Genomic DNA, 80,928 nt, shown 5'->3' with positions numbered 1-80,928 from the left:
TGAAGATGCGGTGTACCCGCGGCTAGACGGAAAGACCCCGTGAACCTTTACTACAGCTTGGCACTGAACATTGAACCTACATGTGTAGGATAGGTGGGAGGCTTTGAAGCGATAACGCTAGTTGTCGTGGAGCCGTCCTTGAAATACCACCCTTGTATGTTTGATGTTCTAACGCAGGGCCCTGAATCGGGCTCGCGGACAGTGCCTGGTGGGTAGTTTGACTGGGGCGGTCTCCTCCCAAAGAGTAACGGAGGAGCACGAAGGTTGGCTAATCCTGGTCGGACATCAGGAGGTTAGTGCAATGGCATAAGCCAGCTTAACTGCGAGACGGACAGGTCGAGCAGGTACGAAAGTAGGTCATAGTGATCCGGTGGTTCTGAATGGAAGGGCCATCGCTCAACGGATAAAAGGTACTCCGGGGATAACAGGCTGATACCGCCCAAGAGTTCATATCGACGGCGGTGTTTGGCACCTCGATGTCGGCTCATCACATCCTGGGGCTGAAGTCGGTCCCAAGGGTATGGCTGTTCGCCATTTAAAGTGGTACGCGAGCTGGGTTCAGAACGTCGTGAGACAGTTCGGTCCCTATCTGCCGTGGGCGTTGGATGATTGAAGGGAGTTGCTCCTAGTACGAGAGGACCGGAGTGAACGAACCTCTGGTGTTCGGGTTGTCACGCCAGTGGCACTGCCCGGTAGCTAAGTTCGGAATCGATAACCGCTGAAAGCATCTAAGCGGGAAGCGAGCCCTGAGATGAGTCATCCCTGACCCCTTGAGGGTCCTAAAGGGCCGTTGGAGACCACAACGTTGATAGGTGGGGTGTGTAAGCGCGGCGACGTGTTGAGCTAACCCATACTAATTACCCGTGAGGCTTAACCATACAACACCCAAGAAGTGTTCTGAGACTTGTAGCAAATACCAAGTGAACTACTAACTAATTCAGTGATAGTGATGAAGCCATGAGCGACATCATTACTCACGTCAGCTTTCTCAGATTGAATTAATTTGCCTGGCGGCCATAGCGCCGTGGAACCACCTGATCCCATGCCGAACTCAGAAGTGAAACGCGGTAGCGCCGATGGTAGTGTGGCATTCGCCATGCGAGAGTAGGACACTGCCAGGCACCCAATTAAACAGTGATGTGAAGAATCACATCATTGGCCGAGAGGATGACACCTCTGATAAGCGGAAAAAGATTTAGCGAAAAGCTAACCAAATAGCGGAGCGGTAGTTCAGTTGGTTAGAATACCGGCCTGTCACGCCGGGGGTCGCGGGTTCGAGTCCCGTCCGCTCCGCCACTAATTTTAAAGGCCTTCCCGAATGGGAAGGCCTTTTTGCTATGGGCATATTTTGTCCATTGAAGCCCATGTTTGCATACAAGAGCGAACATAAAGGCCCGGTTCTCGACCTGGCTTTGGTGTTTCTAGCCGCTACTGTGATTGATTTTTGTACCATCGATTTTGCTGTTTTCATTGTAATGTTTGCAGCTCGTTCTTTTTTATAGCTATACCAGCGGATTGTTGGTTGCTTAATGAACGATTCTGGTGGTGTACTTTTGGCCAAACGCCGCGGAGGGGGCGTGATTAGGGTTGTATCTCGCTTATAACTCGGTAGAGTAAGGGCATCTTGAGTTTGCCTTCCCTGCTTGGTGTTCGTTGGGATAAAGGTGTAACTTGGCCCGTTTTTATCAACCTTAAGCCAGTGGTATCGATATGGAACAAGTAAACAAATCTACTTTCAGTGATGTACTGGAATATGTGCGAATGTCCCGTCGTCAGAACAAACTCAAGCGTGAAATTACGGACAATGAGAAGAAGATCCGTGACAACCAGAAGCGTGTGCTGCTGCTCGACAACCTGAGCGATTACATCAAGCCAGGCATGAGCATTGATGATGTTCAGGCTATCATCGCCAACATGCGTACCGACTATGAAGAGCGGGTTGATGATCACATCATCAAGAATGCCGAGCTCTCCAAAGAGCGCAAAGAGCTGAGCACCAAGCTGAAGGGCATGAGCTCTCACAAATAAGCGTTCAGCTTTCGCTTAAGAAACACCGGCCACTGGCCGGTGTTTTGTTATCAGCTCGGATCTCTGCCACTGCTGCAACAATCGGCTCCCCTTTTTAGAGTCGCCCTGTTACCATCACTACAAAGCGGTCAATAGTTTCAAGCCATTGACTTGAAAAGACTAAGCTTTAAACACAATAAATTGCGCAACCATGGTGGGGCTGATATGGGCGCATCAGAACAGACGGATTTGACACAAGTGGCATCTCAAGATTCATCTGTCCAGACCAAGGACGGGAACCCTAAACGTAAGCGTCGTTCTTGGTGGCGTTGGTTGTTTTGTTTTCTCTTTTTAGCGTGCCTGGGGGGGGTGATCTTCCTGGTGGGCTATGAGATGAAAACCTCAACGCTACAGTCTCAAGAGATATCCCGCTATGCCGCCAAGCTGACCTATCAGGTCGAGCCAGGTCAGAGCAAGCAGATCGCTTTTCCCGGTGATGGCCCGTTCGACAAGCGGCTCGGCTATGTGCAACTGCCAATGATGCAGGAACGTTTGCTGCAACGGGGTTATGAGGTTAGCAGGCAGGTGCATTTCTCCGATGCCCTCTATGACTACGCAACTCGCGGTTTCTTTGTGCCTTATACCGAAAAGGTTCAGGCTGGACTGACGCTCCACGATTGCCGCGCGGAACCTTTCTACCTGTTCAAATACCCGACCCATCATTATCCTGACTTTGCTTCTATTCCACCGCTGGTGATCCAGTCGTTGCTGTTTATCGAGAACCGGGAATTGCTGAGCAACGAGGAGCCGCTGGCCAACCCGGCTGTCGACTGGCCCCGGTTCGCCAAAGCAGCGCTCTCTCAGGTCGGCAAGGCGTTGGATATGCAGGATCAATCTGCCGGTGGCAGTACTCTGGCAACCCAGGTGGAGAAGTATCGCCACTCGCCGGATGGCCTGACTCTGTCGCCAACCGAGAAGATCCGTCAGATGGCTTCTGCCAGTGTGCGGGCCTATCGTCTCGGGCCTGAAACGCTGGAGGCGCGCAAGCTGGTTGCCTGGGCCTACCTCAACTCAGTGCCGCTCTCGGCTGCGCCGGGATATGGTGAGGTGCATGGTCTGGGTGATGGTCTCTGGGTATGGTTTGGCGCCAATGTCGATGACGTGAACCGTCTGCTTGATCCCGCCCGTAACCAGAACGCGCCACTGGCCGAGCAGGGGCTTGCCCTGCGTCAGGTGGTTTCCCTGATGATTGCCCATCGTCGTCCCTCCTACTATCTGGCTCAGGGTCGCGCGTCCCTCGCAGATCTGACTGACAGCTACCTGCGCCTGTTTGTGCAGGAGGGGATGATCACGCCGCCGTTGATGGAGGCCGCCCTCAAAGCCAAGATTAGCTTCCGTGATTTCTTGAAGTCCCCGGCCATCACCCGGGTGAACAATAACAAGGGATTGCAGGTTGCCCGTACCCGCTTGAGCCGCCAGCTCGGAGTGCAGCTCTATGATCTCGATCGGATGGATCTGACAGCAGATACCAGCCTCAACATGCCGTTGCAGAACGAAGTCTCTCGTTATCTGCAACAACTGGCCGACCCTGCGGTTGCAGCGCAAGTCGGGTTGTTTGGTGAGCGCTTGCTCTCCCCCGAGAAGACCGGTGATGTGCGCTACAGCTTCACGCTGTTCGAGAAGTCACCGGAAGGGTTCAAGGTGCGGGTGCAAACCGACAACACTGATCAGCCGTTCGATATCAACGAAGGATCGAAGCTGGAACTGGGCTCCACCGCCAAGTTACGGGTGTTGACCACCTATCTGGAGATTGTGGCTGAACTGCACGATCACTATGCCAATATGCCAGCAGAGAGCTTGCGCAAACTGGCGTCGGTCTCTCAGGATAATCTCAGTCGCTGGGCTATCTCCTATCTGATGAGTGCCAAAGACAAGAGCTTGCCGGTGATGCTTGAGGCGGCGCTGGATCGCACATACTCCGCCAGCCCTAATGAAGGCTTCTTTACCGGCGGTGGTATGCACACCTTCAATAACTTCCGCCGCGAGGATAACGGGCGTATTCCCGCCATCCGCGATGCGCTGCGCGAGTCCATCAACCTGCCATTTGTCCGGTTGATGCGCGATATCGTGCGCTACAGCCTCTATAAAGAGGGCAATCGCGCCCAGTTGCTCAAGGATGACAAGGATCCACGTCGTCAGGAGTATCTGGCCAAATTTGCCGATAAAGAGGGGCAAACCTATCTGCTGCGCTTCTGGCGTAAATATCAAGGCAAGACCCCTGAGGAGCAGCTGGATACCTTCCTCGATGGTCTCAAGCCGAGCGCGGTGCGTCTGGCGGCGGTTCACCGCTACCTGATGCCGGAAGCTGACGAAGCGGCTTTTACTGCCTTCCTGGCTGAACGGTTGCCGCGGGATAAGCTGAGCGCGAAACGGATCAATCAGCTCTATGTCAGCTATGGCCCGGGCAAGTATTCACTGCCGGATCAGGGCTACATTGCTCGGGTGCACCCGCTGGAGCTGTGGCTGCTGGCCTATCTCAAGGCGTTCGACAAGGCGACCTTTGCCGACGCGGTTGCGGCCAGCCGTGACGAGCGGCAAGAGGTCTACAGCTGGCTGTTCAAGACCCGTCATCGCAGCGCCCGCGACAGCCGGATCCGCACCATGCTGGAGGTTGAGGCCTTCCTCGACATTCACCAGCGTTGGGCCAAGCTGGGTTATCCGTTTGACCATCTGGTGCCATCACTGGCGACCGCCTTGGGCAGCTCAGGTGATCGCCCGGCTGCATTGGCCGAGTTGATGGGGATTATCCAGAATGGCGGGATCCGCACGCCGACCCTGCGTATCGAGCACCTCTCGTTCGCCAAAGGAACGCCGTTCGAGACTGCGTTTGAACCCTTGCATGCCGAGGGAACCCGGGTGATGCCTGCAGAGGTTGCTGCCGCGCTACGCAGTGCCCTCTCCAAAGTGGTGGAAGGGGGAACGGCCAGACGTATCGCTGGTGCTTTTGCATTGCCTGATGGCACTGTGCTGCAGATGGGTGGCAAGACAGGGACCGGTGATAACCGGATCGAGACGGTAGGTCGTTATGGCAATGTGACCAGTTCACTGGCGCGCAACCGCACCGCGACCTTTGTCTTTTTCATCGGTGAAGATCACTTCGGCACCCTGACCGCCTATGTGCCGGGCAGCCAGTCTGACAAGTTCCGCTTCACCTCGGCGCTGCCGGTGCAGGTGCTCAAGGGGATGGCCCCCTTGCTGATGCCATATCTGCAACCAGGCTCCCATACCCAGTGTCTGGCAAATCAGTGATACGAACGTATTGCAGATAACATAACCAGGCAGATAACAAACGGGGAGGCTGACAGCCTCCCCGTTTTCTTTTCTTCATCGGGCGCCCGATGGGATCAGACGTTCAGTACGAACTGCTCGATCAGCTGAGCCACACCATCTTCATCATTGCGGGCGGTGATGTGCTGGGCCAGTCCTTTGATCTCGTCAGTGGCATTGCCCATCGCAACCCCGAGACCCGCGTACTCGATCATGTGGCGGTCGTTGCCAGCATCCCCAACGGTGATCACCTGCTCAGGGGTCAGGCCAAGGTGCTCGGCCAGCGCCGCAACGCCGGTTCCCTTGTTGCTCTGCTTGTTCATGAACTCGAGGAAGAAGGGGGCGCTCTGTACCACGGTATAGCGCTCATAGAGCTCTGCTGGCAGTCGCTCGATAGCGCGGGAGAGCTGGGGCGGTTCGTCGATCATCATCACCTTCATGATCTGCTCGTCGGTAGCCAGAGTGGCGAAGTCGATCAGATTGATCGGCATGCCGATAAGGCGCGATTCATGCTCGGTGTAGGTGCTGACACGGGGACTGATCAGGCCACGGGTAACCGAGAAGCCGTGAATGTTCACTTCCAGCTCGGCGGCCAGTTTGGCGATGGCGCTGGCGTCACTGCCAGTCAGCAGCTGGCTGCGGATGATGCGCTGATCGGCCACCTGTTGCACCAGGGCGCCGTTGTAGCAGATGACGTAGTCATGCTCGGTGGTGAGGCCGAGCTCTTCGAGATAGCGGCTCATCCCTTCCAGCGGGCGGCCAGAGGCCAGCACCACGGTTAGCCCTTTGGCGCGCGCGGCGCTGATGGCGGCGTGGGTGCGGGGAGTAATCTGGCCCTGCGGGTTGAGCAGGGTGCCATCCATATCCAATGCGATCAGCTTGTACATCTCTCACTACCTGAGTCTGGGTGGCCCGCCCGGTGGGGCCAAGGAAGTGGCGAGTGTAGCGAAAATCGGCGGCGGGATCACGGCTGGTTCAGCGATTGATCCGTGCCGGTTGACCTATTTGTGCCCCTCATAAGGGTTCATCAGCAGCTGATCTTCGCGGATGCAGAAATGGATCGGGCCGTGTTCGATATCGACCCGGTTGTGGTGGTGAGCCATCTCCACCTCGATCCCGGGGAAGAGGTGCTGGGTCGCGATGATATCCATCTCGGCCATCAGTTTCTGAAGCTCTTCATGGTTGGCGGCCAGTTGTTCCTCCAGCTGGCGCAGCTCGAGTTGATGGCGTTCCCGAATAGGCTTCAGTTTGCGCAGGGTATCGGGGTTGCGCTTGTCGCTGGGCAGTTGCACCAGCCGCATCACCAGTTCTTTGATCTTCTCCAGCTGCTCCTGACACGCCTGTTGCTGCTGTTTGAGCTGATGCTCCTGCTCCTTGTGGGTGAAGTAACCGCCGAGGATCTGCAGCTTGGTCTGATTACCGGCAGAGGCCCCCAGCACCGGCGAGATGATGAGACGATTGGCAATGCTGGTGCCCCCCAGCAGGTTGCCTTTACGCATCCCGCCGTCACCCACCTTGATATCCTGTCCACTGTGGCTGTAACAGTGGCTGAGCTGGCTCTGGATCTGGATATCGCCTCCTGCCTCCAGCTGGGCATACTGGGCGTAGCTGGCGTGGATCTCTCCTTGGGCATTGAGTTGGCAGAGGTACTCCCCCTGCTCGTTGCGCCTGCCTATGATGCCGTGGCGTACCGTGATAGTGCCCCCCGCCTCGATCCAGCCCCCTTCGATAAAGCCGCCGATGACGATGTCGCCGCTGACCGAGATCTTCATGCCCGGATTGACATCGTCATTGACGATCAAGCCCCCTTCAAAGGTGATATGGCCATGGCGTGCATCAACCCGTTTGACGCTGAGCACCTCGTCTACCTTCATGCCCGATTTTTCCTGACAGGGCAGCCCGGCGCGGCTGGCAATCAGCAGATCGGGATCGTCAGGGGAGAAGCAAGTGCCGTCCCCTGCACTCATCGGACTGTCCTTGCCGTTCTTGGCAGGCAGATCCTGACCAGTCACGGTAAAGCCGGGCACCCCGACCGTGGCTGGGTGACGGCGCATCAGCTGGGCGCCCGCCTTGACGGTGACGATGGAGCCGAGATCCCGCAGATCGACCCGGTCATGATCCAGCTCCCTGGGTTTGAGGATCCGCTCGGCAGGGGTCTCCACCAGCCGTTCATAGCGGGTGTCCTGACCATTGACGGCAGGCTGGCCGCGGGCGATGACCAGTTTGAGCTGACTGCCGGGGGTGGCCTCCTTGGCCGACTGGATGGCGGTGGTGAGCAGAGGCTCGCTCACTCCCTGCTTGATTTCACTGAGGGAGATAGCCTCCTTCAACTGTTCGATAGATAGATACTTGCCACCCCAGTCAGCGGTGATCTGGGCGCTGGCGCTCATTCGATCTTTTTCCACCACTATGGTGACTCTGGCATCTTGCCGTTTGGCGATGGGAACCGGGTTGGCGGGTACGGGGGCGGCGGGGTTGCTGAGCAGGGTATTGAGCAGGCTGATGGCCTGCTTGATCCCCTCTGGCAGTGGCTGATAGCGGCGACAGTTGGAGGCGAGCAGCAGAGCCTGAATATCCTGTTCCGTGACCGGCTTGGAGAGACCAGCTGCAATCCGCAGGCAAACCAGGTCCATATCGCTTGATAGCAGCAGCCACTCTTTGCTTAACACCGTATCTCCTTGCCGGGTGAAGGGAGGGGCGATGGTTTCGTCCCTCTACTGTCATTTAATCTCTCAATGATGGATAAAGCGAATCGCAGACTTTGAGAGTGGGCAGTATTCAGATATTTCTGCTGAATGGTCAATGGATTGAGGTCAAATCGGTGATGACGGCCGGATAAATGTGGGAGCTGTTCGGAAATGGTGGAAAATAGTGCGCCGGATCGCGGCAGGGGATCTCTGCCAGCGACACGGGTATCGCTGGCAGAGCCTGTGGTGATCAGTCGCGCTGGGCCGTTCTGGTCAGGGTCAGGTAATCGCCGAGTACCGGCTCCCCCAGCAGATGGCGGCGCAGCATGTCGAGCGCAGCAAAGGCGAGGATCTTACGGCGGCTCTCCGGGTCGGGATGGCTGACCTTGACCGTCTGGCCTATCTGTTTGCCATCGGCGCAGAGCAGCAGTGGCACACCCTCTGCTCCCTCCCGTCCTATGGTCAGCTGCAGGCCTGTATCGGCAGTCGGCAGCTGCGCCAGCTCATCGGCCTGGTGCGCGCTGAAGCGGGCCTCCAGCCGGGGATAGCCGTGACAAAGCGCCAGCAGCGCGCCGCCACTCTCCCCCTCCAGCAGAGCCAGTGGCCTGCCTTGCAGCAGCGCGAGGATCTGCTGCGCCGGTTCTGTATCCCCGCTGCCGACCAGCCAGGGGCGGATCGTGTTCAGCAGCCGGCTTTCGACGCTCTCCATGTCAGCAGCGCTGGCGCCGTGACCGATCAGCTTCAGCTCGATAAGGGGCATGGAGGAGCGGTAACCCAGCTCGATGCCGGTGGGCCAGGGGGCGGCATCCAGCATGTCGGAGAGCGCTGATTCCGAGACACCGAAGGTGTAAAAGCGGCGCAACTCGGTGTCGATCTGTGCCCCGGCTAACTGTTTAAGGCGCGGCAAGATCTGCTCGCGCACCATCTGCTTGAACTCGAACGGCACGCCCGGGGTGAAGAAGAGCTGGCTCTGGCCACTTTGCACCACAAAGCCGCAGGCGGTGCCGACCGGGTTGTCGAGGATCTCGCACCCCTGTGGCAACCAGGCCTGCTTGGCGTTGCTTTGTGCCATCGGGCGGCCCCGACTGGCGTAGCGGGCGGTGATGGTGGCGAGCCACTCGGGGAACAGGGTGAGCGGTTGCTCGAAGGCCTCGGCCGCCGCCTGAGCGGTGAGGTCGTCGGCGGTGGGGCCGAGCCCGCCGCACACCAGCACCACCTCGGCGCGGCTGGCGCTCTCTTGCAGCACGGCTTTCAGGTCGGCGAGGTTGTCCCCCACAGTCAGGCGGCGGCGCACCTGCCACCCCTGTTCCAGCAGCAGGGCGCTGAGCCAGGCCGCGTTGGTATCCACCACCAGCCCCGTCACTATTTCGTCTCCGGTACTGATGATCTCGATACGCATGGCGAACTCCTTGCTCTGAAAAGGGTAATGACGCTGACCTGAGGCTAGGGCAATCAGGATTTGGCTTGCTCGAAGTAGTAGCTGATCCGGGTGCGTGGATTGAGGTACTCGAACACGGCAGGTGGCAGCCGTTTGGGGTGGATCACCTTGGCAATCGACAGTTCAACCTGTTGCAGGTCAATGATGGCCGCCTCCTGACGGGGGATCCGCGGATCGTAGACCAGCACCGAAGGGTAGAGCAGGCGGGAGGCGTTGACCGACATCACCAGCCCCACCTGGCCGTTGGATAACTGCACCACGCTGCCGGGGGGTAGATCCCCATCAGCCGGATCAGCATGCTGAGGTACTCCGGATTGAACTGGGCCTTGCGCTGCTTGTAGAGACCGCTCAGGGCCGAGTAGGGCACCTTGGCCTGCATGTGGCAGAGGTTATCGTACTCGTTGATCAGCGACACCATCTGGGTCAGCGGATCGAGTTGCCCCCCCTTGAGCCCTTCCGGGCCGCTGCCATCCAGGTATTCGTGGTGATGCAGCACAATCCCCTTCGCCTCGGCCGGGAAATCCTTGGCCAGATTGAGCAGATCCAGACCGTAGCGCGGGTGCTGGGCCATCAGGTTCTGTTCCGGCTTGGTGAGGGGCTCGGTTTTGCGCAGGATCTGGCTCGGGATCTTCAGCTTGCCGATATCGTGGAACAGCGCCCCCATGCCAATCTGGCGGATCTGGTCGGCCGACATGCCGCACTCCTTGGCCAGTAGCATGCAGAGCACGCTGACATTGAGGGAGTGGAAGTAGAGGTTGTTGTTATCATCGCTGTCGGAGACCAGATGAAGCACCATCTCATCCACGGCGAGCAGTTGCTCGGTCATGGCGTTGATCAGCTCCTGCGCCTCGCCAATGGCGTTGAGGGGGCGGGACTGGAGCTTGCTCATCACGCTGCGCACCTGCGCCAGCGACTGCTGGAACTGCTTCTCGCATTGCTGCAAGTCGCGACGATATTGCTGCAGTTGCTCGATGCGGCGATCTTTCTCCTGCTGCATCTGCGCCTGGCGCTGCGCAGTATCTGACGTTTCGGCCGGCTGCGGTTGCACCTGGCTGAGAGGCTTGGGGGGCGCATCGCTCTTGTCGGGAATGATGGTGACCAGTTTCAGGCCGAGACGGCGGATCAGTTCGATCTCTTCTTCACTTTTGATCTTGAAGCTGGAAAACAGGAACGGGTGTTCGCGCCACCCCAGTGGCAGGGATACAAAGTTGCCGACTTGCAGTCGATCTACGGAAATCTTGATACCAGTCATTATCTTGGAAGCAGGAGGCACACTGAGCCGTATGCTAGTCAAAGGCGAGGATGAATACAAAAGGTATCTGATGACAGGCTGGGGGCTTTATTATAGGCTTCTGGATGTCCAGACACTTTTACCGATGCAGTACAGGGAGTAAGCATGCCGATCAAAATCCCGGATCAGTTACCCGCCGCCGAAGTGCTGGGGCAGGAGAACATCTTCGTGATGACGGAATCCCGGGCCGTCACCCAGAACATCCGCCCGCTGCGGGTGTTGATCCTCAACCTGATGCCAAAGAAGATTGAGACCGAGATCCAGCTGATGCGGATGCTCTCCAACTCGCCGTTGCAGGTGGATGTGGATCTGCTGCGCATCGACGACAGGGAGTCAAAGAATACGCCGCAGGCGCACCTCGAGAACTTCTATCACGACTTCGAGCAGGTGCGTGGCAATAACTACGACGGCATGATCATCACAGGGGCGCCGCTCGGGCTGGTGGAGTTCGAGGAGGTGGTCTACTGGCCGCGCATCGTCGAGATCATCGAGTGGTCCCATCAGCATGTCACCTCCACCCTGTTCCTCTGCTGGGCGGTGCAGGCTGCGCTCAAGGCGCTCTATGGCATGGAGAAACAGACCCACGGCGAGAAGCTCTCCGGGGTTTACCGCCATCATCGTCTCGACGAGCACGAGCCGCTGCTGCGCGGTTTTGATGACGAGTTTGTTGCCCCGCACTCCCGCTATGCGGCGTTCGATGGCGATCTGATCCGCGCCCATACCGACCTGCAGATTTTTGCCGAGTCAGCAGAGGCGGGAGTCTATCTGGCGGCGACCAAGGATTGTCGCCAGGTGTTTGTCACCGGTCATCCTGAATACGACACCCTGACCCTGGATGGGGAGTATCAGCGGGATCTGGCGGCAGGGCTCGACCCGGCCATTCCGGTCAACTACTACCCTGATAACGATCCGGGCAACACCCCGCGCGCCAGCTGGCGCAGCCATGGTCACCTGCTGTTTGCCAACTGGCTCAACTACTACGTCTATCAGCTCACCAGTTATCGGGTGGAGGATATCGGCAAGGTCTTCACCTACGGTCAGGACGGCAAGTAGTCAGCCGCCCTGCTCCAGCCGCTTGGCCAGCTGGTCGAGCCACTGGCGGTGCGCGGCCAGGGTGAATGCTTTGGGTCTGTGGGCCTTGATGGCGGCCATGGCTTCTGCTTGTGGCTGGCCCAGGGTCATCAGCAGCGCGGCGGCGACCAGACCGGTGCGGCCACTGCCCCCTTTGCAGTGGATGACCAGATGCTTGCCATCCCCAAGCAGCTCGCGCATTGCAGGCAGTGCTTGCTGCCAGATCAGATCAAAGGTGGCATCGGGGGCCTGGTCATCCTCGATGGGCAGATGGAACCAGCGCATCCCTTCGCGCTCGACCTGCTGACCGAGTTGCTCCAGTTCGAGTCGGGCCAGCTCGGCAGCCGTCATCAAGGTCACCACGCCGTGGGCACCGGCAAACCGCAGTTGATCGAGCGCCAGGGTCAACGGCACCTGCTGGGTGCCGGGGCAGGGGGTCAGCAGCAGTTGGCCATCGACACGGGGGACTTCCTGGCTCCAGAAGGGATGAGACGAGTACATAAAAGTCCTTATGAGGCAGGTAGGGGCAAGACGAAACGGGCCAGGCCCGGATGCTGAGTGTGACAAAGAATAGGGCGCGTGGTCGCGATGTCAATCTGCGTTGTGTTCGGTCCGGTTTACGGGCAGAGTTTAAAAAAATTGTGTGGTTCAAGGAGTTAAGATGAGAAATCTGGATCAACTGGACCTGGATATCCTGGCCCATCTGTTTCGCGATGCGGGCATGACCAACAAGGATCTGGCCGCGCTGGTGGGGGTTGCCCCCTCCACCTGTCTGGAGCGGGTACGCAAACTGCAGCAGGACGGGGTGCTCAAGGGGGCGCACTGCGAAGTGGACTATCAGGCCCTCGGCGGCCACATTCAGGCCATGGTCTCCCTGCAGCTTGCCCGCCATAGTCGCCAGATCATCGATGCCTTCCGCGATGCCATTCTGGCGCTGCCCGAAGTGATCAGCCTGTTCCACATGGGCGGCAAGGATGATTTTCTGGTGCACCTGTGTGTCTCCGACACCGAGCACCTGCGTAACTTTGTGTTCGACCACTTCACCTCCCGCGAGGAGGTGGTACACCTCGAAACCTCACTGGTATTCGAACACAGATTCAGCCGTTCGCTACCCTGTTTTACCCAGCCATAACGGCGGGCGAGTCGCTCAGTTGAGCAGATAGAAAAAACCGCCAGCTGGCGGTTTTTTCTATTCAACATGTTACCTTTCCGGCCTCATTGCTATCCGAAAGGGGACGCTTATTGGGCGGCGACCCGTTGATCCTTCGCGGTCTGATAGAGCCCCTGCTGATAGGCCATGCTGCCCCAGAGCACCAGACCAAGCGCATCCTCTTTCATCGCGTCAGGTTGTGCGGCAGAGGTCAATTTTTCACTGGTCTGGTTATAGACAAATCCTTCCGCTGGTCGCTCCGGTTGCAGGATCACCACATCCTTGCCGCGCATCAGGGCGAAGTTTTTGTCGTACTGCATGAGGGCGCGTCCCGGCCAGTCGGCGGGCATGCGGGTCAGATCCTTGCCCAGCATGGGGTGGTCGGCACTGATCCCCATCAGGGAGAGCAGGGTCGGTGCCATGTCGATCTGGCTGACGATGCGCGGATCCTTCTTCGGCGCTATGCCGTCACCGACGATGACCCCCGGAATATGGAAGCGGGGGATGGGCACCAGACTGGAGCCGCCGACCCGGCTGTCGTGATCGGCGATCACCAGGAACAGGGTGTCCTTCCAGTATTCGGACTGTTTCGCCTTCTTGAAGAACTCGCCGATGGCGTAATCCGCATACTTGGCCGCGTTGTTACGGGTCTGCTTGGGCTGCTCGAAGAGCTCGATGCGATTGTCCGGGAATTCGAACGGATCGTGGTTGCTGGAGCTGAACACCAGACTGAAGAAGGGTTTGCCCTCCTTGTGCAGCGCCTTGAAGGTCTCGTCGGCTTTGGCCATCAGATCTTCATCGGAAGCGCCCCAGGATCCCTTGAACACCGGATTGTCGAAATCCTTCTGCTCGACGATGGTGGTGAAGCCGTTGCCGAGGAAGAAGCTGCGCATGTTGTCGAAGTGGCTCTCGCCGCCGTAGATAAAGCTGGTGTCATAACCTCGCTGTTTGAGCAGATCGGCGATGGTGAAGAAGTTGGTCTGGCTCTTGCCGAGTTTGACCACCGCCTGCGCCGGGGTTGGCGTGAAGCCGGTCAGCACCGCCTCGATACCGCGCACCGAGCGGGTGCCGGTGGCGTAGAGCTGCTCGAAGGCCCAACCCTGCTGGGACAGGGCATCGATGTTGGGGGTGAGCGGCAGGCCGCCGAGGGAACCGACAAATTGGGCACCCAGGCTCTCTTGCAGCAAGATCACCAGATTCTTTGGTTTGCCCTGAAAGCTCGCCTGGTTGAAGGTCTGGCTGGGCAACAGATTCGAGTTGAAATCACTGGCCGGACGGCCACTCTCCTGGCGCATGATCTCGAGCACTTTCTCCTCGGACATCTTGCCGTAAAACTGGCTGGCATCCTCTTCGGCACCCATCTGTTTGATGGCAAAGAAGAGGGAGTAGGCGGAGTTGACAGTGAGTGAGTTGATCAGCGGATCATCGGCAAAGGCGACCATGGCCGGGTTCAGGGCGCGATGGCCGAGACTGGATCGAGCGCCGAGAAAACCGATGGCCAGAATAAGCAGGGCAAACGCTGGACGCAGATACCAGCGGGGGAAGCTAAGGCCGCGCACCAGACGGCCACTCAGCCACCAGCCACCGGCCAGTACGGCGCCACTGAAGAGCGCCGCCAGCAACAGCTCGCCCTTGCGGCCCGCCCACAACATAGAGAGCACCTCCTTCGGATAGATGAGGTACTCCACATAGAGGCGATTGGGACGCACGCCATATTCGGTGACAAACGAGGGGGTGGAGATCTCGAGGAACAGCATCAGCCAGAGTCCGACGGTCAGCCACACTCGCATCAGTTGCAGCCAGCCCCGGCCGATGGCGTGGGGGCCTGCCAGCAGCAGGGTGAACATGGCGGGGACACCCCAGACCCAGCAGAGGGTGGCAAAATCGACCCGGATCCCTTGCAGCAGCATCTCCTGCCAACCGGCGACGGCATCCACCCGTTCCAGTTGCCAGAGGCCGAGGGCAATTCGACTGAAGGTGAGAGAGAGCAGGGCGAGCGCACAGAAGATAGCGAAAGGCCAAAATGGGCCCAGTCGCCGTTTTAGGTTTGTCATGAATGTTCCTGATAGAGCCTGTAAACGTCTGTCCACAGACGTTTTTTTTATTTGTTGTGACCTTATGACAGGCAGATGGGGAGAAGGTTGCACTCTAGCTTGCCAAAAGGGGTAATTAACATATCGCTTATCAAATGGTGTGACGGTGCGCACTTAATGATTACAGAATAATCTGCTGGGTGAAATGTGAGCTGTGGCGCGTATGGATAGGGTGGCGGGTGTTTATAATTACCGCGAATTATCCCAATCGGAGCCGAAAGGATGCCGGTCTTTATCGATGTGGAGTATGTGCAGGGATGGCGTCTGTTTGTGGTGTTATCGGACGGTATCACAGGGGTGCTGGATCTGAACCCCTGGCGTGGTCAGGCGCTGTTTGCAAAACTGGAGAATGAGCGCCAGTGCGCCCGGGTCTTCATCAACCGTCACCACCAATTGGAGTGGCCCGTCGGCTGTTCCTTGTCAGCCCATGAGGTCTATCACCTCATCTCCCCCATCGATGAACGGGAAGCCTTCAGTTAATCCCCACTTTTTGTGAGCAAGGGGGATCGACCCCCTCTTCAAGTTGCTGCACGCCAGTCAGGCGGGGCTTAGCTATGAGCAGAGTGGCCGCATTCCCGAGCCGGGTCGCTCGTACTGGCTCTCGGTCAACTACCGCTTCGCTTCCGACGGCGTGCTCTGAGCAAGATGAGCGGGTAACGTTTTCAGTCACAGACCCCTCTGCGAGCGCTCGCTATCATGGCGAAAAGCAGGTGCATTCAGACACTTGTGCTCACAGCGGGAACATAACAATGAAACAGGGAACGTTGCGCTATGGCGGCCTGCTCGGGGCCGCCCTGTTACTGGCTGCCTGCGGTGGCAGCAGCAGTTCTTCCGGTGGTGAAGTCATCCCACCGGCTCCCAACCGTACCGATCTGGTCAGCAACCGTGCCTGCTATGGCGATGATCAGCCCGCCTGCAACCTGCGCATCTATCAGGTGATGGTGGAGTCGTTTGCCGATGGTGATGGTAGTGCCAACTACGGCGTCGGCTACGGCCCCTCCCGTCACAATGGCGATCTGCAGGGGATCATAGACAGTCTCGACCACATCAAGAGTCTCAACGTCAACGCCATCTGGCTCACCCCGGTGTTCGACTCCTGCGCTGGTCAGGGCGGTGACGACAAGCTGGATGCCACCGGCTACTTCGCCTGCGACTACTTCAATGTCGATCCCAACTTCGGCAGCAATGCCCAGCTGAAAAAGCTGGTGGATGGGGCGCACCAGCGCGGTCTCTATGTATTCCTCGACGGGGTGTTTGGCCACGTCAACAAGGTGGGGGTGAGCAAGCCGTCGCCAGAGGGGCGTCAGCCTGCCCTCACCAGCGGCGGTGCCGGTTATCCCGGTCAGCTGGTGGATTACAGCAAGCCGGAGAGTCTCGCCTACTTCAAGGAGGTGGCCCGTTACTGGGTCGAGCAGTACGGCATCGATGGCTGGCGCCTCGATCAGGCCTATCAGCTCAATCTGGACGAGTGGCGTGGTATTCGCAGCGAAGTGGAACGAGCCAGTGCAACGCGCCAGGTCGCCGGTCAGCAGTGGGGCACCCTCGGCTATATGGTGGGGGAAGTGTGGAAGGGGGCTGACGAGATCCGTGCCGAGGCTTACGGCAGCAGCGACAATCCGGCGCTCGCCTCGGCGTTCGACTTCCCATTGCGCTACGGCATCGTGCAGGCGCTGGCGGTAGAAGAGTCCGGCAAGGGCGGGCAGGGGGCCAGTGTGCTCGACGCCAGCTGGAACAAGGTGGAGAACTACCCGAATCACGCCATGCCCAACCTAATGCTGGGCAACCACGATCTGGTGCGGTTTGGCGATCTGCTGGAGCGCGGCCACTTCAATCCGGCCGAGTACTGGCAGCGCCACAAGGCGGCCTTCAGCTTCCTTGCGGCCCGCTCCGGCCCCATCACCCTCTATTACGGCGAGGAGTTTGGCGACGAGGTACCGGGCTTTGCCGCCAAGGTCAGCGGTGACTGCGTGGCGCAGGGCTTGTGCGATGACCACGCGGCTCGCAGTGACGGCAAGGTGCCCGCTGTCACCGGCTTTGTGCCGGGCAGCGAACAGGCCGAGCTGAAAGAGTGGCTCGCCCAGCTGCTGGCAATGCGCGCCGCTCACCCTGCTCTCTATCAGGGGGAACGAGTCAAGCTGGTGGCCGACGGCAGCCTCTATGGCGACATCAAACAGACGGCGGGGGAGCAAGTCGTCTACCTGCTTAACCTCTCCACCACGGCGCTCAGCTACAACCTGCCAGCGGGCAAGTTGCGCAGCGGCAGCGCACTGGTGGATCTGCAAAGCGGCGAGAGTCTGGCCATCGGCGGCAGCAGTGTGACGGTGGCGATCCCTCCCTTGAGCGGGCGTTTCCTGCGTCTGCAATAGGTCAGCGGCAACAAGCAGTGATACGAGAGAGGGCCCCATCGCGGGGCCCTCTCTGTCATTGTGGGCGACAAGGTCGTGGCGGGTTATGCGGTGGTCTGGCCCCGATTTTCCAGCCGCTGGCGGAAGGCGCGGGCCAGCCGTTCGTAGAGATCCTGCGCCTCCTTGTCTTCGATATCACCGCGGATCCAGGGGTTGTCGACGATCTCCAGCAGCACGCAGTCACGGCCCTGCTGGCGCAAGTCCAGCCCGTAGAGGCCATTGCCGAGTTGATGGACGGCGCGGCGGGCGGTTTGCAGCACTCGTTCCGGCACCTCGTTCAGCGGCAACGCCTCGATGCGGCTCATGTCGAGCGGGTGCTTGCGGCGGCGAATGCGGTTGCCGGGTTCGGGTCGGTAGCGGCGACAGGCAAACAGCGGCGAGCCGTCGAGAAAGCCGATGCGCCAGTCAAACTCGGCGGGGATCCGGCTCTGCACCAGCAGCAGGGCGGAGCGGCTGAGCCCCTCGTCCAGCAGCCGGGCCAGCTGCTGCTCGTCACTAGCCAGGGCGAGATCCCGCCCCTGCGCGCCATCGGGCACTTTCACCATCAGTGGCAGACCGAGTCGCTGCACCAACTCGTCCACATGGTGGCGGCCGCGACGGGTCACCACCATGGTGGGCGGCATGGGCACGCCGCTGCGCACCATCAGCTCGTAGAGATAGAGCTTGTTGCTGCAGGCGAGGATGGCGCGGGAGCTGTCGATCACTGGCATCTTCAGCTGTTCGGCGCGGCGGGCAAACTCGAAGGTGTAGTGGCCGACCGCGGTTTCGGCACGTAGCCAGAGGGTGTCGAACTCCGGCAGCCGCTCGATGGCCGACGGTGGCAGGATCTCGGCCCGGATCCCCTGGGCGGCGGCGGCCCGGATAAACCGCTCCAGCGCCAAGCTATCGCTGCTGGCGCGACCATCATCGGGGTCTACCAGAATGGCAAGCTGGTAAAGCGGCGCCGCCTGCTCCTCGTCACCTGTGCCCACCAGTGCCTGAGCGTGGTGCAGCATCAGGGCCTGTTCGCTTTGGCTCAGCTCCAGCGGCGACAGGCTCTGCTGCTGGCGTACCGACCAGCCGTGGCGGCCGCGCTTGAGGGTCAGCTCCTGCAGCGGCAGCTGGCTCAGGCCATAGTAGTAGCGGGCCAGCCCCGCCAGCTCGCTCTGTTCACACTGGCCGAAGATGGCGCGCACCCTGATCCGATCCTCGCTCTGCTGGGCCAGCCACCCTTGCGCCTTGCGCCATAGCTTGGCCGGTGGCTGCTGGGGTTGCAGTCGGCTGATGGCTTGCAGACCCGGCAGGCAGTGGTGGCCCCGGGCCTGGGCCAATAGCGAGCAGTAGTAGCCCGCGCTCAGGTGTTCCAGATTGCGGCAGAGGTTGATAATGCGGGGGCGGCCGCCGGTGGTCGGTACCCCATGTTGCAGGTAAGTGCGGGCGGTCAGCAGATAATCGGCATGGCAAGGCCAGTCGCCCAGCTCTTCGACGATGACATAGGTACTCATATTTTCGGCTCCACAGATCAGACTGCCTGAACAGGCAGGATCCCCAGTGGGCTTCGATGCACCGACAAGCACGACAATGGCGCGAGGGGAAACAAGAGGTTACAGTGCCTCATATTCTGCTTTGGTCACTTGTGATACAAGTCGCATTTGTGGTGCTGAAGATAAATAACCGAACAAGGACTCCCTGTGTTGACCGTACGAGCGGCCCGAACCGATGATCTGGGCGCCATCGTTAATCTGGAACGCTACTGCTTTCCCCCTGAAGTCGCCTTTGGCCGCAGCCGCTGGCACTATCTGCTGACCCACGCCAAGGGACGCACCCTGCTGCTGCTGGATGAAAAAAATCTGTTGATGGGTTACCTCTGCCTGCTGGAACACAGAGGCTGGGATCGACTGGTCATTCAGGCGCTGGCGATCCGCTGGACGGTGCGCCGTCTGGGTTGGGCCCGCCGCCTGCTGGAGCAGGTGATCCGTGAGGGCAAGGCTGCCGGTTGGGGGGCGGTTCGCCTCGAAGTGGGGGATGCCAATGAAGAGGCGCTGGCACTCTATCAGGGGTTGGGATTTCGTCCCCAGCAGCGGCTGGCGAATTACTATGGCCGCGACCAGCACGCCCACCGGTTGGTGTTGCCGCTGGTGAGTGATGAGGAGATCCTGCTGCGGCGGCAGGCGCGCAAGCGGCTTTCGCAGGCCCGCTAGTTATGTTGAACGAGCAGAATCGAGGTGCAGGATGAGCTGCGACAACTGCCTTGCCACCGCCATCAAGGCCAAGCTGGGGCGCTGCCCGGTCTGCGCTGGCCAGACGTTCGTCATCGGCCTGATTGGCTGGCTGGTCTGGTGGTGGTGTGGCGCCGACACTTCGGTCAACGCCCTCACCGGCCTGCTGTTCGCGCTGGGTGGCTCGGGCCTGTTGCTGCTCCATCTGGTGGTATTTGTCTGGCGCAAGGCGACCGGACGTGAATTGAGAGATGAATGAATCTGAATAGATTCAAACAGATAAATAACAATATCGGTGTAGATATGGAGGTTCAGATGATTGCAATGGTAACGGGCGCCTCGTCCGGTTTTGGTGAAGCCATCAGCCGCCAGCTGGTGCAGGCGGGCTACAAGGTGATCGGCACCGGTCGCCGCGCCGAGCGGCTGGCCGCGCTGGCTGACGAGCTGGGCGAGCAGTTCCTGCCGCTGGTGTTCGACGTGCAGGACAAGGCGGCTACCCGCGCTGCCATCGCCGATCTGCCAGCCGCCTGGAGCGAGGTGGATCTGCTGGTCAACAACGCCGGTCTGGCGCTGGGGCTGGAGCCTGCCCACAAGGCGGATCTCGAGGATTGGGAGCAGATGATCGCCACCAACATCAGCGGTCTGACCCTGCTCACCCGATTGCTGCTGCCGGGCATGGTGGCGCGCAATCGCGGTCACGTCATCAATATTGGCTCCATCGCCGGCACCTACCCCTATCCGGGCGGTAACGTCTATGGCGCCACCAAGGCGTTTGTGAAGCAGTTCAGCCTCAACCTGCGCGCCGATCTGGCGGGTACCGCCATCCGCGTCACCAACGTGGAGCCGGGCCTGTGCGGCGGCACCGAGTTCTCCAACGTGCGCTTCCACGGCGACGATGCCAAGGCGGCCTCCGTCTATCAGGGGGTGGAGGCGATCCAGCCGGACGATATCGCCAATACCGTGCTCTGGATCAGCCAGCAGCCCGCCCACGTCAACATCAACAGCATCGAGATCATGCCGGTGGCCCAGACCTTCGGCCCGCTCACTATCAGCCGCCGCTGATTGCAGATCTTGATGAAGCCAGCTTGATAAAATGAACAGAGGCACCCCGGGGTGCCTCTGTTCATGCTGTTTTATCAACCGAGCTGGTTACAGGCTCATGATCTTCTTGAACTCCTCTTCCGAATACTTCTGCTCGCTGCTTTTGGCCAGATCCGTCATCAGCTTGTAGCGAAGTTCTTTGGCCATCTGATAGGTCTGCTCCAGCTGGCCATAGGAGTAGTCGGCGGCCAGCCTGATGGCGGTAGCCTTGTCGCTGGCGCCAGCAGGCGGCGAAATGTGCCAAAACAGCGTGAACGGGCAGCAGATGAGTCATGATTCTGACGCCTGTTTGCGTGGGATGCGTGGTGAGATCCGCCATATCTCTTGATCCCACACCATCTGACAAGTTGGCCTGTAACTTGCTGGTTTGATTGATAATGGTGGGGCCTGACGCCCCATGTGACCGGATCAGCCAGTGCGTATTGCCACAGATGCGCAGCGAATTGGAGCCCCCATGGATATCAAACCCTACAGCCAGCAGCTTGCCCAGAGCGCATCCAACAACCGTGCCCTCGCCACCCTCAACAGTGCCGGTGGCGGTCAGGGCGGTGGCTGGGAGGAGATGGTCAGCCTCTCCACCCAACGTATGACCGGTCAGGCCCAGCAGGTGCTGACCTACGAACATCTGGCCAAGAACAACAAGTTGCCGCCGGCGCTGGATATGAGCTCCGACAAGGGTGGCGTGGTACAGCAGCTGGTGGACAAGGCGCTGGGCTTCGATCGCAAGAAGTTCAACGAGATAGAAGAGAAGCTCAAGTCGATCGCCGACAACAAGAAGCTGACGCCGGAAGAGCGTACCGAGCAGAGCAAGCCGCTCAACGAGCAGCGAGAGGCGATGCTCAAAGAGGCGATGGATCGTCTGACCGGCAAGAAGTAGGGGCGGCGATGTGCCGGATTGACCGGCAAGTCGGGGCGAAGAGGCAAGATCTTGCCCTGAATGGTGGCTCGGGGAGTGAACGGTCTGGGTAAGGAAGGCGGGAGGCAATATTGCCTCCCGCTTGATATGGTGGCCGCGCATGTGGCCGCTAGTCGGGCGTCATTACGCTTGCATGGCGGCCAGAGCCGCCCGGTCGGGACTATTCGCTAGCGACGATGCCGATCCCTATGGCTTTGGTCTGAACCGCCTTGAGCTGGTCGCCCTCTGCAATCAGGTTAAACTGCTCCGGGTTGTTGATCTTGATGGTCAGGGTCTCATCCACCCCTCTGACGGTGACCGTCTGCTGTTGTTTGTCCAGCCCGATGACATCGGCATAGATGGTCACTTTCATGCCGACACCACCACCCGGTTTCTCATCTGTCCCGGCCCGTTCGCTATCCACTTCCACGATCCGTTTTCTGATGCCTGCGGTGCCTTTCAGCAGCTCTACATCGAGTATCTGCAGATACTTGAGCGTGACCTTGTCCCCGACCTTGACGTTTGGCAGGTTGGCAACCTGCTCGCCAGCGACGATATCGAAGGTTTCACCCTCTGCGTTTTTCAGACTGACCTTGCGGGTCTCCAGGTCGATGGCGGTCACGGTGGCACTCGCCGTGAGCTCTTGCGCCAGGCTGGCTTGCCCAGGAGCGACGTCGACCCCTGCGTTGACCTCAGCGGCTTGTACCAAAGTGGTCGAGAGGGTAAACAGACCAGCAATCCATGCATGCTTCAGTTTCATATTTCAGACCTTCCTGTATGAAGAGGGATTGGATGAAAACTGACGGGGGTAGCAGGATGGGAAAGTGATGGGGAGCCTGATCGCCATGGTGCTACCCGCCCTCCTGACAGACCATAGCAGAGCCATACCTGAAAATGCCGCTGCAATGCCCGGCAATCTCCATTCTGATAACCAGCTCCCGTTTTTGACCTGACGGGATCGCAGGCGCACAATGTCCCCGCTCTGTTCAAGTCGAGGATCCCGCCGTGTACAACTTCCAATATGCCAACCCGACCCGCATCTGTTTTGGTGAGGGGCAGATCGCCAGCCTGCCTGAGCTCATCCCGCCCGGCAGTCGCCTGCTGGTGCTCTATGGCGGTGGCAGCATCAAGCAGAACGGCGTTTATGAGCAGCTGACCCGGGCGCTGGCAGGGGTGACGTGGCAGGAGTTCTCCGGCATCGGCGCCAACCCCAGATACGAGCTGTTGATGGAGGCGGTTGCGCTGGTGAAGCGCGAGCGCATCGACTTCCTGCTGGCGGTCGGTGGCGGCTCGGTGGTGGATGGCACCAAGTTTGTCGCGGCGGCGGCCTGCTATGAGGGGAGCGATCCTTGGGATATCTGCGGCAAACAGGCGAGCGTGCACCAGGCATTGCCGATGGGCTGCGTGCTGACCCTGCCCGCCACCGGATCCGAGAACAATCCCACCTCGGTGGTGAGCCGCGGGGATGTGAAGATCTCCTTCAGAAGCCCGCTGGTGCAGCCGCAATTTGCGGTGCTCGATCCGGCGACCACCTACAGTCTGCCTGCCCGTCAGACCGGCAACGGGGTGGTGGATGCCTTCATCCATATCACCGAGCAGTACCTCACCTTCCCGGTGGGGGGCGACGTGCAGGACCGGCTGGCGGAAGGCTTGCTGCAGGTGCTGGTGGAGAATGGCCCCAAGGCGCTGGCGGAGCCTGCCAACTATCAGGTGCGGGCCAATCTGATGTGGGCCGCCAGTCTGGCGCTCAACGGCCTTATCGGTTGCGGGGTGCCGCAGGATTGGGCCTCTCACGCCATCGGCCATCAGCTGACGGCGCTCTACGGGCTGGATCACGGCCAGAGTCTGGCGGTGGTGCTCCCCTCACTGCTCCGTGAACGGGCGAGCCAGAAGCAGGACAAGCTGGCCCAGTTTGCCGAGCGAGTGTGGCATTCGACTCGCGAGGACAAGGCCCTGCGCATCGAGGAGGCGATCATCCGCACCGAGCAGTTCTTCCAGAAGATGGGGCTGGGCACCCGGCTCTCTGACTATGGTCTCAGCGAAAGCTGCATTCCGGCGGTCTGCTCCAACCTCAAGCGGGTGGGGCGCACCGCGCTCGGGGAACATCAGGATATCGACCCGGATCGGGTGGCGCGCATTCTCGCCCGGGCGCTATAAGCCGGTGTCGATAGGTTTCCACGAGTGATTCATTTCACCAATTAAAGAGGGCCGCTTGTTGCGGCCCTTTTGCATGAGGGGTCAGCGGATTACTCGGTGCGTGCCTTGAGGTAACCGGCGTAATCCGGGATCTGCACGCTGAACGCCTGCTGCATGTGGGGGCTGTCCATGATGAAGTCGGCGGTTGCTTCGTTGGTGGCGACCGGGATGTTCCACACCGCCGCCAGCCGCAGCAGCGCCTTCACATCCGGGTCGTGGGGCACCGCATTGAGGGGATCCCAGAAGAAGATCAGCACGTCGATCTTCCCTTCGGCAATCAGGGCGCCGAGCTGCTGATCGCCGCCCATGGGGCCGGAGAAGAGGCAGGTGATGGGCAGCTGCGCCTTCTTGCCGAGCATGGTGCCGGTGGTGCCGGTCGCATAGAGATGGTGGAGCTTGAGCTCCTCCTTGCGGCGCATCACCCAGTTCAGCAGAGGGGTCTTCATGTTGTCGTGAGCCACCAGTGCCAGCCGTTTGTGGGGCGCCATCTCGCGTGCAATCTGTTCCATGGAAATCGTCCGTAGCATTGTTATTGGCAGAGAGCCGTATCCTAATCGAAAGCCATGACAGATGCTGTGTCGGGCGCATTAACTGTGATCCTGTCGAAAAGTTTCGGGCTATGGCGACCCAAATATGGCGGCCCAAATGAAGAGACCCGCACTGGCGGGTCTCTTTGTTTGTTAGCCTGTTGGCTCAGGAGCCGTGGTGCAGTTGCGCCTGCTGGTAGTTTTCCAACCCGATGCGATCGATAAGGTCGAGCTGGGTTTCCAGCCAGTCCACATGCTCCTCCTCATCCTCCAGGATCTTCTGAAACAGGTCGCGGCTGATGTAGTCCTGCACCGATTCGGCGTAGGCGATAGCGACTTTCAGGTCAGGGATGGCGTCCATCTCCAGCAACAGATCGCAGCGCAGCATCTCCTCCACGGATTCACCGATGCGCAGCTTGCCGAGATCTTGCAAGTTGGGCAGCCCTTCGAGAAACAGCACCCGTTTGACCAGTTCATCGGCGTGTTTCATCTCATCGATGGACTCGTGGTACTCCTTGTGCCCGAGCGCCTTGAGGCCCCAGTCATCGTAGATGCGGGCGTGCAGGAAGTATTGGTTGATGGCAATCAGCTCATTGGCCAGCACCTTGTTGAGGTGGGCAATGATCTTGGGATCTCCTTTCATCGGCTCTGCTCCTTGGTTCGTGCCTGAGGCTTCGATCGTTAGAGCTTAGTCGAGAAAAGTGACAACAATAGGTCTGGCGAGCCCACTCGCCCGAGAGGAAGGGTGACCCTGTTGGTGGGTAGAGTCAGAACAGGAGCGGTCCGGATCAGGCCACTTCGTAGTAGAGCACGGGTTGCTCCGGTTCCATCTTGTCGAGCTCGGCGGCAATGATCTCCATGGTCATGCGCACACACTTGCCACACTGGGCGCCCACCTCGAGCGACTGCTTGAGCTGGCGGAATTCGCTTTTACCTGACTGCACCGCCTTGCGGATTTGGGTATCTGTGATGCCGCGGCACAAACAGACGTACATGATGATCACCTCTTGTTGAATGAGATGAAATCTAAATGAGAATGGTTCGTAGTGCAAATAACCATTGGTAATAAGATCCCCTGCTTGCCACTGTGCAACCCCTTGGTGACAATGCTGGCAACCAGAGGAGATCACCATGCTCAAGAAACTGTTCAGCGCCCTGTTCGGGGGCGAGCCGACCAAGGCGCCGGAAGTTACACCGATCGAATATGCCGGCTATCTCATCTATCCCGAACCGATGGCAGAAGGGGGCCAATACCGGCTGGCTGGCCGCATCACCAAAGAGCTGGATGGGGTGCTGCAAACTCATCGCTTCATCCGTTCCGATCTGTTTGCCAACCCGGCCGATGCCGAGCGTTTCATGGTGCAGAAGGCCCACACCTTTATCGATCAGATGGGGGATCGCATGTTCGAACCCCGCAAACCGGCTGACAGCGCGGCTTCATGACTCAAGCAGAGGTCAACCGGCTGCGCGAGGCGTTGGCCCGCGCCGGTGAGCGGCGCCTGATCTGGCTGGAAGGGGAGGAAGCCGACTGCATTGCCCGCGCCCAATCCCTGCTCGGTGGGACCGTCTTCTGGCTGGGCGCAGGGCCCGAGTGTTATGTCCCGCAACCCGCCGCCAAGGCGCTGCAGCGGCTCGGTCAGGAGTGCGACACGCTGGTATTCAATGCATTCAGCGGTTTTCACTCCGACGCCTTCGGGGCGCTGGCGGGCACCCTGCGCGCCGGTGGCTTGCTGCTATTGCTGACTCCGCCCAGAGCGCAGTGGCCAGCATGGCCGGATCCCGACCGGATCAGACTGGTGGCGCAGCCGGAGGAGGCGAGCAGGGCGGGTCACGGTTTTATCGCCCGGTTGGCGTGGCTGCTGGCGGGGGATCCCGCCCTTTCCCTGGCTCCGCCGGTTTGTCCGCAGCCGTGGCAACCCATCGGGCCCGAGCGAGCGCTGAGCTGCGATCAGGCCCGGGCGCTGCCCGCCATCCACAAGGTGTTGCACGGCCATCGCCGCCGTCCGCTGGTGCTGAGCGCCGACCGCGGCCGCGGCAAGAGTGCGCTGCTGGGGCTGGCTGCCGCCGAGCTGCTGCGCCAGCAGCCCGAGCTGAACATAGTGGTGACGGCCCCCTCACAGGCGACGGTAGCCACCCTGTTTGCCCACGCCGCTCGCGGGCTCAATACCACGTCGGAACAGACGCCGGAACAGCTGACGGGGCTGAGCTACTGCTCGCCAGATCGGCTGGTGCACGAGGCATTGCAACCCGACCTGCTGCTGGTGGATGAAGCGGCCGCCATTCCGACCCCGCTGCTTGAAGCCATGCTGGCCCGTCACAGCCGCATCGTGTTTGCCACCACCGAGCACGGTTACGAGGGGACGGGGCGCGGTTTTCACCTGCGCTTCAAGCGGGTGCTGGATAGTCAGACGCCAGATTGGCAGGAGATCCACCTGGGTGAACCGATCCGCTGGAGTGAAAGCGATCCGCTGGAGCCGCTGATCTTCCGCCTGCTGGGGCTCGATGCGGAAGTGGCTGCGCCCTTGCCACCGACCAGCCCGAGCTGGCGTCTAATCAGTCAGGAGGCGCTGGCGAGCGACGAGTCGCTGCTCAACCAGCTGTTTGGCTTGCTGGTGCTGGCCCACTACCAGACCACGCCGAGCGATCTCAGATCCCTGCTGGAGAGCCCGGATCTCGACATCCATCTGCTGGAGCAGGATGCGAGCCTGCTGGGGGTGGCGTTGGTGGCGCGGGAAGGGGAGATAGCTCCCGAGCTGGCCGAGGCGATCTGGGCCGGGCGCCGCCGTCCGCGCGGCCATCTGCTGCCCCAGTCGCTGCTGGCCCACGCCGGTTTCAAAACGGCGGGGGCGCGCAGTTATGCCCGGGTGATGCGCATCGCCATCCATCCCGAGCTGCACCGGCACGGGTTGGGTTCGCAGCTGCTTGGCAAACTTGAGGAGCATTATCGTCAGGCGGGCATCGACTACCTCGGCTCTGCTTTTTCAGCCAGCGCCGATCTGCTCCCCTTCTGGCGCAAGGCCGGGCTGACGGTGCTGCGCATCGGTTTGCAGCGGGATGCCGCCAGCGGCTGCCACGCTGCCTTGCTGCTAAAGGCGCTGAAACCCGAGCATGCGCCCGAGCTGGCCCAGTGGCAGCAGCGCTTTGTGCGCCAGCTGCCGACCCTGCTGGCGGGCGAGTTGAAAGCGTTGGAGCCCGAGCTGGTATGGCAATGCCTGCAAGGTTGTACCGTTACCGCACCGGAGCTTGGCGAGTTTGAGCGTGGTGAGATTGAATGCTTCGCCCTGCATCACAAGCCGTTTGAGCTGTGTCAATCCAGCTTGCAGCTGTGGCTGGCGCGTCATCTGGCTGTGCTGGCTTCGCTGACCCCTGCTGAGCGCCAACTGCTGATCGCCACCATCTGGCAATACGCAGACTGGGGAGTCTTGGCCGCGAGGTTGCAGCTGGCGGGCAAGCCCGCCGTGATCAAGGGGTTACGGGCGCTGCTGGCGCGTCTGTTGGGTTCCCCTACCACTCGATAGGTTTGCCCTGCCAGTCGAGAAAGCTGAGCTCGCCATCTGGTTGCAGCCGGTTCATCAGGTTAATCAGATGGTCGGCTACCAGCTCGGGACTCTGCACATTTCCCGCGGGTACATTGGCGTGAAACGGGCGGGAGAGTTGGGTATCCGTGGTGCCGGGATGGAAGGCCAGCAATTTGACGCCGGGGGCCCGCCGGGCCAGCTCGATGGCGGCACACTTGAGCAGCATGTTGAGGGCTGCCTTGGATGCGCGATAGCCATACCAGCCGCCTGCTCGGTTGTCGCCAATGCTGCCGACCCGGGCGCTGAGAACGGCCAGAGTGCAAAGCTCGCGGCCAAACAGCGGTAACAACTGGCTGATCCAGCGCAGCGGCAGCAAGGCGTTGGTCTGGTAGAGGCGGGTTATGGCATCGAGATTGATTGCTTCGAGCCGCTTCTCCGGCTGAATTTCCCCCTGATGCAGAATACCGTTGCAGATCACCACCCTGTGCGGTCTAGGTGCCAACTCCGCGATGCGGGCCACCACTTCTGTCATTTGCTCATCGCTGTAATCACAACATAGCCAGTGTAGGGCTGGCGAAGAGGCTCCTGCTGGTGCGGGCTGACGACTGATGGCAATCACTGGCCCGACACCCGCCGCCAACCAGTGTGCCACCAGAGCCGCCCCGATACCGCCAGAAGCCCCAATCACGATTATGCCTTCACTCATCTCCGGCTCCTTGTGAGTGCATGATGGATTTCACCATCTGCCAATGTTGTCCTGAGTGGCAGATACGATCGTGCCAGCCTGCGGGATCAAGCGGTTAAGGCTGCAATCTTGCCGAGATCCGAGCCGCTGGGCGAATTCCATTCCTATACTGAGGGAAAACCGCAGCGGAGTGCTGCCTGCGCAACCAGAGCATGAGAATCACCATGATGGCCAAAGACGGGGAAGAGCGTAAATCCATTCTGACCGAGAGCGGCACCAACGAGCTCGAGATCATCGAATTTCACCTCAAGAAGCAGCTGCCGGACGGGCGCGAGAAGATCGCCTACTACGGCATCAACGTCGCCAAGGTGCGCGAGGTGATCCGGGTGCCGGAGACCACCGATTATCCCAACGCACAGCGCCACATGGTTGGGGTCTTCTCCCTGCGGGAGCGCCTGATCCCACTGGTGGATCTGGCGGGTTGGCTTGGTATCAAGACCAACCCGGATCCCAGCCACAAGGTAGTGATCGTCACCGACTTCAACAAGATGGCCAACGGCTTTCTGATCGACAGCGTCAGCCGGATTCACCGGGTCTCCTGGGAGGATGTGGAGTCCCCCAGCCAGTTTCTGGAGGCGGGGGAGAACGACTGCGTGGTAGCGGTGGTCAGGCGCGATGGCAACCTCATCATGATCCTCGATTTCGAGAAGATCATCGCCGACATCAATCCCGAGCTCAGCATGGAGAAGTACGACGTTACCCAGGATCGCAAGGTGCTCATCGACGATCGCATGATGGCACTGCGTCAGGGCAAGACCATTCTGGTAGTGGACGACTCGGCCTTTATCCGCAAGATGATCGAGACCACTCTGCGTACCGCTGGCTTCAACGTGATAACGGCCAAGGATGGGGGGGAAGGGTTGGAGATGCTGACGGATTTCGACCGTCTGGCCCAGGAGGAGAGGATGCCGGTGTCTGGCTTCGTCAACGCGGTGATCACCGATGTGGAGATGCCGCGGATGGACGGTATGCATCTGCTCAAGCGGCTGCGGGATACCCCCTCCTACAAGGAGATGCCCATCGTGATGTTCTCCTCCCTGATGAGCGATGATAACCGTCAGAAGGCGCTGCAACTGGGTGCCAACGATACCATTACCAAGCCTGAGATTGGCCGCATGGTGGGGATGATGGATCATATGCTGCTGGGGATTGCCCCGCCTTCGCCAGCCAACAACATCTGACCTGCCATTAACTTGCAATTGGCCGGTCGAATCCACTGACCGGTGCCTCAAGCGGCCACTCCTTGCCAAGGGGTGGCCGCGCTGTTTTGGCTGTTTGCTGCGATCCCGACGCCCCTTGTCTCCCGGATATGATTAATGTAATGATAATTATTATCATTTGTTGGTGTGAAGCATATGACAGCAACCTGGGTGAAGGGGTGGGTCGAGTCGACCGAAGGCGGCAGCAGCATGAGTCACTGGAAACAGCAGACCAGAGAGGGTAACCGGCTGTTTGATTGCGGCGAGTATCATCAGGCGCTGGCTCATTATCAGCAGGCGCTCTGGTTGGCTCGTCAGCAGTTGGTTCAGTGGCACGATGCGGATGAGGCGGTGGCGGCGCTGGTTGTAGCTCACCACAATCTGGCGGATCTGCTGGTGGCCATGACTTTGCCCGATCGCGCCGCCGACCTGCTCTGCTATGTGCACGACTGCCTGCTGGCGACCTGTCACTCCCCCGCTTGCTCCTCTCGCCTGCGAGAAGCCGCGTTGCGCCATACCCGAACAACCCGTGCCGAGTTGCTGACGTTCGTACAGCGCCACGGCCGCCACGCCGGGATCATGCGTTCGCTCGGTCACTGCCTGTGCCAGAGCGAGCCCTCATCCCGGCTCCATTAATCCGAACAGAGGTCATCATGAGCCATACCCTGCGAGCCCTGAACTATGCCTACGACGCACTGGAACCCCATATCGATGCTCTGACCATGGAGATCCACCACAGCCGTCATCACCAGACCTATATCAACAACCTCAACGCCTCGCTGGAAGGTACGCCGGAGCTGGCCGAACTGCCGGTTGATGAGCTGCTGCGCCGCTTCGCTACCCTGCCAGCCACGCAGCAGGGGGCGGTGCGTAATCACGGCGGCGGCCATGCCAACCACTCCCTGTTCTGGCTGGTAATGAGCCCGCAGGGTGGCGGTGAGCCGAGTGGCGAACTGGCGCTGGCCATCGAACGGGAGTTGGGTGGCTTCGATGTCTTCAAGCAGGCCTTCACTCAGGCGGCCCTGAGTCGTTTTGGCAGTGGCTGGGCCTGGCTGGTGGTGGACAAGGCAGGCCGATTGCAGGTGGAGAGCAGTGCCAATCAGGATAGCCCCCTGATGCATGGCCATACCCCGATCCTCGGGCTGGATGTGTGGGAGCATGCCTACTACCTCAAGTACCAGAACAAGCGTCCGGATTACATCGCGGCTTTCTATCAGGTGGTAGATTGGGCCGAGGTGGCCCGTCGCTATCAGGCGGCGCGAGGCTGATCTGGCCGCAATAGAGATGTGGTATTGAGCGGTACAAGAGCGCAGCCATAATCAGCAGTGCATGCAATACCAAAACCAAACGACCCGCCAACTGGCGGGTCGTTTGTCTTGTTATTGGGCGGGCACGCTGGCGCTGGCGGCGGAGGGCTCCACCGGCAATGTTGGCAAAGTCGCAGTGGGGGCTTGGTGGCGGCTTCAACCACTGGTTTGACGGGGGTGACAGGTTCAGTCGTTGCCGCTGCTGATGCAGCCTCAGTAGCTGCCGTTGCTGATACTGCCGGTGTGACCGGTTCAGTGACTGCAGCTGCGGGTACCGCCGTTGGCTTGATCTCAGCCACGGCCGGTTTGGGCTGTTTGAGGCAGGGTTGCAGGCTGCCGATGGTGCTCAGAGATTTACAAGGCACCGGCAGACCGATGGGCACCGGCTCCCCGAGAAACTTGGGTCCCTTGTCCAGAACATAGAGGTCGAGCAGCCCCATCAGGCGGGCAAAGACTTCCCGTACCCGGGTGCGGATCCCCTGATAGGCGCTGGGGTCCTCGGCATTGAAGCCGACCGCGTCGATACCAAAATGACGGGCGATAAAAATGGCGCGTTCGTTATGAAAGCCCTGAGAGACCACAGTAAAACGATCCTGACCGAACACCTCCTTGGCTCGCACCACTGAGTCGAGAGTGCGGAATCCGGCAAAATCCATATAGATGGCAGAGGCGGGAATGCCCGCCTTGATCAGGGCACGCCGCATCTGGCGTGGCTCGTTGTACTGCACGGTGGCGTTGTCACCGGATACGATAATGAAGTCCACCTTGGCATCGTTGTAGAGCTCGGCCGCCGCCTTGATACGGTATTTGAAGTAGTGGTTGGGGCCGCCACCGGAGAGATATTTGGAGGTACCCAGCACCACCGCAACCCGGTTGTAGGGCACCTGTTCCACCTGATCGTAGGTGTAGTGACGGGCATCCGAGACGATCCACTCGCTATAGGCCAGCAGCGAAGCAATCAGTGCCAGCAGCAAAACAAGGCAGGCGAGGAGGATTTTGGCAAACTTCTTCATGCGCGGTGCGGTCAGGATCTGAGGTGAGGAGTGGCTATCGCCATTCTATTACAACTCGGCCGCTGGCGTCAGGCTTGATGAGTGGGTACCGCTCTTTCGGGCAGAGGTTGCCACATCAGGTTAGCTGGCTAATACGCCGGGAAAAAGAGGAGCAGCCGTGGCTGCCCCTCGCGTCGTTATGATAGGTCAGTGGGCCGAATCATTGCCCTTGCAGATGTCAGACTCCTTGTTGGCTTGCCACCATGGCAGCAGATCCCGGCTCAGCCACGCCTGATAGGCGTCGCTGTCGTTGGCGATCAACCGGTCCAGTTCCCCTTCAAAGTCGCTCATCGCCTGCTGTTGATCCGGATTGCGCAGCGCCTGTGCCAGCGTCAGCCAGCTGGCGCCGCGACCGGTGTCGTTAAGGAAGCGGTGCACGGTATAGGACCAGGAGTAGACCATCTCCCCTCCCTGCTCGTAATCGAGGTGGAGGATCGCCGCCAGTGTCGGGCGCTGGTTGGCGGGGCGGTTGGCCACGTTATCCAGACCCCGGGCAAAGCACTGGCCGTGGGCGATGTACTCTGCAATCCCCTCTGACCACCAGGTGGTGCGGTTGAGCGGATAGTGGCCGAAGCTGCCGTACTGGTTGAAGCGGCCATCCAGATAGTGAACGTACTCGTGGCGCAGGTTCCACACCTGGAAGGCCGGGCGCTTCCACTCCGCCTCATAGGCGAAGAAGCGGGCCTGATTGCCGGGGCGAGCCGGATCCCCCTCGATATAGATGCCGCCATTGTCGGTGGAGACGCCAAACAGCGCGCTGCCGTAGCGGCCCCAGTCGGCAGAGGAGTTGAAGATCACCAGCTCCAGTGCTTCGTTGTGATCATCGGCCACCGGTTGCTCGCCAGTTTCCATCTGCTGGTGGAAGCGTTGCTCCTCGTCACCCAGCTCACGGCAGATCCCTTCGGCCTGAGCCTGGGTCAAATCCTGGGCGCGCAGACGCAGGGTAGGCGAGCAGGTGTGTTCGAACGACAGAATATCTTCCATGCGGATCGGGGTGCAGAGCCCGGCGAACTCGCCGCTGACGCAGGCTTCGCTGGTGCGATCTGTGTAGGTGAGGTAGTAGCTGGAGAGGGTCAGGGAGACCTCTTCCAGCATGGCTGCCGGATGCTGGCCGCCCGGGACCAGCCCCTGCTGGCGCATGATGGTGATGACATCGCGATCCAGCTGTTGGCGATAGGCGATCGCCTTATCCGGGCTGGTGTGATGGAGATAGCGCATCATCTGGTAGAGACGGCTATGGGCATCGAGGATGTTGTTGAAGATAAACAGATCCCGTGAGCCGTCGCGCTGTTTCCAGAGGGCCAGTTCGCTCAGGCCCAGTTGCAGCAGGTTCTGGCGCAATGCCGCCTCCTGTTGCAGCACAGCTGCGCTGAAGTCTGCCTGCAGACCGTAAGAGGCGCTCTGATCGACCAGATTGAGCAGCTCGAACAGACCATCGGCCCAGGGTTTGTGGCCATTGATTTGCGCCGCATGTTGCACCGCATAGCCGAGCGCCTGGTTGAGCTGGGCCAGCATGGGGGCGGCACTCTGGCGGAAGGCGGCTTGCCCAAGTTGTCCCTGCGCCGCCACGCTCCAGGCTTCCAGCACTGTGCCTGCCTGATCCTGCGGTTCGGCGCCCAGTAGCAGGGGGTGGTTGAGCAGATCAATCATCACCCCGGCCAGTGCCCGGGCGACCTGATCACTCTCCTTGCCAACGCCGCCGTGGTAGTTGTGGGCGCGCACATAGTAGAGCAGCTTGTCCATTGCCGGATGGGTCGGCTGGTTGGCCGCCAGCAGGGCTCGCATGCCGCGCACCACCGCCATCAGCTTGGCGTCATCGTGGCCGTAATCCGCCTGCCAGGCAGGACTGTTCTGGCCGCTCACGTCAGCCACCAGTTTAGCCGCATCGCTATCGAGCAGATCCACATCGGGCTGCTCGGGCTCGGAGCAGAGGCGACCATTGGCACGGCGGCACTCCAGCTGCTCCTCCTTGCTGGCCAGCACTATGGGGCGATTGAGCACCCGGCTCTCCTGCCACTCTTTGCTCTCAGACAGGGGTTGCCACTCGCCGCCCGCGATCGGGTATTGGTAGCCGCTATCTTGCAGCGTTACCTGAACCTCGCTGCCTGCGGGGATCACCTGACGGCAGATGCGATAGCGGATGGTGTTGCTCCCTTCCTTGCGCTCCTGTGGCTCATCACACTCTTGCTGAGGCGTGAGCTGATCCAGCTGCCACTGATAACGGCGCCAGACGTGGATCTCGCTGACCTGAGCGGCAGCCTGACTACCTGCCAACGGTTGCAGACGGAAGAAGATCTGCTCCAACCGGCCATCCCGCTCACTCGGGGTCTCTTCAAGTACCTGCAACGGCTGCCAATCCTGCGGCTGATAGTGCCACTCCGGCTCTGCGCAGCGGCCTTGTGCGTTGAGTTCGCAGCGATCCAGCTCCCTTTCACTCTGACCAAGGATGATGGCTTGCGGCAGCGGCAGACGATCCTGCCGCTGGGCGGTCGGCGTGCCTGCCAGCTGCTCCCAGCGACCCTGCTTGAGGCCGTAACCGAAGTCATAACTGCTGGCGGGGATGAGCTTGCCCGCCGGAATCCGATCTTCACAGCGAACGAAGCGGATCTGCCAGCCCGCATCTACCTTGAGCTGCGGCTCGCCACACTGCTGTTCGGCCAGTGCGCCGAGATCGCTGCTCTGCCAGTCGAAGCGGCGGTAGACCCGAAGCTGCTGATAGGGCGCGGTGCTGCTGCGCGCCTTGAGTTCGTAGGTGATCTCGGTGATGCGAGCGGCCAGTTGCTGGCTCGATTCGCCAGTCAGCTGATACTGTCGCCAGTCATTGGGGGAGTAGTTGGCTTGCGCCGAGGATGTAGCCAAAAGCAGGGGGCCTGCCAGCAGCAGCCACCCGGTACCCGAACGGTTCATTTTTATCCCTTTGTTGTTGTTTGTGTATTGTCTTGCGAGTAATCGCAAGGCAATTTAAACAGTTCCAAAGGGATATCAATTGCCAATTAAAAATCAGACAAATCAATAAGATGGTGACTTTTTGAGTCTGATCGAATTATCGTGGGTTGGCGCCGCAGTGAGGACTCACATGTTTCTTTTTTGTTTTCAAAGAAGATCGGTAAATTGTGAGTCCGATCTCATTCAGCTTGTTGTGACAAGGTGGTCAGCTGTCGGGCAATCTTGCCCAGCAGTTGGCGTGAGGGTTTGAGATTGCCGCCGAGATCGGGCCAGGGGAGCCACTGGTCGGGCACCATAAAGCCGGGTAGCGCGCTGCGGATCCAGGCTGCCAACTCGGAGTAGGGAACCGGCTCACCGTGCCAGTCGATAAAGGCGGCGGGGCGCTGCCCCCACTCGTCGCTCGGCACCGGCACCACCAGCGCCTGGGCGACGGCGGGATGATCCACCAGTCGCTGCTCTATGGTCTCGGGCTGGATGTTTTCGCCCCCCGAGATGAAGAGGTTGTCGAGTCGCCCCTCCACCAGCAGTTCCCCTGCCGCAGTGAACCGCCCCTTGTCGCGGGTATGAAACCAGCCCTCGCCATCGAGGGGCAGATCCAGCTCGCCATCTCGGTAGTAACCGGCAAACAGGGTGGTGCCACGCACGCAGATCTCCTGCTCTCTGATGCACACCTCCCGTCCCGGCAGCGGCAGGCCGACTACACCCGCATCGCCGGGTACCGCGGTGCAGACCTGACTACCCATCTCGGAGAGGCCATAGCTCACCTTGGGTTCGAGCCCCATGGCGCAGAGGCGACTCACCAGCGGTTGCGGGATGGCGGCGCCACCGAGCAGCAACTCGCGCAGGCGGGTGCGGGACGGGTCAAAGCCCTCTGCCAGCAGACGCCAAAGCTGGGTTGGCACCAACGAGAGGTGAGTGATGGGCTGGCACTCCAGCCGCTCCTTGAGGGGCCGTTCACGCTGATCCAGCACCAGCGTGGCACCCGCCAGAAAGACCCGAAACAGGATGGCGTAGCCGCCGACATGGAACAGCGGTAGGGAGAGCAGCCAGCCGCAGGCCTCATCAAGGGGAATGAGGGTGGTAGAGCCGCGCGCCGAGGCAAGATGGTTGCAGAGCCGGTGCACCACAGCTTTCGGCGTGCCGCTGGAGCCTGAGGTGAGGATCATGTTGTTGAGCTGGGTCGATGCCAGCGGCCAAGCCTCCTCGCTTGTCGGCAGTTCGCAGGTGAAGTCGAGCTGCAAGGGTTGCCAGTTGCCTGCCGGGATCTCCCCTGCTGACCAGAAGGCATCGGCATCGAGTTGCAGCGCCAGCTCGCGCTGCTTTTCGAGAGGGAAGGCGGGGTTGAGCGGGCAGAACACCACGCCGCTGCGCACGCAGGCCCAGGCCAGCAGCACATCTTCCTGCGCCCCGCGTACCACTGCTGCCAGATGATCGCCACGGCGCACCCCGGCAAGTTCCAGCTGTTGGCACAGGCTGTTGATGCGGGCATCGAGCTGGCGGTAACTGAGGGGGGAGGCGGCGTGGATGGCAATGCGGTCCGGGGTGGTGGTTGCCCGGTGGCGTACCGGGCAAGGCGTCTGTTCGGATGAGCAGGAGGGGTCAATCACGGGAATACAGTTGCTCCAGTCGGCTCAGGTCCGGTTTGCCATCTTCCCCCAGCAGATTGCCTGCCATCCAGCGGCGGGTATCCAGCCCCGGCGCCTGTTCCGGTGCCCACTCGCCTGCCAGATGAAAGAGCTGGTTCAGGCCCAGATCCGATTCGAAGCAGGAGGAGATGATCACCTTGAGCCGCAGTTCGTGGGCGCGGGCGATCAGCGCTTCGCAGTTGGCCAGGGAGCCGAGCAGGGTGGGTTTGAGCACCAGCGCGCGCAGTTGCGGGATCGGCTCCCACGGCTTGCCTTGCGCCAGCAGCTCGTCCAGCGCCACCGGCATGCCGGTGCGGTTGGCGACAAAGGCGATATCGGCAAAGTCGGCGCAGGGGTCTTCCAGATACTCGATGCGATTCGGATCGAGATGGCCACAGAAAGTCCACGCCTCCTCGCGGGTCCAGCCCTGGTTGGCATCCAGTACCAGCTTGAGGGAGGGGAGGCGATCGCACAGCAGGCGGATCAGCGCCAGCTCGTCACGCATCGGGTAGCGCGCCACCTTCAGCTTGGCCTTGTTGGGGGTGCGGTGCAGCCACTCTTTCCAGTTGCGCAGCAGCTCCTGGGGGGAGCCTTGAATGAGGGGATAGGGCTCCGGAAGCGGGTTGCTCTGCTCGGGCCATTTCCGGCGCGCGCAGTCGAGGCCAAATTGCACCGACGGCAGCACGGGGTTCGGGGTGTCGCCGGCGGCCAGGGCCGCCAGCGTGGCAAGGGCTTCTGCCTCAGCCTGTTGCAGGCTCTCTTTTGAGAAGCCGGGCAGGGGGGCAATCTCCCCCCAGCCGTCGTTGATGCGCACCAATAGCCCCTCTCGCGCCACCTCCACCTTGCCGTGAAAGGTCAGTGGCTGGGTAAAAGGCAGTTGATAGCGATACAGGGCTAGTGTCATCAGGGGTTCCGCTTGTATTTGGAGAAGTCGGGGCGACGCTTTTCGTTAAAGGCGTTGCGGCCTTCCTGACCCTCTTCGGTCATGTAGAACAGCATGGTGGCATTGCCCGCCAGCTCCTGCAAGCCCGCCTGACCATCACAGTCAGCGTTAAGGGCGGCTTTCAGGCAGCGCAGCGCCATCGGGCTGTTTTGCAGCATTTCGCGGCACCAGCGCACGGTTTCACGCTCCAGTTCGGCCAATGGCACGACGGTGTTGACCAGACCCATGTCGAGGGCTTGCTGGGCATCGTACATGCGGCAGAGGAACCAGATTTCGCGGGCTTTCTTCTGGCCGACGATGCGAGCCATGTAGGAAGCACCCCAACCGCCGTCGAAGGAGCCCACTTTCGGGCCGGTCTGGCCAAACTGGGCGTTGTCGGCGGCGATGGTCAGATCACACATCATGTGTAGCACGTGGCCACCACCGACCGCGTAACCGGCCACCATGGCAACCACCGGCTTCGGGCAGGTGCGGATGTCGCGTTGGAAGTCGAGCACGTTGAGGTGGTGAGTCCCCTCGTCATCACGGTATCCACCGTAGTCGCCACGGATCTTCTGGTCGCCGCCGGCGCAGAAGGCTTTCTCGCCAAAACCGGTCAGGATGATGGTGCCGATATGATCGTCATAACGGGCATCGGCCAGCGCCTGCAGCATCTCTTTGACGGTGCGGGGACGGAAGGCGTTGCGTACCTGGGGACGGTTGATGGTGATCTTGGCAATGCCATCGTCGGACTTGTGATAGAGGATGTCCTCGTAACCGGCGGAGCAATCCTGCCATTCAACAGGAGCGTACAGTTCAGCTTCCGTCATTGCCTCAATCATGGTTTTTTCCTTCTGATCTGGGAGAGCACAGTTGAGCACACAGTTGAGCAATTCCGGCATGCGGAACGGGTGCGTACAGTTCCGCTTCTGTCATTGCTTCAATCATGACTCGTCTCTTCTTGTTGGTTGACCCACTCCGCGAGGAGTCGGGCAAAGGTGTCGGGCTGGCTGGCGTGCAGGTTGTGGCCGCCATCCAGTACCAAGTGGTTGATTTTGCGATGTTGGTTCGCCAGCTGGCAAGCCAGCTGATGGAATTTGTGATCCCGCTTGCCACTCACCCAGGTGACCGGCAGCTGGCACTGCATTAGCCAGGGGGCGAGATCCGGCTGCTGGCCGAGCGAGGTGGCACGCAGCATGGTGGCGATGGCGCAGCCATCATTGCCAAGGCGTTTGGCGATCTGGCGGGCCCGAGCCGCTTCGTCGAGATCGGCAAACACCCCTTGCTGGTACCAGTCGCCGAGCACCGAGGCGAGTTGCTCGAGCTCGAAGCGCTGCGCCCACAGTTCATCGTGCTGGATGCGGGCGGCCCGTTCACTGGCCGGTAGCCCCGGGTGGCAGTTCTCCAGCAGCAGTCCCTGCAGCCCGGCGGGCTCGCGGCTGGCGTGATAGAGGGCCAGTCGCCCCCCCAGCGAGTAACCCGCCAGTAGATAGCGTTCAATGTTGCGGCTGGCCAGCTCGGCAACCAGCCACTGGTGGCTCTGTTCAAAGTCGCTGACGTTGAGCTCGCGATGCTGGCCGTGACCCGGCAGATCGAGGGCTATACAGTGGATGGCAGGCAGCCGGTCGATCACCGGTTGCCAGTCGTTTCCATCGCCGAGCAGGCCGTGCAGCAGCACCAGCGGCACATTGGCATCTTTATTTGCCACGGATGGCGGCCCCCAGCGCCTTGAGATCATCGGCTACCTGCTCGCTCGGTACCCGGATCTCGATCAAGGTAACGCCATGTTTGAGGGCGGCGCAGTAATCGTGCTCGAACTCGGTCAAGGTGGTTGGTGCGCGATAGCTGAGGCCAAACATGGCGGCGGCATGTTCAAAGGCAAGGCCGTGGGGCAGCCGGTAGTAGCTCTCCAGCAGCTCCCCTTCGGTGGGTACCGGTAACATACGGAAGATGCTGCCGCCATCGTTGTTGAGCAGGATCACCACCAGCGGTCGGCTCGCCTTGCCAAGCAGGGCGAGGCTGTTGAGATCGTGCAGGGCGCTGAGATCCCCAAGCAGCAGGGTGGTGGGCTCGTCGCTGCCTTGCTCGACCGATTGGGCAAAACCGTAGGCAGTGGCAATCAGGCCGTCGATGCCGGAGGCGCCGCGGTTGGTCATCACCCGGCTCGGCCCCTTGCCTGTTTCGCCGAGCATATCCATCAGTCGGGCTGGCATGCTGTTGCCGACAAACAGTTGCCCTTCGATCAGGCTGTTGAGGCGATGGCAGACCCCGAGCTCCGAGAAACCCTCGCAGGCGGCGGCGATCTGCTGGCTGGCGTTGTGTTGCAGCTCGGCCAATTTGTGCCAAGGGCCCTGGGTGGTGACCGGATGGGCCGCAGCAAAGGCGCTGGTGCTGCAGAGCAGCCGGTTGCGCAGCCGGTAGTCGGGATCGAGCCGCGCCGGTTGCGGATCCACCAGCCAGTAATCCTGCCATGAATGGTGTTTGATGAACTGGCCAAGCCGCTTGGAGACAAGCCGCGCGCCAAATTGCAGCAGCACCTCGGCGCGGCCCAGCTCGGCGACGAATTCAGGGTCGTTGAGCGCCAGATCCATATGGATGAGGTTGCGACTATCGAAGCGGATCTGGCTCTGCAGATCTGCCAGCAGCGGCCAGCCGAGTTGCTCCGCCAGCGCGGCGACCGCCTGCGCCTGTTCGGGTTCGGTGATCCGTCCGGCCACAATCACCCCGCGCTTGTGCTGCCACTCGCGCCACTCGGGTTGCGGCGGGCAGGTCGGTTCGATCGCGAGCCACGGGCTCCATGGCCTGTGCGAGCCGAGCCAGTCGCCGAGGGGGGCCAGATAGTCGGAGAAATCCTGATAGTGCTCGCCCGGGTAGAGGGGCTCGGGGTACATGCAGTTGAAGTGCACCACCCCGGGAGTGAGCGCCTGTTTGGCCAAGGCTTGATCCACCGAGCTCAGCACGAAGGCGGCGGGAATGGTCGGGGTGGGGCTCGGCAGGTTCTGCTGATAGACGGGGTAGTGGCCGAAGATCCCCTGCTGGTCGATCGCCTGATTGGCGCCGTTGTCGATGAGCTCCGGGGGACGATCGGCGGAGAGAATAATCAGCGGCACGCCGGTGAGCTGGGCCTCTGCCACGGCAGGCCAGAGGTTGGCTACCGCAGTGCCGGAGGTCATGATCACCGCCACTGGCCGGTTGCTCCCCTTGGCCAGCCCCAGCGCCATAAAGCCGAGGCCGCGCTCATCAAAGTGCAAGTGACGGCGAAAGCCCTGATGGGCCGCAGCCGCCATGGTCAGTGGCGCAGAGCGGGAGCCGGGGGCCAGCGCGATGTCGCGCACCCCGAGGCGAAAGAGCTCCTCCAGCAAGAGGGAAGACCAGATGTGGTTGAAGGTGGCGTGCTGGCTCGAAAACGGGGTGCAGGCAAACTCTTCGCTGGCAGGCTCTTGACAGGTGGGCATAGGGGCTCTCGTAGCGTGAAAAGGGTGAATGACTATCCCAGCAGGGAGAGCACATTGGCGATCTTGTTGTCGAGCTCGGCCCACTCGGCGACAGGCTCGGAACCGGCGACAATGCCGGCACCGGCAAACAGGGTGACGCTGCCCGGCTGAATGCGGGCGCTGCGAATGGCGACCGAGAACTCGGAGGTCTCCCGGCTCAGCATGCCGCAGGCACCGGCGTACCAGCCCCGATCATAGGGCTCGAATTCGCGGATGAAGGCCAGCGCCGCTTCGCGCGGGGCACCACCCACCGCCGGAGTCGGGTGGAGGGCGTCGAGCAGCTGCCAGTCGCAGACCCCGGGCTTGAGTTCGGCTTCGATATCGCACTTGAGGTGCTGCAGCAGCCGCAGTTTGAGAATGCGCGGCTCGGTCAGGGTTGCGTCGTGGGCCAGTGGCGCCAGACGGCTGAGGATGTCGGCGTGTACCAGCCGGTTCTCCAGCCGGTTTTTGTTGTCGGCCAGCAGCTCGGCGGCCAGTTGGGCATCCACCTCTTCATCGCCGGAGCGGCGGATGGTGCCCGCCAGCGCCTCGGTAAAGAGGTGGCTCCCTTCCCGGCGGTAGAGCCGCTCGGGGGAGCAGGCGATAAAGGCCTGCTCGGGGGAGAATTGAAAACCGAAGTGGAAGCAGTCCTGAGCGTGGCGGGCCCACTGGTCGAGCATGGCCCAGGGGCACACATCACCATCGCTGTGCAGACTGGTCAGGATGCTCTCCCGCGACAGCACCACCTTGGGAGTGTGGGCCTGAAAATCGGGGGCCGTGACCCGTTCTACCAGCGTCTGCCATTGGGCGGGGCCGGGGCAATCCTGTCGCTGCCAGGGCTGCTTTTGCAGGGCGGGCAGCGGAGCTTCCGGGCGCAGGGCATCAAGGGCTGCTTCGGCTGCTTGCAGTTCGGTCTCGAGATTGTCGCCATCCAGCCAGAGGTTGAGGCAGAGGCTGACGCACTCGCCACGGCGCACCAGCTCGATGCGGGGCAACACGAAACGGCAGGGGCCAAACCCTTGCCAGCCGGATTGGGCCGGATCGAACGCCAGTCCGCCATAGTAGCGGGGGCTGTCGTCGTGATGCTGGCTGCCCGTGTTGGCGCACACCCGCTTGATGGCGTGTGGCTCGGTCAGCTCATGGATGGCGCCCAGCGCGACATACTCTGGACGATCCTGGCCACGGGCCTGCCAGTAGATGCGGGGATAGAGGGTTTGCGCCGCGAGCCAGCCCAGAAAGGAGCGTACCTCGATCCCTACGCGCAATCGCACGAAGCCGCTGACGTTGCTGTGACGCAGGGCGTCCAGTTGTTGCTTGATATGGGTCTGAGCCAACATGGATTCTTTTCTGAGCCGGGTAGTAACGAGCGATCCGGTAGCAGGATGCCGTAGGTTTATGCCAAAGGGCGATGATTTCCTATATATTATCTGCCCATTCGTCCATGTAAATCGCCCGAGGGAGTTTCACTCTCCGGGGCCAAGTATACCCAAATCCGGTTCGATAACCCTTAACACGATCAATATCCGATTGTTTGGCCATCACAATATGACAAATACCTTCTCTGTTTGGTTGCTGGCGGCGCGTTTGCGAACACTGCCGCTAGCTTGCTCTTCCATCCTGCTGGGCTCGGGGCTGGCTGCCAGTCGTGGCGCCTTCGATGGCGCCATTATGGCGCTCTCGCTGCTGACCGCCATCCTGCTGCAGATCCTCTCCAATCTGGCCAACGATTACGGTGATGCGGTCTCCGGCGCCGACAACGGCGAGCGGATCGGCCCGCAGCGGGCGGTGGTCTCCGGCCTTATCACTCAAAAGCAGATGTGCGTGGCGATGGCACTGACCGCGCTGGCGGCGGTGGCCAGTGGCCTGCTGTTGCTGGGCTGCGCCTTCGGCGGTCAGTGGCTGCAGATTTTGGCATTTGTGGTGCTGGGCGGTGCTGCCATCGTCGCAGCGGTGACCTATACCGTGGGCAAGACCCCTTACGGCTATCGCGGATTCGGCGATATTTCGGTGTTCCTGTTCTTCGGTCTGCTGGGGGTGCTCGGCTCTTACTACCTTTTCACCAAAAGTCTGGATTGGGATCTGCTGCTGCCCGCCACTGCCTGTGGTCTGCTGGCGACCGCCGTGCTCAATATTAACAATGTGCGCGACATCGAGACCGACGCCGCCAGCGGCAAGATCACCCTGGCGGTACGCCTTGGCCGCAACCGCGCCATCGCCTATCACTGGGTGCTGCTGGGGGCGGCGCTACTGGCGACCATCGCCTTTATCCTGACCCAGCCCGCCAGCGTTTGGCCGTGGATCTTCCTGCCAGCCATGAAGCCCCTCAGCGATGCGGCCAAGACCCTGCGCGAAAGCTTTGATGGCGAGGTGTTGACTGGCGCGCTCAAGAAAACCGCCATCAGCGCGTTTCTGTTCAGCCTGCTGCTCTCCATCGGGTTGGCGCTCTCCTGATGAGCGACCTGCTTGTTGTTATGTGAAACGGGCTCCCGAGGTGGGAGCCCTTTTTATGTGCCGACGAGACGTGTTGGCACTGGATAGGCCAGACAGGAACACCACCATGCGTGCATCACTCAAACAGAAAATCATTCAGGTATGCCAGCAAAAAATCGCCCAGAAGGGGGAGACGGTCGGGCTCTCCTTTTATGCCTTCTTTGCCAATCGCAATGACGATCCCGATTTGCTGATGGAGGCAGCGACCTGGTGGATCCAGACCCACAAGCTCGATCACTTTGAGAAGGCCAAGAAAATTCTCCTGCTGGTCGAGCAGGAGTGAAAGTTGGTCGCAATGAAACGCAATGAAACAGAGAGGGCTCCCAAGCGGGAGCCCTCTCTGTTGGTGGTCGATGATGTTATCGACTAGCTGGCGCGCGCCACCTTGAGGGGGCTGCGGGAGAAGATCAGGGTATCCAGCAGCCAGATGGCAACCATGGAGGCCCCCACCAGCGGGAAGGCGATCCCCAGCAGCATCAACAGGGCGATAGCACCACGTATCGGCGGGAGTTTTGTGGGCAGCGGCGGCGCGGCGAGACGGCCCTGCGGACGGCGGCACCACCAGATCCACAAGCCGCTCACGGCGCTGGCCAGCACCATCAGGCAGATGATCAGCATGGCCAGCTGATGGGGCCAGCCGTAGAGCTTGCCCATATGCAGCATGACGCCGCTCTCCACCGTCTTGGCGACCGGGCCGTAATCCTGCCAGCGCACATCGGCCAGCACCTTGCCGCTGTATTGATCGATATGCAGGGTGGCGTCGTTGCGTGGATCATCGGCAAACAGGGCAATGGTGTAGACGCCGGTGTCGCCGACCGGCGGGGTGATGCTGTAACCCGGTTTGACTCCCCGTTCACTGGCGGTCTCGACCACCTGTTGCAGCGCAATGCGCTGGCTCGCCATCACCACTCCCTCATGCTCGCCGTGGTTCATGGCGCCATGATCGTGCTCTTTGTTAGCTGGCTGCGAGCTGGGCATAGGAGTGTTCTCCACCGCCCAGGGAACGGTCTGCTCATGAGCCTGATTCAGGGTGCGGGCCAGCGGTGCCGATTTGGGCACCTCGTTCCACATGGCGGCGGGGAAGCGGTTCCAGACCGCGGCAAACTGATCGCCCCAGAAACCGGTCCAGGTCATGCCGCTCAGCAGCAACAGCAGCAGGAAACCGGCTCCCCAGAAGCCGACCACGGCGTGCAGATCCCGCCACCAGAGGCGTCCGCGCTGGCTTATTCTGGGCCAGAGGATGCCGCCCACCCCGGGCCCCTTGCGTGGCCACCAGAGGTAGAGGCCGCTTAACAGCAGTACCAGACCCCAGCCTGCCGCCAGTTCGATCAGCCGATCCCCCGTGATGCCGAGCAGCAGGTCGGCGTGCAGGGAGCGGGCCACCGCTTGCAGATTCCACTTGTTATCCATGGTGCCAAGCAGGGCGCCGCTGGCGGGATCCATAAACAGGGTCAGCTCCTGTTCGCCCCGATTGACGATGAACTGGGCGCTCTGATCGGGAGCGGCAGGGGGCAGGTATTTACGCAGGCTGGCATCGGGCATGGTCATCATCGCCTTGGCCAGCAGCTGGTCGGCACTCAGGGTCTGGCTGGCGGGGGCGACCTTCATCAGCTCGGGGTACATCAGGTTGTCGAGCTGGGGTTTGAACAGATAGACGATCCCGGTCAGCGACAGCAGGATCAGGAACGGGGCAACGAAGAGACCGGCGTAGAAGTGCCAGCGCCAGATCCGTTGGTAATGACTCGAGTCCCTGTTTTTCATTGCGCATCCTTGTTGGGTTGCCAAACCTTTCGGTTGGTGGAATGTTGGTGGCGGCGCGGATAATAGCAGTAACTTTTTATTAACTGCAATCACACATTTCGTTGCGACTGATCCGGTGCGGGATGGTGACAGTGTGAAGGTATGAGAAGGTTTTTCTGGCTAGCCAGATGAGGCGTCTGGTCTTCATAAGGAAAGGTTTTTGCTGGACTTTTCTTTATAAATTATTACCTTATGATAACAATTTGCAGGCAGTTGCAGCGCAAGGGAGCAAGGATGCAGCCACATGGGCAATTCGAGATGGTGCGCCGGGGTCAGATGCTGATCTGTCGGCCAAATGGCGCCTTTAATCTGGCGGGTGCCATGGCCTATGAGGCTGACTTTCGCGAGGAATTGGTTGAGCTGGTCGGCCTGCCTTGGGGGATTGTGGAGGTCGCGACCGAGTTTGAAGCCGCCGGGCCCGAGGTGCTGGCCCGTTTTCGCCGCCAGTTTGGCTGGTGCGCCAGCAGTGGCTGCCGGTTTCTGGCGGTAGTGCTAGAGGGTGGTTTCAAACGCTATCTGGCAGATAACCTCTTCAGGGATCTGCCATTCAGGGCGGTGCGTTATTTCGAACAGGAGGCGGCAGCGATCCACTGGCTGGAGCAGCAGCTCACCCCCGATCCCTGCGATATCACCGTGGCAGGGCTTACGCCAAGCTGATAAACCACTTGTCCCGCTCGTCAACGCAGTCGGGTTCACCCATTTCGAATTCACGGCAGATCAGCGGTCGCACCTCGTAGATCCGGCACATCATGGCGGGGAGTGCGATCGAGCGCCCGGGTCAGGCCAGCGTGATAAACCACTTGTCCCGCTCATCCACACAGTCGGGCTCGCCCATTTCGAATTCACGGCAGATCAGCGGTCGCACTTCATAAATGCGGCACATCATAGTGTTGCGATCGAGGGCGGCACACCAGCCATCTTCCAGCCGGTGCATCACCGGCACCTGGCCTTCGATATCATCGACGTAGCGATCCGGTACGCCGGTATCAGTAAACAGCATCACTTCAAGGCGACAGCAGCAGGCTTCGCAGTTCTGGCAGCTGACCTCGACTGGGGTTTGTTGGTTCATCTATGTTGTCCATGCCATGGAATAGCACATTTTTTATAAAAAACAGGCGCCTGCAAAGGCGCCCGTATTGTGGTCAACCGTGAGTCGGGCAGCCAAGCGGCCCATCCTCAGGTTTAGCCCAGTTTGCGGGCGCGGTAGGTGCGCCCCTTGATTTTGCCTTCTTGCAGCCGCTTGAGGGCGGCACTCGCCACACTGCATTTTACCGCGACGTAGGAGTACTGCTCGGAGATCTGGATCTTGCCGACATCGGCACCGGCAATACCGCCTTCGCCAGTCAGGGCGCCCAGAATATCTCCAGCTCGCACCTTGGTTTTGCGGCCCGCATCGATGGAGAGGGTCACCATCTGTGGCGCAATCGGCTTGATGTCACGGCCAATCAGCGTGAGGTCGCCCTGCGGCATCGGGGCCTGCTGGTACTCTTCGATAAAGTTGACGCGCTGGGCTTCGTTCGGCTGATAGAGGCTCAGGGCCAGACCCTGCTGGCCAGCACGGCCGGTACGACCGATGCGATGGACATGGATCTCCGGGTCATAGGTCAGCTCGTAGTTGATGACGGCGCCCAGCTCTTTGATGTCGAGGCCGCGGGCTGCCACGTCGGTGGCCACCAGAATGGTGGCACTGCCGTTGGCAAAGCGCACCAGCACCTGATCCCGCTCGCGCTGTTCCAGATCGCCGTTCAGTGCCAGCGCCGAGAAACCTTTGGCGGCCAGATGATCAGCCACGTCGTTGCAGGCGCGTTTGGTGTTGCAGAACACCACGCAGGAGGCTGGCTGATAGTGGCTCAGCAACCAGGTGAGGGCGTCGAGGCGCTCGCCAAATGGCACCTCATAGAGCTTCTGTTCGATGGCGCTCCCCTCATGGAGAGACTCGACACTCACCTCGACCGGATTGCGCTGCACACCGCGGCTCATCTGGGCGATCCCTTCCGGGTAGGTGGCGGAGAACAGCAGGGTCTGGCGCTGCTGGGGAGCATAGCTGATGACCCGGTTGATCTCTTCGCCAAAGCCCATGTCCAGCATCCGGTCGGCTTCGTCCAGCACCAGGGTTTTAAGGCCAGACAACTCCAGGGTGCCTTGCTCCAGATGCTTGAGGATGCGGCCCGGGGTACCGACAGCGATGTGGGCGCCAAAGCCCAGCGTGGCCGATTGGGGCGCAGTCTGGGTGCCGCCGCACAGGGTCACCAGCTTGACGTTGGGCAGGGCGCGGGCCAGACGACGGATCTCCTGCGCCACCTGATCTGCCAGTTCGCGGGTCGGACAGAGCACCAGCGCCTGCACTTCGAGACGATGGACGTTGAGCTGTGCCAGCAGGCCAAGGCCGAAGGCGGCGGTCTTGCCGCTACCGGTTTTAGCCTTGGCGATCAGGTCTTTGCCATCGAGCACCAGGGGCAGACTCTGGGCCTGGATCGGTGTCATCTGCAGATAACCCAGGCTGATGAGGTTCTCTTGCAGGGCGGGGGAGAGATTGAGGCTGCTAAATTCGCTGTTGTTCACAAAAAGACTCTATTTCGAAGAAAACGGGGATGCGCACGAGCGCTAAGGCCGCGCATCATACCAGAATGTGGCAGTGGATGTGGCGGAAATTTGAACGGTTGACCATAGGGGCGCGCATGCAGGGTTCATTTGTTGCCAAACAGATCGCTGGCAATAACTGACAATGCGATAAGGACTATTTTTCAAACACTCATCTAATTATTTATCGCGGATAAACGTTTTCCATTTTCGGTATTTCAATATAATCACTGAAAAATATTCTACGAGCAGTCGTTACGCCACAGGAAATGTTGCGAAAATGCTGCTCGAATATTTTCAAAAACATGAAAACGGCGTCTGCATTGCCCAACGTGATGTTTTAAAAGGATTTATGTTATCTATGTTGTGTGATTAATATCAGTTCATTGCGCAATTAATTTAAAAACGTTTGTATTATCCTGCATGCATATTATTGAGCGGGATTGTGATGGCTATCTGATTTTTAAATGTGCAAATGTCTATGATGGCGCCGGTCAAAAATTACAATTTACTCAGGTGCTACAGGTATGGAATACGTTCACTTTGTGCTCGGACTGGTCATGGTCCTCGCTCTTTCGCTGCTGGCTAACCGCCACAACTGGAAACAGATCAAGCTGCGTTATATTGGCCAACTGCTGGTGGTCGAACTGGCGCTGGCCTGGTTCATGCTGAACTCCGAAGTGGGTCTGGCGGTGGTGGGGGGCTTCGCGGCTGGCTTCACCAAGTTGATGGAGTTTGCCAAACAGGGCACCGACTTTGTGTTCGGTGGTCTGGTCAACGAAGGGGCCTTCTCCTTCTTCCTGATGGTGCTGATGCCCATCGTCTTCATCTCGGTGCTGATCGGCATTCTGCAGTACATCCGTCTGCTGCCTATCGTCATTCGTGGCATAGGTACAGTGCTGGCCAAGATCAACGGCATGGGCAAGCTGGAGTCTTTCAATGCCATCAGCTCGATGATCGTCGGTCAGTCCGAGAACTTCATCGCCCTCAAGAACACCCTGCCGCACCTGAACGAGAAGCAGATGTACACCCTGGCAGCGACGGCCATGTCCACCGTTTCCATGTCCATCGTCGGTGCCTACATGCAGCTGATCGAGCCACGTTATGTGGTTGCCGCACTGGTGCTCAACATGTTCAGTACCTTCATCGTGCTGTCACTGATCAACCCGTACGAGCCGGATAACTCGGTGACCGACCTGAAAGCCATCACCGAAGGTGACGAACACCACACGCCGAAGAAAGAGAACTTCTTCGAGATGCTGGGCGAGTACATCATGGCCGGTTTCACCGTTGCGGTGATCGTGGGGGCCATGCTGGTGGGCTTTATCGCGTTGATTGCGCTGGTGAACTACCTGTTTGAGATGGCGTTTGGCGTCAACTTCCAGTTCGTGATGGGCTACCTCTTCTACCCAATCGCCTGGATCCTGGGTATCCCGAGTGGTGAAGCGCTGCAAGCGGGCTCTATTATGGCGACCAAGCTGGTAACCAACGAGTTCGTGGCCATGATGGATCTGGGCAAGGTTGCGGCCGAGCTCTCGCCGCGTACCGTCGGCATCCTCTCCATCTTCATGGTGTCGTTCGCCAACTTCAGCTCCATCGGCATCATCGCCGGTGCGGTGAAGGCGCTGAACGAAGAGAAGGGCAATATGGTTTCCCGCTTCGGTCTGAAGCTGGTCTACGGCTCTACCCTGGTCAGCCTGCTCTCTGCGGTTATCGCTGGCATCATGATCTAATCCTCTAGTGGCATCACCACTGGCAGGCCCCGGACTCAGGTTCGGGGCCTTTTTTGTCTCTGCGTTATATCAACCAGCCGCACCACCAGCCAGCAACCAGCAGGGTGAGGGTGCAAAAGCCGGTTTCCAGAGGGCCACCGCTTTTGAGCGGCCAGCCCGGCAGCCGGAAGCGGCGCTTGATGGGCCAGAAGAGCGGAATGCCCGCCGGGGTGAGCCAGTCTCCCAGCAGATGACTGAGGTAGCCGACGATAAGCGCATCTTTGACCCCGACAGGCACAGATCCGGCAGGCAAGCTCTGGTTTAGTCCCCAGATGGCGATGGCCACGGCTAGCAGGCTGTGGGTGAAGCCGCGATGGCCGCACAGTCGCGACAGGGGTTTCGAGATCCACGGCAGTCGTTGTCCCAGCACCGATTTGGGATGATCGAGGTCGGGCAGCAGCGCACTGGCCAAGGCGGCAGGAATGGTCTGCCACAGGCTGGCATCGGCCAGGGCCGGGGTGAGCTGTAGTTTGTGGGCGAGCAGGGCGCAGGTAACAGAGAAGAGCAGGTGCCCTTGGGCGGTCATGATGATTACTGTGTGGAGAAAGGGCGGCGCATCTTATCAGGCCGCTGGCGTTGGTCAGCTGTTATTTTAAAAATCAGGATGTTACGGTGAAAAAGCGCCCAAGCTGGGCGCCTTTAGGGTCTCTTTACAACTTGCCTTTGACCAGCCACTTGTCGAGGGCATTGGCGAAGCATTGCTTGTCGGCAGAGTTGAAGGGGGCGGGGCCGCCAGTTTGCACGCCAGCGGAACGCAGCTCCTCCATGAAATTACGCATCCCGAGCCGCGCCTTGATGGTCTCGCGGGTGTAGATCTCGCCGCGGGGATTGAGCGCCTCGCCACCGGCGTCGATCACCCAGGAGGCGAGGGGGATATCACCGGTGATCACCAGATCGCCGGGCTGAACCTGCTGGGCGATGACATGATCTGCCACATCGAAACCCTTCTCCACCTGCTGGGTTTTGATAAAGGGGGAGGGGGGAACCCGCAAGCCTTGATTGGCCACCAGCGTGGTGACGACCTGGGTGCGGTGGGCGGCGCGGTAGAGGATCTCCTTGACCGGAATAGGGCAGGCATCGGCATCAACCCAGATGGGCATGGCATGGTTTCCTGTGGTTAAAACGGGGGAATACGAGAGCAGGCATAGTAACACAGGCGACCGCTGTCCGCCGTGGGGCTGAGTCGGCCCCGCCTTTCGTGTAAGCTGGGGGCCGTTGGCGAGAATCAGAAGGAGACGACATGGATCGGGTGCCCGGTGAAGTAATTTATGCCCTGACCCTGGATGGCAAGGGTGGTATGGCGCCGCTGACGGCGGGAAGCGACATTCCGGGGGATCGCCCGGCCTGGCTGCATCTGGATTACGGCCATCCCGATTCGGCGCGCTGGTTGCTGCAAACCCCGCTGCTGGGCGAGGCTGCCAAAGAGTCGCTGCTCGGCCAGAGCAACCGTCCCAAGCTGGTGCGGATGGGGGAGACGGTGCTGCTGATCCTGCGCGGCATCAATCACAACAAGGATCACAGACCCGAAGAGATGGTGGCCCTGCGGATCTTCATCACCCCGGATCTCATCATCAGCAGCCGTCGTCGTCCGCTGCTCTCCGAGCAGGATGTGTTCAACCAGCTCAAGCTGGGTGGCGGTGCCGATACCCCGGCTGACTGGTTGGTGGAGATCTGCGATGCCCTGACCGATCGGGCAGGGGAGTTTGTCGAGGAGCTGCACGACAAGATCCTCGATCTGGAGGAGATGGTGCTGATGCGCGACATGCCTGCCAATGGCCGCCTGGCGCTGATCCGCAAGCAGCTCATCATGATCCGCCGCTACCTCTCCCCCCAGCGGGATCTGGTGGCGCGGCTGGCCAACGAGAAGATCAGCTGGCTTGATGAAGATGACCGCCGCCGCCTGCTCGATATTGCCGACCGGTTGCGACGCTGGCTCGACGACCTCGATGCCGGGGTGGCGCGCACGGCGGTGCTGGCAGACGAGATCAACAATCTGATGGCAGAGGCGACTAACCGTCGCGCCTACCAGATGTCGGTGATGGCGCTGCTGTTTTTGCCTGCCAGTTTCCTGACCGGCCTGTTTGGCATCAACCTCGGCGGTATGCCCGGGGCCGAGAGCCCGACCGCCTTCTGGGTCTTCTGCGGATCCTTGGTGGCGCTGGCAAGCGGGCTGGCAGTCTGGCTCAAGCATCGACGCTGGTGGTAAGGAGGCATAACCCATGTGGCAATCAATTGGCCTGACCCTGCTGCTGTTGCTGGGTCACACCCTGATCCGGCGGCTTATTCACAAGAGCCTGCTGGCGCTCGGCCAGAGCAGGCAGGTGAGCGAGAACCGGGTGCTCTACGTGGCCCATGTGTTCCACTTCCTGCTCGGCTGCGCCACCTTGCTGGTGCTGGCCGGGGTGTGGGGGCTCGATTTCTCCCGACTGGTGGTGCTCGCCTCCTCCTTCTTCGCAGTGCTGGGGGTCGCCATGGTGGCGCAGTGGTCGATCCTCTCCAACATCACCGCCAGCATCACCATCTTCTTCGCCTTTCCCTATCGGATTGGCGATCGGATCCGCATCCTCGACAAGGATGATTCGGTCACCGGCGTGATCACCGAGATCGGCCTGTTCTACCTGCGGGTGCGCGATGACAACGGTGATCTGGTCACCTATCCAGCCAACCTGATCCTGCAAAAGCCGGTCAGGAAGCTGGAGGGCAAGCTGGCGGAACCGCTACAACCGGAATAAAAAGCAACCGGAATAGAAAGTAACCGGAATTGAAAAAGGCTCCTTGGAGCCTTTTTGCTGTGCGGTGTCTGGCTGGTGCTGCGTTAGCGTTCGAAGAAGCGGTAGAGGTATTCCACCTGGATTGGGCAGTCGGCCACCAGATGGACGTGGTCGCGGGCCTGCTCGACCGTGCCGAAACTGACCGGGCAACCAAGGGTATCGGTCATTTCATAGAGGGTGCCATCCTTGCCTCTGAACTCGATGAGCCAGCCGGGAACCGCGATGTCATGGATAAGTTCAGCTTCCATGAGGAGCTGTTGTTGATAGAGCTTACGAAGTTCACTGACTGTCATGATGCTCTCCTTTCCTTTGGGGAATATCCACTTTCAGTCTATGCCGGTCACAGAGGGGCAGCAACGGGATCATCCCCGCAGGTACTCCCAGGCCCAGCGGATGCGGATAAAGGTCTCGGCATCGCCACCCCGGTCCGGATGGTGCTGCAGTGCTAGCTCCCGCCAGCGGCGGCGGATCGCCTCCTGACTTGCCTTTTCATCGAGCTCGAACAGCGCCAGCGCTTCCTCTTTGTGTCCCTCCCCGTCATAGGCGCGCCAGAAGCGGTTGAGCAGGGTTTCTACCTCTGCCCGATCCGTCTGCCAGAACACCTGCCAGTCGAGATAGTAGCTGCGCAGATTTTCGCTGAGGGCAAAGGCGTGGCTGGCCTTTGATTTGTCGGCCAGCGGTTCGAGCCGGATATCCAGGGTGCTGATCACCAGCCACCACCCCTCTTGCCAGAGCTCGGCCTGCAACTGGTAGAGGGCGTTCATGATCAGAAAGTTGACCCGAAATAGCTGCAACTGCTCATCGTCTGCCAAGGGCGGGATTGCCCCCTGCTGGCGCAGGTCGGCCATCAGCTCGTGCACCTTGTAGCTGCCCGCCGCCTGTTGCAGCAGGGCCAGCAGCGGGGCGATCAGCGGATTGTGGGTGGCCTCGCTCATTCGGCGCCCTGCTCTCTGGCTGGTTGCAGGGCGATCAGCAACTCACCCGCCTGCGGGGTGACGGGGCCGGTGACGATGTGGGGTTTGCCCTTGACGTCCATTACAAACAGCGGGATGGCGCCGGGATTGGCGGCCTGATATTGGGCCCAGTCGAACGCTTCGCTCAGGCGGGTGGCCTTGATCTGGCCACCCCGGCTTAGCAGACCGCTCAGCTTGGCATAATTGATGTCGGGGCCGAACAGGTTCTGGCGGGCGCGGAAGGTGGCGCTCTCCCGGTTGGCCTTGCCGTGCTGCTCGCTGGAGCGCAGGGAGTAGACCTGCTCCTCGCCGTAGAGGTGGGCGAAGTGCAGTACCCCGAGCGCGTTGTTGTGGCGGTTGGGGGAGAGTGCCAGCACGGTACTGATGCTGGTGAGCGGCAGGTGCAGCTCGGCATGCTCCGACTGGGGGTTGCCGAAGTAGCAGGGCAGGTTGCTCATCCGCGCCTGTTTGCAGAACTCCCAGGCGGGATCGCAGAGTTGCACCGGCACCCCCTGATCCGCCAGCGCCTTGCCGATGGCCCGCGCCACCGAGTTGGCGCCGATGATGAGCCAGGTGTTGGGGGCGCTCTGGCGCATCTTGAGCAGGCTGGCCAGCGGCGCCGAGGTGAGGCTCTGCAACACCACGGTGGAGATGATCACCGCAAACACCAGCGGTACCAGCTTGTCAGCATCGGGGATCTCTGCCTGATGTAGGCTGATGGCGAACGAGGCGCTGACCGCCGCCGCGACTATGCCGCGCGGTGCAATCCAGCTCAGCAGGGCGCGAGCCCGCCAGGAGAGATCCGAGCCCCAGGTCGAGACCAGAATACAGAGCGGGCGCGCCACGAACTGCACCACGCAGAGCAGTGCCAGCACCATGGGGCCGAGTTGCCAGAGCTGGGCCAGATCAAGGCGGGCTGCCAGCAGGATAAACAGGCTGGAGATAAGGATGACCGCGAGATCTTCCTTGAACGCCAGCACCTCCTCCAGATCCAGCCCCTCCTGATTGGCGAGCCAGATGCCAAATACGGTCACCGCCAGCAGGCCCGATTCGTGGCTGAGCCAGTTGGAGAGGCTGAAGGTGACCAGCACCAGCGCCAGCACCCCGAATTTGTGCAGGCTGACCGGCAGCCAGTCCTTGCGAATGAGCAGGGTGGTGAGCCAGCCAGCCGCCACCCCGATGAAGGTGCCGACCCCCACCGTTTTGGCCAGTGCCAGCAGGGTGTGGCTGATGAGATCCCCCTGACTGCCGAGGCGCACCGCCTCGAACACCAGCACCGCAAACAGGGCGCCGATGGGGTCGATGACGATCCCCTCCCAGCGCAGGATCCTGTCCACCTCCCGGGTGGGGCGGATCACGTTGAGCATGGGGGCAATCACAGTGGGGCCCGTTACTACCAGTACCGCGCCGAGCATGGTGGCGACCCGCCAGTCCAGCCCCAGCAGGAAGTAACCGGCGCTGCCGATGACGGCGAAACTGACCAGCATGCCGGTGGAACAGAGGTTGCGCACCACCTTGCCGATCCCCTTGAGTTCGGCCAGATGGAGGGTCAGCGCCCCCTCAAACAGGATGATGGCCACCGACAGGGAGACCAGCGGAAACAGCAGATCGCCGAGCAGGGCATCGGGGTCGAGCAGGCCGCTGACCGGACCCAGGGTCAGGCCGGTGAGCAGCAGAAACAGGATGGCGGGCACCCGCAGCGACCAGGCGAGCCATTGGGCCAGCACGGAGACCAGGGCGATCCCGGCCAGGGAGAGGGCAATCATGCAGACCTCGATTCAGGCAGTGAGTATGGAGCTAGTGTAGTGGGTAAGTTGGTCAGATTGACACCGGAAGGAGCGGGCGTCATGGCCGGGATGGGGAGATGTGCGACAGTCGGCGTCATGGTGGCTGGCGGTGGTGTGACGGGCGCCAGCCAGACGCCAACCGTGGTTATGGGGTGGCCTTGGGGCCGGATTAGATGGGGCTCTCCTTGTGGAGCTCGCCGACACAGTCGGCCAGCGCCAATACCAGTGCGGAGCGCACCATCTGATCGAGCCGGTTGAGCTGCATCTGGTAGAAGGCCCAATCTTCTTCGCTGGCGGGGGGCTCCAGCTTCATCATGCCGCCCTGATTGACCCCGTGCAGGCGGTCGAGCAGATCACGGATCGGCTTGTCGCTGAAGCGGTAATCCTTGGGGTCGCGCACCAGAAAGTCGCGGATCTTGATATAGGCTTCGATATCCTGATAGCGCTCGAGGGAGATGAGGCCGAGGGCGAAGATCAGCTTGAGGCGCACCTCCAGCTGGCCGAGGGGGCCGCTCTGGTTGAGCAGGGGTTCGATGGCGTATTTGACGGCATACTCCTCCTGACGAAAGGCGCGTCGCATCAGGGAGTCGACCGCTTCTTCCAGGATGGTCACGGCTTCGAGAAAGAAGCCGCGGGGGCCATCCTGCTCGTTCAGTCGTTCCAGTACTTCATCTTCCTGGTGTGTGGTCATAGGTGTATAGGGTCCAGCTGACAGGGAGAGAGTGGGCCTCTCTCCCGGTTTTTATCATATGGGGCACATTCCCTTGCCATTCAAGCGCTTGGCGCGCTATCAGTGGTGGCTGAATGTGCCGCAAGCAGGGTCATTACAGGGTTTCGTAACGGGCGACGATGGCGCGAACCACCTCGCTCTCTTCATCCAGCCCGGTGACGCGGGCCAGCGCTTTGGCCGGGCCCAGCTCCGCCAGCAGGGCTTGCAGCTCCACCGCCTGCGGGTCATCGGCATTGCGATAGTGCAGCGCTGCGGCGATCCCCTCCTGCAACTGCTCGTTGGGCAGGCCGTACTCCAGGGTGCCGAGCAGCGGCTTCACCAGCCGATCCCCCGCCGCCAGTTTGCGCAGTGGCTGACGACCGACCCGGTCAATCTCGTCCACCAGATAGGGGTTGGCGAAGCGGGAGAGGATCTTCTCGATGTAGGCGGCATGCAGACGGGGATCGAAACCGTAGCGTTTCACCAGCACGGCCCCGCTCTCCTCCATGGCGCGGCGCACCTTGCTGCGGATCACCGGATCTTCGATCGCTTCGCGCACTGTGCGGTAACCCCGTAGCTTGCCGAGGTAGGCGGTGACGATGTGGCCGGTGTTAAGGGTGAACAGCTTGCGCTCGACGAAGGCCATCAGGTTGTCGGTGGGCTCCATGCCCGCCACCTTTGGCAGCTCCCCCTTGAACTGGGTCTGGTCGACGATCCACTCGCTGAAGCTCTCTACCGTCACTTCCAGCGGATCATCGTTGGCGGCCGCAGCGGGCGGTACGATGCGATCCACCGCCGAGTCGACGAAGCCGATGCAGGTTTCGAGCGTGGCATGATACGCGACTGGCAGGTACTTGAGTACCTCCTGCTTGAGGTGGCTGGTGCCGCGTACCATGTTTTCGCAGGCGATGACGTTCAGCGGTGTCAGGTTGCCAGCATCGAAGCGGGCCTGCAGCCCCTTGGCCAGGGTGCTGGCAATCTTGTCCAGAATGTTGGGGCCGACTGCGGTGGTGACCAGATCGGCGGTGATGATACGGGCGATCACCTCGTGACCGGCGGAGCTGACCGCTGCCACGTTGCGCACCACGTCCAGCTTCTGATCCGCTCCCACCACATGGACCTTGTACTCCTGACGGTGGTTGAGCTGATCGATCAGAGTGTCGTTGACGTCGGCGAAAGTGACCTGATGGCTGGCATCAGCCAGCAGTTTGCCGATAAAGCCGCGACCGATATTACCAGCACCAAAATGCAATGTTTTCATGATATTAACCTCTTGAACCAAAGACGATGAAAGATGATTACGCAGCCTGTTCGGCACCCAGCAGATCCAGGAAAGCCTGGGGATCCGTGGTGCTGGCCAGCCGGTCGATGAGACCGGGTTCATCCAGTGCATTGGTCAGGCGGGTTATCACCTGCATGTGTTCGTCGTTGCGGGCGGCGATGCCGATCACCAGCCGCGCTACCTCATCGGCGGCCTCGCCAAAGGCGACTCCGGCCGGGTACTGGCAGATGACGATACCGGTACGCTTCACGAACTTCTTGGCGGCGATGGTGCCGTGAGGCACGGCGATGGACTCGCCGAGGTAGGTAGAGACCAGCTGCTCGCGCTCCAGCATGGCGTTGACGTAGTCGGGTGCCACGTATCCGCGCTCTGCCAGCAGTCGGCCTGCGGTCAGGATGGCGGCCTCCTTGCTGTCCGCTTTCAGTCCCAGATGCACGTCATGACGGCTCAGGATAAAGACCTCGGCTGCTTGCGGCTCGTAGCTGTCGTCGTTAGCCGCCACCAGCAGTTGCGGGTTGGCGACGTCATCGTTGGCGGCGCGGCTCAGGCTCTGTACCAGCTCCTGATAGAGGCCGTTGTCGAGGAAGTTGGTCAGCGAGATATGGTGAGCATTCGGCGCATGGCGACGGGCCCGCTCGGTCAGATCCTTGTGGGTGATGACCCAGTCCACCTGATCGTCGAGCTGATCGATGGCGCGGTTGGTGACGCTGATATCGAGCCCGGCAGCCTGCACCCGCTTGCGCAGCATGCCGGCACCCATGGCGCTGGAACCCATCCCCGCATCGCAGGCGACCACGATATTGCGTACCGCCATCAGTTCGCCGCCCGGCTTCTTGGCCGCTGCGGTTTCAGGCTTGCCGCCCTTCATGGCTTTCATCTTGCGGGTGGCTTCACCGAGGGCATTGGCCTCGTCAGCTTCCGGCTGCTGGGCGCGGACGAACACGGCGGCGACCAGGAAGGAGACTAGGGTGGCGCTGATGATGGAGAGGGCGACTCCGATCAGGGAGGCTTTCGGCGTCATCAACAGCACGGCGAAGATGGAGCCCGGCGACGCGGGGGAGACCAGACCGGCGTTGAACAGGGTCAGGGTAAAGACCCCGGTCATGCCACCGGCGATCACCGCCAGAATGAGGCGCGGGTTCATCAGCACATACGGGAAGTAGATCTCGTGGATGCCGCCGAAGAAGTGAATGATGGAGGCGCCAGCAGCGGACTGCTTGGCGGCACCACGGCCGAACACCATGTAGGCCAGCAGCACGCCCATGCCCGGGCCCGGGTTCGCTTCAATCAGGAAGAAGATGGAGCTGCCGTGCTCGGTCGCCTGCTGGATCCCCAGTGGTGAGAAGATACCGTGGTTGATGGCGTTGTTGAGGAACAGGATCTTGGCCGGTTCGACGAAGATGGAGGTGAGCGGCAGCATGTGGTTATCCACCAGGAAGCCGACACCACCGGCCAGCAGGCCGGAGAGCACCTTGACGAAGGGGCCAATCACGAAGAAGGCGAGGATCGCCAGCAGCATGCCGATAAGGCCGGCGGAGAAGTTGTTGACCAGCATCTCGAAGCCGCTCTTGACGCGACCGTCCATCGCCTTGTCGAAGCGCTTGATGGTCCAGCCACCGAGCGGGCCGACCATCATGGCGCCCATGAACATCGGGATGTCGGTCCCCACGATGACGCCCATGGTGGTGATGGCGCCGACCACGCCGCCGCGCTCACCGCCCATCAGCTTGCCGCCGGTGTAGCCAATCAGCAGCGGCAGCAGGTAGGTGATCATGGGGCCAACCAGCTTGGCCAAGGTTTCGCTTGGCAGCCAGCCGGTGGGGATGAAGAGGGCGGTGATAAAGCCCCAGGCGATGAAAGCGCCTATGTTGGGCATGACCATATTGGACAGGAAGCGTCCAAAATTCTGTATCTTGACTTTGGTATCCGGTGATAACATGTCGGGACCCCGTTTTAAGCCTGTTTGATTAAAAGTGGTAGTCGGGATGGCCGGTTTTGCCGAACCGCCATCCCGGTCGTCTAAGCAACTTCAATCTACCAGCTTGCGATCACATTAGGCTGAAAACGGGGTGTCTTGTGACACACCTCTCAGAAACCCCGCCATACCCCCTTCTCAACCAGTGATCTGGGTCACATTCTGATGCTGTAATTCGGCTACTTTTCGATCCTTTCTGTTTTGAGTGACCCGTTTTTGTGATGCAGGTCACCAAAGTTGGTTTGCTGCATTCGGGTGGTAAGGTGATTTGCGTCACAAATTCAGTTTTTGTACTCGAATGGAGCAATCCGCTCAATAACATATCAGCGGGTAGTGACGATGGATTTATCGAGATAGTCTCTTGGTTATCAATGAATCAATAAGTTTGTAACCCGCTTTCAGCTTTATGGTCGGCGATGAGGGCTCTTTTGCGGCTGACTGATGGAGATGGGTAGGAAAATACAGGGTGTGATTGTGCGGCTGACGCTCGGGGATCTTGTTTGCCGTGCAGGGATGAACGCAGATAAAAACAAACCGCCAGCAGGCGGTTTGTCGGTTTTTGCGATATGGCCCCTGTCGGGTGCGGCTGCTTAGTAGAAGCTGGCATCCTCGGGGGAGGGGCGGGTCTTGAAGCGGCGATGGAGCCACATGTATTGCTCCGGCGCCTTGCGCACGGCGGCTTCAATCTCGCGGTTGGCGCGGGCGGCATCGACCATCTCATCACCGCTGGGGTAGTCGGCGAGCGGTGCCCCGATATGCAGGGTGTAACCCTCGCTGGTGCGGATGTTGTAGCAGGGCAGGGTGACGGTGTTCTTCACCCGCGCCAGGGTGGCGGTGCCGGAGATGGTGGCCGCCTGCTCGACGGCGAAGTAGGGCACGAACACGCTGGCGTGGCTGCCGTAGTCGTGATCCGGCGCGTACCAGAGGGCGTCGCCGTTGCGCAGCGCCTTGATCATCCCCTTCACGTCCATCCGGTCCACCAGATATTTGTTGGAGGCGCAGCGACCGTGGTACTGGGCATACTCCAGCACCGGATTGGTGTTGGGGCGATAGACCCCCACCCCGGGGCGTACCAGACCGAAACAGCGGGCGTTGAGCTCCAGGGTCAGGAAGTGGCAGGAGAGCAGCAACATGCCCTGACCCTTTTCCATGGCGGCGATAACATGCTCTTCCCCTTCCACCTTCATCAGGTTGCGCATCCGCCAGTCTGGCCAGAACCATGCCATGCCCACCTCGAACACGGCGCAGCCCACGCTCTCGAAGTTTGCTTTCAGCAACTGCTCCCGCTGATCCTGGGTCAGTTCCGGCAGCGCCAGTTCCAGATTGCGACGGGCAATCTTCACCCGGGATTTCAATATTCTGGCGGCGAGGCGGCCGAGCTGGCGGCCCAGCCACATCTGGCTGCGCCACGGCAGCAAGGTCAGCAGCCAGAGTAGGGAGAGGCCGAACCAGCTGGCCCAGTAACGGGGATGAAACAGGCGGGGCTCGAGGCGAGGAGCGTTGTCATGGGCCATGGGTAATCTCTTGTTCGCAAACACAATCGGGGGATTCTAGCCGAAAAGGGGGGGCGGGGGCGAATGGCTGTGTGCTGGTCAGAGGGGTAGCCTGCGTCCGGTTAGCGTGACAGGTGCGGCAACTGCGGTCGGCTTTTTCTCCACCCAATAAAAGAGTGTGATAAAATCGTCCGCTGATTTTTCAGGTTTTGAGAGCCGATACAGATGAAGATCACCCTGCCCGATTTTGAAAAAGCCCGCGTGCTGGTCGTTGGCGATGTCATGTTGGACCGTTACTGGCATGGCCCTACCGGCCGGATCTCCCCCGAGGCGCCGGTACCCGTAGTCAAGGTTGAACACATTGAGGAGCGCCCCGGTGGCGCGGCCAACGTGGCCCTCAACTCCGCCGCTCTTGGCGCCCACGCCGTGCTGCTTGGCCTGACCGGTCAGGATGAAGCGGCCGATGCGCTGGCCGGTCAGATGGCTGGCGTCAAAGTCGCCTGTGATTTCGTTCGTCTGGCCGACTACCCGACCATCACCAAGCTGCGGGTACTGTCCCGCAACCAGCAACTGCTGCGTCTGGATTTTGAAGAGCCCTTCCACTCCGTCGATGCCAGCCTGCTGATGAGCAAGGTTGAGCAGGCGTTGCCGAGCTGCGACGTGATGATCCTCTCCGACTATGGCAAAGGCGCCCTCAACGATGTGCCCGGCATGATCCAGCGGGCCCGCGCTGCAGGTATCCCGGTGATGGTCGACCCCAAGGGGACCGACTTCGAGAAGTACCGCGGTGCCACTCTGTTGACCCCCAACATGTCCGAGTTCGAGGCTGTGGTGGGCAAGGTGAAGAGCGAAGAGGATCTGGTCGCCAAGGGGCTGGAGCTGGTCAAGCGCTTCGAGCTGGATGCCCTGCTGGTCACCCGTTCCGAGAACGGCATGACCCTGATCCGCGAAGGTCAGCCGGAGCTGCACCTGCCGGCTCAGGCCCACGAGGTTTACGATGTGACCGGTGCCGGTGATACCGTGATCTCCACCCTGGCCACCGCGCTGGCGGCAGGCAAGAGCCTGGATGAAGCCTGTGCGCTGGCCAATACCGCAGCCGGTATCGTGGTCGGCAAGCTGGGTACCTCTACCGTCAGTCCGGTCGAGCTGGCCAACGCCCTCTATACCGAGCAAGAGACAGGTTTCGGTGTGATGTCTGAAGCCCAGCTGAAAGTGGCGGTCCGTGCCGCCCGTCTGCGCGGCGAGAAAGTGGTGATGACCAATGGCTGCTTCGACATCCTGCACGCCGGTCACGTCTCCTATCTGGCCAACGCTGGCAAGCTGGGGGATCGCCTGATCGTGGCGGTCAACACCGATGAGTCGGTTCGCCGCCTCAAGGGGCCGGGTCGTCCGGTCAACCCGACCGAGCGCCGCATGACGGTGCTGGCGGCCCTTGGTGCCGTTGCATGGGTGGTGCCTTTCAGTGAAGATACCCCGCAGCGCCTGATCGCCGAGATCCTGCCGGACCTGCTGGTCAAGGGCGGTGATTACAAGCCGGAGGATATCGCCGGTTACGCCGAGGTGACCGCCAATGGCGGTGAGGTGCGAGTGCTCAATTTTGAAGATGGTTGCTCCACCTCCGACATCATCAAGACTATCCGCGAGCGCGGCTAACGCTCAGCTGGCCCCGTAATCTGACGGGGCCGACTACGGCCGGAGCAAGCCGACAGAAATCCGGATAACAAAAAGGCGACATTGCGGTCGCCTTTTTCATTCCCGATAACGGTTATCAGGCTTTGGTTTTTGCCGTGGCAGGCATCAGACCCTGGTTCACTTCTACCAGATCCTGCGCTTCCAGCACACCGGCAGCCTGTTTCAGGCTGAGGATGTTGAGGATGTAGTTGTAACGGGCGGCAGAGAGTTTCTGCTTGGCATCGTACAGCTTGCGGGTGGAGTCCAGCACATCGACGATGGTGCGGGTGCCCACTTCGTAACCGGCCTCGGTCGCTTTCAGGGCGCTATCGGCGGAGACCACGGACTGGCTGTAGGCGCGTACCGAGCCGATGCTGGCGTTCACGTTGTTGTAGGAGGAGCGCACCGTACTCTGTACCGAGCGGAAGTTTTTCTCCAGCAGTTCGCTGGCGGCCACGTAGTTGAATTGGGCCTGCTTCACTTTGGACGTAGTGGCACCACCGCTGTAGATCGGCAGCTTGAAGGTCAGGCCAATGTTGCCTTGCGAGTTTTCACTGCTCATGCCCGGTGTGTCGTTCTTGTAATCGGTGTTGCTGCTCTGCAGACCGGCACCCAGATCGAGAGTCGGCTCATGACCTGTCTTGGCCAGATCGATCTGCTCTTTGGCGATGTCCTTGGTGATGCGGGCGTTGTGCAGTTGCAGGTTCTTGTCCAGCGCCAACTCCAGCCACTTGTCGGAGCCAAAGGTGGTTTTTTGCGGCGTGAAACGATCGGTGTTCAGCACATCCAGATTGCGGTGATCGATACCGGTCAGCTCGCGCAGGGTTTCGTAGCTGTTGGCCAGCTCATTCTCTGCGTTGATCTCGTCGGCCAGCGCCTGGTCACGGGAGGCTTCGGCTTCATGAACGTCGGTGATGGCGGTCAGGCCCACTTCAAAACGCTGCTGGGTCTGCTCCAGCTGACGCTCTACGGCTACTTTGTTGGCCTGTACGAACTCCAGGGTATCCATCGCCTTGAGCACGTTGAAATAAGCCTGGGCGCTGCGCAGCATCAGGTTCTGGATTTCGAGGTTGTAGCTCACGTCAGATTGGGTCGCGCTCTTCTCGGTCAGGTCCAGATTGATCCAGTTGCTACGGCGATAGATGGATTGATCCAGTGAGAGGTTGCCGCTGGCGGTAGTACCAGTCTGGGTATCACCCTTGTTTTGCAGGTAGTTCAGGCCAGCACCCAGATTGATTTGTGGCAACAATGAGGCGCGAGATTCGTTGATCTTCTCGAAGGCCTGGTCACGCACAGCTTTGGATTGCAGCAACTGCGGGTCTTTGAGCTGGGCTTGTTGATAGATGTCGAGCAGGTTTTCAGCATGGGCTCCGGCACTGACGCCCAGCAACACCATGACGGACAAAAGTGTTCTTTTCATAGATCGATTTAACCTTGTGTAGTAATCCAAACGGGTTGCTGGAGAGGGTAAATATTGTCACCGACCAAGCTTAATTGCAGCTTAATCACTCTACTATAAGCAAATTTTAATGCGAAGAGTCTCGGGTCCGGTAACGGGAACGTCAAGAACTGGAAGCAGTTTTCTCCCCACGCGCCTAGCCAAATGGTCTGTGGCTGCTAAAATCCACCCCTCATTGCCATGGCATACCGAGTGAATGAACGTTCATTCATGTTTCTCGGATTTTATGGTCAAACTGATACAAGTCAAGCTGACGGGAGTCCCGGATGTCGCAGCAACCCTTGCCACAAGATCGTCACTACGCCACCGATGATGTAAAAATCATCGAAAAATCAGCTGGATATAACGGCTTCTTCAAGGTGAACGTCTATCGGCTCCAGCACAGGTTATTTGCCGGTGGCTGGAATGAGCCCATTGTGCGCGAGCTGTTCGAGCGCGGCCATGCTGCGGCGCTGCTGCCTTATGATCCGGTGCGCGATCAGATAGTGCTGGTGGAGCAGTTCCGGATCGGCGCCATGGAGACCTGCCCGACCCCCTGGCTGCTGGAGCTGGTAGCCGGCATCATAGACCCAGGCGAAGTCGCTGAAGAGGTGGTGCGCCGGGAAGCGGTGGAAGAGGCGGGGATCGAGGTCGCCCGCTGCGAGCACGCCATCAGCTATCTGGTGAGCCCGGGCGGCAGCACCGAGCGGATCGAGGTCTATGTGGGCGAGGTGGATGCCAGCAAGGCCGAGGGGTTGCACGGTCTGGCGGACGAGGGGGAAGATATCCGGGTGCATGTGGTGAGTCGCGAGCAGGCCTATGCCTGGCTCAAAGAGGGGCGCATCGACAATGCCGCCTCGGTGATCGCGCTGCAGTGGCTGGCCCTTAACCACGGCGAGCTACGCGCCCGCTGGCTGGCAGATCGCTAAGATGGCGCTGACCCTGCAACAGCGCAAGCGCCATGTGCCAGACTTGATGGCCTTGCAACGTACTTGCGAGGTCAATTACATGGCCTTGATGAAGTTGCTACCCCCGGAAGGGGTGGTGGGCGCGGTGCGCCGCTATCGGGTCGGTAACGATTTGCAATTTGAGCTCACCATCAGTGGTGAGAGCCGTTTCACCAGTCAGGTGATCCTGAGCCAGCACAATCCCGAATTGCCCGAATACCTGCAGGCTCAAATCGAGATTCGTTTGTATCATGACGTGCGGATGGCGGAAGTGTGTGCAGCGCAACAGATTTCCCGCTTGCAACCAAGTTATGATTATCCCAATAAAAAGATGCACCAGCGGGATGAAAAGGAGCAGGTAAATCTGTTTCTGGCCGAATGGCTAAAATTTTGTCTCAGACATGGTACCAGCCCGATCAATATCTCCAGTTGAACAAATAACAAGAAGCGTGATTTTGGAAACAGATCTCCCCCAGGCGCAGGACGGTAGTCTGCGCCTGTTGCAAATTACCGATACCCACCTCTTTGCCAGCCAAGAGGGACGGCTATTGGCTGTGCGCACCGCAGAGAGTCTGGCCGCCGTGCTGGAACAGGTGCAAGCCAACCCGCATCCTTATGACGTGATCCTGGCTACCGGCGATCTGTCGCAGGATCACAGTCCGGAGTCCTATCAGCGTTTTGCTTCCATGATGGCGCCACTGGGCCGCCCTATCTACTGGTTGCCCGGCAACCACGACGACAGCCCGCTGATGACCGAATACCTCCATGCCGCCGGGATCAGCGAAGCCAAGCAGCTGGTGGGGGATCACTGGCAGGTGATCCTGCTCGATACCCAGGTGCGCGGCAAACCCCACGGCGTGCTCGGTGATCACCAGCTTGCGGCCCTCGACCGCGCGCTGCGCCAGTATCCTGATCGCCATGCCCTTATCACTCTGCACCATCAGGCGGTGCCGGTGGGCTGCGCCTGGCTGGATCAGCACAATCTCAAGAATGCCGATGACCTGTTTGCCGTGCTGGCCCGTCACCCGCAGCAAAAAACCATTCTGTTCGGCCACGTCCATCAGGAGTTTGACGAGGTGCACCACGGGGTGCGGCTAATTGCCAGCCCCTCCACCTGCATCCAGTTCAAACCGCTCTGCGATGGCTTCGCGCTGGACGAGTCCGGCCCGGGCTGGCGCTATCTCACCCTCTATCCGGATGGGCGGGTGGCCAGCGAGGTGTGGCGCCTGCCGGTGGGGCAGTTTGTGCCCGACCCCAATGCCACCGGTTATTGAGGAGGATTGCATGAAGTCGGTTCTCCTTTATCTGCATGGGTTCAACTCCTCTCCGGGCTCCGCCAAGGCGCAGCAGATGGCTACCTGGGTGGCCGCCAACCGTCCCGACATCGAGGTGATCATTCCGGCCCAGCCCAATACCCCAGCGGCGGCCTGGGCGGCTATCGAGCAGACCCTCGCTGATCTTGCAGCCCGTTATGGTCGCGGGTTCAAGCTCGGTGCCGTGGGCAGCTCCCTCGGCGGCTTTATGGCAACTCGGGTCAGCGAGCAATACGGTTGCCGCGCCGCGCTGATCAATCCGGCAGTACGCCCTCATGAGTTGCTGTGCGACTATATTGGCCCCCAGACCAACCCCTATACCAACGAGCAGTACCAGCTGCTGCCAGCGCACATCGATGAGCTGCGTGGGTTGGCGGTGCAGGTCTCGGCACCCGAGCGGCTCTGGATCCTGCAACAGCAGGGGGATGAGGTGCTCGACTATCGCAAGGCGCTGGACGAATACCGCTTTGCCCGTCTCTCGCTGGAGTGCGGTGGCGACCACGCCTTTGTAGCGTTCGAGCGCTATCCCGCCCAGATCATCCGCTTTCTCGGGTTGTAGCAATGCGGGGCAGCCTCGCGCTGTCCCTCTCCAGATCAAGCTTTCGGCGCGGGGAGTTTGTTCTGCCCCCGCCTAGCAGTTAAGATTCCCTCCAAACGTCAATTCGCAAGGCCCTCCATGTCTACTCAATACAATGCGGATGCCATTGAGGTCCTCAATGGCCTTGAACCGGTGCGCCGTCGCCCCGGCATGTATACCGACACCACCCGGCCCAATCACCTCGGTCAGGAGGTCATCGACAACAGCGTCGACGAGGCGCTGGCGGGTCATGCCCGTACCCTGGAGGTGACCCTGTTTGAAGACCAGTCCCTCGAGGTGATCGATGACGGCCGTGGCATGCCGGTCGATATCCACCCGGAGGAAGGGGTGTGCGGTGTGGAGCTGATCCTCTGCAAGCTGCACGCGGGCGGCAAGTTCTCCAACAAGAACTATCAGTTCTCCGGCGGTCTGCACGGGGTGGGCATCTCGGTGGTGAACGCCCTTTCCGATCGGGTCGAGGTGACGGTGCGTCGCGACGGTCAGGTCTATGACATCGCCTTCGAGCGTGGCGACAAGGTGCAGGAGTTGACCATCACCGGCACCTGTGGCCGCCGCAACACCGGCACCCGGGTGCGCTTCTGGCCGCAGGCGAGCTACTTCGACTCGCCCCGCTTTTCGGTCACCAAGCTGGAGCACCTGCTCAAGGCCAAGGCGGTACTCTGCCCCGGCCTCACCATCAAGTTCCTCGACAAGAACACCGGCATCAAGCTGGAGTGGTGCTATGAGGATGGCCTCAAGGATTATCTGGTCGATGCGGTCAAGCAGTTCACCTGCCTGCCGGAGCAGCCCTTTATCGGCGCCTTCAGCACCGAACAGTCCGCCGTGGACTGGGCACTGTGCTGGTTGCCGGAAGGGGGGGAATGCCTCGCCGAATCCTATGTCAACCTGATCCCCACCGCCCAGGGTGGTACTCACGTCAACGGTCTGCGTCAGGGCCTGCTCGACGCCATGCGCGAGTTCTGCGAGTTCCGCAACCTGCTGCCGCGCGGGGTCAAGCTGACCCCGGAAGATATCTGGGATCGCTGCGCCTACATCCTCTCCGTCAAGATGCAGGATCCGCAGTTCGCCGGTCAGACCAAGGAGCGGCTCTCTTCCCGTCAGAGTTCTGCCTTTGTCTCCGGCGTGGTGAAGGATGCCTTCAGCCTTTACTTGAACAGCAACACCGAGCTGGCGGAGCAGATCGCCGAGATCTGCATCAGCAGCGCCCAGCGCCGACTGCGCGCCGCCAAGACGGTGGTGCGCAAAAAGATTACCCAAGGCCCGGCGCTGCCCGGCAAGCTGACTGACTGCAACTGTGCCGACCCCATGCAGGGTGAACTGTTCCTGGTGGAGGGTGACTCCGCGGGCGGCAGTGCCAAGCAGGCGCGGGATCGCGAGTTTCAGGCCATCATGCCCCTGCGCGGCAAGATCCTGAACACCTGGGAAGTGGAGGCCGGTCAGGTGCTCGCCTCGCAGGAAGTGCACGATATCTCGGTGGCCATCGGGCTCGATCCCGACTCCGAAGATCTCAGCGGCTTGCGCTACGGCAAGGTGTGCATCCTCGCGGATGCGGACTCGGACGGTCTGCATATCGCCACCCTGCTCTGCGCCCTGTTTGTGAGGCACTTCCGCACCCTGGTCAACAAGGGCCACGTCTATGTCGCCATGCCGCCCCTCTACCGGATCGATATCGGTAAAGAGGTCTACTACGCCCTTGACGAGGACGAGAAGAACGGCGTGCTGCAGCGGGTCGAGGCCGAGAAGAAGAAAGGCAAGGTGATGGTGACCCGATTCAAGGGTCTGGGTGAGATGAACCCGAAACAGCTGCGGGAAACCACCATGGATCCCAACACCCGCCGTCTGGTGCAGCTCACCATGGATGAGCAAGGGGAAGAGACCCTGCAACTGATGGACATGCTGCTAGCCAAAAAACGCTCCGGCGATCGCCGTGAGTGGCTGGAAGAGAAGGGCAACCTCGCCATCATCTAAGCCGTCGGCTGGCCCTGTGCGGGCCAGCAAGCATTTAGCCGGAGTCGCCCTGTGGCGGCTCCCGAACCGAAAGAGAAAATCACATGAGTGATGCTATCGAGCTCAGTCTGGACGGGGTAGAGCGCCAGCCAATGCGCACCTTTACCGAACAGGCTTACTTGAACTACTCCATGTACGTCATCATGGATCGGGCCTTGCCGCATATCGGCGATGGCCTCAAACCGGTGCAGCGGCGCATCATCTACGCCATGAGCGAGCTGGGTCTGTCGGCCCTCTCCAAGCACAAGAAATCCGCCCGTACCGTGGGTGACGTGCTGGGTAAGTACCACCCCCACGGTGACAGCGCCTGTTATGAAGCCATGGTGCTGATGGCCCAGCCCTTCTCCTACCGCTACCCGCTGGTGGACGGTCAGGGCAACTGGGGTGCGCCGGATGATCCCAAATCCTTCGCCGCCATGCGTTATACCGAAGCGCGGCTGTCGCGCTTCTCCGAGCTGCTGCTCTCGGAATTGGGCCAAGGCACTGTGGAGTGGACGCCGAACTTTGACGGCACCATGAAAGAGCCGGTGGTGCTGCCTGCCCGCCTGCCCCATATCCTGCTCAACGGCATTACCGGCATCGCGGTGGGCATGGCGACCGACATCCCGCCCCACAACGCGCGGGAAGTGGCCTACGCCTGTGCCGAGCTGCTCGACAACCCGGATGCGGGGCTGGATGCGCTGATGGCGCACATCAAGGGGCCGGACTACCCGACCAACGCCGAGATCATCACCCCGCAGGGCGATATTCGTAAAATCTACGAGACCGGCAAGGGCTCCATCAAACAGCGGGCGGTCTGGAGCGAGGAGGATGGCGACATCGTCATCACTGCGCTGCCCCATCAGGCCTCCGGCGCCAAGATCATGGAGCAGATCGCTGCTCAGATGGTGGCCAAAAAGCTGCCGATGGTCAGTGATCTGCGCGATGAATCGGACCACGAAAACCCGACCCGTCTGGTGATCATCCCCCGCTCCAACCGGGTGGATGTGGAGGGGCTGATGGCCCACCTGTTCGCCACCACGGATCTGGAGAAGAACTACCGGGTTAACCTCAACATCCTCGGCCTCGACAACCGGCCGCAGGTGAAGACCCTCAAGATGATCCTCTCCGAGTGGATCATCTTCCGTCGCGAGACAGTGCGGCGCCGTCTGCAATATCGCCTCGACAAGGTGTTGGCGCGCCTGCACATCCTCGAAGGCTTGCTGGTGGCCTACCTCAACATCGACGAGGTGATCGAAATCATCCGTACCGAGGATGAGCCGGGCAAGGTGATGGTGGAGCGCTTCAATATCAGCGAGACCCAGGCCGAAGCGATCCTCGAGATCAAACTGCGCCATCTGGCCAAGCTGGAAGAGTTCAAACTGCGCGCCGAGCAGGATGAACTGGCGATTGAACGGGACAAACTGCAACTGATCCTGGGCTCCGAGCGCCGCCTCAATACCCTGCTCAAGAAAGAGCTGCTGGCGGATGCCGAGAAGTACGGCGACGATCGCCGCACCCCGCTGGTGGAGCGTGCCACCGCCGTGGCGCTGACCGAGAAAGAGCTGGTGCCGAGCGAACCGGTTACCGTGATCCTCTCGGGCGCGGGCTGGGTGCGCGCCGCCAAGGGCCACGACGTCGATGTGGCGGGGCTCTCCTACAAGGCGGGGGATAACTATCTGGCCCACGCCTGTGGCCGCAGCAACCAGCAGGCGGTGTTCCTCTCTACTCTGGGTCGAACCTACGCCCTCGAATCCCACACCTTGCCATCCGCGCGCAGTCAGGGCGAACCGCTCACCGGCCGCTTTGCGCTGGGGGCGGGGGAAGAGGTGCGCCATCTGGTGATGGGCAACGAGGGTGAGCCGTATCTGATCGCGAGCGATGCCGGTTACGGCTTTGTCTGCACCTATGACGATCTCATCGGCAAGAACAAGAACGGCAAGGCGCTGCTCACAGTGCCGGAAGGGGGTCAGGTGATGGCACCCCAGAAGATTGGCTCGCCAGAGACCGATCTCTGCATGGCCATCTCCAACGAGGGGCGCATGTTGCTGTTCCCGCTCAACACCCTGCCGGTACTCGGCAAGGGCAAGGGCAACAAGCTCATCAGCATACCGTCGGCTCGCGTGAAGGCGCGGGAAGAGTTTATGGTGATGGCCGCCATTATCCCGCAGGGGCAATATGTCACCCTGTTTGCTGGCAAGCGTAAGCTGACCCTCAAACCCTCTGATCTCGACTACTACCGCGGCGAGCGCGGCCGCCGTGGCGCCAAGTTGCCCCGCGGCTTGCAGCGCGTCGATCGCATAGAGATTGAACCCGCCGCCAGTGCCGAACCGGTAGCTGGGGAAAATCAGGAAGGGTAATTAATATAGAAGGGCGCGAAAGCGCCCTTCTATATATTTTTAAAATAAGAATTAAGGTCTGAAATAGGTAATAGGATTATATTCCGCATTTCAATTCCACACGCACTTAAATTTCTCATGTGTTTTTCTATCTCCTCATCAGTGTAGTAACTGACTACCCATTTACAATTATCTGATACATTTTCTTTTATTTTTATAAAGTAAGGGTGATCTATACAACTAATGGAGTGACCAAGAATTAACACATGTTCTAAATTATATAAAGATGAAAAGAAAGCACTGTTTTTGTTTATTATGTCGACAACAGGTTTCTTCAGTGCACTTAATGGATATCTGGATGATGCGATTGAGTCACTAAATGGCGTTCTTAGACTTTCACCATTTTCATCAAATTCAGGCTCTTCATCAATATCCAATCCATGACCGAAAATCAAGTCATCATATCTTTCTGCGCAACCATGTATATACAGGATCGACTCCCTAGAAATATCGTATATTTTCTCTAAGGTTGTTGTGTAGTTAAATGATAGATAAGATGAGTTAGATTCTAGGTTTAGGCGTTCAACTATTTTACCTGGTTCTATTTCAATAGAATTTATCCACTCTGAAAATGCATCTTGTAAATTCGATACTATATTTTCTGTTTGTTCGGCAAGTTCATCTTCTAGCCCATATAACATACTGAGTTTAAATTTTTCATCCCCTATATCTAAATGATTGCATTCACTAAAAATAATCTCAGCATCATATTTTCCAAGATTTTCCTCAAACTCATACCACGGGTGCTCGTTTATGTTATTTGGGAAGTAATCTGATAGGCCATCAAGCAGCTCATGATATTCTTGGTAGAAATCACAGTAGCTTGTTGGTAACTTATGATGACGATCAAAACCATTTCCTATTATATATAGTGTTTTCATTTTTTAGAGTTCGCGACATTAATATTTTGTTTTCAACATTCTGACAAGAATATATTGGAAGTGCAACACGATGCTATCATGATTTTAAATAAGGCTAGGCCCGTTGGTCTGATTGGCGAAGCGTAATCAGACGATCGCGAAAAACTATTGCCTCAATGTGGTCGGTAATTTTATTTTACGGCCCCCTCATCCCAGCCCTTCTTCCGCGAGGGGAGAAGGGGGCGCAGATCGCAGCGATTTTGGAATGGCGTGACAACTACGCCCAAAGGTTGGCAGGCACTTGTCCCCTCTCCCCTTGGGAGAGGGCTAGGGTGAGGGGAGGTAACCGTAGGGTGCAATGAACAAGGTGAATTGCACCGTAATTGACCCCGTGAGGTTGCCGGTGCAATGCGCTTCGCTTATTGCACCCTACGTCCTTTCTCTTTTGCCTGCTCGCGACCGGATAACCGGTGCGGCCGATTACGCTTCGCTAATCGACCCCACTTGCCTCTGTGTTATTTAACGCGGTGCTGCTTGTCGATGGCATCATGGCAATAATGGGAGCATGATTTCGCCTGCATGGCGCTATCGCTAACTAACAAGGAAGGGGTTCGATGGTAAATATTGGGATGCATTTTGAGATTCCGGTAACGGATATGCAGCGAGCAATCGCCTTCTACTCTGCCGTTTTTGCAATCGAGTTCGAACGTGCACAGATTGATGGCAATGAAATGGCGCTATTCCCGTTTATTGATGGCGCGAAAGGCTGTTCTGGTGCCTTGGCCAGAGGGGAGAGTTATGTTCCGAGTCTGGATGGCACGCGGATTTATCTGACGGTGAACAATATTGAGCAGGTGATGGCGGATGCGCTGTTGGCAGGCGCCAAGTTGCTTTATCCCGTGACTCTGGTGGGTGAAGCCATCAAGGTGGCCGAGTTTCAGGACTCTGAAGGTAACCGGATTGCCTTGCTGGATAAGGCGATTTGCTCTGATTAGCGCAGCCTGAACAGGGATTTGCCAACCGGACGCGGGCCATCAATCCCGCAAAAATAGAGGGCCCCGCCATCCATGATGGCGGGGCCCTTTGCATTATCAGCCGCGTTGCTGATTCAACCGTTCGCGCTGGCTGGGGCCAATAAAATGGCTGGCCCGAGCCCCATTAAATGGGGATTGCCGCAGCTGCCGGAGGGGGAGTGATTTTCGAGGCGATCAGCTGGCGCAGGCGGGGCACCAGCAGTAGCAATACCAGGCCCCCTGCCAGCGAGCCCCAGCCCAGCATATTGAATACCGAGCTGTAACCCGGGTTGGTGGCGACCGGGGTGCTGCCGATATTTTGCGGCATGGCGCCGGAGACATACCCCGCCAGCACCGAGGCAACGCCGGTCACCATCATCCAGCAGCCCATCATCAAGCCTTGCAGGCTGGCGGGGGCCAGCTTGCCAATCATGGCGTAGCCGATGGGGGAGATCAGCAGCTCGCCCAGACTCTGCAGCACATAGCTGATGGCGATCCACTTGAAGGCGACCAGCCCGTCGGCGCCTGCCAGATGGATGCCGATCGGCAGCACCAGCATCCCCAGTCCCATGCAGAACAGCGAGGAGGCAAACTGGGAGGGGATGTCGATGTTCCAGCCCTGCTCACGCAGCCGCTTGAACAGCAGCGCCATCAGCGGGCCGCCGATGACGATGACGCTGGTGTTGATGTTCTGGATCCACTGGGGGGCGACTCGCAACCCGAACACGTTGAGGTTGATGTTGTGCTCGGAGAAGAGCATCAGCCCCATCGGTGCCAGCTGGTAGAGCGACCAGAAGATGAGGGAGCCGAGGGCGAGGATCAGATAGGCCACCATGCGGCTGCGCTCGGCGGCATCCGGGTGGCGGGCGGTCATCACGCAGAGCAGTACCAGCACCACGGCCCCCAGCATCAGCACGAAGCTGCCGCTAAAGCTGGCGTGGGTCAGCAGCAGGCGCAGGGCGGGCACCAGCAACGCCAGAATGGCGAGGCCACCGAGCATCCGCAGGTAGAAGCCACGCCCCTTGATATGGCGCAGCGGGGTGTTGATATCCGCCAGAATGGGCCAGAAGAACAGGGTGGCGATGATAGCCAGCACGTTGCCGAGGGTGGCGAACAGGAACAGGGTGCGGTAATCCTCGGTGAGCTGGAAGTAGCCCGCCACCGAGAAGCCCATAAAGAAGCCCAGATTCATCCCGGCGTAGTTCCACAGGAAGGCGCTCTCGCGGCGGTGATCGTCCGGGGCGAAGCGCTGGGTCAGCATCATGTTGAGGCAGGTGACGTTGAGACCGCTGCCGGTGAGGAACATGGCGAGCCCCCAGTAGAGGCCGGTGATCCCCATCTCGGCGATGAGGTAGCAGCCGATCACCTGCAAGACCATCCCCATCACGAACAGGTTGCGGTTACTGAGGTAACGCCCGCCGAGATAGCCGCCAAACAGGTGCAGGCCGTAGTTGAAGGCGCCGAAGATCCCCATCATGGCGTTGGCCTGGGATTCGCTAAAGCCGAGTCGCTTGGTGGCGTAGAGCACCAGGGTGGAGTAGAGCACGGCAAAACCCAGGGTGGCGAAGGTTTGGATAAAGAACAGGGCGCCTGAGCCGGGTGGGACGGCGGCGTGATGAGGGTGTGGTGCTGAAGCGCTCACGGTTTGTCTCCTGTGAGAAGAGAAAATCACAACTCATCCTGAGAGTGTGCCAGTCAGTGACCGGCTAGCCTTTGGCGCTTCCATACTGCTTTAAAGACTGGTTTGTCATTTAGCGTTCAGCGCGATTAAATTGCCAGAACTTAAATTTAATCAGGTGCGATTAATTGCTTTTTATTGATCTATTTCGCCTTTTTATGCGCTTCATGCTGTCGCTATCGCCTTGTTACCTGCTCGGTAGTTGCGGGTTATATGTGATCTTGTTGGCCATCTGGCGCTATGGTTGGCTCGGTTGCGCGATCCATATCCGATTTTTACCCTGCCTAGTCGCCACGGTATGACAGTAAGGTAGTTGGCTATTTATTCACCTTGGTGAGTTGCGTGAATAAATATTGGGGGAGAGGGGCGGTAGCCGTAGGGGCAATAAACAAGGTGAATTGTACCGCCAGCGTTGTCGGTGCAATGCAATAGGGGCAAATGCTACAGGTGCAATGCGCTGCGCTTATTGCACCCTACTTGCTTGTTGCTTGTTGCTTGTTGCTTGTTGCTTGTTGCTTGCTGGTTTGAAGCTGGCAGGTATTTGTCCCCTCTCCCCTTGGGAGAGGGTCAGGGTGAGGGGATGTGTTTGTCGCTGGATATAACAACGCCCGGCGAGCCGGGCGTTGGGAAACGACTTAACGGGCGGCGAAACGCGCCTTAGAAGTCGTGGTAGAGCGGCCAGCCGAGCAGCGGATGGCGCAGACCGGCGCGCATCTCGACGTTGTCGAGCTTCTCTGGCGAGGCGTGCTCTTTTTGCAGCAGCTGGTACTGGCGCACAAAGCCGAGGGTGTGCAGCAGGTTGGCGACAAACCCCTTGCTGAGCTCCTGACGCAGACCGGCGATCAGCTCGCTTGGCAGTTCCGCCAGCAGCAACGTCAGCTGGGTGGCCAGATAGTCGGTGTCGTACCACTCCTCTTGCAGCACGATTTCCCGCGCCAGTTTGCGCTTGAGATCCTGCTTCACCTTCAGTGGGGCCGCGCCGCTGCCATTGCCGCACAGAATGCGATAGAGCAGCGCTTCGGCCAGCTTGTCTTCCATGGTCGGGTGGTCGTTTTCACAGGCGAAGAAGTGCTGATCAATCAGGCTCATCAGCCGGACCTTGTTATGCTCCACCTGGGCTTTTTCGTACTCCTGCCACCCTTGCCATTCCTCCACATCGGGGGGGCTGGAGATCTTGTCCAGCAGACGGGCATCCACCTCGCCATAGAGGCTGTTGCCACCGGTGCTGACCGAGATCAGCATCGACCACCCCTTCTGGAACGGCTTGATGGGCCCTTCCGGCGCCTGCAGCAAGGCGAGCGCTTTGGCGGTGTCGCGCTGGGAGAGCTCCAGCAGGCCCAGGCTCACTACCCCGATCACGTCGTGGGCGGCCTGCTCCAGCAGGTGCATCTTGTACTTGTTGTAGTACTTATCGGCAAACTTCAGGCTCATCAGTCCGGCCTTGCCCTTGATGGCGGCCAGTTGCTGATCGCTCAAGCGTTCGTTTTCGCGGCCAAAGCGCAGTACCTGCGTGAGGAATGGGCCCTGATTGACATCGCGTATAACCAGTTGCATGACGGGGTCCCTTAATCCAGAAAGCTGAACATGTCGTCGACTTCGGCGTACTCGTCCTCGACCTTGTTCTTCTCTTTGGCTTGCATCACCAGCTCGCTGGCGAACTTGCTGATGATCCCTTCCCAGCTGGAGTGCTCATTGCGCAGCAGTGCCTTGATCGCCTTCTCCACCTCAGGGGTCAGCTCGCGGATCAGCATCAACAGGCTGCGCGGATCATCGAGTGAGTAGTCGTGAGCATTTTCACTCTGCTGGCGGTCGCTGTAAGAGAGCGCCTCTTCCAGATCTTCCTCTTCGGCGTGCAGCACGTCGTGAGAGCCATCGTCATCGTCGATGCGCTCACCGCGGTAGAACTCGATAAAGGGGATGGAGAGATAGAAAAGACCGGCCGGATCGTCGGCGATGCACTCCAGAATTTCAGTCTGCTTGGCTTCGCTGTCCTGGGTGCGGATCAGGTAGTTGAGAAAGTCGAAGGTATGCTGTTGCAGCTCGTCGGCGTTGTTTTTGATCGCCTCTTCCCAATAAAGCGGCTGCTGGCAGACGATGTCGCGGATCCGCTCCGGGGTCATCAGTTCACAGATGATCGACGGGAATGACATGTCATGCTGGCCATTGATTTGGGTCAGGGTGACGATATCAATCTGCTCAATCACTTCTGCCAGCTGGTCGTCAGACATGGTTTGGGCGATCAGTTCGAACTTTTCGCTGGCCTGTTTCGGCTCGATCACGGCCAGCTCTTTGATCTCGATGGCGGTAATTTCTATCAGACTGTTGTTCATGCGTTGCCCCAATTAGAAACGTACTTCGTCGTGCATATCCTGATCGCCGTCGTCGTCACTATCACCGTTATAGTCGGCGTCGGCATCTTCCCCGTCTTCATCTTCGTCGTCACGCAACTCGTAGTCGTCATCGGCACGGCGGCCACCGCGCGGCAGCGGGTTGTCGAGCTGGAACAGCACGGCGCAGGCTTCGATCAGCTGATCTTCGCTTTGGGCCCGCACCGCCTTGACCAGCGGCAGGTCGGCATTGTTGAACGCCACCGATACCTTGAACTCGTCCCATGAGGGTTGTACGCCGCTGGTGAGCCAGGTGACCCACTGCTGCTTTGCCTGGGGCGCAAATTGCACCCGACCATAGAGGGCCAGCGGCAGGTATTCCGGCATAAACTCCAGCATGCTCATGTCGGCCAGCAGCAGGGTCTTCATCTTGCCGGTGAACTGCTCAAGTGCCTTGGGCTGATCTTGATCCCGATAGGATTCAATGTTTTCGCTGGCATCACTCATCAGCGCTTTAATCCGCGCCTGGTCCCATTTTTTTTGCATAGTCACTCTTTTGGCTGGTGCATCAGGGGTAGAACTGGTCCCACATATCCTGCATGGCAGCAGCGGGATCGGTCACGATGACGTTGTTGAAATCTTTGATAAAAGCGGCCCGTCGTTGCGGGTCTGACAGCACTTCATAGGCTTGCTTTACCTGGTGCAGCTTGCTTGCTGCCAGTTCTCGTTCTTCTTCGCTCACCCCTAACAGCTTATCGGGATGGTACTGGTTCGACAGCCGGCGATAGGCTTTTTTGATGTCGTTTTCGTTGGCATTGGACTTGACGCCCAGTACCCGAAAGTAGTTGTTCATGGCAGATCCTGCATCACTGGCATCATAGGATTCACACTGCGGGTGCCTGAGGGTGGGGATTGGAAACCCGGGCACGGTAAAAACCCGTCATTTTAACGGAAACGCCCCCCTAAAGCGATGAATTGAGCGACGAGTTAAGGGGCGGAGTGAAGAGGGGCAGTTGCAGGGCTATTGTTGCCAGTCGGCCATGACAGTACAAGGGCCATCTATCTGTAGGCGATGAAAAAATGGGCAGGGGGTAATCGGGAGGTGGAATGGGGGCGGCAGCCGCTGTGCCGCCGCCGGGGTTACTGCTCCCAGAAGGAGGCGGAGGTGTGGTAGATCATCTTCTTGCTCATCCCGCCATCGACCACCAGATTGGCGCCGTTGATGAAATCGTTCTGGGGATCGGCGAGGAAGAGGCAGGCGCGGGTGATGTCGTCGGGACGACCGACCCGGCCGCTCGGGTGTTGGCGGTGATCCGCCTCGGTCAGGGTGTGGTAATCCTCCGCCTGGATCCAGCCCGGACTGATGGTATTGACCGTGATGGGGTACTCGGCCAGCGAGTTGGCGAGGGACTGGGTGAGAGCCATCAGCGCCCCCTTGGAGGCGCCGTAGGCATCCCAACCCGGTTCGTTCTGTTGCCAGCGGGTGGAGGCGATATTGATGATGCGGCCATAAGGCAAGCCGCGGTTGGCCTGCACGAAGGCGCGGGCGCAGAGCATGGCGCCGCGCACATTGACCGTCATCACCTGATCGAACTGCGCTGCGCTCAGATCCTCGAAGCGGGTGTGGAACTTGCTGATGGCGCCGTTGTTGATCAGCAGATGGATGCCGCCATGCTGCGCGCGCACCTCCGCAAAGAGCCGCACGATCGCTTGCTCGTCCCGCAGATCGAGGGGGTGGAAGTGGATCTCGGGATGGTCGAAAGCGTGCGGGGCCAGATCGGTGGCGATCACCCGATAGCCCGCCTCGGCCAGCCCGATGCAGAGCTGGCGGCCAATCCCGCCAGCTGCGCCGGTGATCAGCGCAATTTGCGGTTGGTGGGTCAGCTCGTTCATTGTGCCGCTCCGTTGCGCGCCCGCAGCACCTTGATCAGCGCCGACACCTCCTGCTGGCCAAACCCTTGCGCCACCCCCTCTTCAAACAGATCAGCGGCAAAGCGCGGGAAGCGGCTGTCGATCCCGGCATCGGTGGCATGACCGGCCAAGCGGCTGATGGCGGCGCTCCAGGTTTTCAGGCTGGCGTAGGGGTGATCGAAATCGCCGCTCGCCAGCGTCTTGCCAAGGTGGGCCACATCGCCCCCCAAGATCGGCGACAGCTCGCTGAACTGGGCGCACACCTTGGCCACCGGCAGCCCTTCCGCCTCGCAGATCATGGCGCCGTGCAGGGCACCGAGCAGACCACCGGCAAAGTAGGCGGCGACGGCGCAATCTTGCGCCGCGGCGGCGCCCACCGCCTCGGCCACATGGTCGAGGGTGGGGGCGAGCAGCCGCAGCACCGGCTCGGCCTCGGCAAAAGCGGTGCTGGCACCCGAGCAGATGATGCTGGAGTCAGTGGTGCCGATCTGATCCGGGAAGCAGAGGATGGCGCCATCAAGATAACGGGCGGCGCGAGCGTGGCTCCAGCTCTCCAGTGCTCTGGCCCCCTGCGGGCTGCCGGTGGAGAGCTGCACCAGCAGCTTGCCCGCCACGGCGTCGCTTGCCTCGTCCAGCAACTGCTGGCTGACGGCGTAGTTATCGACGCAGATCAGGGTGATGTCTCCCGCGGCAATGGCCTCGCCAACCGAGGGGGCGAGTGTCGCACCCAGCGCCTGCAGCGGGGCCGCCTTGGCGGCGCTGCGATTCCAGACGGTGACCGGATGGCCCGCCTTGAGCAAAGTGGTGGCGAGGGCGGAGCCCATGGCCCCGAGGCCGATGACAGAGAGATGGCGCATGATGGCTCCTGGCTGTGTTGATAGACGTTGATATAGACAATTGGGATGCCTTGTGGCAGGTGAGCCACTATATTGCCCCCATGTCGCCGTGAAAAATGGCTTTTATGACTATCTGATATAGGTGAATTCTATGGATGTGCGAACTCTGCGTGCGTTTGTGGCTGTCTTCGAGGAGCGCAACATCACGGCGGCGGCAACCCGCCTCTTCATCACCCAGCCCACACTCTCGACCACCATCAAGACGCTGGAGGATGAGCTGGGGGTGAACCTGTTTGTTCGGCAGGCGCGCGGGGTTGAGGGGACCGAAGCGGCGCACCGGCTCTATCCCCGCGCCAAGCGGCTGATTGCCGACACCGACTCCCTCGCCCGCGAGTTTCGTGAAACGTCCCCCTGTCTGGAGGTGACGGTGGGGATTGAGGCAGACCTTGGCGATAGCGTGGTGGGGGCGCTGGTCAACGGGGCGCTCGCCCACCAAGAGATCCTGCTGACCCTGGAGGAGGGCTGCTGTGGCGATGTGCGGCTGGGGTGTGAATCCCTGCGCTGTGGCGACGAGCTATTTATCCCCCTGCTGGAGGAGGAGTTTGTGCTGGTACTGCCGCCGGATCACCCGCTGGCGGGCAAGGGGGCGCTCACCCCGGCGGCGCTGGCGGACGAGCCGTGGGTTACCTGCCCGCGTCACGACTCCCACCTGCGGCTGATCGCCATCCTCGGGAATCAGGCACCGCTCTATCCGCGGCGGGCGGGGTCGTTGCGACTGGCGGCAACTATGGTGGCCGCAGGGGCGGGGATTGGCTGGTTGCCTCGCTCGCTCTGTCCGCCCGGTTGTACGGTGGCCGAGTTGGCGGCATCCCCCTTCAAGCGGCGGGTGGGGCTCTGCTATGCCCCCGATGCGTTGCGCTCGGCGGCGGTGACCGCTCTGCTGGAACAGCTACGCGGAATGCAGCTCCCCGCCTGATGTCGGCATAAAAAAGGGCCATCCGGTGGGATGGCCCTTGTCATTGGTTGCTGTGGTGAGGCTTGCCGTGGTGAAGGTTGGCGTTTAGTGAGGATGGGAGGGCTAGAGCGACGCCCACCAGAGCCGCAGTTGCAAGCCCCACTTCGAGCTCCAGCCGGTGGTGCTGCTCACCAGCTTGCCATCCTTGATG

72 protein-coding genes, 1 tRNA gene, 2 rRNA genes and 3 pseudogenes (2 of these 78 only partly in view) are annotated in these 80,928 nt (G+C 60.1%); 34 read left to right on the top strand and 44 right to left on the bottom strand.

All coding sequences use genetic code 11. The annotated features are described in order from the left end of the window. The 5 genes from CK911_RS14365 to CK911_RS14345 form a co-directional block, all read left to right on the top strand. Nucleotides 1–878: ribosomal RNA gene (locus tag CK911_RS14365) — 23S ribosomal RNA — on the top strand (it extends 2,012 nt beyond the left edge of the window). Nucleotides 879–1,006: 128 nt separating this feature from the next. Continuing rightward, nucleotides 1,007–1,121 (top strand): 5S ribosomal RNA (gene rrf / locus CK911_RS14360). A gap of 98 nt (nt 1,122–1,219) precedes the next feature. Beyond that, nucleotides 1,220–1,296 (top strand) — tRNA-Asp (locus tag CK911_RS14355). Nucleotides 1,297–1,710: 414 nt separating this feature from the next. Next, nucleotides 1,711–2,028 carry a PTS system regulator TmaR gene (gene tmaR, locus CK911_RS14350; RefSeq protein ID WP_042023151.1) on the top strand — a complete coding sequence of 106 codons (318 nt, stop codon included), beginning with the start codon at nt 1,711–1,713 and terminating at the stop codon, nt 2,026–2,028. Nucleotides 2,029–2,232: 204 nt separating this feature from the next. Then, nucleotides 2,233–5,316, top strand: coding sequence for a transglycosylase domain-containing protein (locus CK911_RS14345; protein ID WP_098970779.1), 3,084 nt, complete (start codon nt 2,233–2,235; stop codon nt 5,314–5,316). A 95-nt stretch (nt 5,317–5,411) separates the two neighbouring features. On the opposite strand, the gene yidA is transcribed toward CK911_RS14345, so the two are convergent. The 4 genes and pseudogenes from yidA to CK911_RS14325 all read right to left on the bottom strand — a co-directional run bounded on the left by yidA (nt 5,412) and on the right by CK911_RS14325 (nt 10,711). Next, nucleotides 5,412–6,221, bottom strand: coding sequence for a sugar-phosphatase (yidA, locus tag CK911_RS14340; RefSeq protein ID WP_098970777.1), 810 nt, complete (start codon nt 6,219–6,221; stop codon nt 5,412–5,414). Nucleotides 6,222–6,335: 114 nt separating this feature from the next. Then, nucleotides 6,336–8,003 (bottom strand): DUF342 domain-containing protein, encoded by a 1,668-nt coding sequence (locus tag CK911_RS14335; RefSeq protein ID WP_367576389.1) that lies wholly within the window; start codon nt 8,001–8,003, stop codon nt 6,336–6,338. Between the two features lie 268 nt (nt 8,004–8,271). Further along, on the bottom strand, nt 8,272–9,420 hold the full coding sequence (locus tag CK911_RS14330) for a CinA family nicotinamide mononucleotide deamidase-related protein (protein ID WP_098970775.1): 1,149 nt from the start codon (nt 9,418–9,420) through the stop codon (nt 8,272–8,274). A gap of 53 nt (nt 9,421–9,473) precedes the next feature. Further along, nucleotides 9,474–10,711 (bottom strand): annotated as a pseudogene (locus CK911_RS14325) (HD-GYP domain-containing protein). A 144-nt stretch (nt 10,712–10,855) separates the two neighbouring features. Here CK911_RS14325 and metA point away from each other — a divergent pair. After that, nucleotides 10,856–11,803: a homoserine O-succinyltransferase gene (gene metA, locus CK911_RS14320; protein ID WP_098970772.1), complete on the top strand. Its 948-nt coding sequence runs from the start codon at nt 10,856–10,858 to the stop codon at nt 11,801–11,803. Here metA and CK911_RS14315 read toward each other — a convergent pair whose 3' ends face one another. Then, the gene (locus CK911_RS14315) at nt 11,804–12,322 is read right to left on the bottom strand and encodes a cyclin-dependent kinase inhibitor 3 family protein (protein ID WP_172954024.1); all 519 of its coding nucleotides are present in this window, start codon (nt 12,320–12,322) and stop codon (nt 11,804–11,806) included. A gap of 160 nt (nt 12,323–12,482) precedes the next feature. Here CK911_RS14315 and CK911_RS14310 point away from each other — a divergent pair, with 160 nt between their 5' ends. Further along, nucleotides 12,483–12,953: an Lrp/AsnC family transcriptional regulator gene (locus tag CK911_RS14310; RefSeq protein WP_042023133.1), complete on the top strand. Its 471-nt coding sequence runs from the start codon at nt 12,483–12,485 to the stop codon at nt 12,951–12,953. 107 nt (nt 12,954–13,060) lie between these two features. On the opposite strand, the gene CK911_RS14305 is transcribed toward CK911_RS14310, so the two are convergent. Continuing rightward, nucleotides 13,061–15,025, bottom strand: a complete 1,965-nt coding sequence (locus CK911_RS14305) for an LTA synthase family protein (RefSeq protein WP_098970768.1) — start codon at nt 15,023–15,025, stop codon at nt 13,061–13,063. A gap of 261 nt (nt 15,026–15,286) precedes the next feature. Between CK911_RS14305 and CK911_RS14300 the strand changes: the two genes are divergently transcribed. Together CK911_RS14300 and CK911_RS14295 are read left to right on the top strand one after the other, a co-directional pair. After that, nucleotides 15,287–15,544 (top strand): DUF2442 domain-containing protein, encoded by a 258-nt coding sequence (locus tag CK911_RS14300; protein WP_098970766.1) that lies wholly within the window; start codon nt 15,287–15,289, stop codon nt 15,542–15,544. A gap of 269 nt (nt 15,545–15,813) precedes the next feature. Then, nucleotides 15,814–17,430, top strand: a complete 1,617-nt coding sequence (locus CK911_RS14295; RefSeq protein ID WP_098970764.1) for an alpha-amylase family glycosyl hydrolase — start codon at nt 15,814–15,816, stop codon at nt 17,428–17,430. Between the two features lie 83 nt (nt 17,431–17,513). Here CK911_RS14295 and CK911_RS14290 read toward each other — a convergent pair whose 3' ends face one another. Then, on the bottom strand, nt 17,514–18,953 hold the full coding sequence (locus tag CK911_RS14290; protein WP_098970762.1) for a RimK family protein: 1,440 nt from the start codon (nt 18,951–18,953) through the stop codon (nt 17,514–17,516). Nucleotides 18,954–19,139: 186 nt separating this feature from the next. Between CK911_RS14290 and CK911_RS14285 the strand changes: the two genes are divergently transcribed. The 3 genes from CK911_RS14285 to CK911_RS14275 are packed head-to-tail and all read left to right on the top strand — an operon-like array spanning nt 19,140 to nt 20,729. After that, the gene (locus CK911_RS14285; RefSeq protein WP_042023121.1) at nt 19,140–19,649 is read left to right on the top strand and encodes an N-acetyltransferase; all 510 of its coding nucleotides are present in this window, start codon (nt 19,140–19,142) and stop codon (nt 19,647–19,649) included. Nucleotides 19,650–19,680: 31 nt separating this feature from the next. Then, nucleotides 19,681–19,926 carry a DUF3624 domain-containing protein gene (locus tag CK911_RS14280; protein WP_098970759.1) on the top strand — a complete coding sequence of 82 codons (246 nt, stop codon included), beginning with the start codon at nt 19,681–19,683 and terminating at the stop codon, nt 19,924–19,926. Nucleotides 19,927–19,982: 56 nt separating this feature from the next. Continuing rightward, nucleotides 19,983–20,729, top strand: a complete 747-nt coding sequence (locus tag CK911_RS14275) for an SDR family oxidoreductase (RefSeq protein ID WP_098972686.1) — start codon at nt 19,983–19,985, stop codon at nt 20,727–20,729. Between the two features lie 87 nt (nt 20,730–20,816). On the opposite strand, the pseudogene CK911_RS14270 reads toward CK911_RS14275, so the two are convergent. Next, nucleotides 20,817–20,981, bottom strand: a pseudogene (locus tag CK911_RS14270) (dipeptidase); the annotation flags it as partial. A 241-nt stretch (nt 20,982–21,222) separates the two neighbouring features. Between CK911_RS14270 and CK911_RS14265 the strand changes: the two are divergent. Further along, nucleotides 21,223–21,645: a hypothetical protein gene (locus CK911_RS14265; RefSeq protein ID WP_098970757.1), complete on the top strand. Its 423-nt coding sequence runs from the start codon at nt 21,223–21,225 to the stop codon at nt 21,643–21,645. Nucleotides 21,646–21,844: 199 nt separating this feature from the next. On the opposite strand, the gene CK911_RS14260 is transcribed toward CK911_RS14265, so the two are convergent. After that, complete coding sequence (locus tag CK911_RS14260) at nt 21,845–22,423, bottom strand: hypothetical protein (protein WP_098970755.1); 579 nt, start codon at nt 22,421–22,423, stop codon at nt 21,845–21,847. 245 nt (nt 22,424–22,668) lie between these two features. Between CK911_RS14260 and CK911_RS14255 the strand changes: the two genes are divergently transcribed. Further along, nucleotides 22,669–23,820, top strand: coding sequence for an iron-containing alcohol dehydrogenase (locus CK911_RS14255; RefSeq protein WP_172954023.1), 1,152 nt, complete (start codon nt 22,669–22,671; stop codon nt 23,818–23,820). 89 nt (nt 23,821–23,909) lie between these two features. Here the strand turns inward: CK911_RS14255 and CK911_RS14250 are convergent, their stop codons facing one another. From CK911_RS14250 to CK911_RS14240, 3 genes are all read right to left on the bottom strand, one after another. Then, nucleotides 23,910–24,368 (bottom strand): methylglyoxal synthase, encoded by a 459-nt coding sequence (locus CK911_RS14250; RefSeq protein WP_068979061.1) that lies wholly within the window; start codon nt 24,366–24,368, stop codon nt 23,910–23,912. Between the two features lie 184 nt (nt 24,369–24,552). Next, nucleotides 24,553–25,029: a bacterioferritin gene (bfr, locus tag CK911_RS14245; protein WP_098970749.1), complete on the bottom strand. Its 477-nt coding sequence runs from the start codon at nt 25,027–25,029 to the stop codon at nt 24,553–24,555. Nucleotides 25,030–25,174: 145 nt separating this feature from the next. Continuing rightward, on the bottom strand, nt 25,175–25,381 hold the full coding sequence (locus CK911_RS14240; protein ID WP_098972683.1) for a bacterioferritin-associated ferredoxin: 207 nt from the start codon (nt 25,379–25,381) through the stop codon (nt 25,175–25,177). Between the two features lie 136 nt (nt 25,382–25,517). Between CK911_RS14240 and CK911_RS14235 the strand changes: the two genes are divergently transcribed. Both CK911_RS14235 and CK911_RS14230 read left to right on the top strand, forming a co-directional pair. Continuing rightward, nucleotides 25,518–25,829, top strand: coding sequence for an HlyU family transcriptional regulator (locus tag CK911_RS14235; RefSeq protein ID WP_098970747.1), 312 nt, complete (start codon nt 25,518–25,520; stop codon nt 25,827–25,829). Next, nucleotides 25,826–27,904: a tRNA(Met) cytidine acetyltransferase TmcA gene (locus tag CK911_RS14230; RefSeq protein ID WP_098970745.1), complete on the top strand. Its 2,079-nt coding sequence runs from the start codon at nt 25,826–25,828 to the stop codon at nt 27,902–27,904. Before CK911_RS14235 ends, CK911_RS14230 begins: the two co-directional genes overlap by 4 nt. Here the strand turns inward: CK911_RS14230 and CK911_RS14225 are convergent. Further along, nucleotides 27,891–28,610 carry an SDR family NAD(P)-dependent oxidoreductase gene (locus CK911_RS14225; protein ID WP_098970743.1) on the bottom strand — a complete coding sequence of 240 codons (720 nt, stop codon included), beginning with the start codon at nt 28,608–28,610 and terminating at the stop codon, nt 27,891–27,893. The two genes, CK911_RS14230 and CK911_RS14225, sit on opposite strands and share 14 nt — an antisense overlap. A gap of 203 nt (nt 28,611–28,813) precedes the next feature. Here CK911_RS14225 and CK911_RS14220 point away from each other — a divergent pair, with 203 nt between their 5' ends. The 3 genes from CK911_RS14220 (at nt 28,814) to CK911_RS14210 (ending at nt 31,116) form a co-directional block, all read left to right on the top strand. Next, complete coding sequence (locus CK911_RS14220; protein ID WP_098970741.1) at nt 28,814–29,830, top strand: chemotaxis protein CheV; 1,017 nt, start codon at nt 28,814–28,816, stop codon at nt 29,828–29,830. Between the two features lie 174 nt (nt 29,831–30,004). Then, nucleotides 30,005–30,484 carry a hypothetical protein gene (locus CK911_RS14215; RefSeq protein WP_098970739.1) on the top strand — a complete coding sequence of 160 codons (480 nt, stop codon included), beginning with the start codon at nt 30,005–30,007 and terminating at the stop codon, nt 30,482–30,484. A gap of 17 nt (nt 30,485–30,501) precedes the next feature. After that, a complete protein-coding gene (locus CK911_RS14210; RefSeq protein WP_098970736.1) occupies nt 30,502–31,116 on the top strand; it encodes a superoxide dismutase in 615 nt (204 codons plus the stop codon). Here the strand turns inward: CK911_RS14210 and CK911_RS14205 are convergent. The 8 genes from CK911_RS14205 to CK911_RS14170 all read right to left on the bottom strand — a co-directional run bounded on the left by CK911_RS14205 (nt 31,098) and on the right by CK911_RS14170 (nt 42,510). After that, complete coding sequence (locus tag CK911_RS14205; RefSeq protein WP_253860328.1) at nt 31,098–32,168, bottom strand: vancomycin high temperature exclusion protein; 1,071 nt, start codon at nt 32,166–32,168, stop codon at nt 31,098–31,100. The two genes, CK911_RS14210 and CK911_RS14205, sit on opposite strands and share 19 nt — an antisense overlap. A 186-nt stretch (nt 32,169–32,354) precedes the next feature. Beyond that, nucleotides 32,355–35,114 (bottom strand): collagenase, encoded by a 2,760-nt coding sequence (locus tag CK911_RS14200; RefSeq protein WP_098970734.1) that lies wholly within the window; start codon nt 35,112–35,114, stop codon nt 32,355–32,357. Nucleotides 35,115–35,332: 218 nt separating this feature from the next. Then, the gene (locus CK911_RS14195) at nt 35,333–36,760 is read right to left on the bottom strand and encodes an AMP-binding protein (RefSeq protein WP_098970732.1); all 1,428 of its coding nucleotides are present in this window, start codon (nt 36,758–36,760) and stop codon (nt 35,333–35,335) included. Continuing rightward, complete coding sequence (menC, locus tag CK911_RS14190) at nt 36,753–37,682, bottom strand: o-succinylbenzoate synthase (RefSeq protein ID WP_098970730.1); 930 nt, start codon at nt 37,680–37,682, stop codon at nt 36,753–36,755. Before menC ends, CK911_RS14195 begins: the two co-directional genes overlap by 8 nt. Further along, nucleotides 37,682–38,530 carry a 1,4-dihydroxy-2-naphthoyl-CoA synthase gene (gene menB / locus CK911_RS14185; RefSeq protein WP_206668267.1) on the bottom strand — a complete coding sequence of 283 codons (849 nt, stop codon included), beginning with the start codon at nt 38,528–38,530 and terminating at the stop codon, nt 37,682–37,684. Before menB ends, menC begins: the two co-directional genes overlap by 1 nt. 110 nt (nt 38,531–38,640) lie before the next feature. Beyond that, nucleotides 38,641–39,438, bottom strand: a complete 798-nt coding sequence (gene menH / locus CK911_RS14180; RefSeq protein ID WP_098970728.1) for a 2-succinyl-6-hydroxy-2,4-cyclohexadiene-1-carboxylate synthase — start codon at nt 39,436–39,438, stop codon at nt 38,641–38,643. Beyond that, complete coding sequence (gene menD / locus CK911_RS14175; RefSeq protein WP_098970725.1) at nt 39,398–41,155, bottom strand: 2-succinyl-5-enolpyruvyl-6-hydroxy-3-cyclohexene-1-carboxylic-acid synthase; 1,758 nt, start codon at nt 41,153–41,155, stop codon at nt 39,398–39,400. The genes menH and menD overlap by 41 nt, the downstream gene beginning before the upstream one ends. Before the next feature lie 32 nt (nt 41,156–41,187). After that, a complete protein-coding gene (locus tag CK911_RS14170) occupies nt 41,188–42,510 on the bottom strand; it encodes an isochorismate synthase MenF (RefSeq protein WP_098970723.1) in 1,323 nt (440 codons plus the stop codon). A 208-nt stretch (nt 42,511–42,718) separates the two neighbouring features. Here CK911_RS14170 and CK911_RS14165 point away from each other — a divergent pair, with 208 nt between their 5' ends. Then, nucleotides 42,719–43,624: a 1,4-dihydroxy-2-naphthoate polyprenyltransferase gene (locus CK911_RS14165; protein WP_172954022.1), complete on the top strand. Its 906-nt coding sequence runs from the start codon at nt 42,719–42,721 to the stop codon at nt 43,622–43,624. A 106-nt stretch (nt 43,625–43,730) separates the two neighbouring features. Next, nucleotides 43,731–43,946 carry a DUF6500 family protein gene (locus tag CK911_RS14160; RefSeq protein ID WP_033136028.1) on the top strand — a complete coding sequence of 72 codons (216 nt, stop codon included), beginning with the start codon at nt 43,731–43,733 and terminating at the stop codon, nt 43,944–43,946. 83 nt (nt 43,947–44,029) lie between these two features. Here the strand turns inward: CK911_RS14160 and CK911_RS14155 are convergent, their stop codons facing one another. Continuing rightward, entirely contained in the window at nt 44,030–45,424 is a 1,395-nt protein-coding gene (locus CK911_RS14155) for a PepSY domain-containing protein (RefSeq protein WP_098970719.1), read from the bottom strand. 273 nt (nt 45,425–45,697) lie between these two features. Between CK911_RS14155 and CK911_RS14150 the strand changes: the two genes are divergently transcribed. Then, on the top strand, nt 45,698–46,120 hold the full coding sequence (locus tag CK911_RS14150) for a hypothetical protein (protein ID WP_068979047.1): 423 nt from the start codon (nt 45,698–45,700) through the stop codon (nt 46,118–46,120). On the opposite strand, the pseudogene CK911_RS21510 reads toward CK911_RS14150, so the two are convergent. The 3 genes and pseudogenes from CK911_RS21510 to dbpA all read right to left on the bottom strand — a co-directional run. Further along, nucleotides 46,107–46,214 (bottom strand): annotated as a pseudogene (locus tag CK911_RS21510) (YkgJ family cysteine cluster protein); the annotation flags it as partial. The gene CK911_RS14150 and the pseudogene CK911_RS21510 sit on opposite strands and share 14 nt — an antisense overlap. Nucleotides 46,215–46,241: 27 nt before the next feature. Next, complete coding sequence (locus CK911_RS14140; protein ID WP_042023074.1) at nt 46,242–46,532, bottom strand: YkgJ family cysteine cluster protein; 291 nt, start codon at nt 46,530–46,532, stop codon at nt 46,242–46,244. 113 nt (nt 46,533–46,645) lie between these two features. Beyond that, complete coding sequence (dbpA, locus tag CK911_RS14135) at nt 46,646–48,025, bottom strand: ATP-dependent RNA helicase DbpA (RefSeq protein WP_098970716.1); 1,380 nt, start codon at nt 48,023–48,025, stop codon at nt 46,646–46,648. A 545-nt stretch (nt 48,026–48,570) separates the two neighbouring features. On the opposite strand from dbpA, the gene CK911_RS14130 reads away from it, so the two are divergent. Beyond that, the gene (locus CK911_RS14130) at nt 48,571–49,776 is read left to right on the top strand and encodes a NupC/NupG family nucleoside CNT transporter (RefSeq protein ID WP_042023072.1); all 1,206 of its coding nucleotides are present in this window, start codon (nt 48,571–48,573) and stop codon (nt 49,774–49,776) included. A gap of 64 nt (nt 49,777–49,840) precedes the next feature. Here CK911_RS14130 and CK911_RS14125 read toward each other — a convergent pair whose 3' ends face one another. Both CK911_RS14125 and CK911_RS14120 read right to left on the bottom strand, forming a co-directional pair. Next, on the bottom strand, nt 49,841–50,341 hold the full coding sequence (locus CK911_RS14125; protein ID WP_042023071.1) for a metal-dependent hydrolase: 501 nt from the start codon (nt 50,339–50,341) through the stop codon (nt 49,841–49,843). Between the two features lie 124 nt (nt 50,342–50,465). Next, a complete protein-coding gene (locus tag CK911_RS14120) occupies nt 50,466–50,915 on the bottom strand; it encodes a YaiI/YqxD family protein (protein ID WP_098970714.1) in 450 nt (149 codons plus the stop codon). Nucleotides 50,916–51,055: 140 nt separating this feature from the next. Here CK911_RS14120 and zntB point away from each other — a divergent pair, with 140 nt between their 5' ends. After that, nucleotides 51,056–52,021 carry a zinc transporter ZntB gene (zntB, locus tag CK911_RS14115; protein ID WP_068979044.1) on the top strand — a complete coding sequence of 322 codons (966 nt, stop codon included), beginning with the start codon at nt 51,056–51,058 and terminating at the stop codon, nt 52,019–52,021. A 13-nt stretch (nt 52,022–52,034) separates the two neighbouring features. Further along, entirely contained in the window at nt 52,035–52,547 is a 513-nt protein-coding gene (locus tag CK911_RS14110; RefSeq protein WP_098970711.1) for a mechanosensitive ion channel domain-containing protein, read from the top strand. An 83-nt stretch (nt 52,548–52,630) separates the two neighbouring features. On the opposite strand, the gene CK911_RS14105 is transcribed toward CK911_RS14110, so the two are convergent. The 7 genes from CK911_RS14105 to lpxL all read right to left on the bottom strand — a co-directional run bounded on the left by CK911_RS14105 (nt 52,631) and on the right by lpxL (nt 60,806). Then, complete coding sequence (locus CK911_RS14105) at nt 52,631–52,879, bottom strand: hypothetical protein (RefSeq protein ID WP_042023067.1); 249 nt, start codon at nt 52,877–52,879, stop codon at nt 52,631–52,633. A gap of 69 nt (nt 52,880–52,948) precedes the next feature. Next, a complete protein-coding gene (locus CK911_RS14100; RefSeq protein WP_042023066.1) occupies nt 52,949–53,521 on the bottom strand; it encodes a DNA-J related domain-containing protein in 573 nt (190 codons plus the stop codon). Beyond that, on the bottom strand, nt 53,518–55,305 hold the full coding sequence (locus tag CK911_RS14095; protein WP_098970708.1) for a sodium:proton antiporter: 1,788 nt from the start codon (nt 55,303–55,305) through the stop codon (nt 53,518–53,520). The genes CK911_RS14100 and CK911_RS14095 overlap by 4 nt, the downstream gene beginning before the upstream one ends. Before the next feature lie 190 nt (nt 55,306–55,495). Continuing rightward, nucleotides 55,496–56,017, bottom strand: coding sequence for an MltR family transcriptional regulator (locus CK911_RS14090; protein WP_005335907.1), 522 nt, complete (start codon nt 56,015–56,017; stop codon nt 55,496–55,498). 133 nt (nt 56,018–56,150) lie between these two features. Continuing rightward, on the bottom strand, nt 56,151–57,296 hold the full coding sequence (locus CK911_RS14085; protein ID WP_172954021.1) for a mannitol-1-phosphate 5-dehydrogenase: 1,146 nt from the start codon (nt 57,294–57,296) through the stop codon (nt 56,151–56,153). A gap of 37 nt (nt 57,297–57,333) precedes the next feature. Next, entirely contained in the window at nt 57,334–59,256 is a 1,923-nt protein-coding gene (locus CK911_RS14080; protein WP_098970704.1) for a PTS mannitol transporter subunit IICBA, read from the bottom strand. Nucleotides 59,257–59,882: 626 nt separating this feature from the next. Continuing rightward, nucleotides 59,883–60,806, bottom strand: coding sequence for an LpxL/LpxP family Kdo(2)-lipid IV(A) lauroyl/palmitoleoyl acyltransferase (lpxL, locus tag CK911_RS14075; RefSeq protein ID WP_098970702.1), 924 nt, complete (start codon nt 60,804–60,806; stop codon nt 59,883–59,885). Between the two features lie 204 nt (nt 60,807–61,010). Between lpxL and hldE the strand changes: the two genes are divergently transcribed. Then, nucleotides 61,011–62,438, top strand: coding sequence for a bifunctional D-glycero-beta-D-manno-heptose-7-phosphate kinase/D-glycero-beta-D-manno-heptose 1-phosphate adenylyltransferase HldE (hldE, locus tag CK911_RS14070; RefSeq protein ID WP_098970699.1), 1,428 nt, complete (start codon nt 61,011–61,013; stop codon nt 62,436–62,438). Nucleotides 62,439–62,553: 115 nt separating this feature from the next. Here hldE and tolC read toward each other — a convergent pair whose 3' ends face one another. Next, entirely contained in the window at nt 62,554–63,876 is a 1,323-nt protein-coding gene (tolC, locus tag CK911_RS14065) for an outer membrane channel protein TolC (RefSeq protein ID WP_042023059.1), read from the bottom strand. A gap of 305 nt (nt 63,877–64,181) precedes the next feature. Between tolC and nudF the strand changes: the two genes are divergently transcribed. The 6 genes from nudF to parC all read left to right on the top strand — a co-directional run bounded on the left by nudF (nt 64,182) and on the right by parC (nt 71,098). Then, a complete protein-coding gene (nudF, locus tag CK911_RS14060; RefSeq protein ID WP_068979035.1) occupies nt 64,182–64,823 on the top strand; it encodes an ADP-ribose diphosphatase in 642 nt (213 codons plus the stop codon). Between the two features lies 1 nt (nt 64,824). After that, nucleotides 64,825–65,274 (top strand): DUF1249 domain-containing protein, encoded by a 450-nt coding sequence (locus CK911_RS14055; RefSeq protein WP_068979034.1) that lies wholly within the window; start codon nt 64,825–64,827, stop codon nt 65,272–65,274. Between the two features lie 22 nt (nt 65,275–65,296). After that, nucleotides 65,297–66,115, top strand: coding sequence for a 3',5'-cyclic-AMP phosphodiesterase (gene cpdA, locus CK911_RS14050; protein WP_098970697.1), 819 nt, complete (start codon nt 65,297–65,299; stop codon nt 66,113–66,115). A gap of 10 nt (nt 66,116–66,125) precedes the next feature. Next, nucleotides 66,126–66,713: a YqiA/YcfP family alpha/beta fold hydrolase gene (locus CK911_RS14045; RefSeq protein ID WP_098970695.1), complete on the top strand. Its 588-nt coding sequence runs from the start codon at nt 66,126–66,128 to the stop codon at nt 66,711–66,713. Between the two features lie 117 nt (nt 66,714–66,830). Next, nucleotides 66,831–68,720, top strand: coding sequence for a DNA topoisomerase IV subunit B (gene parE / locus CK911_RS14040; RefSeq protein WP_042023054.1), 1,890 nt, complete (start codon nt 66,831–66,833; stop codon nt 68,718–68,720). An 83-nt stretch (nt 68,721–68,803) separates the two neighbouring features. Next, the gene (parC, locus tag CK911_RS14035; RefSeq protein WP_098970693.1) at nt 68,804–71,098 is read left to right on the top strand and encodes a DNA topoisomerase IV subunit A; all 2,295 of its coding nucleotides are present in this window, start codon (nt 68,804–68,806) and stop codon (nt 71,096–71,098) included. Nucleotides 71,099–71,127: 29 nt separating this feature from the next. Here the strand turns inward: parC and CK911_RS14030 are convergent, their stop codons facing one another. Next, a complete protein-coding gene (locus CK911_RS14030) occupies nt 71,128–72,018 on the bottom strand; it encodes a bacteriophage abortive infection AbiH family protein (RefSeq protein ID WP_098970691.1) in 891 nt (296 codons plus the stop codon). 593 nt (nt 72,019–72,611) lie between these two features. Here CK911_RS14030 and CK911_RS14025 point away from each other — a divergent pair. Beyond that, nucleotides 72,612–72,992, top strand: coding sequence for a VOC family protein (locus CK911_RS14025; RefSeq protein ID WP_098970689.1), 381 nt, complete (start codon nt 72,612–72,614; stop codon nt 72,990–72,992). Between the two features lie 163 nt (nt 72,993–73,155). On the opposite strand, the gene CK911_RS14020 is transcribed toward CK911_RS14025, so the two are convergent. From CK911_RS14020 to CK911_RS13990, 7 genes are all read right to left on the bottom strand, one after another. After that, nucleotides 73,156–74,652: a peptide MFS transporter gene (locus tag CK911_RS14020; protein ID WP_098970686.1), complete on the bottom strand. Its 1,497-nt coding sequence runs from the start codon at nt 74,650–74,652 to the stop codon at nt 73,156–73,158. A 693-nt stretch (nt 74,653–75,345) separates the two neighbouring features. Beyond that, nucleotides 75,346–76,242, bottom strand: coding sequence for a hypothetical protein (locus CK911_RS14015; RefSeq protein WP_068979027.1), 897 nt, complete (start codon nt 76,240–76,242; stop codon nt 75,346–75,348). Nucleotides 76,243–76,253: 11 nt separating this feature from the next. After that, the gene (locus CK911_RS14010; RefSeq protein WP_098972681.1) at nt 76,254–77,018 is read right to left on the bottom strand and encodes a hypothetical protein; all 765 of its coding nucleotides are present in this window, start codon (nt 77,016–77,018) and stop codon (nt 76,254–76,256) included. A 12-nt stretch (nt 77,019–77,030) separates the two neighbouring features. Further along, complete coding sequence (locus CK911_RS14005; protein ID WP_098970684.1) at nt 77,031–77,561, bottom strand: hypothetical protein; 531 nt, start codon at nt 77,559–77,561, stop codon at nt 77,031–77,033. 22 nt (nt 77,562–77,583) lie between these two features. Beyond that, a complete protein-coding gene (locus CK911_RS14000; RefSeq protein ID WP_068979025.1) occupies nt 77,584–77,868 on the bottom strand; it encodes a J domain-containing protein in 285 nt (94 codons plus the stop codon). A gap of 287 nt (nt 77,869–78,155) precedes the next feature. Next, nucleotides 78,156–78,908 (bottom strand): SDR family NAD(P)-dependent oxidoreductase, encoded by a 753-nt coding sequence (locus CK911_RS13995; RefSeq protein ID WP_098970682.1) that lies wholly within the window; start codon nt 78,906–78,908, stop codon nt 78,156–78,158. Continuing rightward, nucleotides 78,905–79,783 (bottom strand): NAD(P)-dependent oxidoreductase, encoded by an 879-nt coding sequence (locus CK911_RS13990; RefSeq protein ID WP_098970680.1) that lies wholly within the window; start codon nt 79,781–79,783, stop codon nt 78,905–78,907. Before CK911_RS13990 ends, CK911_RS13995 begins: the two co-directional genes overlap by 4 nt. Nucleotides 79,784–79,913: 130 nt before the next feature. Here CK911_RS13990 and CK911_RS13985 point away from each other — a divergent pair, with 130 nt between their 5' ends. Next, complete coding sequence (locus tag CK911_RS13985; RefSeq protein ID WP_098970677.1) at nt 79,914–80,738, top strand: LysR family transcriptional regulator; 825 nt, start codon at nt 79,914–79,916, stop codon at nt 80,736–80,738. Nucleotides 80,739–80,840: 102 nt separating this feature from the next. Here CK911_RS13985 and CK911_RS13980 read toward each other — a convergent pair whose 3' ends face one another. Then, a protein-coding gene (locus CK911_RS13980; RefSeq protein ID WP_098970675.1) for a protein disulfide oxidoreductase crosses the window boundary here: on the bottom strand, nt 80,841–80,928 show its final stretch. It continues 428 nt past the right edge of the window; only the last 88 of its 516 coding nucleotides appear in the window; the start codon falls outside the window, past its right edge; it ends in the stop codon at nt 80,841–80,843.

Origin of the sequence: Aeromonas sp. CU5 (assembly GCF_002586745.1) — a bacterium.
Classification (GTDB): domain Bacteria; phylum Pseudomonadota; class Gammaproteobacteria; order Enterobacterales; family Aeromonadaceae; genus Aeromonas; species Aeromonas sobria.
Note: the sequence above shows the minus strand (reverse complement) of the source record. Positions and strands in the feature narration are given on the sequence as shown.

Bases quoted from the DNA above. Each gene is read 5' to 3' on its own strand.
- CK911_RS14200 (WP_098970734.1), bottom strand. From the start codon at position 35,114: ATGAACCGTTCGGGTACCGGGTGGCTGCTGCTGGCAGGCCCCCTGCTT.
- CK911_RS14160 (WP_033136028.1), top strand. From the start codon at position 43,731: ATGCGTGCATCACTCAAACAGAAAATCATTCAGGTATGCCAGCAAAAA.
- CK911_RS14095 (WP_098970708.1), bottom strand. From the start codon at position 55,305: ATGATTGCCCTCTCCCTGGCCGGGATCGCCCTGGTCTCCGTGCTGGCC.
- CK911_RS14170 (WP_098970723.1), bottom strand. From the start codon at position 42,510: ATGTTGGCTCAGACCCATATCAAGCAACAACTGGACGCCCTGCGTCAC.
- CK911_RS14330 (WP_098970775.1), bottom strand. From the start codon at position 9,420: ATGCGTATCGAGATCATCAGTACCGGAGACGAAATAGTGACGGGGCTG.
- parC (WP_098970693.1), top strand. From the start codon at position 68,804: ATGAGTGATGCTATCGAGCTCAGTCTGGACGGGGTAGAGCGCCAGCCA.
- CK911_RS14305 (WP_098970768.1), bottom strand. From the start codon at position 15,025: ATGACAAACCTAAAACGGCGACTGGGCCCATTTTGGCCTTTCGCTATC.
- CK911_RS14085 (WP_172954021.1), bottom strand. From the start codon at position 57,296: ATGAAAACATTGCATTTTGGTGCTGGTAATATCGGTCGCGGCTTTATC.
- CK911_RS14275 (WP_098972686.1), top strand. From the start codon at position 19,983: ATGATTGCAATGGTAACGGGCGCCTCGTCCGGTTTTGGTGAAGCCATC.
- metA (WP_098970772.1), top strand. From the start codon at position 10,856: ATGCCGATCAAAATCCCGGATCAGTTACCCGCCGCCGAAGTGCTGGGG.
- CK911_RS14015 (WP_068979027.1), bottom strand. From the start codon at position 76,242: ATGCAACTGGTTATACGCGATGTCAATCAGGGCCCATTCCTCACGCAG.
- CK911_RS14280 (WP_098970759.1), top strand. From the start codon at position 19,681: ATGAGCTGCGACAACTGCCTTGCCACCGCCATCAAGGCCAAGCTGGGG.
- CK911_RS14265 (WP_098970757.1), top strand. From the start codon at position 21,223: ATGGATATCAAACCCTACAGCCAGCAGCTTGCCCAGAGCGCATCCAAC.
- CK911_RS13985 (WP_098970677.1), top strand. From the start codon at position 79,914: ATGGATGTGCGAACTCTGCGTGCGTTTGTGGCTGTCTTCGAGGAGCGC.
- CK911_RS14030 (WP_098970691.1), bottom strand. From the start codon at position 72,018: ATGAAAACACTATATATAATAGGAAATGGTTTTGATCGTCATCATAAG.
- CK911_RS14290 (WP_098970762.1), bottom strand. From the start codon at position 18,953: ATGAGTACCTATGTCATCGTCGAAGAGCTGGGCGACTGGCCTTGCCAT.
- CK911_RS14045 (WP_098970695.1), top strand. From the start codon at position 66,126: ATGAAGTCGGTTCTCCTTTATCTGCATGGGTTCAACTCCTCTCCGGGC.
- CK911_RS14005 (WP_098970684.1), bottom strand. From the start codon at position 77,561: ATGCAAAAAAAATGGGACCAGGCGCGGATTAAAGCGCTGATGAGTGAT.
- zntB (WP_068979044.1), top strand. From the start codon at position 51,056: ATGGATCGGGTGCCCGGTGAAGTAATTTATGCCCTGACCCTGGATGGC.
- CK911_RS14010 (WP_098972681.1), bottom strand. From the start codon at position 77,018: ATGAACAACAGTCTGATAGAAATTACCGCCATCGAGATCAAAGAGCTG.
- nudF (WP_068979035.1), top strand. From the start codon at position 64,182: ATGTCGCAGCAACCCTTGCCACAAGATCGTCACTACGCCACCGATGAT.
- CK911_RS14090 (WP_005335907.1), bottom strand. From the start codon at position 56,017: ATGACCACACACCAGGAAGATGAAGTACTGGAACGACTGAACGAGCAG.
- parE (WP_042023054.1), top strand. From the start codon at position 66,831: ATGTCTACTCAATACAATGCGGATGCCATTGAGGTCCTCAATGGCCTT.
- lpxL (WP_098970702.1), bottom strand. From the start codon at position 60,806: ATGGCCCATGACAACGCTCCTCGCCTCGAGCCCCGCCTGTTTCATCCC.
- menH (WP_098970728.1), bottom strand. From the start codon at position 39,438: ATGATCTCAAGGCGCTGGGGGCCGCCATCCGTGGCAAATAAAGATGCC.
- menD (WP_098970725.1), bottom strand. From the start codon at position 41,155: ATGCCCACCTGTCAAGAGCCTGCCAGCGAAGAGTTTGCCTGCACCCCG.
- CK911_RS14205 (WP_253860328.1), bottom strand. From the start codon at position 32,168: ATGAAGAAGTTTGCCAAAATCCTCCTCGCCTGCCTTGTTTTGCTGCTG.
- CK911_RS14125 (WP_042023071.1), bottom strand. From the start codon at position 50,341: ATGACCGCCCAAGGGCACCTGCTCTTCTCTGTTACCTGCGCCCTGCTC.
- CK911_RS13995 (WP_098970682.1), bottom strand. From the start codon at position 78,908: ATGAACGAGCTGACCCACCAACCGCAAATTGCGCTGATCACCGGCGCA.
- CK911_RS14310 (WP_042023133.1), top strand. From the start codon at position 12,483: ATGAGAAATCTGGATCAACTGGACCTGGATATCCTGGCCCATCTGTTT.
- hldE (WP_098970699.1), top strand. From the start codon at position 61,011: ATGAAGATCACCCTGCCCGATTTTGAAAAAGCCCGCGTGCTGGTCGTT.
- CK911_RS14260 (WP_098970755.1), bottom strand. From the start codon at position 22,423: ATGAAACTGAAGCATGCATGGATTGCTGGTCTGTTTACCCTCTCGACC.
- menC (WP_098970730.1), bottom strand. From the start codon at position 37,682: ATGACACTAGCCCTGTATCGCTATCAACTGCCTTTTACCCAGCCACTG.
- menB (WP_206668267.1), bottom strand. From the start codon at position 38,530: ATGACGGAAGCTGAACTGTACGCTCCTGTTGAATGGCAGGATTGCTCC.
- CK911_RS14025 (WP_098970689.1), top strand. From the start codon at position 72,612: ATGGTAAATATTGGGATGCATTTTGAGATTCCGGTAACGGATATGCAG.
- CK911_RS14165 (WP_172954022.1), top strand. From the start codon at position 42,719: ATGACAAATACCTTCTCTGTTTGGTTGCTGGCGGCGCGTTTGCGAACA.
- CK911_RS14230 (WP_098970745.1), top strand. From the start codon at position 25,826: ATGACTCAAGCAGAGGTCAACCGGCTGCGCGAGGCGTTGGCCCGCGCC.
- bfr (WP_098970749.1), bottom strand. From the start codon at position 25,029: ATGAAAGGAGATCCCAAGATCATTGCCCACCTCAACAAGGTGCTGGCC.
- CK911_RS14130 (WP_042023072.1), top strand. From the start codon at position 48,571: ATGGAATACGTTCACTTTGTGCTCGGACTGGTCATGGTCCTCGCTCTT.
- CK911_RS14235 (WP_098970747.1), top strand. From the start codon at position 25,518: ATGCTCAAGAAACTGTTCAGCGCCCTGTTCGGGGGCGAGCCGACCAAG.
- CK911_RS14250 (WP_068979061.1), bottom strand. From the start codon at position 24,368: ATGGAACAGATTGCACGCGAGATGGCGCCCCACAAACGGCTGGCACTG.
- CK911_RS14080 (WP_098970704.1), bottom strand. From the start codon at position 59,256: ATGTTATCACCGGATACCAAAGTCAAGATACAGAATTTTGGACGCTTC.
- CK911_RS14150 (WP_068979047.1), top strand. From the start codon at position 45,698: ATGCAGCCACATGGGCAATTCGAGATGGTGCGCCGGGGTCAGATGCTG.
- CK911_RS13990 (WP_098970680.1), bottom strand. From the start codon at position 79,783: ATGCGCCATCTCTCTGTCATCGGCCTCGGGGCCATGGGCTCCGCCCTC.
- CK911_RS14240 (WP_098972683.1), bottom strand. From the start codon at position 25,381: ATGTACGTCTGTTTGTGCCGCGGCATCACAGATACCCAAATCCGCAAG.
- CK911_RS14120 (WP_098970714.1), bottom strand. From the start codon at position 50,915: ATGCCCATCTGGGTTGATGCCGATGCCTGCCCTATTCCGGTCAAGGAG.
- CK911_RS14210 (WP_098970736.1), top strand. From the start codon at position 30,502: ATGAGCCATACCCTGCGAGCCCTGAACTATGCCTACGACGCACTGGAA.
- CK911_RS14300 (WP_098970766.1), top strand. From the start codon at position 15,287: ATGCCGGTCTTTATCGATGTGGAGTATGTGCAGGGATGGCGTCTGTTT.
- CK911_RS14315 (WP_172954024.1), bottom strand. From the start codon at position 12,322: ATGTACTCGTCTCATCCCTTCTGGAGCCAGGAAGTCCCCCGTGTCGAT.
- CK911_RS14105 (WP_042023067.1), bottom strand. From the start codon at position 52,879: ATGACAGTCAGTGAACTTCGTAAGCTCTATCAACAACAGCTCCTCATG.
- CK911_RS14220 (WP_098970741.1), top strand. From the start codon at position 28,814: ATGATGGCCAAAGACGGGGAAGAGCGTAAATCCATTCTGACCGAGAGC.
- CK911_RS14000 (WP_068979025.1), bottom strand. From the start codon at position 77,868: ATGAACAACTACTTTCGGGTACTGGGCGTCAAGTCCAATGCCAACGAA.
- tolC (WP_042023059.1), bottom strand. From the start codon at position 63,876: ATGAAAAGAACACTTTTGTCCGTCATGGTGTTGCTGGGCGTCAGTGCC.
- CK911_RS14055 (WP_068979034.1), top strand. From the start codon at position 64,825: ATGGCGCTGACCCTGCAACAGCGCAAGCGCCATGTGCCAGACTTGATG.
- CK911_RS14295 (WP_098970764.1), top strand. From the start codon at position 15,814: ATGAAACAGGGAACGTTGCGCTATGGCGGCCTGCTCGGGGCCGCCCTG.
- CK911_RS14155 (WP_098970719.1), bottom strand. From the start codon at position 45,424: ATGAAAAACAGGGACTCGAGTCATTACCAACGGATCTGGCGCTGGCAC.
- CK911_RS14110 (WP_098970711.1), top strand. From the start codon at position 52,035: ATGTGGCAATCAATTGGCCTGACCCTGCTGCTGTTGCTGGGTCACACC.
- tmaR (WP_042023151.1), top strand. From the start codon at position 1,711: ATGGAACAAGTAAACAAATCTACTTTCAGTGATGTACTGGAATATGTG.
- CK911_RS14140 (WP_042023074.1), bottom strand. From the start codon at position 46,532: ATGAACCAACAAACCCCAGTCGAGGTCAGCTGCCAGAACTGCGAAGCC.
- CK911_RS14225 (WP_098970743.1), bottom strand. From the start codon at position 28,610: ATGAGTGAAGGCATAATCGTGATTGGGGCTTCTGGCGGTATCGGGGCG.
- yidA (WP_098970777.1), bottom strand. From the start codon at position 6,221: ATGTACAAGCTGATCGCATTGGATATGGATGGCACCCTGCTCAACCCG.
- CK911_RS14215 (WP_098970739.1), top strand. From the start codon at position 30,005: ATGACAGCAACCTGGGTGAAGGGGTGGGTCGAGTCGACCGAAGGCGGC.
- CK911_RS14100 (WP_042023066.1), bottom strand. From the start codon at position 53,521: ATGAGCGAGGCCACCCACAATCCGCTGATCGCCCCGCTGCTGGCCCTG.
- CK911_RS14345 (WP_098970779.1), top strand. From the start codon at position 2,233: ATGGGCGCATCAGAACAGACGGATTTGACACAAGTGGCATCTCAAGAT.